The following is an 88269-nucleotide window of genomic DNA, read 5'->3' on the forward strand; positions in this document are numbered from 1 at the left end:
GGGGGGGGGGGGTGGGGGGTGGGGTGGGGGTTAGTAGGCGCGGGCGAGGAGGGCTAGGAGGTTGGGCTCGTGCTCGGTGTCGGGGACAGTGCCGTCGGCGCGGATCAGGCAGCGGACGGTGACGCCCTGCCCGTTGGCCTTTGCCTCGCCGTCGACGCCGACGGCGGACCACGGGACGCGGGCCCAGCCGCTGGTCGCCGCCTCCAGCGCCTCGTCAAGGGTTGTCACGTCGACCGTGCGCGACTGCCGGAAGGCCAGCGCCTGGTCGTGCAGCGCCCGCTGGTCGGCGTCCAGGGCGGCGAGCACCGCACCGACCACGTCGGCCACCGGCGTGGGCGCCTTCGAGCCGTCCGTACGGCGGACCACGACCGCGTTGCCGGCGGCGAGGTCGCGGGGACCGACCTCGACGCGTACCGGATAGCCGCGCAGCTCGGCGTCGACGGCCCGGCGGCCGAACGGGGTGTCGGTGCGGTCGTCGAGCGTGACCCGGACACCGGCGTCCCGCAGCGCGTCGCGCAGCTTGGCCGCCGCCTCGGTGACGCCGTCACCGTCCTTGACCACCATCACGTACGCCTGGGTCGGCGCCAGCTTCGGCGGTACCCGCAGCCCGTTGTCGTCGCCGTGACACATGATCAGGCCGCCCAGCATCCGGGTCGAGGTGCCCCAGGAGGTCGTCCAGGCGTGCTCCCGGCCGCCTTCGGCCGAGGAGTAGCTGATGTCGAACGCCTTGGCGAAGTTCTGGCCCAGCTCGTGGCTGGTGCCCAGCTGGAGCGCCTTGCCGTCGCCCATCATGCCTTCGCAGGTGTAGGTGGCGGTCGCCCCGGCGAAGCGTTCGCGAGCGGTCTTGAGCCCGACCACCACCGGGATGCCGAGCACGCTCACCATCAGGTCCTCGTACGCCTCGTGCAGGATCTTGCGGGCGTAGGCACGGGCGTCTTCCCGGGTGGCGTGCGCGGTGTGCCCCTCCTGCCAGAGGAACTCGCTAGTCCGCAGGAAGATCCGGGGGCGCAGCTCCCAACGGACCACGTTGGCCCACTGGTTGAGCAGCAGCGGCAGGTCCCGGTAGGAGTCGATCCACTTGGCCATGAACTCGCCGATGACCGTCTCGCTGGTCGGCCGCACCACCACCGGTTCGGCGAGCTGCTTGCCACCACCGTGGGTGACCACCGCCAGCTCCGGCGAGAAGCCCTCGACGTGCTCGGCCTCGCGCTTGAGGTAGCTCTCCGGGATGAACAGCGGGAAGTACGCGTTCTCCGCCCCGGCGGCCTTGATCCGGTCGTCCATCTCGGCCTGCATCCGCTCCCAGATGGCATAACCGGCCGGTCGGATCACCATGGTCCCTCGCACCGGCCCGTTGTCGGCCAGCTTCGCCTTGGCGATGAGATCCTGGTACCACCGAGGGAAGTCCTCAGCCCGGGGAGTAAGCACGCGCGCCATAACCGCACATCCTATGCGCCCACCATCCCCGCACCGTCTCCCCCGCCCCACCCGCAGAGTCGATCATGAAGTTGTTGCCACTCCGTTCGGCGTGTCGCGACTACAACTTCATGGTCAACGGGGTGTCCGGAGGGGGTGGCCGCGAAGGATCAGGTGGGTGGGGGTGCGGAGGGTGGTCAGGTCGGCGCGGGGGTCCTGGGGGTAGATGGAGAGGTCGGCCAGGCCGCCTTCGACGAGGTTGGGGAGGCCGAGCCAGGCGCGGGCTCCCCAGGAGGCGGCGGCGAGAACGTCCAGTGTGGACATGCCGGCCTGCTCGTGCAGCAGGAGCATCTCCTCGACGGCGAGGCCATGGTCGATGCCGCCACCGGCGTCGGTGCCGACGTAGATCGGCACCCCGGCCTCGTACGCGGACCGCACCACCTCCGGAAAGCGGTCGCGCAGGGCGAGCATGTGCGCGGCGTACCCGGGGAACTTGGCCCGGGCCTGGTCGGCGATGTGGCCGAAGGTACGGATGTTGATCATCGTGGGGATCAGCGCGGTGCCCTGCCGGGCCATCAGGTCGATCAGGTCGAGACTGAGCCCGGTGCCGTGTTCGACCGAGTCCACCCCGGCCCGCACCATGATCTCCACCGCCGACTCGCTGAAGGTGTGCACGGCGGCGCGCACCCCGGCGGCGTGCGCGGCGGCCACGGCGGCGGTCATCGTCTCGGCGTCCCAGGCCGGCGCCAGGTCACCGACGCCCCGGTCGATCCAGTCGCCGACCAGCTTCACCCAGCCGTTGCCGGCGGCGGCCTGCTCCGTCACCGTCGCGGCCACCTCGGCGGCCCCCACCTCCACACCGATGTCGCGCAGGTACCGCTTGGGCGGTGCCACGTGCCGGCCGGCGCGGACCAGCCGGGGCAGGTCGGGTTCGTCGTCAAGTTCCGGGTACGGGAACGGTGACCCGGCGTCTCGGAGGGCCAGCACACCCGCGTCCCGGTCGACCCGGGCAAGGGCGCGCGCCTGGTCCAGCGAGGTGATCGGTGCCCCGCCCCGGGCGATGCCGATGTGGCAGTGCGCGTCCACCAGGCCGGGGAGGATGAAGCCGCCGTCGGCGACCGTCTCCGCGCCGGGCACCGGGTCGAAGGTGACCCGGTCGCCGACCAGCCACAGGTCGCGTACCTCGTCGTCGGGCAGGAGCACACCGCGCACATGCAGAGCCATGCGCACAGTCCTACCCGATCACTGCCCGTCGCGCGCCAGAAGCCCGGCCCGCCGCGTCGTCAACGCGGGCAGGTCCACCGACACCTTCCAGGGTCGCTCGCTGACGAAGAGGTCCTCGGTGTGCGTGGTGACCTCGTAATCACCGGAAGGGCCGAGCGCGTACTCGGTCAGCGTCATCTTCTCGTGCAGCGGGTCGACCACCCAGTACGACCGGACCCCGGCGTGGGCGTAGACCTTGGCCTTGTCGTACAGGTCACGGAAGGTCGAGGTGGGCGAGATGACCTCGACGGCGAGCAGGGCGTCCTCGACCGGGACGGGCGAGCGGTTCGCGTGCTCGCGGCGGATGGCGACCACGTCGGGTCGGGGCTCGTTGCGCCTGTCGATCCGCATCGACAGGTCGATGCTGACCAGGTAGTCGGGCGGGCAGTTGACCCGCAGTGCGAGCAGTAGCTCGACACAGAGGTCCTGATGCAGGGCGGTCGGCGACGGCACGATCAACCTTCCGTTGACCAGTTCGTACGGAAGGTCCTCCGGCAGCTCACCGAGGTCGTCGACCGTCCACTCCGAGCGCTCGGGTGGGATGGGCAGCATGGGGGCCACGGTCATGACTCCTCCTTCCAGGGGCGGCATCACCCTAAGCGCCGGAAACACCACCCGCCGTCACCGACACGCTCAGCGGGGCGGCTTGCCGTCCTTGCCGAACTTGTTGAAGTCGATCTTCGGCAGCTTGAAGCCGGGCGGCAGGCCCTGACCGGCGGCCAGGTCGTCGGGGTTCATTCCCGGCGGCAACTGCGGCATCCCGCCCGGGAAGCCACCCTGCACGCCTCGGGTGCCGGCGCCGCTGCGCGGCCGGTTGCCACCCTTGGTGCCCTTGCGCTTGTTCTTCGGCGACTTGGTCGCCTTGCGCCGGCCGGCTCCGGGCAGGCCCATCATGCCGCCCATCTGCTTCATCATCTTCTGCGCGTCGGTGAAGCGGTTGAGCAGCTGGTTGACGTCCATCACGGTGACACCGGAGCCGTTGGCGATCCGGGCCCGCCGGGAACCGTTGATGATCTTCGGGTTCGTGCGCTCGGCCGGGGTCATCGACCTGATGATCGCGGTGATCCGGTCGAAGTGCTTGTCGTCCAGCTCGGCGAGTTGGTCCTTGACCTGCCCCATGCCCGGCATCATGGCCAGCACGTTGGCGATCGGTCCCATCCGGCGTACCGCGATGAGCTGGTCGAGGAAGTCCTCCAGGGTGAACTGCTCGCCGCCCATCAGCTTGGCGGTCATCTTCTCCTTCTGATCGGTGTCGAAGGCCGCCTCGGCCTGCTCGATCAGAGTGAGAACGTCGCCCATGCCGAGGATTCGGCTGGCCATCCGGTCGGGGTGGAAGACGTCGAAGTCCTCCAGCTTCTCGCCGGTGGAGGCGAACAGGATCGGCTGCCCGGTCACCTCACGGACCGACAGCGCGGCACCACCACGGGCGTCGCCGTCGAGCTTGGAGAGGACCACGCCGGTGATGCCGACGCCGTCGCGGAACGCCTCGGCCGTCCGGACCGCGTCCTGGCCGACCATCGCGTCGATGACGAAGACGACCTCGTCCGGGTTCACCGCGTCGCGGATGTCGGCGGCCTGCTGCATCATCTCCGCGTCGATGCCGAGCCGGCCGGCGGTGTCGACGATGACGACGTCCCGGGCGGCCCGTCGGGCGTGCTCGATGGAGGCCTTCGCCACCTGCACCGGGTCACCGACGCCGTTGCCGGGCTCCGGGGCGTACACCTCGACGCCGGCGCGGCCACCGAGCACCTGGAGCTGCCCGACGGCGTTGGGACGTTGCAGGTCGGCGGCGACCAGCAACGGCTGGTGGCCCTGGGCCTTGAGCCAGCGGGCCAGCTTGCCGGCGAGCGTGGTCTTACCGGAGCCCTGGAGACCGGCCAGCATGATCACCGTCGGCGGCTGCTTGGCGAACTGGAGCCGCCGGCCCTCGCCGCCCAGCACGGCGATCAGTTCCTCGTTGACGATCTTGATGATCTGCTGGGCCGGGTTGAGCGCCTGGGAGACCTCGGCGCTGCGCGCCCGCTCCTTGACGTTCGCGATGAAGCCCTTGACCACTGGCAGCGCGACGTCCGCCTCCAGCAGCGCGAGGCGGATCTCGCGCGCGGTGGCGTCGATGTCGGCGTCGGTGAGACGTCCCTTGCCGCGGAGCTTGGTGAAGATCCCGGAAAGGCGGTCACTCAAGGTGTCAAACACGCGAACATCCCGTTTGTCATTGTTCCGGCGAGCACGAACGAGGCCGGGTGAGCTGTCCGACCAACGCTAGGGTAGCCCGCCACCCACACCCCCGCTCCCGGCCGGGCAGCCCACCGCTGGGGGCAGGGGTGCCACGATCTGCGGTCGCCGACATGCCGATCAGTCGACGCCTGCACCGCCACAGATCCTGGGCGGGCTACACGGCGGCGAGGACGGCCGCCTCCAGGCGGGCCCGCTCGTCCTCCGGGGGCCAGCCACCGACCAGGTAGAAGGCGTCGACCACGTCGCCGCCGAGCGTGGCGATCCGGGCCGCCCGGACCTGCGCGCCGGCCGCGTCCAGCGCGCTGGTCACCCGGTAGAGCAGGCCGGCGGCGTCGGCGGCCCGCAGTTCCAGCAGCACGGCGTCGGTGGCGGCGTCGCGGTGCCAGACCACCCGCGGTTGGGCCCCGGCCCCCCGTGCGGCCAGGGCCCGGCCGCGTAGCCGCTGGGTCACCGACACGTCGCCACGTACCGCGCGGCGCAGGTCGGCGCTCAGCGCCACCGGATCCGGGGCCAGTCCGTAGCGCGGCTGCACCCGGCACTGCACCAGGGCCCGCCCGTCCACCGTCGAGGCGTCGGCGGCGAGCACCTCCAGCCGGTGCAGGGCCAGGCAGCCGGCCACCGTCGCGAGCAGGCCACGACGATCGGCAGCGGCCACCGCCACCCGGTCCCCGGTCAGGTGTACGACCGGCAGTGGCCCGGCCACCAGCGCCGGGTCCGGTGCCGGCGGGGCGGGTACGTCGCCCGTGTCGAGGGTGGTGCGGACCCGGGCGACCAGCTCGGCGACCAACCGGCCCTTCCAGTCCGACCAGGCGGCCGGGCCGGTGGCGGCGGCGTCGGCGCGTACCAGCGCGTGCAGCAGGTCGAGCGTGGTCACGTCGCCGACCGACTCGGCCACCCGGGCGATGGTGACCGGGTCGGACAGATCCCGCCGGGTGGCCACCTCCGGCAGCAGCAGGTGCAGTCGGACCAGCGTGCCGATCAGCGTCGCCTCGGCGGCCGGCAGGCCGATCCGGGTCGCGATCGCCTCGGCGATCGGCGCGCCCACCACGCTGTGGTCGCCGGGGAGCCCTTTGCCGACGTCGTGCAGGAGCGCACCGAGCAGCAGCAGGTCGGGGCGATCCACGTCGCGGGTGTGCCGGCTGGCCTCGGCGGCCGTCTGCACCAGGTGCCGGTCCAGGGTGAACCGGTGCACCGGGTTGTGCTGGGGCAGGCTGCGCAGCCGGGTCCACTCCGGCAACCAGCCGTCGATCAGCCCGTACCGGTCGCAGGTCTCCCAGGCCGGGATCATGCCGGCGCCGGCACCGAGCAGCGTGGTCAGGGCGGCGCGGGCCTCTGCCGGCCAGGGCGTGGGCAGCGGCGGGCAGTACGCGGCCAGCCACTCGCAGGTGGCGCGGGCGATCGGCAGCCCGGTGCTGGCCGCGGCGGCGGCCACCCGCAGCGAGAGGCTGGCGTCCGGGCGGGCGCCGATGGCGGTGCGCGCCAGCACCAGTTCGCCGTCGTGCTCGACCACGTCCCGGGCTACCGGGCGGCGCAGCGGCCGTCCGTCGGCGCCCCGACGGCGACCGGAGCGCAACCGGTCGGCGGCGCGGAAGGCGTCGTCCAGGGCGTGGCTGACGGTCCGGGCGTCGCCGGCGACCCGACGCAGCAGGGTGTCGCCGTCGCCGTCCTCAGCCCGTGACGCGAGGCCGGATCGCTGCGCCGCTGGGGTGCCGGCCGGCTGCGGCGGCACCGTGTCCGGCGGGGTGCCCTCGGCGGCGCCGGACGGTGTGCGACGCAGGCCGAGCAGGGCGGCCACCCCGTCGCGTTCCTGGGCGAGCAGCCGGTCGACGCGCCGGCCGACCTGCTGGTGCAAGGCGTCCCGGGTGTCCAGCAGCCGCAGGTGTGCGGCGTGTACCGCGGGGCGCAGCGCGTCGGTGATCCCGGCGGTGGCGATGGCCCGCAGGATGCCCACGTCGCGCAGCCCGCCGGCGGCCTCTTTCAGGTCGCCCTCCAGCAGGTGGGCGAGTTCGCCGTGGGACTGCCAGCGGGCGGCGGTGCTCTCCCGCAGGGGCGCGAGTTGGCGGACGGCGGTGCGCCGCCAGTGGTCGGTCGCGCTGCTCACGAGCGTGTCGGCGAGGTCCGGGTCACCGGCGACGAGCCGGGCGTCGAGCAGCCCGAGGGCCACCTTGACGTCGTCCTGGGCGACCGACAGCGCCTCGGCGACGGTCCGGACGGAGTGGTCCAGCCGCAGCCCGGCGTCCCAGATCGGGTACCAGAGGGCGGCGGCCAGTTCGTCGATGCCGGGCACCCCGGCGTGCACCAGCACCAGGTCGAGGTCGCCGTAGGGAGCGCACTGCCGCCGGCCCAGCCCGCCCACCGCGAGCAGCGCGACGCCCGGCCGGTCCGGCAGCAGCCGGGCCAGCCAGGCGTCGTACGCGTCGGCCCGGGCCCGACGCGCCGTCGCGCCGATTCCGGCCGGTACGCCGACGACCTCGTTGACCAGGAGGTCAGCGCTACCGGGGGATTCCGAGGCTGTCCTACTGGTCAACGAGGTCATCGATCATCGCCCTACAGTGCGTCCAGGCCGCGCTCGCCGGTGCGAACCCGGACGACCTCCTCGACGGCGGTCACCCAGACCTTGCCGTCACCGATCTTGCCCGTCCGGGCCGCCGACACGACGGCGTCGACGATCTTCTCAACGTCGATCTCGTCGGTGAGCACCTCCACCCGGATCTTGGGCAGGAACTCGACGGTGTACTCGGCGCCCCGGTAGACCTCGGTGTGGCCCTTCTGCCGCCCGTAACCCTGGACCTCGCTCACCGTCAGACCGGCCACGCCCAGCGTGTGCAGGGCCTCCTTGACGGCGTCCAACTGGTGCGGCTTGATGACCGCGGTCACCAGCTTCATGTCCAACCCCTCCATTCGCAGGTACGTTAGCCGGCGACCTTTTCGCTTACCGGTTCGGTGGGCTCGGTCTTCGACGACGCCGCCGAGGTGCCGATGCCCGCGGCGGCGAACGCGCCACCGCCACCACCCGTGGAGCTGAACTCGTACGCGCTCTCCGCGTGCTCGGCGTTGTCGATGCCGTCGACCTCGGCGTCAGCGCTGGCGCGGAAGCCGATGGTCTTGTCGATCACGAAGCCGATCAGGTACGCGACCACGAACGAGTACACCAGCACGGCGACCGAGCCGAGAGCCTGCTTGCCCAGCAGCGTCACACCGCCGCCGTAGAGCAGACCGTCGTTGCCCTCACCGGCCAGCACCTCCATCGCCAGGAAGCCGATGAGCAGCGAACCGATGATGCCGCCGACCATGTGCACGGCGACCACGTCGAGCGAGTCGTCGTACTTGAGGCGGTACTTGAGGCCGACGGCCAGCGCGCAGACGACACCGGCGATGACACCCAGCGCGATGGCACCGAGCGGCTCCAGGAAGGCACAGGCCGGGGTGATGGCGACCAGGCCGGCGATGGCACCGGACGCCGCACCGAGGGTGGTCGGCTTGCCGTCCCGGATCTTCTCCACCAGCAGCCAGCCGAGCACCGCCGCGGCGGTGGCGACCTGGGTGTTGATGAAGGCGATCGCGGCGGTGCCGTTGGCTGCGAGGGCCGAGCCGGCGTTGAAGCCGAACCAGCCGAACCACAGCAGGCCGGCACCGAGCAGCACCATCGGCAGGTTGTGCGGTTTGAAGCTGTCCTTCGGCCAGCCGACCCGGCGGCCGAGCACCAGCGCCAGAGCGAGTGCTGCGGCACCGGCGTTGATGTGCACCGCGGTGCCACCGGCGAAGTCGAGCACGCCCAGCTCGAAGATCCAGCCGCCGCCCCACACCCAGTGCGCGACCGGGAAGTAGACCAGGGTGGCCCACAGGCCGGCGAAGAGCAGCCACGGGCCGAACCGGGCCCGGTCGGCGATCGCACCGCTGATCAGCGCGACAGTGATCACCGCGAACATCAGCTGGAAACCGGCGAACAGCAGGTCGGGGATGCCACCCTCGGTCCCGCTCTCCAGCATGCCGCGCAGACCGGCGGCGGAAAGATCACCGGTGATCCCGCCGACGTCCTCACCGAACGCGATGCTGTAGCCGTAGAACACCCACAACAGGCTGACCAGGCCGATCGCACCGAAGCTCATCATCATCATGTTGAGCACGGACTTGGACCGGGTCATGCCCCCGTAGAACAGCGCCAGGCCGGGCGTCATGAGCAACACCAGCGCGGCTGAAGTCAAAATCCAGGCGGTGGCACCAGAATCTAGCTCCGGCACGCTGCCTCCTCTCGGGTTGTTTTCTCCCTCCCTCCCGGCACCGCGCAGCATCGCCCGTACGCCGGTTGCGCGGAAGCCTGGTGGTCCGCTGTTTCACCCAGGGTCCCCGGCCGGTTTCCGAACCGTGACGGCTTGTTTCGTACGTGTGAAGAAAGTCGCACACCTCGGCGCTTCGACGGGGGTGGATCGGCCGTTTGGTGCCGGTCTATCCCCCCGTCGGCCCAGGGACCGTCGAAAAGGTCGCTCAGCGCAGGGCGTGCTCGAGGGCGTGTCGCTCGTAGTCGAGCAACCGAAGATCCCGCATCGGCCGGCGCAGGTGGCCCTTGTGCACGATCCGGACGAAGGCCGGCTCCCCCGCTGCGGCCATCCGGCGGATGCCCTCGACGTGGTCCACGATCCGCTTGCGGATGGTCCGGATCAACCGGTGCCGGTCGCGCGGAATCAGCCCGTACGCGTCGGCGAAGAGCCGCAAGCGGCGCGGCCGGTCGGGACGCTTCCAGCCGAGGGTGATGGAGTCCCGGTCGGAGAAGATCGGCACCCAGGTCCACGCGGCGTACGCCACGTCATAGATCCGGGCACCGGGCGAGGCGAGATCGAAGTCGATCAGCCCGAGGGTGCCGTCCGGCCGCCAGATCACGTTGTGCGGTGCCGCGTCGTGGTGGCAGATCACCTCGGTGTCCGGCGGCGGTGGCCCGAACGAGCGCCACACCGCCTGCGGTGGGGGCACGAAACCGTACTGGGCGTCGTGGAACATCCGCAGCATGGTGGCGACGGTGACCAGGGCCTCGTCGGTGACCCAGTGCGGAGCCAGCGGATACTCCCCGCACTCCCCCTCCAGGTACGACAGCACCTCCCGGTTGCGCTCGTCCATGCCGAGGGCACGCGGCGCGCCGGTGAACCCGACGTACTCCAGGTGACGCAGCAGAGCGTGCACCGACGGGGTCCACGGTCCGGCGTTGCGCCGCACCGTGTCACCGACCCGCACCACGGTGCTCACGTTCCCGCCGTGCAGCGGGATCTCCTGCGAGGTCACGTACGGTCTCCCGAGGCGCTGCGACGGCTGGCTCGGGTCGCGCCAGCCCGCGTACGCGCGATCGTCTCTGGTCACCCGAGGTTACGCGGTCTGACCGGAGGGCTCGGTACCCAGCAACGCGTCGACGAACTGCGCCGGGTCGAACGGCGCCAGGTCGTCGGGGCCCTCGCCGAGGCCGACCAGCTTCACCGGGATGCCGAGCTTGCGTTGCACGGCGATGACGATGCCGCCCTTGGCGGTGCCGTCGAGCTTGGTCAGCACCACCCCGGTGACGTGCACCACCTCGGTGAAGACACGCGCCTGCTCCAAACCGTTCTGGCCGGTGGTGGCGTCGAGCACCAGCAGTGTCTCGTCGATCGGGCCGTGCTTCTCCACCACCCGCTTGACCTTGCCCAGCTCGTCCATCAGGCCGATCTTGTTCTGCAAGCGGCCGGCGGTGTCGACGAGGACGGTGTCCACGCCGGTCTCGATGCCCCGCTTGACCGCGTCGAAGGCGACGCTGGCCGGGTCGGCGCCCTCGGGGCCCCGGACGGTCTCGGCACCGACCCGTCCGGCCCAGGTCTGCAACTGGTCGGCGGCGGCGGCCCGGAAGGTGTCGGCGGCACCGAGCAGCACGCTGCGGCCGTCGGCGATGAGCACCCGGGCGATCTTGCCGCAGGTGGTGGTCTTGCCCGCGCCGTTGACCCCGACCACGAGCAGCACCGCCGGCACGCCCTCCTTCGGTGCGGTGTGCAGCGACCGGTCCAGCCCCGGGTCGAGCGCGTTGACCAGCTCGGCGGCGAGCAGAGTGCGCAGTTCGGCGACCGAGCGGGTACCCAGCACCCGGGTGCGCTCCCGCAACCGGTCGACGATGTCCCGGGTGGCGTCGACGCCCACGTCGGCGGTGATCAGGCTGTCCTCGATCTCCTCCCAGACGTCCTCGTCGAGCCGGTCCCGGCTGAGCAGGCCGAGCAGGCCCTTGCCGAACACGTTCTGCGACCGCGACAGCCGGGAACGCAGCCGCACCAGCCGGCCGGCGGTCGGCTCGGGCACCTCGACGGTCGGCGCCGGCGCCTCGACCGGCGGCTCGACCAGGACACCTGTGGACAGGTCGGCCTCCGGTGCCTGCACCGGCGGGCCGGCGAGATCCTCCTCCGCCCGGGTGTCGACCTCCGTACGCGGCAGCGGCGGCTGCGGCCGTCGGCGCAGCCGCGGCACGACCAGCCCGATGCCGCCGAGGATCAGCAGACCGAGCAGGGCGAGAGCGATGAGGAGGTATTCCGTCATGCCGGAATCCTGTCAGATGCCGACGACCACGTCTCAGCCACCGCTCCCGCCGGGCTCGCCGCTCACCCGGCCCCCGAGCGCTCCCGGCATCGCCCCAGGATACGGCGGTAGTCTCGGCCACAGTTGGCAGTGGTGCGTCGCCGGCCGGGTAGTAAAGGATGAAGTTCTCTCGTCTGGAGGTTCCGTATGCCCGCCGAGCTGCTCATCGGCCCCCTGCTGCGCCGGGTCGTCGGCACTCGGGCCACCGTCTGGGTGGAGACCACGACCCCGACGGTGGTCACCGTCCGCACGGCCGGCGGTGCCACCGGCATCGCCCCCACCTTCAGCGCGTACGACCACCACTACGCGCTGGTGGTGGTCGACGGGCTCACCCCGGACAGCACCACGGAATACGAGGTGCTGATCGACGACGAGGTGGTCTGGCCGCAACCGGACAGTCGTTTCCCGTCCAGTGTCATCCGTACCCGGGCCACCGACGACCGGGACCAGCCGGTCCGGCTGCTCTTCGGTTCCTGTCGGGAGACGACCCAGCACGCGACCACCCGCAAGCTGCCGCCGGACGCGCTCGACGCGTACGCCCGGCGGGTGATTGCCGACCCGGACCCGGCGGCCCTGCCCGACCTGCTGCTGCTCCTCGGTGACCAGGTGTACGCCGACGAGACCTCGCCCACCGTCAAGCGCCTGCTGCGCCGTCGGCGGCGGCGTCCCGAGGGTGCTCCGAAGGACCAGGTGGTCAGCTTCGACGAGTACACCAAGCTCTATCTGGAGTCGTGGCGCGACCCGGAGATCCGCTGGCTCCTCTCCACCGTGCCGAGCGTGATGATCTTCGACGACCACGAGATCATCGACGACTGGAACACCTCGGCCTCCTGGCGGGCGGACATGCGCGAACAGCCGTGGTGGGCCGAGCGAATCGCCAGCGGGCTGGCCTCGTACTGGGTCTACCAGCACCTGGGCAACCTCTCCCCGGACGAGATCGCGGCGGACCCGGTCTTCGCGAAGGTCAGTGCGGCGGAGGACGCCACGAACGTGCTGCGGGAGTTCGGTGCGCGGGTCGACACCGAGGCCGACCTCGCCCACGACACCGAGCGCTGGCGGTCGGTGCAGTACCAGTGGAGTTACGCGCTCGACCTGGGACGTACCCGGCTGGTGATGCTTGACAACCGGTGCAGCCGGGTGCTGCTACCGGGTCGGCGGGCGATGCTGCCGCCCGGCGAGTGGTCGTGGTTCGTCGACCGCGCCCACGGCGGCTACGACCACCTGGTGGTCGGCTCCTCGCTGCCCTGGCTGCTGCCGCCCGGCATCCACCACGTCGAGACGTGGAACGAGAAGCTGGCCGACTCGCCCCGGCGCTGGGTCGCCGGGCTGGGTGAACGGCTGCGCCGCGCGCTTGACCTGGAGCACTGGGCCGCGTTCCGCCGCTCGTTCGACGCGCTGGCGGAACTGTTCGCCCGGATCGGTGCCGGCACGCCCGGTACCCCCGACGACCGCAAGGGCGCCGGGCCGGCGTACCCGCCACCGGCGTCGATAAGCGTGCTCTCCGGCGACGTGCACCACTCGTACGTGGCGCGCGTCAGGTTCGCCGACCCCGGTGTACGCACACCGGTGCACCAGCTCACCTGCTCGCCGATCCACAACCAGGTGCCGGCCGGGATGCGCCCGCTGATGCGGCTCGGGTGGGCGCGCGGTCCGGCCGGGGCGGCCCGGGCCCTGGCCCGCACGGCCGGGGTTCGCCGCTCTCCGGTCAAGTGGCGCAAGCTGGCCGGGCCCTACTTCGGCAACGCGGTGGCGACGCTCACCCACGCCGGACGCGGGGCCGAGGTGGTCATCGAGGGCACCACCGGTGACGGTCACCTGCACGAGGTGGCCCGGCACCGGCTCACCGACGGCCGCTGAGCGAACCACAAACCGGTCGCCGTTGTCGGGCCGCAACGTCAGAATGCCGGGATGACCTGGACGGCACCGGAGATCGACCGGACCCCCGAGCCCTATGTCGGCGACGAGCGCACCATGCTGGAGGGCTGGCTGGACTATCACCGGCAGACCCTTCTGCTCAAATGCGCGGGCCTCACCGCCGAGCAGCTACGCACCGCAAGCGTCGAGCCGTCCGGCCTCACCCTGCTCGGGCTGGTCCGGCACCTGGCCGAGGTGGAGGCCTGGTGGTTCCGGGAGAACTTCGCCGGCGAGCAGGTCGACTACCCGTACTACACGGAAGACGATCCGGACGCCGATCACGACGTCAGCGCCGCCGACGCCGAGGCGGACTTCGCCACCTACCACCGGGAGGTGGCGCTGGCCCGCGCCGTCGTCGTCGGTCGATCGCTCGACGAGACGTTCACCGAGGTGGGCCCGAAGCGACGCACGTTCAACCTGCGCTGGATCTACGTCCACATGATCGAGGAATACGCCCGGCACAACGGGCACGCGGACCTGATCCGCGAACGCATCGACGGGGTGGTCGGCGAGTGACGACGATCGGCACCGGTCGCGGCATGTCGCGGTAACCCACTGCCGGGAAACCGCAACGTGCCGCAACCCGAGCGCTGGAGCCGGCGGGGCAGCCACCACGCTGAGGGTGGGAGCGGGCCGGTGGCGGCCGGCTCGGCCGCGTTCAGCGGGCCAGCGCGGCACGCAGGTAGCGAAGATCAGCCGGCCCGTTCCAGCGGTACGCCGACAGCCCGGCCGCCCGGGCGCCACTTATCGCCCGGTCCTCGTCGTCGACGAAGAGCACCCGGGCCGGCGGCATGTCCAGCGCCGCACAGGCGGCCTGGAAGTACTCGGGTGCCGGCTTGTGCACCCCGATGGCCGAGGAGTTGACCACCACGTCCAGCTCGCCGGTCAGGTCGAGCGCGGCCAGGTCGGCGTCGAGCAGGTCGGTGGCGTTGGTGCCGAGACCGACCCGGATGCCGGCGGCCCTCGCCTCGCGAACGAACGCGAGCACCTCAGGGTCGACCTCACCACGGTAGCGCTGCCACTGCGCCACCGCCGCCCGCGCCCGCTCGGCGTCACCGACCGACGGGGTGAGCGCGTCGGCCACGCTCGTCAGCCAGTCGGCGTGGCTGACCTGGCCGGTGAGCACCGGTTGCAGCCGCCCCCACTGCATGGCGATCTCGCCGAGCACACCGGCGGAGAGGCCGTACTCCCGCTCCACCCCGGCGGCGACCGCCGGGTCCCAGCGCCGCAGCACGCCGTCGAAGTCCACCAGGAGCGCCGTCGCGCGTTCCCGAGCCACTACCCGTTCTCCTCGCCGCGGCCCTGCCGCTCGTCATCCCCGTCGGCCCGGTTAAGCCGTTGACTGATCACCTGGGTCACCCCGCCGCGCATCGTCACACCGTAGAGCGCGTCGGCGATCTCCATGGTCCGCTTCTGGTGCGTGATGACCATCAGCTGACTCTTCTCCCGTAGCTGCGCCAGCAGGGTGATCAGCCGGCCCAGGTTCACGTCGTCGAGGGCCGCCTCCACCTCGTCCATGATGTAGAAGGGGCTCGGCCGGGCCCGGAAGATCGCCACCAGCATCGCGACCGCGGTCAGCGACCGCTCGCCGCCGGAGAGCAGCGACAGCCGTTTGATCTTCTTGCCCGGCGGGCGGGCCTCGACCTCGACGCCGGTGGTCAACAGGTCGTCCGGGTCGGTGAGGATCAACCGGCCCTCGCCACCGGGGAACAACACGGTGAAGACCTGCTCGAACTCTCGCGCGGTGTCGGCGAAGGCGCTGGCGAAGACCTCCAGAATCCGGTCGTCGACGTCCTTGACCACGGTGAGCAGGTCCCGTCGGGTCGCCTTGAGGTCCTCCAACTGCTCGGAGAGGAATTTGTACCGCTCCTCAAGCGCCGCGAACTCCTCCAGGGCGAGTGGGTTGACCTTGCCCAGCAGGGCCAGTTCCCGTTCCGCCTTGGCGGCCCGCTTCTCCTGCACCGGGCGTTCGTAGCGGACCGGCTCGGGCACCGGCAGCCCGTCGCGTTCGGCGGCGGCAACCTCGGCCTCGGTGGGCGGCACCAGCTGACTCGGGCCGTACTCGGCGACCAGGGTCTCGACCGTCAGGCCGAAGTCCTCGGCGGCCTTGGCCTCCAGTTGCTCGATGCGCAACCGCTGCTCGGCGCGGGCGACCTCGTCCCGGTGCACCTGGCTGGTCAGCCGTTCCAGCTCCGCGCCGAACCGTTTCGCGGCGGCCCGCACCTCCTGCAACTCCGCCTCGCGGGTGGCCCGTTCCCGCGCCACCGCGTCGCGGTGCTCCTCGGCTCGGGCGATGCTGCTGGTCAGCTGGGTCAACGCCGTCCGCGCGCCACCGGCCACCGCGCGGGCGATGGCGGCGCCCCGGGTCCGCGCCGCGCGCCGGGCCGCCGCCCGTTCCCGGGCCGCCCGTTCGGCACCGGCCTGCCGGCGCAGCGAGTCGGCCCGCCCGGCGATCGAGGCGACCCGCTCCTCGGCGGTACGCACCGCGAGCCGGACCTCCATCTCGTTCTGCCGGGCCTGCGGCACCATGGCGGCGAACTGGTCGCGTTCCTCGGTGGAGGGTTCGGCGTCGATCGGGGTGGCCTCCGCCAACCGCAGCCGCTCCTCCAGCTCGGCCAGGGTGGTCAGATCCCGCTCCCGGGCCGCCTCGGCGCGCGCTCGGGACTCGCCCAGCCGGTCGGTCTCCGCCTTCGCCGACCGCGCGGCGGCGCCCAGCTCGGCCAACCGCCGTGCCGCAGCGTTGCGGTGGCTCTCGGCCTCCCGCTTGGCCGCTGTCGCGTGCTGCACCGCCTCCTTGGCGGTGGCCACCTCGACGCGCGCCTCGATGAGCTGTTCGCGCAGTTCGGCGCTGGTTCGCTCGGCCGCCGATCGACTGGTCCGGGCCTCCTCGACGGCCGCCTGGACCTCGATGTAGCTGGGCGCCTTGGCCGACCCGCCGGCCGCCGCGTACGCGCCGACCACGTCACCCTCCCGGGTGACCGCCCGCAGTTCGGGATTGCCGGTGACCACCTCGGCGGCGGCGGACAGGTCCGCCACCAGCACCACGTCCCGCAGCGCCCGGTGCACCGCGGGTCGGATCTGGTCGTCGCAGTCGACCAGGTCGGGTGCCCAGTGGGCGCCGTCGGGCAGTTTCGGGCGCAACGCGTCGGCCGAACCGGACATGCCCGGCCCGGCCGGGCTGCCGACGAGCAGACCGGCGCGTCCGGCGTCCGAGATCTTCAACAGGCGCATCGCCTCGACTGCCTCGTCGACGCCGGTCACCGCGACCGCGTCGGCCAGCCCGCCGAGCGCCGCGGCGAGCGCCGCCTCGTGGCCCGGTGCCACCGAGAGCAGGCCGGCGAGGCCGCCGAGCAGACCGGGCACCTGGTCGGCGCGGGCCAACAGGGCGCCGGCGCCGTCCTTGCGGCGCAGGCCGAGGGCGAGCGCCTCCTCCCGCGCCTTCCAGGTCGCGGCGTCCTTCTCCGCCGCCCGCTCCGCGTCCGACAGCGACCGGACCGTGGCCTGTGCCTGCTCCTGAGCGGCGACGGCCTCGGCGTGCCGGGCATCCAGGTCGGCGTTGTCGCGGTCGGCCTCGGTGGACTGTTCGGCCACCGCGTCCAGCTCGGCCTGGGCCCGCTCGGCGCGGGCCATCGCGTCGGTGTGCGCGGCGGCGAGCCGCTCGATCTCCTCGCCGGCGCTCGTGGTACGCGCCCGGGCGGAGTTCACCTGTCCGGTCAGCCGGGCCAGGCCCTCCCGCCGGTCGGCGATCGCCTTCGCCGCAGCGACGAGTTCCCGCTCGGCGCCGGCGAGCTGCCGCTCCAGCTCCTGGCGGTGCTCGACCGCCTCGGCGAGTCGGACCTGGTCGTCGGTGAGCGCCGCGCGCAGCTCCTCCTCCTGCTCGCGGACCCGCTCGGCCTCGGCCTCCAGCTGTTCCGGGTCCCGCCCCGGGCGTTCGTCGTCCGGCGTGGCGGTCAGGTGCCGCAGTCGCTCGACGGCGAGCTGCTCGATCGAGCGGAACCGTTCCTGCAACGCGGAGAGCTTGTACCAGGTGTCCTGTGCGGCGGCCAGCAGCGGAGCGTCGGAGGCCAACGCCTCCTCCAGTTCGCCGAGGCGGGACTGCACCTCGACGTGCTCGGCCTCGACCTGCTCGCGCCGCGTCCGGAGCGCGGTCTCGTCCGCGATCTCCTTGTCCAGCGTGGTGCGCAGCGTGGCGAGGTCGTCGGCGAGCAGTCGCAGCCGGGCGTCGCGCAGGTTGGCCTGGATGACGGCCGCCCGGCGGGCCACCTCGGCCTGCCGACCGAGAGGTTTGAGCTGTCGACGCAGTTCGGCGGTGAGGTCGGTGAGCCGGTTCAGGTTGGTCTGCATCGCGTCGAGCTTGCGCAGCGCCTTTTCCTTGCGCTTGCGATGCTTGAGGACGCCGGCCGCCTCCTCGATGAACGCCCGCCGGTCCTCCGGCTTGGCGTGCAGCATCCCGTCGAGCCGGCCCTGCCCGACGATGATGTGCATTTCCCGGCCGATGCCGGAGTCGGACAGCAGTTCCTGGATGTCGAGCAGCCGGCACGAGTCGCCGTTGATCTCGTATTCGCTCTCACCGGAGCGGAACATCCGGCGGGTGATGGAGACCTCGGTGTACTCGATCGGCAGGGCACCGTCGGTGTTGTCGATGGTGAGGGTCACCTCGGCCCGGCCCAGCGGGGCCCGCCCGGCGGTGCCGGCGAAGATGACGTCCTCCATCTTGCCGCCGCGCAACGCCTTGGCGCCCTGCTCGCCGAGCACCCAGGCGATGGCATCGACGACGTTCGACTTGCCGGAGCCGTTCGGGCCCACCACGCAGGTGATCCCCGGCTCCAGCTTGAGCGTCGTCGCGGAGGCGAAGGACTTGAAGCCCTTCACCGTCAGGCTCTTGAGATACACCTTCTCGATCCTCGTCCGGTGGCCGCCGTACCGTCGCCCGGCTGCGCGGACCCTGGTAAACCCGCAGACTAACCCGGGACCGGGTGGAGCACGCCACGCGACCCGCCTGCCCGGCCGTCGGACACCGGCCGGACCCCACTTCACACCCCGTGGCCGAGGCGATCGAGCACGCACAGAGCTGCGCGCCGGCACAGGGTGTCGGCGCGCTAGGTGCGGTGGTGCTATTCAGTTGTGGCGACCAGGTGGGTTCGGCCGCTTGTGCGGCGACCAGGTGGGTCAGGTCAGCGCGGGCTCGGCCAGACGGAGCAGATCGTCCGCCTCCGCCGCAGCCGCCGCGAGCCGATCGTTCTCGGCGCGCAGCCGCGTGACCTCGAACTCCAGTGACTGAACCCTGGCACGCAGTCGGGTGACCTCGTCGAGCAGGCGCCGGTCGGGCGCCGCACCTACGTGGCCGTAGAGGGCCTTCGCCATTTTTACTCCTTGATGTGCGCTGCCGGAGAGGCCGGCCAACGCGCGCCCCTGTGAACGCGACTACCATTCCCACAATTTCTGGGCATGGCCGGGCGCGACTGGCGACATCACCATATTGAGCCGACAACCCCTGCTTCGTCAAGTTCTCGCAGGCCGTAGATCATCTCGGCGTCGGCCACACCCGTCACGGGAGGCTGCCATCAGGCGCGGACACGCTCTGTCCGGACACCCCGACTCTACGCTCCGGAATCACCGAACACCTCACCCGGACGTACCGGCTCCTCTTAACTCTTCCTTAGCCAGATTGCCGCTGCTCAGACACAACACGTAGCGTCACCCCGGCCCGTAACTGACCCGTGGAGGCGACAGGCGTGCACGGCTGGAATGATCCGATCGACCCGGAGCCCACCCCGAGGCGAGCGGAACCGCCGACCGACGATCCGGCCTGGTTGACCGACCGGCCGGCGCCACGGTCGTCCTACCTGTTCGGCGACGATCCGGCGGATCCGTCCACCGGGTGGTACCGCGACCAGCCGACCGAGCAGTGGCGGTCCGACGCAGCAGCGCACCCGTACCCGGTGCCGGAGGCATACCAGCAGACGGAGCAGCCGTACCCGGCGCCGGGGCATGACCGGTACGACACCTCCGGCGCGTTCCACCAGGAGACCGGACGCCACCACCGCGACGATGACCTGACCGCCGTCCATGCCGCCGGATGGCCGACGCACCACACGTCGCCGCCGCAGAGCCCGTACGCCTACGGTGAGCCGCAGCAGAGCCCGTATGCCTACGATGATCGGCCCGACCGGTACACCGATCAGGCCGTCGGCTACACCGACCGGACCGATGCGTACGCCGAACCGGTAGTTCGCCCGCGCTACGGCCCGCCGCAGGCCGGGCACCGGGAGTTGGCCGATGTCGGCGAACCGGCACTGGAGCCGACCGCCCCGGCCCGTCGGTCCCGCCGACTGCCGCGCCCCCTGATGATGGGGGGTGCCGCCGCGGCCGCCACCCTCGTGGTGAGCATCGGCGTCGCGGCGCTCGCGCTGCCCGGTGACGGCGCCCCGCCCAACACCACGGCCGGCGAGGCGCCGGTCGCCAGCGCGCCCGCCGATCCGGAGGAGGATCCGGCACTCACGCTCGACCTGCCTGAGAGCACCAGCCCGAGCGCCAGTCCCAGCCCCAGCGTCTCCCCCAGCACCGCCACGGCCTCGCCGTCACCGAGCCGGGCCACCCGGCCCAGGCCCGCGCCCTCGCGCAGCACAGCCCCCTCCCGGCTCGACACCGACCGCCAGGGCAGCCCGAGCCGGGCCGCCTCGGCCAGTCCGTCGTCCTCCGGCGACGTCGCCGACGAAGCGGCCGAGGTGGTCGCGCTCGTCAACGCCGAGCGGGCGAAGGCCGGCTGCGGTGCGCTGAGCATCGACGACAAGCTGATGACCGCGGCCCAGCGGCACAGTCAGGACCAGGCCGACCACAAGAACATGTCGCACACCGGCAGCGACGGCAGCGACCCCGGCGACCGGATCGACCGGGTCGACTACGCCTGGCGTACCTACGGTGAGAACGTCGCCTGGAACCAGCGGACGCCCGCGGCGGTCATGGACGCCTGGATGAACAGCGACGGGCACCGCGACAACATCCTCAACTGCGCCTTCACCGAGATCGGCGTGGGTGTGGCGAGCAGCAACGGCCCGTACTGGACGCAGGTCTTCGCCGCACCGCGCTGAGTCAGCCGCGAATCCTGGTCGGGTCTGTGCTCGTTTGACCGGGTGGGTACGCCGAGACCCGGCGTACCGGGCTCGGGCGGCCCGACGCCGCCCCGCGACCTGCGGAGCTGGCGATGCGGATCGGCCTGGGCGGGCGACCTGCCCGGTGGGTGCACCGCCGGGCGCTGCCGGCCGGCCTGACGTTCACGCTGCTCGTCACGGCTGCCGCCTGCCGGCCTGATCTCACCCCGCCCGGATCGCCGACCAGTTGGCCGACCACTTCCGCCCGGCACTGGCAGTGGCAGTGGCAGGTCGACGGGGTGCTCGATCCGGACGTCGAGGCGGACGTGTTCGTCCTCGACCCGGTCGACACCACCGCCGCACAGACCAGCGAGCTACGTTCCCGGGACCGTCGGCTGGTCTGCCAGGTACACGTCGGTTCGGTGCACCCGACCGACCCCGACGCCAGCCGCTACCCGGCGCGCGTACGCGGCGCGACGGTCACCCGGACCGGGCGGATCTGGTTGGACGTACGCCGGTGGGACGTTCTGCGGCCGGTGCTGGCCGACCGGTTCCGGCTCTGCCGGGGCAAGGGTTTCGGCGCGGTGATGTTCGCCGACGCCGACGGCTACGACAGGCGTTCCGGCTTCCCGCTGGAGTTCGACGACCAGTTGACGTTCAACCGCAAGGTCGCCGCGCTGGCCCGCTCGCTCGACCTCTCTCCCGGCCTGCTCAACAACCTGCCGCAGGTCGCCGCGCTGGCACCGGACTTCGACTTCGCCGTCAACGAGGAGTGCGTACGGCTCGACCGGTGCGACAAGTTGCTGCCCTTCGCCGACACCGGCAAACCGGTCTTCCACGTCGAGTACACCGGCACCACCACCGACTTCTGTGTCACGAGCGTCGGCTACGGCTTCGCCTCCATCCGCAAGAACCGCACCCTCGACGCCTGGCGCCTCCCCTGCCCGTCGGTCTGACCCCCACCTTCCTCCGCGATCTTGCACTTTACGTCGCTGAAACGCCCCTCTTTGTGCATTTTGTCGGGGCGGAAAGTGCAAGATCGCCGAGAAACGGGTCAGGGGCGGGGGCGGGGACGGGGTTGGCAGCGGGGGCAGCTGTAGGAGGAGCGGTTCATGAAGGGCTCGCGGCGGATCGGGGCACCGCAGCGGGGGCAGGGCTGCCCCTCGCGTCCGTACGCGTTCAACGATCGGTCGAAGTAGCCGCTCTCGCCGTTGACGTTGACGTAGAGGGCGTCGAAGCTGGTGCCACCCGCGGTGATCGCCTCGCCGAGTACGTCCCGCACGTGCGCGAGCAGCCGGTGGGCGGCCGGGCCGGTGAGCGCGTCGGTGGACCGCGTGCCGTGCAGCCCGGCTCGCCACAGCGCCTCGTCGGCGTAGATGTTGCCCACGCCGGAGATCAGGCTCTGGTCGAGCAGCGCCCGCTTGACCTCGGTACGCCGCCGACGCAGCGCGGCCACGAACTCCGTGTCGGGGAACTCCGGATCAAGCGGATCACGGGCGATGTGGGCGATCTCCGCCGGCAGCATGCCGCCGCCCTCGCTCACCGACAGCCCACCGAACGTGCGCTGGTCGACGAAGCGCAGCTCCGGACCGCCGTCGTCGAAACGGAACCGGACCCGCAGGTGCGCCTCGTCGGGCGCGTCCGCCGGTTGCAGCAGCAGTTGCCCGGACATCCCCAGATGCCCGACGACAGCATCCCCGCTGTCCAGCGGTAGCCAGAGATACTTCCCGCGCCGGCAGACGTCGAGCACCTTCCGGCCGGCCAGCACGTCGGCGAAGTGCGCCCCGCCGGGCACGTGTCGACGGACCGCCCGGGGATGGCGCACCTCCACCGAGTGGATCCGGCGGCCGGTGATCCAGCGGGACAGGCCCTGCCGGACGGTTTCCACCTCCGGCAGCTCAGGCATGGTGCGCCTGGGCCTCGACCTCGTCCACCGGGTTCCGCTGGCCGTCGACCGCCCCGTTCACCTGCTCGTCGACCGCGCCGTCGGCGGTCGTCCCGGCCTGGTTAACGGTCTGCTCAGCCTGCTCGGCGGTCTGCTCAGCCTGCTCGGCGGTCTGCTCAGCCTGCTCGGTGAGAATCCGCCACGCCGACTCCGCCGCCCGCTGCTCGGCTTCCTTCTTGCTCCGCCCGTCGGCACCGCCGTACCGGTTGCCGGCGACCACCACCCACGCGGTGAAGGTCTTCAGGTGGTCCGGCCCGGTGCCCTCGATCCGGTACTCCGGCACGCCGAGGCCGAGCGCGGCGGTCAGTTCCTGGAGGCTCGTCTTCCAGTCCAGCGCGGCGCCCCGGCCGGCGGAGTCGGCCATCAGCGGGTCGAACAACCGGTGGATGACGATGGCGGCGGTGTCCAGGCCGTACTGGAGGTAGATCGCGCCGAGCAGCGCTTCGAGGGTGTCGGCGAGAATGCTCGCCTTGTCCCGGCCGCCGGTGGTCTCCTCGCCCTTGCCGAGCAGCAGGTAGGGGCCGAGCCCGTCCGGGCCCAGGCCGCGCGCCACGTCGGCGAGCGCACGCATGTTGACCACGCTGGCGCGCAGCTTCGCCAGCTGGCCCTCCGGCAGGTCGGGATGGTTCTGGAAGAGCGCGGTCGTGATCACCACACCCAACACCGAGTCGCCGAGGAACTCCAGCCGCTCGTTCGTGGGCAGGCCGCCGTTCTCGTACGCGTACGAACGGTGGGTGAGCGCGCGTTCCAGCAGCTCCGGGTCCAGCGAGACGCCGAACGCGGCCTCCAGGTGGCCGATTGCGGGCCGCCGACGCTTGTCGTTGCTCATGATGTGCGTACCTCGGTGTCGGTCGTGCGATTGGTGCGGTCCCCGCCGAGCAGGGCGGCGACCCGCTCGGTGGCGTCGCGCCGCCAGAGGTGGGCGGCCAGGGCGATGCCGGAGGCGATGTCGTCGGCGCGGGCGGCGCCGTGGCAGACGACGACGGTGCCGGCCACCCCGAGCAGCGCCGCCGCCCGGGGCGCGCCGCCACCGGGCGGGGTCCCGCCGGCCATGGCGTACGCGCCTTCGATGGCTTTGAGCAGCACGTTACCGGTGAACCCGTCGGTGACCACCACATCGGCACGGGTGCCGAGGCAGACGTCGTACCCCTCGACCAGCCCGACGTAGTGGGCGTCGCCGGGCAGTTCGGCCGCGCCGAGCAAGGGGTCGGTGAGCCGGCGCGCCCGGTCACCCTTGCCGGCTTCGGTGCCCACGGAGAGCAGCCCCACCCGGGGCGCGGTGATGCCGTGGGCGACCGAGGCGTAGGCGGCACCGAGGGCGGCGTTGCGGGCGAGGGTCGCCGGGCTCGGCTCCAACGAGCCACCGACGTCGAGCAGGACGACGGTGCCGGAGACGGCGGGCAGCGCGGCGGCGAGGGCCGGGCGCCGGACATCGGGCCAGCGACCGAGGACGAGGGCGGCGGCGGTGACGGTCGCACCGGTGGAGCCCGCGGAGACCAACGCATCGGCGTACCCGGCCCGAACGGCGGCCACGGCGGCCCGGACGGTGGAGTCGGCACGTGCCGCGCTCGGGTCGTCGGCCATGTCGACGACGGAGTGGGTCGGTCGGAGCGTGATCCGGTCCCGTTGTGCCGGGTCCAGGGCGTCGATCAACGCGCCGGCGGCCCGGGTCGGCCCGACGAGAAGCAGATGCAGGTCCGGGTCGTCGCACACCGCCCGCAGAGCGCCGTCCACCACGACGGCGGGAGCGTCGTCCCCGCCGAGGAGGTCAACGGCGATCCGTGCGACGCCCGACTCCGTCTCGACGCCGACCGGCCTGGGCCGGCCGGCGTCGGCCGGAGTTGCGGACGACCGCCGGGGGGTGTGCGTCACCCGACCTGTGGTCGGGGACGTCACGCGCCGTCCGGGTCAGACCTCAAGGACCTGGCGGCCGTTGTAGGTGCCGCAGACCGAGCAGGCGGCGTGCGGCAGCTTCGCGGACTTGCACTGCGGGCAGGCGACGGTCGCGACCGCCGCGGCCTTCCAGTTCGCCCGGCGGGACCGGGTGTTGCTGCGCGACATCTTGCGCTTGGGGACGGCCACGGTTCTTACTCCTCTGTACGGGTCAGTTGCGACAGGCCCGCCCAACGCGGGTCGATCTGCTGGTGGCTGTGATCGGCCGGCAGATCGTCCCGGTGCACCCCGCATTCGGGGCACAGACCTGGGCAGTCCTGACGGCAGAGCGGATTGTTCGGCAGCGCGAGCACCACCGCGTCCCGCAACGCCGGTTCCAGGTCGATCAGGTCGCCCTGCATTCGACCGACCTCATCCTCCTCGGTGGTGGCGTCCGTGGTGCTGTTCTCGTACGCGTACAGCTCCTGGATCGTCACCGTCACCGAGTCGTTGATCTCGCGCAGGCAGCGACCGCACTCGCCCCGGATCGGACCGCTCACGGTCCCCGAGACGAGCACACCCTCGGACACCGACTCCATCCGCAGATCGAGGTCGAGGTCCGCGCCCTCCGGCACGCCGATCAACTCCAGGCCGAGGTCCGACGGTGCCGGAACCACCCGTTCGACGGTACGCAGAGCACCAGGTCGGCGCGGCAGTTCCCTCGTGTCGAGGACCAGCGGCGACCTGGGGTCGGGTGAAGTGGGTGAGTTCTTGGGCATAATCAGACTCCGGCCGGTGAGAGGCCGACAAACGAGGTTACCTGGACGGACGCCCCATCGTCGAACCGGGGTGACCAGCCGGAGCGGCGGTCGGTCCCGGCGATGGCGGGCAGTCCGGTCGGCGGCGGACGATCCGTTCGGCGGCGGCGGTGCGGGGGTCAGAAGGGCAGCGGCCGCTCCGCCTCGTCCCCGGCGAAGGTGCCGATCTCCCGCAGCGCGTGCATCTTGTCCCGGCCGCGCTCTATCGAGGCCAGCGCCCGGGTGAGGAACTGTTCGAAGTTGGCCAGCGCGGTGTCGACGTAGTCGTCGACCTCCTCGCGCAACCGCTGTGCCTCCGCCCGGGCCTCGGCGATGATCCGGGCGCCCTCGTGCTCGGCGGAGACGGTGATCTCGTTCACCGATACCAGGCGGGCGTGTTCCGCCTCACCCTCGCTGATGATGCGGTCGGCCTCCCGCTTGCCGGCCTCCATGATCTTGTCCCGCTCCTCCAGCAGGGCGGCGGCGCGACGCAGGTCGGCCGGGAGTCCCTCGCGCAGGTCGTCGAGGGCCCCGATCATCTCGGCCCGATCGACCATGCAGTTGTTGCGCGACATGGGCACGGAGCGCGCCTGCTCCACGATGGTGATCAGTTCGTCGATGCGGTCGAGCGGGTCCACCGGTACCTCACTCCTGTCATTCGTCGGGCCGACCTACATCATGCGGCCTGCGGCCGGTTTCCCGCCTCACCCAATGATGTCGTCCCCCACCAACCCCGCACCGACCCCTCCCCGGGCGTGTCGCCCCACCCCACCTCGCGATCTTGCACTTCCTGCCCCCGCAAACCACGCCGAAAGCGACAGAAAGGCGACCAGTAGTGCAAGATCGCGGGATGGGGCGGGTGGGGGGTCAGGGGGGTGGGGGGGTCAGGCGGGTTTTGAGGGCGTCGCGGACGACGTCGGGTACGTGGGGGGTGACGTCGCCGCCCCACTTGGCCACGTCCTTGACCAGGCTGGACGAGAGGAAGGAGTAGAGCGGGTTGGTCGGCATGAACAGCGTCTCGACCCCGGCGAGGCCGATGTTCATCTGGGCCATCTGCAACTCGTAGTCGAAGTCGCTGACCGCCCGCAGTCCCTTGATGAGTACGGTCGCCCGCTGCGCCCGGCAGAAGTCCACAAGCAGACCCCGGAAGGACGCCACCCGCACGTTGCCGTAGGAGGCGGTCACCTCGCGGAGCATGTCGATCCGTTCCTCGACGGTGAACAGGCCGCTCTTCGACTGGTTGACCAGTACGCCGACGATCACCTCGTCGAACAGCCGGCTGGCCCGGCCGATGATGTCGAGGTGACCGTTGGTGACCGGGTCGAACGAGCCGGGACACACCGCACGTCTCATGATCGGCGACCGTACCAAAGGGTGGTCTCGCCGTACCGGCGACTGCGCTGGCCAGTGATGCCTTCCACCCAATCGACCGGTCCGCCACGGCTGGACCGCTCCACCACCACCAGCGCCTCGGACGCCAGCCACCCGCCGTCCACCAGAGCGGCGAGCATCGCGTGGATGCCGTCGTCCGGCAGCGCGTACGGCGGATCGGCGAAGACGACGTCGTACGGATCGCCCGCCACACCGGCGGCCAGGACGGTGGCGACCTTGCCGGCGACCAGCCGGGCCGAGGCGCCCACCCGCAGCGCCGCCAGGTTCTCCCGGATCACCCGGGCGGCCCGCGGGTCGGACTCGACAAGCAGTGCGTGCCCCGCGCCCCGCGACAGCGCCTCCAGGCCGACCGCACCCGACCCGGCGTAGAGGTCGGCGAAGCGGGCACCGTCCAGGTCCATTTCGGCCTCGATCGCGCTGAACAACGCCTCACGCACCCGGTCGGAGGTGGGGCGGGTGCCGGCACCGGACGGGGCGGTGATCCGCCGGCCACCGAGGCGGCCGGCGACGATGCGGGTCATCGCGCGCTCCTGCTCACCGTCCTGACGCTACGCGAGCCGGAAATCGGAGCGGGCGGCCCCCGCGTGATCACTGAGGGTGGATCAATGATCTCGCATTCATAACATCTTACTTAAGCTTCCCTGAGGGCTGTTTCGTTTCTCGCGATCTCGCTAGGGTCTGCCCGGTGCCGGCGTCATGGCCGCCGGCCATCGGCACGGGAGGCACCCTCTCAGGCGCGGCATCGTGCCGCCAGCGCCGTCCGTCCCGCCCGCGCCGACACCTGACGCTCTTCACCCCGGGAGTACGCGTGATCCGACCCAAGCTGTCGCTACGGCGGCCGCTGGCTGTCCTGGCAGCCGCCCTCATCGGCCTGACCGGAGCAGCGGCGGTGGCCACCCCCGCCAGCGCCCACCACACCACCATCACCGGCACCGTCGCCTGCGACCAGCTCAGTGGCGAACGGGTGATCACGTGGAAGGTGGCCAACAGCGAGAAGTGGAAGACGGCCACCATCAAGAAGGTGACCGCCGAACCGTCCACCCCGGTTCAGGTGCTCGTGCCGGGTAACGAGCCCGTCGACCTGGAGGACGTCGCCATCCCCGGTGACAGCTTCGTCGAGGCTGTCCAGCGGGTGCCGGGCGACACCGCGAGCGCGAAACTGACCGTCGAGGCTCGGTGGGGCATCCTCCGTAAGCAGACCAACGAGGGCACCATCAACCTCGCTGCCGACGGTGCCTGCACCCCGGCGCCGAAGTGCGTCGACGCCAGCGAGGCGAAGTACAGCCACACCTTCGACGGCCCGAAGGGCACGGCGACGGTCAAGCTGGACGGTGACCTGCCGCTGTGCGGCGACGAGAAGCAGTACTTCACCCTGGTGTCGTACTTCGCGCCGCGCCCGCAGTTCGCCACCCCGCAGTACGTCTACGGCGAGCCGGACAGTGACTTCCTCGGCGCCGGCCAGCACGAGATCGAGCTGAACGTCGGTGTCCCGGACTGCCACACCCAGGTCGACCTGATCTGGGGCGGCGTCGACGAGGTCATCGACCCGCTGGTCGAGGACGGCCCGCGCTACGGCTCGAAGAAGCTGGGCGAGAACGCTGCTCCCGGCAACCGCTCGTCGGGCCCGAAGGGCTGGTACAACGGCGGCAGCAAGAACTGCACCACCCCGGCGTCCACCTTCGCCTCCGCCTGCGACGGCAGCGTCACCGTCTCGCTGAGCAACGACGGTTCGCTCTCGAAGTACGCGGTCGAGTTCGAGGTTCGGGGCGAGAACGGCTGGTCCAAGACCGTCACGGTCGAGCCGGGCAAGGCCGACAACGAGACCGTGGTGCCCGCCGAGAACGCCGGCAAGATCGAGGTGCTGGTCGACGGCGAGGTCATCGAGAACGGCACGTACTCCTGGGAGCGTCCGGAGGACTGCCCGCTGCCGACGGTGACCACCGACGCCGACTGCGAGACCTTCGGGCTGACCGCCTCGAACCCGGAGGGTGGCATGCCGGTCAAGGTGGAGTTCACCTACGGCGACAAGACCGAGACCCGTACCGTCGCGCCGGGCTCGTCGGAGAAGGTCACCTTCCCGGCCGGTGACGAGGAGGCGGCGCTGGTCGTCCTGCCGGAGCTGGGCCTGGAGCTTGAGGTCGTCTACGCGCCCGAGGGCTGCGGTGGCGGTGGCGGCGGCGAGGAGCCGGGCCTGCCGGTGACCGGTGCCGCGGCCGGCGGCATCGCCGCGGGCGCGATCGCCCTGCTGGCGCTGGGCGCGGTCCTGTTCGTGATGGCGCGGCGGCGGCGGATCCACTTCACCGCCTGAGCCGAGCTGAGCTGACCCGCCCCGGTCACCCCGTTCCACGGGTGACCGGGGCGGTTCGCTGTCCCGCCCGGAAACGGGCGCCAGGCAAGCAGAAAGGCCGGCGACCCGGAAGCTGCTCAGCCCTTTTCGAGGTACTCGGCGCGGTCGGCGTCGACGAGCGCGGCCACCGAGGCGGCGAGCGCCGGATGCCGGGTCAGCTCCGGATCCTCGTCGACCAGGGCGATCGCCTCCGCCCGCGCGTCCCGGATCAGGTCCGCGTCGCGCAGCAACGACAGCAGGCGCAGGTGCGAACGACGGCCGGACTGGGTGGCACCCAGCACGTCCCCCTCCCGCCGCTGTTTCAGGTCCAACTCGGCGAGCTTGAAACCGTCGGTGGTGGAGGCGACCGCGTCCAGCCGCTCCCGGGCCCCGCTGCCCTCGGCCGCCTCGGTCACCAGCAGGCAGAGCCCGGGCGCGCTGCCCCGGCCGACCCGGCCGCGCAACTGGTGCAGTTGCGAGACGCCGAAGCGGTCGGCGTCCAGCACCACCATCATCGTCGCGTTGGGAACGTCCACCCCCACCTCGACCACCGTGGTGGCCACCAGCACGTCCAGCTGACCGGCGGCGAAGGACCGCATCACCGCGTCCTTCTCGTCGGCCGGCAGCCGACCGTGCAGGACACCGATCCGTAGGCCGTGCAGCGGCCCGTCGGCCAGCAACGGCGCGACGTCGGTCACCGCCAGCGGTGGCCGCCGCTCCGAGTCGTCGACCGCCGGCGGCTCCTCCTCGGCCCCGGACGTCGAGTCCCCGATCCGGGGGCAGACCACGTACGCCTGGTGGCCGGCGGCAACCTCCTCCCGCAGCCGCCGCCAGGCACGATCGAGGAAGGCCGGCTTCTCGGCGGCCGGCACCACGTGCGAGGCGATCGGCGATCGACCACGCGGCAGCTGGGACAGGGTGGAGATCTCCAGGTCGCCGTAGACCGTCATGGCCACCGTACGAGGGATCGGGGTGGCGGTCATCACCAGTACGTGCGGCGGCTGCTCCGCCTTGGCCCGCAACGCGTCGCGTTGCTCGACCCCGAACCGGTGCTGCTCGTCGACCACGACCAGACCGAGATCGGCGAAGTCGACCCCCTCGTAGAGCAGGGCGTGGGTGCCGAGCACGATGCCGGCCGCGCCGCTGGCCACCTCGGCCAGCGCCCGACGCCGCGCCGCCGCGCCCAGCGAGCCGGTGACCAGTTCCACCCGGGTGGCGTGCTCGGCGGCACCCAGCTCACCGGCCTGGGCGAGCGGACCGAGCAGGTCGAGCATGCCCCGGTGATGCTGGGCGGCGAGCACCTCGGTGGGAGCCAGCAACGCGGCCTGCCCGCCCGCGTCGACCACCTGGAGCATCGCCCGCAGCGCCACCACGGTCTTGCCGGAGCCGACCTCGCCCTGCAACAGCCGGTGCATCGGGTGACCGGTCGCGAGGTCGGCGGCGATCTCCACGCCGACGTCACGCTGCCCGCCGGTCAGCTCGTACGGCAACCGAGCGTCGAACGCGTCGAGCAGACCACCCGCACGCCCCGGTCGGGGGCGCGCGGGCGACGCGGCGGCGTCCCGCTTGCGGCGGACCAGCGTCACCTGCACGGCGAACGCCTCGTCCCACTTCAGCCGCCGACGGGCCCGGTACAGCTCCTCCCGGCTCGACGGCCGGTGGATCTCCCGTAGCGCGGTGCCCAGTCCGACCAGGTTCCGACTGGCCCGCACCGTCGCCGGCAGCGGGTCGTCCGGCGGTGCCACCGTGTCCAACACCACCCGGACGCAGCGGGCGATCACCCAGGTGGGCACCGCCGCCGCGGCCGGGTAGACCGGAATGAGTGCCCCGGCGAACTCCTCGATCTGCTCGCTGGCCGCGACCTCGGTGTCAGTCTGTTCACCGAGCAGGACGTACTCCGGCCCGTTGAGCTGCCGCCGGCCCCGGAACTCGGTGACCTTTCCGGCGAACAGCCCCCACCGGCCCGGCCGCAGTTCGCGCTCGCGCCACGCCTGGTTGCCGAAGAAGGTGAGGGTGAGGCTGCCGCCGGAGCCGTCGCCGACGGTGACCTCCAGCAGGTTGCCCCGCCGCTGACGCATCGGGCGTACGGCGGTGCGCTGCACCTGGGCCAGCACGGTGACCTGCTCGCCGACGTCCAACGCGCGGATGTCGGTGTGCTCGCCACGCTCGTCGTAACGGCGGGGGAAGTGGTAGATCAGGTCACCCGCGGTGTGCAGGTCGAGGTGGCCGGCCAGCGCCTTGGCGGTCTTCTCCCCGACCAGCTTCTTCAGCGGGGTGTCCAGATCGGACGACTCGGCGGTCACTCGACACCGACCAGCAACGGGTGATGCGGCTGCCCGCCCGGGTACTCCTGCACCTCGACGAAGGGCCAGCGCGCCGTGATGTGCGTGCGTACCGCGTCGACCAGCCCGTCGGGGGCGTCGGCGCCGACGAGCAGGGTGACCAGTTCGCCGCCACCGCCGAGCATCCGGTCGACAAGCGCGACGCAGGTGTCCACCAGGTCGACGCCGATCAGGTTCACCTCCCCCTCGACCAGGGCGAGCACGTCACCGGCACGGCACGGGCCGGCGACGGTGAGCGCATCCCGGCCGGCCCGGCACACCTCGGCGTACCGGCAGGCACCGGCCGCCTCGGCCATCGCGATCACGTCGTCGGCGAAGCGACGCCCCGGATCGCGCACGGCCAGCGCCGCCAGCGCCTGCACCGGTGAACGGGTCGGTACCACGGCCACCTCCACCCCCAGCCGGTGCGCCTCCTCGGCGGCCCGGTTCGCCACCGTCTGCGCGTCCGGGTCGTTGGGCAGCACCACCACGCGAGCCGCGCCGGTGGCGCGTACCGCGTCGAGCAGTTCCCCGGTCGACGGGTTGCCGGGCACCACCACCGCCCCCTCGGCGGCGAGCAGCTCGGCGATCCCGGCACCGGCGGCCACCACCACGGCGGCCCGCCCGTCGGACGACCGGGACGGTACGGGCTCCGGTTGGTCGGCGAAACGGGTCACCGCGATCTGGTGCGGGCGACCGGCCACCACGCCCGCCTCGATCGCCGCGCCGACGTCGTTGACGTGCACGTGGACCTGCCAGGTCCCCTGATCACCGACGATCACCAGAGAGTCGCCGATGGTGGCGAGTGTGGCCCGCAACCGCTGCACCGCGGCGGGCTCGGCGTCGAGCAGGAACTGCACCTCGTAGGCGTACTCGGCCGACCCGGTCTCCCGGGCGACGGTGACCGGCGGCCGCGCCGACGGGAGGCTGGGTGCCGGCCGCACCGGGCTCTCCCCCGTGACCACCTCGGCCAGGGCGTCGAGCAGCAGGCACAGCCCCTGCCCACCGGCGTCGACCACGCCGGCCCGGGCCAGCGCCGGCAACTGCTCGGGGGTGCGGACCAGTGCGCCGGCCGCGGCGTCGGCCGCCGCCCGGGACACCACGCGCAGCTCGTCGCTGCCGGCCGTCTCGGCCGCGTCGGCGGCGGCCGAGACCACGGAGAGCAGCGTGCCCTCCACCGGGCGGGCCACCGCCGTGTACGCCGCGTCGGTCGCCTCGCGCAGCGCCGCCGCCAGCTCCCGGCCCCGTACCTGCGGGGCGGCGGCCAACGCGTCGGCGAGACCGCGCAGGATCTGCGCCAGGATCACCCCGGAGTTGCCCCGCGCGCCGAGCAGGGCGCCCCGGGCCATCAGGCGCAACGCGTGCCCGTGCGCGGTCGCGATGCCGTCGGCGTGGGTGTCGAGATCCATCGCCAGCGCCTGCTGCGCGGAGGTGAGGGTGAGCACCAGATTGGTGCCGGTGTCACCGTCGGGCACCGGGTAGACGTTCAGCTCGTCGATCTCACCCTGGTGCCGCTTGAGCGCGGCCAGGCCGCTGGCGCACCAGCGGCGCACGGCGGCGGCGTCGAGGGTGTCCAGCACGGTGGCAGCCTACTGGCGTACGCTGACACGCGCCCGGCACCGGGTGGGTGCGCCCCTGTCGGGTTTCCCGGGCGCTGTTGTCCGCATCAGTGGCTGTGCCGTCCCGGTGGCCGAGCCCGGTTGGGCAGGCGTTAACCCCATCGGGTACCCTGGCCAGGTTGCCCGGGCTGCGCCTGGTGCCGACTTCATGAACGTTTCAATCCCAGGAGTATCCCGTGGCTAGCGTGTGCGACGTCTGTGGCAAGGGACCGGGCTTCGGCCACAACGTGTCCCACTCGCACCGGCGGACCAACCGCCGCTGGAACCCGAACATCCAGTCGGTGCGCACCCCGGCCGGTGGCGGCACGACCAAGAAGCTGAAGGTCTGCACGTCCTGCATCAAGGCCGGCAAGGTCGCCCGCGCCTGACGCGGTAGCACCGGGACATCACGACCGTCGAAACCGGCGGGCCCCAGCGGGCCCGCCGGTTTCGGCGTGTCCGCAGCCAACCGGCCGGATCAGAGGCTACGACCGAACGACAGGCAGCCGGGCTCGTCGGCGTAGAAGCCGAAGTTGGGGATCCGCTCGTAGCCGGCCGCCTTGTACAACGCGATCGCCTCGGGCTGCCGGTCACCGCACTCCAGGATGATCCGTCGGCGGCCGTGCTCCCGGGCCGAGCGTTCGATGGCAGCCAGCACCGCGCGGGCCACCCCCCGCCCCCGCGCCTGCGGCGCGGTGTACATCCGCTTCAACTCGGCGGTCTCCTCGCCGTGGCTGCGCCAGCCGCCGCAGCCCACCGGCTGCCCGTCGATCCGGGCGACCAGGAACGCCCCGGCCGGTGGTACGAACTCGGTCGCGTCGACCGGGGTCTCGTCGCCGCTGCCGCCGTACCGGGCGCCCAGGTCGGCCAGGGTCGCGGTGATCAGCCGCCGGGCCACCGGAGAGTCGAACGGCACCATGTGGATCTCGATTTGGGGCACCCGTGCAGGGTACGACCCGACCGGCGGCGCTCCGCCGGGTGGCCCGTGATCAGCGAAAATGGTCCCATCCGGGCGGGCCGTCGAACGGTCGGCCGTCCACCGTCACCCCGGCGCCCTCGGTGACCCGGCCGATCGCCCGCCAGCCCGGCGGCAGGGTCGTCGCCGGGGGAAATGTCGCCGCCAGTGCGTGGTCGTCACCACCGGCCAGCAACCAGGCGTACGGGTCGACGCCGAGCGCCTGCGCGGCGTCGCGCATCTGCGGCGGCACCTCGAAGGCGTCCCGGGTGATGTCGACGGCCACCGCGCTGGCCTTCGCCACGTGCCCGAGGTCGGCGAGCAGCCCGTCCGAGACGTCGATCATGGCGGTGGCGCCGAGCCGGGCCGCCTGCGGTCCGGCCGGGTAGGGCACCTCCGGCCGGCGATACGCCTCGACCAGCAGCCGGGGCGTCCGGAAACCGCGGGAGAGCACGGTGAACCCGGCTGCCGCGTACCCGGTGCGACCGGCCAGGGCGAGCAGGTCACCGGGGCGGGCACCGGCCCGGGTCACCGGTGACCGACCGCCCAGGTCACCGAGCGCGGTGACCGCGATGGTGAGCGTGGGGCTGGCGGACATGTCCCCACCGACCACGCTGGCACCGACCCCGGCCGCCTCGGCACCGAGGCCGTCGGCGAGTTGCTCCATCCACCCGGTCTCCACGTCGGCGGGTACACAGAGCGCTACCAGCAGGGCCGTCGGCTCGGCGCCCATGGCCGCCACGTCGGCGAGGTTCGCCGCTGCCGCCCGCCGGCCGATGTCGTGCGCACCGGACCAGTCCCGGCGGAAGTGCCGCCCCTCGACCAGCACGTCGGTCGTGGCGACCACCCGGGCGTCCGGCGCGGCGACCACCGCCGCGTCGTCACCCGGGCCGAGCAGCACCGTGGCGCCGTACGACAACCGGGCGGTCACCCGGTCGATCAGCCCGAACTCGCCGACACCCGCCACGCTCACGACGGCACTCCGCTTCGCTGCGTGCCGCCGTGAGGCACCACCGCCCTGAGCCTGATGGCTCGCTCGCTGCGCCCGCTCACGACAGCACTCCGCTTCGCTGCGTGCCGCCGTGAGGCACCACCGCCCTGAGCCTGATGGCTCGCTCGCTGCGCTCGCTCACTGCTTCTCCTTGGCGACCGATCGGGATCAGCCCTGGTCCGTAAGGTACTTTCTCCCTTCGGGCCGCCTTGCGGGCGGCGACGGAGGGAGGTCGAGTCGTGGTACAGGCGTACATCCTCATCCAGACAGAGGTCGGCCGGGCACGTGACGTGGCCGGTCTCATCGCGGATCTCGCCGGCGTGGTCCGCGTCGACGCGGTCACCGGACCGTACGACGTGGTCGTGCTCACCGAGGCGAACACCGTCGACGAGCTCGGCAAGCTCATCGTCAGCAAGGTGCAGATGGTGCCGGGCATCACCCGCACCCTCACGTGTTCGGTGGTGCGCCTGTAAGTGGACGAGCAGCCGAGATCCCCCGTCGCCCAGGCCGACCGGCCGGACGCGAAGGCACCTGACCGGACCAACCGCAGCGCGGCGCTGATCGCCACCGCGGTGGCGCTGCCGGTGGCCCTGCTGGTGGGCGCGCTCGCGCTGAGCAATCTCTCGCCGGAGGAGCCAGCCGCCGCCCCGCAGCCGTCGGCGACCACGCCCGGCCCGATCTCCACCGCGCCGGTCGAGATGGCAGCTCCCCAACTCGGTGAGCGCCCGACCGTCGTCTGCCGTGCACTGCTGTCCCAACTGCCCGATTCGATCCGCGACCTGCCGCAACGACCGGTAAGTGCCGGGCCCGAGCAGAACGCCGCGTACGGCGACCCGGCGCTCACGGTGGCCTGCGGTGGCGACGAGCCGGAGATCAAGCCCGACGACCACCTCTACCTGGTCAACTCGGTCTGCTGGTACGCGGTGGAGGGGCCGGACGCAACGGAGCTGACCACGGTCGACCGGGAGGCGGCGGTGACCCTGCGGGTGCCGAACTCCTACGGCGAGGCGTTGCAGTGGGCCTCCCCGGTCTCCGCCACCATCGTCGAGTCGATCCGGTCGTCCGGCGCGGCACCGTCCGGCTGCACCTCCTGACGCCTCGGGCACGGCCCGTGTCGGGGCTGCCCGGCGACCGTCGCGCCGGGTCTCAGTACTGCCCGGCCCCCCGGGTCAGCGCCGTCCGGATGAGCCGGTCGACAAGCTTCGGGTACTCCAGGCCGGCCGCCGCCCACATCCGGGGGAACATCGAGGTCGGCGTGAAGCCGGGCATAGTGTTGATCTCGTTGAGGTAGACGTCGAGGTCGGGCGTGACGAAGAAGTCGACCCGGGCCAGACCGGCGCAGTCCAGCGCGGTGAACGCGCGTACGGCGTAGTCGCGCACCTGCCGGGTGACCCGCTCCGGCAGGTCGGCCGGGATGTCGTACTCGCAGGCGGTGTCGGCGTCGATGTACTTGGCCTCGAAGTCGTAGAAGTCGTAGTCGCCGACCACCCGCACCTCGGCCAGCACGGACGCCTCCGGCGCGCCGCCGGCCTCGCCCTCCAGCACGCCGCACTCGATCTCGCGGCCGACGATGGCGCCCTCGACCAGCACCTTGCCGTCGATCTCCCGGGCGGTGGCGAGAGCCGCGTCCAGGTCGTCCCAGTCGCTGACCTTCGTGATGCCGAAGGAGGAGCCGGCCCGGGAGGGCTTGACGAAGACCGGCAGGCCCAGCCGCCGCTTGTCCGCCTCACTGAGCGTCGTTCCGCTGCGCAGCACCGCGTACGGGCCGACCGGGATGCCCTCGGCGGCGCAGAGCTTCTTGGTGAACTCCTTGTCCATCGCGGCGGCCGAGGCGAAGACCTTCGCGCCGACGTACGGGATGCCGGCCATCTCCAGCATGCCCTGGATGGTGCCGTCCTCACCGTAGGCGCCGTGCAGGACCGGGAAGACCACGTCCACGTCGGCGAGCGCCCGGGGCCCCTCGGTCGGGTCGAGCACCAGCAGTCCACCGCCGGTGGGGTCGGCACGCAGCACGATGTCCGTACCGGACGCCGCGGTGATCTCCGGCAGCCGGCGGGCGTTGATGGCCAACTGACCGGGGTCGCCGCTGGTGAGTACCCACTGGCCAGCCCGGGTGATACCGACCGGTACCACCTCGAACTCGTCCGGGTCCAGCGCGCCGAGCACACTGCCGGCGCTGACGCACGAGATGCCGTGTTCCGGGCTGCGGCCGCCGAAGACGATCGCCACGCGGGTCTTGCCTGGGGTGGTCACTGTGATCACCTTTCCGGGACGCACTGCTGGCGCTCTCCCGGACGACCTTACTGTGCGTGGCGGGTGGAGGTTGCCGATACCCTGCGGCAACGCGACTCGGCCGCAAACGGTCAACCAGTCATATACGCAACGTAACCGTACGGTCGTGGTCAGCCGGCCAGTTCGCGCTCGCCGTACGCGTGCCGGCGTCCGATGGCGAGCACCTTGACCCGCTGCCGGCCGGCCCGCACCATGCCCAGCGCCATGAAGGCGCCCGCGATCCGGTCGGCCGCCTCGCGGCTGCTCGCACCGACCACCTGGCGGCGACGCTCAGGGGCCAGCCGCTCGTTGCGGCCGTCCACCTCGTACGGGCGGACGTCGCTCAGCACCACCAAAAAGCGTGTCATCGCCGGCCGCCCCGGCACTCGCCGAAAACCCGCTGACCAGTCCGCACGTCGATTCCCTTCCGGTGGCCGACCAACTGGCGTGGCACGCGGCGGTCAGGTACGGGGGAAAACCCGACCGCCGCGCGCCTCATCCCCTCCGGTCGCTCACCACCACCGTCGCCACGACAACCGGCGGTGAGGACGTGCTAACAGATTGACAGCTCCATAGGCGTGAATGCAACTCTCACCGGCGTTCTCTCATGTACAGCTTCCCAAATACGTGCGACTATCTATGTATGGCTCCGAAGACCGCACGCGCCCGCCGGTTGGGCATCGCCCTGCGCCACCATCGCGAGGCCGCCGGCCTCACCCTGGAGACCGCGGCTGACGAGATCAACAGCACCCGCAGCACGCTCTCCCGCTACGAGAACGCGCAGACCCTGGTCAGCCCGGCCACCGTGCGCGCCCTGCTCACCCTCTACGGGGTCGGCGCGGACGAGGTCGCGGCCGCCGTCCAGCTCGCCAAGGACGCGCGCAAGCCGGGCTGGTGGGTGTCCTACTCGTACCTGCTCGACCGGCGCACCATCGACTTCATCGCGCTGGAGGCCGAGGCCGTGGCCATCGCGAACTTCGAGCCGTCGGTGGTGCCGGGCCTGTTGCAGACCGCTGACTACATCCGCGGCGTGATGCGCGGCGGACCGCACACCCTCAGCGACAACGACGTCGAGGAGCGGGTGCGCATGCGACTGGACCGGCAGCAGCGGATCTTCGAGGAAGACCCGCCGATCTTCGACGCGATTCTCGACGAGGCCGCGCTGCTCCGCCCGGTGGGTGACGACTCCGCGCAGCAGGGCCAACTGAGCCACCTGCTCAAGATGAGTGAGCTGCCGAACATCACCGTGCAGATGATCCCGTTGGTGGCCGGCTACCACCGGGGCACCCGGGGCTCCCTGCACATCCTCGAATTCGCCGACCCGGAGGATCCGATCATCGCCTCCGTGGAGACGGTCGCCGGGCAGATGATCCTCGACCGTCCCGGCGACCTGCGTACCTGCACCAAGATCATGGAGCACCTGCGCACCGTCGCGCTCAGCCCGACGGACAGTCGCGAGGCTATCTTCAAACTCCTGAAGGGACGGTAAGGCGATGACACCGGAGATCAGCGCGGCGGTGGCCGTGACGGGATGGCGCAAGAGCAGCCACAGCGGTGACGAGGGCGCCTGCGTCGAGATGGCGGTCGTCCCCGGCACCGTCGCCGTACGCGACTCCAAAGACCCGCACGGCCCGCTGCTGAGCTTCCCGCCGGCCGCGTGGAGCGCCTTCACGCAGGCACCGCCAACCCGCTGAGCGGCGCAGGCACCGCCAACCCGCTGAGCGGCGCAGGCACCGCCAACCCGCTGAGCGGCGGAGGAACCGCACCCCAGAGCCGCTGACCGGGCCGGTAAGGGCACCGCCGGCCCGGTCAGCCCCTCCGTCGTCGTCCGCTCAGTCGCCGACCAGTGGCGGCGGCGACGGCAACGCCCGGATCGCCTCCAGCGCCGCCAGCGCCACGCCCCGCGCACCAGCCATGTCGCGCTCCGGCACCAGGGCGAAGGTGGCCAGGGCGGCCTGCTCCACCCGGAGCAGGGTGTGCTCCCGCACGGCGGCCAGGAACCAGTCGCGGAACACCGGGTCCGTCTCCACCACGCCGCCGCCGACGAAGTACGCATGCGGATCGGTGAAGTTCGCCGCGATGGTGAACAGGGCACCGAGCGCCCTCGCCTGCTGGGCAAAGATCTCCCGGGCCAGTTCGTCGCCCCGCTCGCCGTAGCCGCGTACCAGTTTCGCCGCCCGCTGCGGCGACTCGCCGGCCAGTGGATGCCCCGGGAAGCGGGTCAACCAGTACGGCAGCAGGTTGTGCTCGATCGCGGTCAACGACACGACGCTCTCGACGTCACCGGCGAAACCGCAGGCGCAGGTCGGCACCGGCTGTCCCGGCGCCAACACGCTGGTCAACGGAATCTGCACGTGCCCCAGTTCGCCGGCCATCCCCGCCGCACCGGAGATCACCCGGCCGTGCTCGATCAGGCCACCGCCAAGTCCGGTGCCGACGATCGCCGACACCGACGAGCGCCGCATCGCGTCGGTCCCGAAATGAACATGATGGGCGTAGAGCGCGGCCGCGTTGCCGTCGTTGTGGTAGATCACCGGCAGACCCAACCGACGTTCGAGGGCGCCCCGGACGTCGTAGCCGCGCCAGGCCGGCTGGGAGAAGTTCGTGGAACCCTTCGACGAGATGACGCCGCCGGCACTGGCCGGGCCGGGGGTGTCCAGACCGACCGCACCCACCTGGTCGCGGGAGACCCCGGTGAGGGCCAGCACGCCGTCGAAGGCGTCGGACATCGCCGCCACCGCCGCCTCCGGTCCCTCCTGCACCCGGCTCGGCGTCTCCACCAGGCGATCGACCAGGAACCGTCCGTCAAGCGTGAGCACGGTGGCGTTGTTTGTCGTGCCACCGTTGTCGATCCCGACGACCACCGTTGCGCTGTCCACCCGAGTTCCGCCTCCCACCGTCACAACCTGACGTGAGGCTAGTTCTCGTACCGCCCGCCCGCCACGTCGTCCGGGCATCGGCCCGTCATCGCGATGGCGTCGGAGGCGTCGTCACGCACCACCGACGGCACCAGCCCGGCCTCGGTCAGCACCGCCCGGAACCGCTCGACCTGCGTCCGGCCGACCTCCACCACCAGGTGTCCGCCCGGCGCGAGCCAGTCCGGCGCGGCAGCGGCCAGCCGACGCAGCACGGCCAGCCCGTCCGGCCCACCGTCGAGCGCGGCGGCGGCCTCGTACCGGCGGGCCTCGGGCGGCAGCAGGGCCATCGCGACCGTCGGCACGTACGGGGCGTTCGCCACCACCAGGTCGAGCCGGCCACGCCAGGCCGCCGGCAGCGGATCGAAAAGGTCCCCGACGAGGACGGGCACTCCCATAGCCGTGAGGTTCCGCTGGGCACAGGCCACCGCCGCCGGATCGACGTCGACCGCGGCCAGCAGCCGGGGTGCGGCGAGTCGACGCGCCAACACCCGGCTGATCGCACCGGCGCCGCAGCACAGCTCCACCACCGTCGCCGCCGGCCCGGTCACCGCCACGGCCGTCGACACCAGCAGGGCGGTACGCGCCCGGGGTACGAAGACGCCCGGGTCGACCTCGATCCGCTCGCCGCAGAACTCCGCCCAGCCCAGCAGGTACTCCAACGGTTCGCCGGCGACCCGCCGATCGACCAGGTCCGCAAGCGTCTGCGGGCCGGCGTCGACGGCCAGCAGCAGGCGGGCCTCCTCCTCGGCCCACACACAGCCGGCCCGCCGCAGCCGGGCGACCAGGGCGGCGTACCCGACCGGGAAGACCGGCGTGCCCATCAGGCCGCGGCGTCCAGCGCGGCCGCGACGTCGGCGACCAGGTCGGCGGGGTCCTCCACGCCGCAGGAGAGCCGGACGAAACCGGGCGCGGTGTCGTCGCCCCACTGCGCCCGCCGGTCCGCGGTGGTGTGCAGGCCGCCGAAGGAGGTCGCCGCGACGACCAGCCGGGCCGCGTCGAGGAAGCGGGCGACCCGTTCGGCGCTACCGAGGTCGAAGGAGAGCACGCCCGGCATCCGCCGCAGCTGCCGCACCGCCACCGGGTAGGCCGGGTCGTCCGGCAGGCCGGGCCAGCGCAGCCCGGCGACGTCGGCGCGCCCGGCCAGCAGTCGGGCCAGCGCCTGCGCGTTCGCCGTCTGCCGGGCCAGGCGCAGGTCGAGGGTGGCCAGCGACCGGTGGGCCAGCCAGGCGTCGAACGCGCCCGGCACGGCACCGGTCGCGGTACGCCAGGCGGTGACCGTCGACAGCAGTTCCGCCGACCGGGTGGCGACGTAGCCGAGCAACAGGTCGGAGTGACCGGTCAACGCCTTCGTGCCGGAGGCCACCACCACGTCGGCACCGAGGTCCAACGGCCGCTGCCCGAGCGGGGTGGCGGTGGTGTTGTCCACGGCCAGCAGGGCACCGGCGGCGTGCACCCGCTCGGCGAGCGCCGGCAGGTCCACCACGTCGAGCCCCGGGTTCGCCGGCGTCTCCACCAGCACCAGCCGTACCCCGTCGAGGTCCGGGTACGGACCGGCGGTCGGTGCGAACAGCACTCGTACGCCGTTGCCGGCGAGGGTGTCGGTGGCGAAGGCGCGCACCGGGAAGTACCCGTCGGCGGGCAGGACCACCGCGTCACCGGCCCGTAGCACCGCCAGCAGCAGCCCGGTTATCGCCGCCTGACCGCTGGCGAAGACCCGGCAGTCGCCGCCCTCCAACTCACCGACCGCGGCCTCCAGCAGCCGGCGGGTCGGGTTGTCCGGACGCCCGTACCCGTTCGGGGCCGCCGCCGGCCCCTGCACCGGGTCGAGATGGTACGGCGCGGCGAAGACCGGCCCGGGCAGGAACGGCGCGCCCGGGGTGGGCTCGGGCAGGCCGGCGTGCACGCAGCGGGTGCCGTCCCCCTGCGCCGGCTGGTCGTGCGGCTCTGGGGTGTCACGCTCGCTCATGGTGCTGCTCACTCCGGCTTCGTGGTACGACTCATCAGGGCCTGGACCGCCAGCCGGGGATCCACCCCCTCGTGGCAGACCAGCTCGACCTGCTCGGTGATCGGCATCTCCACCCCGTGCGCGCGGGCCAGATCCCGGATCGCCAGCGCGCTCTTCACCCCCTCGGCGGTCTGCCGGGTGGCCACCCGCGCCTCCTCCAGGGTGGCACCCCGGCCGAGGTGCTCGCCGAAGGTGCGGTTGCGGGCCGACGGCGACGAGCAGGAAGCCACCAGATCACCCATCCCGGCCAGGCCGGCGAAGGTGAGCGGATCCGCGCCGAGGGCGACCCCGAGCCGGGCGGTCTCGGCCAGCCCACGGGTGACAAGCATCGCCCGGGTGTTGTGGCCGAAGCCCATCGCCGTGGCGATCCCGTACGCCAGCGCGATCACGTTCTTGACCGCCCCGCCCAGCTCGCAGCCGATCACGTCGTCGTTCGTGTACGGGCGGAAGTAGGGCGTGGTGATCGACCGCTGCACCAGGGTGGCCCGGTCGGAGTCGGTGCAGGCGACCACGGTGGCCGCTGGTTGCTCCGCGGCGATCTCCGGGGCCAGGTTGGGGCCGGACACCACCACCACCCGGTCCGCGGCGACCCGGGCGGTCTCGACGATCACCTCGCTCATCCGCTTGGTGGTGCCGAGCTCGATGCCCTTCATCAGCGACACCAGGGTGGCCTCGGGGTGCAGGTGCTCCACCCACTCGGCGAGGTTGCCGCGCAGGGTCTGCGACGGCACCGCCAGCACCACCATCTCGGCACCCTTGATCGCCTCGACCGGGTCGCCGGTCGCGGTGACCCGCTCCGGCAACACCACGCCGGGCAGGTACTCGGGATTACACCGCTCGGCCCGGATCACGTCGGCGATCGGCTGGCGCCGCGCCCAGAGCGTCACCTCCCGGCCGGCGTCGGCGAGGATCTTCGCGAACGCCGTACCCCAGGACCCCGCCCCCAGCACCGCCACCTGCCCACTCACGCCGCCGCCTCCCTACGGTCGGCGCCGCCATGAGGCACCACCGCACCGCACCGATGATTCGCTCGCTGACGCTCGCTCATGCCGGCACTCCGCTGACGCTCCGCGCCGCCATGAGGCACCACCGCACCGCACCGACGATTCGCTCGCTGACGCTCGCTCATGCCGCCGCCTCCGGGCGCTGGCGGTCGGGCTGGGGGCGGGTGGAGCGCTGCCACAGCGGCGGGGGCGTGCCACCCCGGATGTCTGCGAGCATGTCCCGCAGCCGCAGCATGATCACTTCGGTCATCTCCTCCAACACCTGACGGCTCGGGGCGGTGCCGGCCCAGCGGCTCAGGTCGATCGGCGGCCCGGCCACCACGGTCACCGGGATACGCGGTCGCAGGTTGATCCGGGCGCGGCGCGGATCGAAGATCCGCTCCGGTCCCCACATCGCCAGCGGCACCACCGGGGCGCCGGTGGCCAGCGCCAGCCGGGCCGCGCCGGTCTTGCCCTTCATCGGCCACAGGTCCGGCTCCCGGCTGGTGGTGCCCTCCGGGTAGATGATCACGGCTCCGCCCGCGTCAAGCGCCTTGACCAGGGCGTCCAGCGACTTCACCGCGTCGACCGAGCCCCGCTCGACCGGAATCTGCCGGCACCGGTGCAGGATCCAGCCGATCACCGGCACCTTGAACACGCTCGCCTTGCCGAGGAACTGCGGCCATCGCCCGGCGTCGAAGACGAAGTGCGCGGAGACCAGCGGATCGGCATGCGAGATGTGGTTCGGCACGATGATCACCGGACCGTCCTGGTCCAGGTGCTCCATCCCCCGCCAGGTACGCCGGGTCCATACGGTCATCACCGGCTTCACCAGCACCACGGCGAACCATTGCCAGAATCCCAGCCTCCGCCGACCCACCGTGCCTCCTCATGCCCGCCCCGACCCGCCACCGGAGGAGCCCGGTGAGGTCCGCAGCGGAAATCATGCCTGCTCGCCCCGGGTACGGCCAGTGAGGGTACCGCCGCCCGGCTGGCAGGATGGCAGGCGTGACTCAGCCCTGGACGGTGGTGGTGCCGGTCAAGCGCCTGGCAGCCGCGAAGACCCGGCTGCGTGGCGGGCTGCCGGGCGTACCCCACCAGGAGCTGGCTCTGGCGCTGGCCGCCGACACCCTGGCGGCGGTGCAGGACTGCCCGGGGGTGGCCGAGGTGCTGGTGGTCACCGACGATGCCCGGGTCGCCGGCGTGGCCCGGTCCGGTGGTGCCCGGGTGCTGCCGGACGTCGCGGCCGGGCTCAACGCCGCGTTCCGGCACGGCGCGGCGGACGCCGCCGGCTGGGTGGCCGGGCTGACCGCCGACCTGCCGGCCCTGCGCCCGGCCGAGCTGGCGGCGGCGCTGCACGCGGCGCTCACCGGACCGCCCGGGGTACGCCGGTTCGTGACCGACGCCCCGGGCACCGGCACCGTGCTGCTGGCCGCCCCGCCCGGCGTACCCCTGGACCCGCGCTTCGGACCCGGCTCAGCCGCCGCGCACGCCGCCAGCGGCGCCCGTCCACTCACCGGCGGCTGGCCGAGCCTGCGGCGTGATGTGGACACCGCCGACGACCTGGCCGCCGCGGCGCGACTCGGGCTGGGTCCGCGCACCACGTCGCTGGCCGCCGGCTGCCTCACCGAGTCCTTCTCCACCTGAACGGCGGGTGTGCGCGCCAGCCGGAGGGTTCGGTACGGTGCTGGCATGCAGGGCACGGTGGCGACCTTCGACGCGGCGACCCGCGGCGGACTGCTGCTGCTTGACGACGGCACCGAGTTGCCCTTCCCGCCCCGGGCGTTCGACGCCTCCGGGCTGCGCCTGCTCCGCCTCGGTCAGCGGGTGCGCGTGGAGACCGACGCCGCCGGCGACGTCGTCCGCGTGACGCTGCCGACGATGTCCTGACAACCCGCCGCAAGTTCATTTTGCGTTAACCGAGTTCGGGTGATTATGGGCGGGTGAGCACCCCTCGCGAACGTCCCGCCAGCCCCGCCGCCACCGACGACACCACCGGCCGCAACGGAGGTCGCCCCCGGGGGACCGACGGCCGGTTCCGCAGCACCCGCCCGACTCTCGACGACGGCCCGGACACCGACCCGGCGGCGGCCTCCGCCGGCCTGGAGGAGGTGTTGGACCCGGTCTCGGAACCGGGGTTGCCGCAGCCCGCCGACGAGCCGCCGTCCGCTCACCCCCTGCCCGAGGACCGGTTCCTCAACCGGGAGCTGTCCTGGCTCGACTTCAACGCCCGGGTGCTCGCCCTGGCCGAGGACCCGCACACCCCACTGCTGGAGCGGGCCAAGTTCCTGGCCATCTTCGCCAGCAACCTCGACGAGTTCTACATGGTGCGGGTGGCCGGGCTGAAGCGCCGGCTCTCCGCCGGGCTACCCGTGCGGGGCGGTGACGGACTGCCGTTGCGTACCCAACTTGCGCTGATCTCCGAGAAGGCCGCCGCGCTGGTGGCCCGGCAGGCCGCCTGCTACGTCGACGACCTGGTGCCCAAGCTCGCCGCCGAGGACATCCGGGTACTGCGCTGGTCCGACCTCGGCGACGCCGAGCGGGAACGGCTACGCACCTACTTCCGGGAAAAGATCTTCCCGGTTCTCACCCCGCTGGCGGTCGACCCGGCCCACCCGTTCCCGTACATCTCGGGCCGATCGCTCAACCTGGCCGTCGCGGTACGCGACCCGGACGGCGGGCCGGAGTTGTTCGCCCGGGTGAAGGTGCCCAACAACGTGCCCCGTTTCGTCCGGGTCGACCGGGACCGGCCCGGGGTCCGGATGCTGCCGGTGGAAGATCTCATCTCGGTGCACCTCGGTCAGCTCTTCTCCGGCATGCAGGTGGTCGAGTGCCACCTGTTCCGAGTCACCCGCAACGCGGAGGTGGAGGTCGACGAGGACCGGGACGAGGATCTGCTCCAGGCGCTGGAGCGGGAGCTGGCCCGCCGCCGCTTCGGCCCGCCGGTACGACTGGAGGTGGCCGCCTCCATCTCCGACCACATGCTGGAACTGCTCGTCCGGGAACTGGACATGGACACCCAGGACGTACTGCGGGTCCGTGGTCTGCTGGATCTCTCCGCGCTGTGGCAGCTGTACGGCGAGGCCGACCGGCCGGACCTGAAGGATCCGCCGTTCGTGCCGGCCACCCACCCCCGGCTCGCCGAGGGCGAGGTGCCGCGCAGTGTCTTCGCCACCCTGCGCGACGGCGACGTGCTCGTGCATCACCCGTACCACTCCTTCGCCACCAGCGTGCAACGGTTCATCGAGCAGGCCGCCGCCGACCCGAACGTGCTGGCCATCAAGCAGACGCTGTACCGCACCAGCGGTGACTCACCGATCGTGGACGCGCTTGTCGACGCCGCCGCCGCCGGCAAGCAGGTCGTGGTGCTCGTCGAGGTGAAGGCCCGCTTCGACGAGGTGGCGAACATCGGCTGGGCCCGCACGCTGGAGCGGGCCGGCTGCCACGTGGTGTACGGCCTGGTCGGTCTGAAGACCCACTGCAAGACCGCCCTGGTGGTACGCCAGGAGGGCAACCAGATCCGCCGCTACTGCCACATCGGCACCGGCAACTACCACCCGAAGACCGCCCGGCTCTACGAGGACTTCGGCATGCTCACCGCCGACCCGGAGATCGGCGCCGACCTGACCGACCTGTTCAACGTGCTCACCGGGTACAGCCGGCAGACCGCGTACCGGCGGCTGCTGGTGGCACCGCAGGGCATCCGCAGCGGCCTGATCGAGCGGATCGAACGGGAGACCAACCATGTCCGGCTGGGCATGCCGGGTCTCGTCCAGTTCAAGGTGAACTCGCTCGTCGACGAGGAGATCACCGACGCGCTGTACCGGGCCTCCCAGGCCGGCGTGCACGTCGACCTGATCATCCGGGGGATGTGCACGCTGCGACCCGGGGTGCCCGGGCTCTCGGAGAACATCCGGGTGCACTCGATCCTCGGTCGCTTCCTGGAGCACTCCCGGGTCTTCCGCTTCGGCAACAACGGCGACGCGGAGTTCTGGATCGGCTCCGCCGACCTGATGCACCGCAACCTGGACCGGCGGGTGGAGGCACTGGTCCAGGTCACCGATCCGGTGGCCCGGGCCGAGCTGGACCACGTGCTCGGTGCCGCGATGAGCCCGGACGTGGACGCGTTCGAGTTGGCCGGCGACGGCACCTGGAGCCGCCGGGCGGGCCGGCCGGAGGCACCGCTGAGCCACCTTCAGCACCTGCTGCTGCGTCGCGTCGGCAGCACGGCCGGTTGAGCGCGCGAGAATAGGCTGGGCAGATGGTCGAGGAGGAACGGAAGTTCGCGGTGGAGGCCGGGTGGCTGCTGCCCGACCTCTCCCCCGCCGTGCCGGCGTCGGGGAGCGTCCGGGCGCTGGCGCCGGTGACCCTCGTCGCCACCTACCACGACACCGTGGACCTGCGGCTGGCCCGGGCGGGTGTCTCGCTGCGGTACCGCGAGGGTGACGAGCTGCCGTGGACGGTGAAGTTGCCGACCGGCAGCCCCGGTGTCCGCCACGAGATCTCCCGCTCCGGCCCGCCCGACGCGATGCCGGCGGAACTGGTCGAGCTGGTCACCGTGTTCCACCGGGGTGCCGCGCTGACCCCGGCGGCGGTGGTGCGCACCGTCCGGCACGCCCACGAGATCGTCGACGAGACCGGCCGGGTGCTGGCCGAGGTGGTCGACGACCAGGTCACCGTGCTGGACGCGGAGGGCAACACCACCGCCGCCTTCCGCGAGGTGGAGGTGGAGCGCAAGGCCGGTGACGGCGCACTGCTCGACCGGCTCACCGAACTGCTGCGCGACGCCGGTGCCCGGGGCGGCGACTTCACCCCCAAGCACGTACGCGCGCTCGGCCGGGCGGCCACCGCCGAACCGGACCTGGTCGCCCCGGACGAACTGCCGGCCGATCCGAGTGCCGCGGCGGTGGTCACCGAGGCGGTACGCCGCGAGGTGGCCCGGCTGTTGGCGCACGACCCGCTGGTCCGGCTGCGCGCACCGGTCGGCGACGACGACACCGCCGTGCACCAGATGCGGGTGGCCTGCCGGCGGTTGCGCAGCGACCTGAAGACGTTCGGCCCGCTGGTCCGTCCCGCGTGGGCCCGGCCGCTGCGTACCGAGTTGAAATGGCTGGCGGACGCCCTGGGGGCGGCCCGGGACGCGGAGGTGCTGCGGGAGCGGTTGCGCCGCACCGCCGCCGCCGACCCGGTCGCTCCGGTGGATCCGGCGGCGGTCGACCGGCTGGACGCCGTACTCGCCGGTTGGCAGGAGGAGGCGCTGACCGGGGTCGACGAGGCGCTGCGCTCGCCCCGGTACCTCGCCCTGGTCGACGCACTGGTGCTGGCGGCCCGGGCACCGCGACTCACGCCCCGGGCGGGCGCACCGGCGCGGCGGGTGCTGCCGGGACTCGTGGCCCGCCCGTGGCGACGGTTGGTTGGCACATCGAAGAAGCCGAGCGGCGTGGCGATGCTGCACCCGGCCGGGCCGGACGAGCAGTGGCACACCGTACGCAAGCAGGGTAAGCAGGCCCGCTCGGCGGTGACGGCGGTCGCGCCGGTGCTCGGCGGGGACGCGGCGAAGCTGGCCCGGGCGCTGGCGAAGGTGCAGAACCTGCTCGGTGAGCACCAGGACGCGGCGGTGGCCGCCGAGACCTGGCGCGCGGTGGCCGAGGCTCGGCCCGACGACCATCAGTTGGCGATGACCGCGGGCCGGCTGCTGGAGCGCGAGCGGGCGACCGTGCGGCGGGCCCGGGCGGACTTCCCGTACGCCTGGCGGCGCGCCAGCCGGCGACGCCGGACCCGGTGGCTGGCGTGACCGCGATCCGGGCGGCCGGCGGGGTGGTGTGGCGGCCGGCGGGGGTCGACCACGTCGAGGTGTGTCTGGTGCACCGGCCCCGGTACGGCGACTGGACCCTGCCCAAGGGCAAGCTGGAGCCGGGCGAGCATCCGCTGCTCGCCGCCGCCCGGGAGGTCGCCGAGGAGGCCGACGCGCAGGCCGCGCCGCAGCTGCGGCTGCCCTCGGTGCGCTACCGCAGCGAGGGCCGGCTCAAGGTGGTCGACTACTGGTCGATGCGGGCGGTGGGCACCGGCGGATTCCAGCCGGACACCGAGGTCGACGAGGTCCGTTGGCTGGCCGTCGACGACGCGATGACCCTGGTGAGCTATCCGCACGACGTGGAGGTGCTGGCCGCGTTCGCGGCCCTGCCGCCGGTCACCGCGGCCCTGGTGCTGGTGCGGCACGGGCACGCCGGTAAACGCCTGGCCTGGCCCGGCCCGGACACTGGGCGACCGCTGGACGCCCGGGGCTGGTCCGAGGCACAGGCGTTGGCACCGCTGATCGGGCTGATCCGGCCGGCGCGGCTGCTATCCGCGTCACCACGCCGGTGCGTGCAGACCCTCGATCCGGCGGCGGCGGCGCTGGACCTGCCGATCGAGGTCTGCGGCGACCTGGACGAGCCGAGCGCCGGCCAGCAGCCCGACGAGTGTGTACTGGCCGCCGCCGCACGCCTGGCCGCGCTGGCCGCCGCCGGGGAACCAGCGGCGGTGTGCAGTCAGGGCAAGGTGATCCCCGGCGCCCTGGAGCGGCTGGCGGGGCGGTGCGGCGACTACACCACCGACAAGGGCGGCGGCTGGCTGCTCGCCTTCACCGGTGACCGCCTCGTCGCCGCCGACCGCCTCTGACCCTCGCGCGGCCGATTCACGGGCGGCGGCGATAGCACAGCCGGTTCAGCTCGACAGGGCACACAGCGGCATCCCTCGCCCTGCGCACCGCCGTGGAAGCGCACCGCGCAGAGCAGGCGGCCCGCCTCAGCGGTCGGGCAGGGTGAGGGTGACGGCGACCGGCAGATGGTCGCTGGCGGTGCCCGGCACCGCGACCGCGTCGGCGGCGGCCAGGTCGGGTGAGACGAAGACGTGGTCGATCTGCTCGCGCGGGTCGTCCGCCGGGCTGGTCGGCAGCGGGCGGGCGGGGGCCAGCGCGTCGACGAGACCGGCGCTGGTGAACGCGGTGAAGGCCGGATCGCCCGGCTCGGTGTTGAGGTCACCGGCGACCACCAGCGGCGCGCCGTCGGCGTACCCGGTGGCGAAGTCCGCCACGGCGCGGGCCTGGACCACCGGATCGGTGCCGGGCGGCGGTTGCAGGTGGGTGCTCACCACGGCCAGGCGTACGCCGGCGCTGAGGTCGACGGTGACGCCGAGCGCCTGTGCCCCGGTGGGCGCGCCGACGGCGGGCAGCGCACGGGTTCGGGCCCGCTGCACCGGCCAGCGGCTGAGCACCGCGTCGCCCCACAACGGGTCGGCGGCCGGCGCGAAGACGTAGGGCATCCCCAGCCGGGCGGCGAGCAGGCCCAGCGTGTCGTGGCCACCGTTGAGCAGCCAACCCCGGTCGACCTCGCTGAGCACCACCACGTCGGCCCGGCCGACCGCCCGGTCCAGTGCGGTGAGGTCGAAGCGGCCGTCAAGGCCGAAGCCCATCCGGATGTTGTACGCCACCAGCCGCACCTGCTCCGGCGGCCCGCTCCGGTTGCTGGCCACCAGCCACGGCCCGTGCAGCCAGGCGGCGGACAGGGCGACGACGCCGGCCAGCACCGCCAGCCGCCACCGGGGGAGCCCCGGCGCGGGTTTCGCCTGCGGTGACCGGTACCGGTCGGGCGCGGCCCCGCCGCGCATCGCGACCATCCCGGTCAGCGCGGCCACCACGGCCGGTACCCACTCGTTGGGGTAGCCGAGATCGTAGGCGGCGTAGTACACCAACGCGGCGACGGCGAAGCCGAGCATCCCGCCCACCGCCGCGTATGCCGGTCCGGCGCCGGTCCGCTGCGGCGACGGTCCACCACCGGCAAGGCCGAGGCAGCCGCCCAGCCCCGCCGCGCTGGCCAGGATGGCGACGGTGAGCAGTGTCGGCGGGCCGTAGCCGAACAGCAGGGCCCCGGCCAGCAGCAGCACCGGCGGCACCGGTCGCCACCGTGGGCGCGACGGCGTCAGCGCGGCGAGCAGGAACAGTGGCGCCGCGGCGCCCAGCGGCGCCAACGCGAACGGCGGCGGCGCGGCGGTGCCCGCCTCGCCGTACCAGTAGGACATGGCGCTTGTCGCGACCGCGGGTGACAGCGCCACCATGCCGCCGAGCAGCAGCGCCGGCCCGACGAGCAGCCAGCCCCGGCGGTTCGACGGCTGGTCGTGGACCGGCCGGGCGGCGGCGCGGCCGAAGGCCGTCTCGGCGGCCAGCAGCGCCGCCACCACCGCCACGCTTGCCACCCACGCCGGCCACCGCTGCCACCACACCAGGTCGTACGTGCCAAGCAGGGCGTGGACCAGCGCGCTCGCGGTCAGCCCCAGCACCAGCCCGGGTAACGGGTACCCGACCCGGGCGGCGGTGGCGGCCAGCCAGACCAGACCAGCGAGCAGACCGGCGCTGGCCAGCCACAGTTGGGCCTGGCCACCCGGCGCGGCGGTAAGGGCGAGTCGGGCGGCACCGAGCACCAGCACCGCCGTGACACCGACGGTGGCGGGGCCGACCCGCGCGACGAGGGCCGGCGCGGCGAGCGCCAGCACGAACCAGCCGACCGCGAACGCGCCGAGCAGCTCGGCCGGGGTGGACGCGGCCTGACCGAAGATGGTGATTACCGACGGCAGGAAGACCCGCAGCACGTCGGTCAGGACGACGAGTCCCAGGGCCAGGGTGGTGGTGCCGAGACGACGCTGACTCAACCCGGTTCTCTTTCCGGCGAGGGGTGGTGCGGCGATTCTGCTGGCCGGGTTCCGGACCGGTCAACGGTTTCCGCCGTGGCGGTGAGCCGTCGGGTGGATGTGCCGAGGGCGCCCACCGTACCGGCGGGCGCCCTCGTCGTACGACCGGCTCAGCGCCGGGTCGCGGCCTTCCTGGCCGGCGCCTTCTTCGCCGGAGCCTTCTTGGCCGTCGCGGTCTTGCGGGCCGCCGTCGCCTTGGTCGCCGCGGCGGTCTTCTTCGCCGGGGCGGCCTTCTTCGTGGCGGCCTTCTTCGCCGGAGCGGCCTTCGCGGTCGTCTTGGTCGCGGTGGTCTTCTTGGCCGCCGCGGTCTTGCTCGCCGTGGTCTTCTTGGCTGCGGTGCTCTTGGCCGCGGTCGTCTTCTTCGCCGCGGTCGCCTTGGCACCGGTGGTCCTGGCGGTGGCTCCGGCGGTCTTCTTCGCCGCCGCCGTGGCCTTCGGCACCTTGCCGCTGGCCACCATCTCCTTGAACCCGGCGCCGGGGCGGAACGTCGGCACCGAGGTCTTCTTGACCTTCACCGCCTCCCCCGTGCGCGGGTTGCGGGCTGTTCGCGCGCCGCGTACCCGCTTCTCGAACGCTCCGAATCCGGTGATCGCCACCTTCTCGCCCTTGGTAACCGCCGCCTGGACCTCAGCGAGGACCGCGTCGAGCGCGGCCGTCGCCATTTTCCGGTCCCCCAGGCGAACGGCGAGCGCCTCGATGAGCTCGGCCTTGTTCACGACTTCCTCCTGATTGTGCAACTGACTCGACGCGAGCCATTCTGCGCGCACGGTATGCCCTGTGCTGGCGGGACACAAACATTCGGCGGAAAAAAGCCCTTGTGTCGTAACGGATTCGCCCCCACCGGTGGCACCGGTGGGGGCGGAATCGGCTGCGGATCGGGGTGTTCGGGCTACGCGACCCGGGGTAGGAAGGCCGGTCGGTCGGCCTCGAAGGCGCTGATCCGGTCCTCGTGCCGGAGGGTGAGTCCAATGTCGTCCAAGCCCTCCATCAGCCGCCACCGGCTGAAGTCGTCGAGCGGGAACGACCAGCTGGCGGTGTCGACCCGCACCTCGCGGGCGGTCAGGTCGACGACCACCGGGGTGGTCGGATTCGCCTCGACCAGACTCCAGATTTCTTCGACGGCTTTCAATTCCAGCTCTACCGGAAGCAGCCCTTCCTTCAGGGCGTTGCCGCGGAAGATGTCACCGAAGCGCGGCGAGATGACCACTCGGAAGCCGTAGTCGCGCAGCGCCCACACGGCGTGCTCCCGCGATGACCCGGTGCCGAACTCGGGACCGGCAACCAGAATCGACGCTCCTGAATATGCTTGATCGTTGAGAACGAATCCCGGGTCTTCCCGCCACGCGCTGAACAGCCCGTCGGCGAAACCGGTACGGGTCACCCGCTTGAGGTACACGGCGGGGATGATCTGGTCAGTGTCCACGTCGGAGCGACGCAGTGGCAGGGCGGTGCCGGTGTGCACGGTGAACTTGTCCATCTGTCGCAGCCCTTCTACAGGTCGGCGGGAGCGGCCAGCCGGCCGACGACGGCGGTGGCAGCGGCCACCGGCGGGCTGACCAGGTGGGTGCGCCCACCGCGGCCCTGGCGGCCCTCGAAGTTCCGGTTGGAGGTCGAGGCGGCGCGCTGCCCCGGGGAGAGCGTGTCCGGGTTCATGCCCAGACACATGGAGCAGCCGGCGAAGCGCCATTCGGCTCCGGCGTCGGTGAAGACCTTGTCCAACCCCTCCGCCTCGGCGGCCTCGCGCACGGCGGCCGAGCCGGGCACCACGAGCATGCGTACCCCGTCGGCCACCCGATTGCCGCGCAGCACGTCGGCGGCGGCCCGGAGATCCTCCAGGCGACCGTTGGTGCACGAACCCACGAAGACCACGTCGACGGCGAGGTCACGCAGCGCGGTGCCGGGGCGCAGGTCCATGTACGCCAGGGCGCGGCGGGCGGCGGCCCGCTCCGGTTCGGTGACGAACTCGTCCGGGTCCGGCACGACCGCACCCAGCGGCGCGCCCTGCCCGGGGTTGGTGCCCCAGGTGACGAACGGGGTGATCTCGGCGGCGTCCAGCGTCACCTCGGAGTCGAAGACCGCCCCCTCGTCCGTGGGCAGGGTCCGCCAGTAGGCGAGCGCCGCCTCCCAGTCGGCGCCGCTGGGGGCGTTCGGCCGCCCCTTCAGGTACGCGAAGGTGGTCTCGTCCGGCGCGATCATGCCGGCCTTGGCGCCCCACTCGATGGACATGTTGGCGATCGTCATCCGACCTTCCATGGACAACGCCCGGATCGCCTCGCCCCGGTACTCGACGATGTGCCCGCGCCCGCCGCCGGTGCCGACCTTGGCGATCAGGGCGAGCACCAGGTCCTTGGCGGTGACACCGGGGCCGAGCCGGCCGTCGACCGTGACCGCCATCGTCTTCGGGCGGGCCTGCGGCAGCGTCTGGGTGGCCAGCACGTGCTCCACCTCACTGGTGCCGATGCCGAACGCCAGGGCTCCGAACGCGCCGTGGGTGGCGGTGTGCGAGTCGCCACAGACGATTGTCATGCCGGGCTGGGTGAGGCCGAGCTGCGGGCCGATGACGTGCACGATGCCCTGGTTGGCGTCGCCGAGCGGATGCAGCCGTACGCCGAACTCGGCGCAGTTGCGTCGCAGCGTCTCGATCTGGGTACGGGAGGTGGGGTCGGCGATGGTGAGCAGGTCGCCGCGACGCTGCTGGAACGACGGATCGGCATACCCGGTCGGGGTGTTGTGATCCTCGGTGGCCAGCGTGAGGTCGGTGCGCCGCACCCGACGGCCAGCCATGCGCAGGCCGTCGAACGCCTGCGGGCTGGTCACCTCGTGCAGCAGGTGCAGGTCGATGAAGAGCAGATCGGGCTCACCATCAGCGGACCGGACGATGTGTGCGTCCCAGACCTTCTCGGCCAGGGTCCTCGGCTCAGGAGTGACTCCCACCATCTGGACATCCTAAATTCTGGGAGGTAAATTTCGGCTTGTGGGACACAGTATGAGCGGTGTCGGCGTTCTCGACAAGGCGGTGGTCATCCTGGCCGCCTGTGTCGACGGCGCCAGCCTTGCCGAACTTGTTGAACGCACGAAGCTGCCCCGAGCCACCGCGCACCGGCTGGCGCAGGCGCTGGAGATTCACCGGATGCTGGTCCGGGACACCCAGGGTCGCTGGCGTCCCGGCCCGCGCCTGGGTGAGTTGGCGAACGCGGCGCCGGATGTGCTGCTGACCGCGGCCGAGCCGCTGCTGGCCGCCCTGCGGGACGCCACCGGCGAGAGCGCCCAGCTCTACCTGCGTCGGGCCGACGAGCGGATCTGTGTGGCCGCCGCCGAGCGGGCCAGCGGGCTGCGCGACACCGTGCCGGTCGGCTCGGTGCTGCCGATGATCGCCGGATCGGCGGCGCAGATCCTGCTCGCCTGGGAGCCGCCGGAGGCGGTGATGCCGCTGCTGCCCCGGTCGAAGTTCACCGGCCGCACCCTCGCCGAGGTCCGCCGCCGCGGCTGGGCGCAGAGCGTCGCCGAACGCGAGGCAGGTGTGGCGAGCGTCTCGGCCCCGATCCGCGACCGCACCGGCCGCGTGATCGCCGCCATCAGCATCTCCGGCCCCATCGAGCGCCTCGGCCGCCGCCCCGGCGAACGCCACGCCATGGCCGTGGTCCGAGCCGGCCAACGCCTCTCCGGCCTCTAACCCCCACCCCACCCCACCCCGCCCCACCCCAGCCGCCCCACCCCAGCCGCTTCACCCCGTTAATCATGAAGTTATTGTCACGCCACGCCGGGCGGCCGGACAACAACTTCATGATCAGCGGGACGGGGTGGGGTGGGGCAGGGCAGGGCAGGGCAGGGCTGAGTGGGGTGGGGGGGGTTGAGAGGAGCCCGTCTCGGCGGGCGAGACGGGCTTCGGTGGTAGCCCCGACCGGATTCGAACCGGCGCTACCGCCTTGAGAGGGCGGCGTCCTGGGCCGCTAGACGACGGGGCCAGGTACTTTCCAGATTCACCAGCCCGGTGGGCGGTGCGGCAGTAGTCTAGCGGCGCCGCCGCCCACTGCCGCACAAGGGTGGCGGGTCGGGGACGCAGCCGATCCGTCACGGGCACCGCCCCACCGAGGCGGGCCTGGAGAAGCGAAACGGCCCGCTCCGCAGCGGCGGAACGAGCCGTATGAACCTGTAGCCCCGACCGGATTCGAACCGGCGCTACCGCCTTGAGAGGGCGGCGTCCTGGGCCGCTAGACGACGGGGCCAGAACATATCGCGGCACCACCCTTTCGGCCGGTGCCGCCGAACTCTACCAGATCTCGCTACCGGAGCCCCTCGCGGTGCCTCGGTGCCGAACTCCACCAGAATCCAGCGACCTCGATTCGTGGCGAATCTCGGCTGCGCTGGGGTACCAGGACTCGAACCTAGACTAACTGAACCAGAATCAGTCGGGCTGCCAATTACCCCATACCCCATTGGCCCCTTGCGGCGCCGGGAACAAACTTTACCCTCCCGGCACCGACAGGCCAAATCGACTTCCCCAAACCACTCCTGAGCTGCCAAAACGGCAGTCAGAACGGCGATCAGGTGGCCGACACCACCGGGTTCGTCAGCTCACCGATCCCCTCGATCCGGACGCTCACCGTATCCCCGTCCGTGAGCGGGCTAACCCCTGCGGGGGTACCGGTCAACACAACGTCACCGGGCAGCAACGTCATCACGTGTGAGACGTACGACACCAGTGCCGGCGCGTCGAAGACCATGTCGCCGGTGCGGCCGAGCTGCCGCACCTCCATCTCCTCCGGGTCGCGACCGACCTCGCAGCGGATCTCCAGGTCGGTGACGTCCAGCCCGGTGGTGATCCACGGCCCGATCGGGCAGAACGAGTCGAACCCCTTGGCCCGGGTCCACTGGCTGTCGGACCGCTGCAGATCCCGGGCGGTGACGTCGTTGGCGCAGGTGTAGCCGAAGATGGCCCGTTCCGCAGCGGCCCGGTCAGCCCGGCGGGCACCCGGTGCGCCGATCACCACCGCCAGCTCGGCCTCGTGCTCGACCTGCTTGCTGAACTCCGGTAGCCGGATCGCATCCCGAGGGCCGATCACCGAGGTGGAGGGCTTCAGGAACAACAGCGGCTCCTTCGGCACCTCGGCACCGTGTTCGGCGGCGTGCTCGGCGTAGTTGCGGCCGACACAGACCACCTTGCTGGGCAGGATCGGCGAGAGCAGCCGGACGTCGGACAACGCCCAGCGGACCCCACTGAACGTGATCTGGCCGAACGGGTGGCCGGAGATCTCGGCGATGGTGAGCCCCTGCGGGCCCGCCTCCGGCTCCCCCTCGACGACGCCGAACGACATTCCCTTGGCATGAGCAAAACGAGCGATACGCACCAGGCCAATGTAGTGCGGCCGGCGTACGGTCGCCGCAGCTTACCCGCGCCGCGCACCACCGGGGCCGGATTCACCGCTTCGTACCCGCCCGGCGCGAGCCCGCACCTAGCGTCGGCTGCGGAGGTTCGTTCGTATGCCTGCATCGACACGACACCACAGGACCCTCGCGGCGATCGTGCACTGCGTCGGTCTGCTGACCGCCCTGCCGGTGCTGCCGACGGCCACCGCCGCGAACGCACCGGCGGCCACCGCTTCGCACGCCCCGGCGGCCGGGCAGCTCCAACCGGCGGCGTCCGCCGCACCCGAGCCGAGCATGCCGGCGGCACCACCGGCGGTGCCCACGCCGACCCGGGTGGTCTCGCCGGCCGCCAGGCCGAAGGTGAGCGTACGGGTCGCGCCGGAGCGGAGCGCCGCGCCCGGGTACCGGATCGAGGTCCGTAACGCCGGCAGCAAGCCGGTGGAGACCACCGTTCGCCAGGAACTGCCCCAGGGCGTCTCGGCGACCACGGTCAGCGACGGAGGTCGGGTGCTACGTCCCGGCGGGTCGGCGGCCACCGAGGTGACCTGGCGGCTGAAGCTGCCGCCGGAGAGCACCACCACGCTGGGCACCACGCTCACCACGACCGCCTCCCGACAGCCGGTGACCGCACCGACGTGCGCCTTCGCCAGCGACGGCCGCCAGCCGTACGACTGCGCGAGCGCCACCTGGACGGCGCCGGGAATGGCGGCGACGCAGTCAGCGGAGCCCACCGGCTGGCGTCGTCAGGGGCCCGCGCTGGTGGCCGCCGGCGCCGCGCTGCTGGTGCTGGGCGTGGTGGGCCTGCTCACCTGGCGACGCCGCCGACGGCCGGTCGCCGCGGCACTGGCCTCGGACGGGCCGGGCACCGTCTATCCACGCCCGGCCGCTCCCCGACCGCCGGCCCGGCGCCGCAAGCCACCGGTCTGGATCGTGGTGCCGGTGGCCGCGATCGTGCTGGCCGGCACGCTGGGCGCCGCCGCGTGGTCGGCCACCCGGCGGGTCACCGCGATCGACACGGACGGCCAGCCGACCAGCGGCGCCTGGAAGGGCACCGGGGTCGCCGGGAGCTTGGGGATGCCGCTGCGCGAGGACGCGTTCGAGTTCACCGTCTACCGGATGACCTGCGAACCGGGCCGGGGCGCGCGGCAGTGTCAGGCGACCGTCGGGGTCCGCAACCTCACTCCGGAGCACCAGAGCTGGCACGGCAAGCTGCAACGGGCGTACCTGGCGAACGGCAACTGGGTCACCACCGACGAGCCGGCCACCCGCCGGGCGAACCAGGGACGCGACGTGTTCGCCGATCCGGTGGCCGCCGGCAGCCGGGTGGTGCTGCCGCTGGTTTTCACGATCAACGGGCGGGAGGCACCACAGCGGCTGGAGCTGCGCAGCGGGGTCTTCTCCGCGGGTGTCCGCGTCGACGTGCCCTGACCGGCGGCCGGACGGCGGTCGTACCCTTGGCTCCGTGACCACCGTCCCCGCCCCGGCCGTGCCCGCCGTCGGTGGTGTCGTCGGCGGGCAGGTGGCCAGCCTGCCGGCAGCCGCCTGGCAGCCCCTGCTGGCGGGGCACGAACGACGCGCCGACTCGCTCACCGCCGGACACCGGGCCCGCCGGGCCACCGGGGCGCGCCACGCCATCGACGATTTCCTGTACGACTACTACGGCACCCGGCCGTCCGTGCTACGACGTTGGCACCCGGGCGTCGGTGTCCGCCTGGAAGCCGGTCCGGACGGTCCGGCGCCGCAGCACCGGTGGCGCTGGTACGCGACGGACGACGACGGCGCGGTACGCCTCGACGTCGACGCCTTCCTGACCGACCGGGGCGACTCGGTGCGCTTCATCCACCGGCTGCTGACCGCGATCGCGTCCCGCCCGGCCTTCACCGGCTGCTTCGGGCTGCACGAGTGGGCGATGGTGTACCGCCAGCGTGAGCACCGGCACCCGCTGCCCCTGCGACTCGGCCAGCGGGGCACCGACGCGGTGGTCGAGTCGCACCAGATCCGGTGCACACACTTCGACGCGTACCGGTTCTTCACCCCCGACGCGGTCGAGCTGAACCACCTCCGACCGACCCGAGCCGGTCAGGTGGACCTCGACCAGCCCGGCTGCCTGCACGCCTCGATGGACTGCCACAAGTGGGCCACCAAGCTGGGCCCCGCCGTCCCCGGTGAGCTGGCGCTCGACTGCTTCGAGCTGGCCGGCGAGATCCGGCTGCTCGACATGCGGGCATCGCCGTACGACTTCTCCTCCTACGGTCAACCACCGGTGGCGATCGAGACGCCGGAGGGCAAGGCCGAGTACGTCGCACGGCAGCGCGAGTTCGCGCGGCGGGCCGGCCGGCTGCGGGCCCGGCTGATCGAGATCTGTTCGGCGCTGTTGGACCAGGCCGGAGCGGCGGCCCGGGCCGAGGCGTGATTTAGGGCCAAGCGAGGTACGACCGGCTACTCGCCGTCCACCCGACGGTCGCGCTTGCGCTGCCCGCGACGCTTCTTCTCAGCCAGCCGTCGCTCCTTGGCCGCCCGTGACGGGCGGGTCGGACGACGCGGTGGCGGTGGCGGGGCGACCGCCTCGCGCAGCATCGACACCAGGCGTTCCCGCGCCGCTTCACGGTTGGCCAACTGGGCCCGGTGCTCGCTGGCGGCGATCGTCAACACGCCGTCGACCAGCCGTCCGGCGAGCCGGTCCAGCGCCCGGGTACGCAGCGACTCGGGGATGCTCGGTGAGCCGGCCAGGTCGAAGCTCAGCTCGACCCGGGAGTCGGCGGTGTTGACGCCCTGCCCGCCCGGTCCGGAGGACCGGGAGAACCGCTCCCGCAGTTCACCGGCGGGAACCACCCACCGGTCGGTCACCCGCAGTCCGTCGTCCACGCCCTGAGGCTAGCGCGGGGCCCGCAGCGCCTCCGCGCCAACGCCCGCGAGCGCATCTTCGGCTGCGCGATCCGGTTGTCAGCGGTCGGGTCGCTCGTCGGTGGTGCTGCTCGGCGTCGGCGGTGCCGGTTCGTCACTGCCACCGGTGGCGGCGTACGCGACCGCGCCGATCAGGAGCAGGGCGATGACGCCGATCTTCGTGGTGACGACTTTGATCATCATCCAGGCTGCGCGACGTGCTCCGGGCACGGTCTTCTTGGCCGCCTGGTAGTCGTTCCAGCCCCGCCGGGCGCGCGCGTACGACGACCCCACGCCACTTCCGATGATGAGGCCCACCAGCAGGAGGGCCGCGATGAGAGGACGCTCCACCCACGCCAGTATTCATACCGAGCGTAATATTTCCATTCTCCGATCATCGGTCGCCGGAATCCGACAGTTGCCCCAATCTCTCGGTAATCGGACAGTAACTCTCGGTAATCAGCCGCCCTTTCCGATGATCGTGTCGGCGGTCTGCTGCACCTGCTCGATCGGGATGGCGAACCCGATGCCGATGGAACCGTTTCCGTCGATCGTCGCGATCGCGGTGTTCACCCCGACCACCTCGCCCCGGGCGTTGACCAGGGGTCCACCCGAGTTGCCGGGGTTGATCGAGGCATCGGTCTGCACCGCCCGGTGCCGGTTGTCGCCGAGGCGCACCTGCCGGTCCAGCGCGCTGACGATGCCAGCGGTGACCGTGCCGGGCAGCCCCAGTGGCGACCCGACGGCCAGCACCGGTTCGCCCACCCTGGTCGCACCCGGCTTGGCCAACGGCAGCGACGCCAGGTTCGCCGACGACGGCACCCTGAGCACCGCCAGATCACTGTCCGGTTCCCGGCCGACCACCTCCGCCGCGTACCGCCGGCCGTCCGGCAGTTCGACGGTCACCGGCCCACCACGGCCCTTGGCGATGATGTGATCGTTGGTGATGATGTGCTGTTCGGAGTCGACCGCGAAACCGGAACCGCTCGCCGAGCCACCCGCCGCCCCACCCACCAGCACCGACACCACACCGGGCACGGTCTTCTCCGCGGCGGTCACCAGCTCGGCCGGCACCGGGGCGGCGGACGCGGCAGCCGGCCCCGGGAGGCCGTCACGACCGGCCACCCAGCCACCGGCGAGCGCTCCCGACCCGGCGGAGATGGCCACCATCGCCAGCCCGGCCAGCAGCCGGCGGCGCCAGCCGCCCAGCAACCGCTCCCGCGCCCCTGACGCCGGGTCCGTCCCGCCCCGCCCGTCCGGGTCGAGATCGGGTGAGACGAACCAGGGTCCGCGCGGCTCGCCCAGTCCGGTCTGCACTGCCATACGTACGCTCCTCACGTGTGTGGCCTCGGCTGCGGCCGCCGTCCGCGGATCGGGCGGTCGGAACTCAGGGCAGGCGGGAGAACCAGCGCATCGAACCGGCCGCCGCGCCCATCGCGAAGACCAGTCCGAGCCCGATGAACCGGGCGGAGACGTCCTGCCGCACCGTGCGCCAACCCACCGAGCTGCCGATGTCGTCGTAGACGGCCCGCAGTTCGGCGCTCGTACCGGCCTCGTGGAAAGCGCCCCCGGTCTGCTCGGCCACGGCGCGCAGCGTCTCCCCGTCCACCGGTACCTGGATCGGTCGCCCGCCCCGGTCGACGAAGCCGCCCGGGGTACCGAACGAGATGCTGTGCACCGGCACGTCGAGGGCCACCGCCTCAGCAGCGGCCTCGACCGGATCCATGCCCGAGGTGTTCGCCCCGTCGGAGAGCAGGATGATCCGGGCCGGTGGCGGCTCGGTCGTGGCCCTGTCGTCGAGCGCCTTCACCGCGCCCAGCGAGGTGCTGATCGCCTCGCCGATCGCGGTGCCCTGCACCCCCGTCGTGCCCTCGGCCAGCCGCTCGATCCCGTCGTGCAGCGCCTCCCGATCGGTGCCCGGTGGCACCAGTACCGCCGCGCTGCCGGCGAACGCGACAAGTCCCACGTTGAACTCGCCGGGCAGGCCGTCGGCGAAGCGCCGAGCGGCGCTCTTGGCCGCACTGAGCCGATCCGGCTCGACGTCACCGGCGAGCATCGAGGTGGAGACGTCCACCGCCACCATGACCGTGGCGCGTTCCCGGGGCACCCGGACCTCGGCGGTGGGTCGGGCGAAGCCGACCACGAGCAGGGCCAGCATCGCCAGGAAGAGGCCGGCCGGCAGGTGCCGACGCCAGGTCGGACGCCGGGGCGCCACCCGGCCGAGCAGCCGCAGGTTGGTGAAGCGGACCGCGTACCGGCTGCGACGCCGCTGTGCCACCAGGTACGCCGCCGCCAGTGCGAGCACGCCGAGCAACAGCCAGAGCCGGACGGGTGACTGCCAGATCACGCCGCACCTCCCCGGCGCGACGCAGGCGCGGCGGCCAGCCGGCGTTGCGCGTGCACGTGCCGGACGATGTCGACGGTCCAGTCCCGGTCGGTACGTAGCGCCAGCTGGGTCGCACCGGCCCGGCGCAGCGCTTCCCGGACCTGCTCACGTTGGCCGGCAGCCGCCGCGGCGTAGCGCTCACGCAGGTGCCGGTCGCCGGTCCACACCTCGCGGCTTTCACCGGTCTCCGGGTCGACCAGGGTGATCAGACCGACGTCCGGCAGCTCCAGCTCGCGGGGGTCGGTCACCTCGACCGCGAGCACCTGGTGGCGCGCCGTGAGCTGGCGCAGCGCACGTTCCCAGTGGGCCGGGCACCGTGGATCGTCGGGCAGGCCGTCGAGGAAGTCGGAGACCACCACCACCAGACCACGCCGGTGGGCGACCCGGCGCACCTCGGCCAGCGCGTCGGCCAGCCCGGCGACGGGCTGGGCCTGCGGCACGACGTCCGGGTCGTCGCCGGCCCGGGGCGCGGCCAGCAACGCACGCAGCAGCCCGAGCAGGTGGGTACGCCCGCACCGGGCCGGCACCCGGTGCAGCCCGTACGGCGTGAGCACCTGTGCGCCGAGGCGGTTGCCCGGCCCGGCGGTGAGGAAGCCGATGGTGGCGACCGCGGCGACGGCGAGTTCCCGCTTGTCCAGCTCGGCGGTGCCGTACTCCATGCTGGGGCTGGCGTCGACGAGCAGCCAGGTGGTCAGTTCCCGGTCGGCGTCCACCTCCCGCACGTGCGGCACCGCGGTGCGGGCCGTCACCGACCAGTCCATCCGGCGCACCTCGTCCTCACCCGGCCGGTACTCGCGGCTGCCCGCCGGTTCGCTGCCGGGACCGGGCAGCAGGCCGTGCCGCTCGCCGTGCAGCAGGCCGTCGAGACGTCGGGTCACCGTGAGTTCCAGCCGCCGCAACCGCTGGCCGGGGGTGAGGTCGGTGAGCACCGGGTCCGCCGCCACCGGCGGCCCGGGGTTCCGGCGGCCCATCAGGCGACTGCCAGGTCCGTCGCGGGTGCCGGCCGGGCGGTGGCCACCCGGGGCGGCGGTACCGCCTCGACCAGCCGGTGGACCACCCAATCGGCGCTCACCCCGTCGGCGACCGCGTCGAAGGAGAGCACCAGCCGGTGGGCCAGTACGTCTGCCGCGAGTTCCCGGACGTCGTCGGGCAGCACGTAGCCGCGCCCCCGGAGCAGCGCCTGGGCGCGCGCGGCCGAGACCAGGCCGAGGGTGGCGCGTGGGCTGGCACCGTAGGCGAGCAGCCCGGCCATCTCCGGCAACCCGAACCGTCCCGGATCACGGGTGGCGAGGATGAGCCGGACCACGTACTCGGCGATGGCGTGATGGACGAACACCTGCCTGGCCCGACGCTGGAACTCGCGCAGCCGCTCCGGGTCGAGCACCCGGTGCGCCCGGGGGCGTTCGGCGCTCATCCGGTAGAGGATGGCCAGCTCGTCGGCGACGTCCGGGTAGTCGACGACGATCTTCATGAGGAAGCGGTCCCGCTGCGCCTCCGGCAGCTGGTAGACCCCTTCCGACTCGATGGGGTTCTGGGTGGCCAGCACCAGGAACGGCTCCGGTACCGGGTGGCTGCGCCCGCCGATCGACACCTGACGCTCGGCCATCGCCTCCAGCAGCGCCGACTGCACCTTGGCCGGTGCGCGGTTGATCTCGTCAGCCAGCACCAGGTTCGCCATCACCGGCCCCAGCTCGACGTCGAAGCTCTCCTTCGAGGCGCGGTAGATCCGGGTGCCGACGATGTCGGAGGGTACGAGGTCTGGGGTGAACTGGATGCGGGAGAAGCTGCCGCCGACCACCGTCGCGAGGGTCTGCGCGGCGAGGGTCTTGGCCACTCCCGGTACGCCCTCCAGCAGGCAGTGCCCGTCGGCGAGCAGTGCGACCAGGAGGCGTTCGACGAGCCGATCCTGCCCGACGATCACGCGTTTGACCTCGAAGAGCGTCTGGTCCAACTCCGCCGCGGTCGCGTCCGGATCGGCCGGGCTGGGCAGGCTGGCCATGGTGTCCGAGATGTCCGTCACGGTGCTTGCTTCCCGAGCCGACCGGCGGACAAACGTCGGAATTTCACGCCCTCGGCCGCCCAGACCACGCGATCGGCGCCCTTACCGGACAGCGGTGGAGCGGGGAGCCGTGTCACCGGCCTCCGTCGTGACGACGGAGGCCGGTGGCAGGGGATGGATCAGCGGTGCACGAGAAGGTAGAACGGCAGGTCGGCCGGGGTGCCGGCGGAGTCGCGGGTCTGGATGAAGACCGCGTTCGGGGTGAGCAGTCGCCGCGCGACCGAGATCTCACCGGCAGGCGGGACGCAGCACGAGTCCGGCCGGCCGATCGTCGCCACGTAGATGCCGTAGGTGACGTTGCTGCCGAACTGCACCTCGTACTCGCCGACGCCGTACTTGATGACGACGCCGTCACCACGGGCCTTGGTGCCGTTGGCGTTCACCGCCGTGGCGTAGAAGCCGGCGACGGCCTGGGTGCTCACCCCGTCACCCTTGGCGAGGGCGGCCTTCGCGCTGTTCAGCGAGGCGGTGGTGACGGCCGGCTGCTGGGCGCTGCGGGCAGCGGGCTGGGCGGACTCGGCGGTCGGCTTCGCCGCGGCGATTCCGCCGCCGGCCAGGGCCAGCGCCAGGGCCGCGATCGCCACCGCGGCCGTCTTGCGTCGGAATAATCTGGTCATGACGGGTCTCCCTTTTCCAGGCGTGGAGATGCGGCCGACCCGCGGCACACGGGACGGTTGTTGCCTTTTTCGAGTCGGGCGGCAATGAGCGCTCACCGCCTGCACACCCCGTCCGGGGGCACACCCGCAGACGTGTCCCGCTCGCCGACTTCATGCGCTCTGAGCTGGGGATTCATCATCAGAACGCGGCCTCCCGAGCAGCTGAAACGTAGCACCGAAAAATGCCAGGGGTCAATAGTGCCGATACTGTCGGCGAGTTGTCGGATCAACGCCGACAATCGCGAAAAGTGAAGCCGCAAACAATTCGCGAAAGCGATTCCGGAAGCCGCTTCCCGATCTTTTCCCACTACCGGTCGACGCGCTCGGGCAGGTCGTCGCATCCCGGTGCGATCACACCGGGCGGGGTTCACGGGCGGAGTTCAGTAGCCTGCGTGCGTGGAGATGACCATCGGTCGCCGGACATGGCGGCCCTCGGGTGTCGGCGTGCTCTGCTGGCTGGCCGTCGCGCCGAGTGTCGGCTGGGTGCTGGTGCGGTCGATAGGTCTGGACCGGGGGCCGCTGGTGCAGGCGTTGGCCTTCACGCCGTACGTGACGATCGGAAGCCTGGTCCCGCTGGTCCTCGCGCTCGCCCTGCGCCGCCGGGCCCCGGCGGTCGTCGCGGCCCTGACCACCCTCGCCCTGGTCGTGCTGGTGGCGCCCCGCGCCCTGCCCGCGCCGCAGCCGAAAGCCGCCGGGCCGACCCTGCGGGTGCTGACCGCCAACCTGCTCGCCGGTGCCGCCGACCCGGCGACGGTGGTGGAACTGGTTCGCGCCCGGCAGGTCGACCTGCTGCTCGTGCAGGAGTTCACGCCGGCGGTCGAGGCCGAGCTGAACCGGCTCGGCCTCGACAGTTTGCTGGTGCACCGGCAGCTCAACCCGGTCGTCGGCACCCCCGGCTCCGGGCTGTACGCCCGCCACCCGCTCAGCGACGGCGGCATCCGCCAGCTGCGCGGCGCCTGGGGCTTCACCCAGGCGTACGCGACCGTCGGGGTGCCCGGCGCACCCCCGGTCCGCGTCGAGTCGGCGCACCCGGCGGCCCCGTACGCGGTCGACCAGGTGGAGTCCTGGCGTGCCGACCTGGCGGCCCAGCCGGCGGCCACCCCCGACGGACCGTTGAGCATCCTCGCCGGGGACTTCAACGCCACCCTCGACCACGGTCCGCTGCGCACCCTGCTCGACACCGGCTACGTCGACGCCGCCGCCTCGGTCGGCGCCGGACTCACCGGCACCTGGGGACCGTACGACGGCGACCTCATCCCGCCCGTGGTGATCGACCACGTGCTGGTGGACCGCCGCATCGCCGTACGGGACGTGACGGTCCACCCGCTACCCGGCAGCGACCACCGCATGGTCCTCGCCGAGCTGCGGCTCCCCGCCGCCGGGAACCGGTAGGCCACGGGCTAGACCCGGGCGCGGTCCAGGCCGTAGGTGAGCGCGTCGACCAGGGCGTGCCAGCTCGCCTCGACCACGTTGGGGTGTACGCCGACGGTGGTCCAGCCACCGCCCCGCCCGTCGGCCGTCTCGACGAGTACCCGGGTCACCGCGCCGGTGCCGTGGCTGCCCTCCAGGATCCGCACCTTGTAGTCGGCCAGCTCGAAGTCCCGCAACTCCGGGTAGTGCCGGCCGAGACCGACCCGCAGCGCCTCGTCCAACGCGTTCACCGGACCGTTGCCCTCGGCCGTGGCGATCACCCGTTCCCCGCGTACCCGGATCTTGACGGTCGCCTCGGAGACGACCGAGCCGTCCTCGCGGTGCTCGACCAGCACCCGGTACGACTCCAGCGCGAACGGCCGCACCGGCGCGGCGTCCGGCAACTCGGAGCGGACCAGCAGCTCGAACGAGGCGTCGGCGGCCTCGAACGACCACCCGCCGGCCTCCAGTTCCTTGACCCGGTTGGTGACCCGGGACAGCGTCTCCGGATGGCCGGCCAGATCCAACCCCAGCTCGCGGCTCTTCAGCTCGATGCTGGCCCGGCCGGCCATCTCGGTGACCAGGATCCGCATGTCGTTGCCGACCACCTCGGGCTCCACGTGGTTGTAGAGCAGCGGATCCACCTTGATCGCGCTCGCGTGCAACCCCGCCTTGTGGGCGAAGGCTGCGGCCCCGGCGTACGCCTGGTGGGTGTCGGGGGCGATGTTGGCGATCTCGGCGATGGCGTGGGAGACCCGCACCATCTGCTCCAGGCAGCCCTCCGGTAGGACCGGCAGCCCGAGCTTGAGTTGGAGGTTCGCGACGACCGCGAAGATGTCGGCGTTGCCCGGCCGCTCGCCGTACCCGTTGGCGGTGCCCTGCACGTGCCGGACCCCGGCCTCCACGGCGGCGATGGTGTTGGCCACCGCGCAGGCGGTGTCGTTCTGGGCGTGCATGCCGAGCAGCTCCGGCGCGACACCGATCCGGTCGGTGAGGTCGACGATGGCGGCGGTCACCTGGGACGGCAGCATCCCGCCGTTGGTGTCGCAGAGCACGAACCGCTCGGCGCCCGCCGCGAGGGCGGTCTCCACCACCGACGCGGTGTACACCGGATCGTGCCGGTAACCGTCGAAGGTGTGCTCACCGTCGACGAAGACCCGACGCCCCTCGGCGACCAGGTGGGCCACCGTGTCGTGGATCATCGCCAGGTTCTCCTTGGCGGTGGTGCGCAACGCCCGCTCGACGTGCCGCAGGTCGGCCTTGGCGACCAGGGCGACCGCCGGGGTCTGCGCGTCGAGCAGGCCACGCACCTGCGGATCGTCGGCGGCCACCGTGCCGGCCCGGCGGGTGGCGCCGAACGCGACGAGCACCGCGTGCCTGAGGTCGAGTTCGGTACGCGCCCGGCGGAAGAACTCGGTGTCCTTCGGCACCGCGCCCGGCCAGCCGCCCTCGATGAACCCGACACCGAACTCGTCGAGCAGCCGCGCCACGGCGAGCTTGTCGACCACCGAGTAGCTGAGCCCCTCCCGCTGGGCGCCGTCGCGCAGCGTGGTGTCGTAGACCTGGAACGTCATGGTGATCCCTTCGTCAGGCACCGGCCGGCGCAACAAAAAGACCCCCCGCGGCTGCGGGAGGTCTGCGCGCTCGGCGAGGGGAAGGCCGGCGCGCTAGTTGCCAATAATGCGGGCGGTGCTGGTCACGACCGGTACTCTGCCACCTCCGGGGCGGTTCTGGGAGACACAATCCACATCTCGGGACAGCCGGTGACCCATGTGCCGGATGGTTTTCCTGGTGTAGGCCGCCGGTTCAGGGGTAGGAGCTTTCGGGACAACGAAACACGTTCCTCCGAGACGGCCCAACCACGGGCCGGGGCAGGAGAATCCCATGGACAGGCTCGACCCGAACACCACGAGCACCACGCCGGACCCGGAGCTGCGCGCCGTCGACCAGAGCGTCGTCGCGGGCGGTCCGCCCGCCGGCGCCTTCGACCCCTGGAGCTACCGGGACGAGGCCGGGGTGGCCGGCGCGGACCTGGTCGGCTACAAGGTGGAGGCCAGCGACGGCTCGATCGGCAAGATCGACAGTGACAGCACCGAGGTCAACGCCAGCTACCTGGTGGTGGACACCGGGCCGTGGATCTTCGGCAAGAAGGTCATGCTTCCGGCCGGGACCGTGAACCACGTCGACCACGAGGAGCAGAAGGTCTTCGTCGACCGCACCAAGGACCAGATCAAGGCCGCCCCGGAGTACGACGACACGGCCACCGACCCGGCCTACCGGGACAAGCTCGGCGGCTACTACAACGACACGTACAGCGCCATGCCGCCCGGTGGCCCGCTCCGGTAGGGCACCTGACAACGTGACGGCCGGTGGGACGCTGTTCCACCGGCCGTTACCGTGTCCGGATGGACGCCATTGAGCAGACTCGCAGAATCCCCTTCACCAGGATGTTCAACTTCCGGGACGTGGGCGGCTACCGCGGCCTGGACGGGCGTGCCGTCCGCACCGGACGGCTCTACCGCTCCGACTCGCTGCACGGGATGGACGAGGCCGACCGGGAGGCGTTCGCCGCGCTCGGCGTCCGGACCGTGGTCGACCTGCGCCGCCCGCAGGAGGTCGAGCGATACGGCCGGGTCCCCGACTTCGACGGCCTCACCTACCGGCACATCCACCCGGAGCATGCGCACTGGGAGGAGCAGCCCTACCAGCCCGACACCGATCTGGCCCGCTACCTCGCCGACCGGTACGCCGATCTGGCCCGCACCGGCACCGCCGGTCTCGCCGAGGCGATCGGCCTCATCGCCGACAGCGCGAACGCGCCGGTTGTGGTGCACTGCGTCGCGGGCAAGGATCGCACCGGCATCGTCTGCGGCCTGACTCTCGCGGTGCTCGGCGTCGAGGACGCCGAGATCGCGGCGGACTACGCACTGAGCACCGAGGCGTCGCAGCGCTTCGCCGCCTGGGTGGCCACCGCCCATCCCGAGGTGCCCGAGCTGCCCGTGCCGTACCTGTCCTCACCGGCCGAGACGATGCTGCTCTTCCTGGCCGAGATCCGGCAGGGGCACGGCTCGGTCGACGACTACCTGCGGCATGCCGGGGTCACCGACGACCAGCTCGCCGCCCTGCGTGACCACCTGCTCACCTGAGCGAGCCATCGGCACGCGGTGGGCGGTGCAGGGGGCCCCGTCGCCGCCACACCGGGCGTGGCGACGGGGCCCCGGCGTACGACTCAGAACACGCGGTGGACCCAGTTGTGCGGGTCCGCCGCCTTACCCCGCTGGAGGTCCACCAGCTGTTGGCGCAGCGCCATGGTGACGGTGCCCGGCTCGCCGCCGGCCACGGTGAACTCCCCGTCCGGGAAGCGCACCTGCCCGATCGGCGTGATCACCGCGGCGGTACCGCAGGCGAAGACCTCGCGGAGTCGACCGCTGGCCGCGTCCGCCCGCCAGTCGTCGAAGGTCACCGGCCGCTCCTCGACCCGGTGACCGGCCGCCGAGGCCAGGGTGAGCACCGACTCGCGGGTGATGCCGGGCAGGATCGTGCCGGTGAGCGGCGGCGTGGCGATCGACCCGTCGTCGTAGACGAAGAAGACGTTCATGCCGCCCAGCTCGTCGACGAACCGACGCTCCACGGCATCGAGGAAGACCACCTGGTCGCAGCCGTGTTCGAGGGCTTCGGCCTGGGCGGCCAGCGAGGCGGCGTAGTTGCCGCCGCACTTGGCCGCGCCGGTACCGCCCGGCGCCGCCCGGGTGTAGTCGGGCGAGACCCAGACCGTCACCGGCTTGACCCCGCCGGAGAAGTACGCCCCGACGGGCGAGGCGATCACCGAGTAGAGGTACTCGTTGGCCGGGCGGACGCCGAGGAAGACCTCGCTGGCGAACATGAACGGCCGCAGGTAGAGGCTGCCGCCGTCGGCACCGTCGGGAATCCACTCCCGGTCGATCTCGATCAGCCGGTGCAGCGAGTCCACGAAGGTCTGCTCCGGCAGCGCCGGCATGGCCATCCGGGCGGCGGAGGTGTTGAACCGGGCCGCGTTGGCGTACGGGCGGAACATCGTCACTCCACCGTCGGCCGCGCGGTACGCCTTCATGCCCTCGAAGATCTCCTGCGCGTAGTGCAGCACCGCGCTGGCGGGATCCATCGGGATCGGTGCGCGGGCCTCGACCCGGGCGTCGTACCAGCCCTTGCCGTCGGCGTACCGGATGGTGACCATGTGGTCGGTGAAGACCCGGCCGAACCCGGGGTTTGCCAGCAGCGCAGCCCGGTCGGTGGCGGATACCGGTGCGGGGTTCGGACGGATCTCGAAATCGATCTTGTCACCACCGCTCATCGCGCTGACCTCCCTGGGGACGACGGCATGCGCCGACCGCACGCCGGAAACATGGTTGTGCCAGAAACCTACCCCGAACGGTCGTTCAGCGGATAGGTCCACCGGTGGACAGGTGGCCCGCCACCGGCGAGTCGCCGTTGCCACCCCAGTTCCGCCGAAGCGGCGAGGTGACCGTGGCCGGTGGGACGCGAGCGGTTCAGCCGGCGGCCTGCGCCGCGATCCGGTCGCCCACCTCGGCGGTTCGTACGGCTACCTCGGGGCTGCGGGCGGCCAGTTCCGCGCTGACCGCGGCGGTGATCCGGGTGGCGGCGTCAGCGTGCCCGAGCTGGTCGAGCAGCAGCGCCGCCGACAGTACGGCGGCGACCGGGTCGGCGACGCCACGACCGGCGATGTCCGGGGCGGAGCCGTGCACCGGCTCGAACATCGACGGGTACGCCCCGTCGGGGTTGATGCAGCCGCTGGCGGCCAGCCCGATGCCACCGGTCACCGCGGCCGCGATGTCGGTGAGGATGTCGCCGAAGAGGTTGTCGGTGACCACCACGTCGTACCGCTGCGGCTGGGTGACCAGGAACATCGCCGCGGCGTCGACGTGCTGGTACTCGGTGGCGATGTCGGGGTGTTCGGCGGCGACCGTCTCGAAGGTGCGCGACCACAGCGAACCGGCGTGGGTGAGCACGTTCGTCTTGTGCACGAGCGTCACCTTGCGCCGCTCGCGCCGGGCGGCGCGGGCGAAGGCGTCCCGGATCACCCGCTCGACACCGTGCCGGGTGTTCAGGCTCTCCTCGGTGGCGACCTCGGCCGGGGTGCCCCGGTGCAGCGAGCCGCCGGCACCGGCGTACAGGCCCTCGGTGCCCTCCCGGACGACGACCAGGTCGACCTCGCCCGGCTTGACCGCCGCGAGCGGGCTTGTCACTCCCGGCCAGAGCCGCGACGGGCGCAGGTTGACGTACTGGTCGAAGGCGAAGCGCAGCTTCAGCAGCAGACCGCGTTCCAGCACGCCGGGCGGCACGGTCGGATCGCCGACCGCGCCGAGCAGGATCGCGTCGTGCCGGGCCAACTCGTCGAGCACCGAGTCGGGCAGCACCTCGCCGGTGCGGTGGTAACGTGCCGCACCGAGGTCGTACTCGGTCACCTCGACACCGGGCAGCACCGCGTCGACGACCTTGCGAGCCTCCGCGACCACCTCGGGGCCGATCCCGTCCCCGGCCACCAGCGCGATCCGTGCCACGTCCGTCAGCTCCTTAGCTCGAATGGCTCGACGGTACGCCGCCGTCCCGCCCCCCGGTACGAGTGTTCCACCTTTCGGGAAATTGGTGACGCACAGCAGTCTCCCAGGCGGCATTCACGGCTCGGTCATCTCCGCTGCCTAGCGTGAGCGTGACGGGCGGTGGGCCTGGGCGAGCGCCGCGACGGGGCGGCACACGCCGAGAAGGGGGCGGACGCGATGTGGACCGACGAGCAACCACGAACCCGCTGGGTCGACCCGGCGGTCTTTCGCTTCCGCCGGCCCGACCTGCGACTGGGCGCCCGGGAGCAGCGGCCGGACCGCACCGACCTGGTGGCCGGGGACCGGATCGCCGTCCGGCACACCGTTCGCACCTCGACGGCTGCCTACACCCTGCTGCTGAACGCTCCCGACTGGTTGGGCCGGCGCGGCACCGGCGCGGCGCTGCGCGACGCGGTGGCCGAACTGCGGGCGATCGACCTGACCTACGGCCCGAACCGCCCGGAGAGCCTGGTGTCCCGGTTGCGCCGGGGTGAGATCAGCCCCGAGTCGTACCCGCCGCTGACCGACCTGGTGGACCGCTGCGCCGCGATGCGCGCCGCCACGGACGGCTGGTTCGACGCCTGGGCGGTGCCCGGCGGCTTCGACCCGGGTGGCCTGCTAGGCGGGTGGGCGGTCGAGCGGGCGGCGGCCCGGTTACGCGACGCCGGCATCCACGACTACGCCGTGCTCACCGGCGCCGACCTGGTGGTACGCGGCCAGGCCGGACACGGTGGCCCGTGGCGGATCGCGGTGCACCACCCCACCGACCGGCGCCAGGCCCCGCTGCTGCTGGAGATGACGGCCGGCGCGGTCGGCACCTCCGGGGTGACCGGACGGCAGGGCCACGTGGTGGACCCGCACACCGGCGAGCCGGCCGGGCACCTGGTCGCCGCGACCGTGGTCGGGCCCGACCTCGCGGTCGCCGACGCCTATGCCACCGCCCTGTACGCCGCCGGACCGGCCGGACTGGCCTGGTTCCGCTCCGGGTCGGACTACCGGGTGCTCTTCGCCGCACAGCGCTGAACCGCACGATCCCGCGCGGGCAGCACCAGGGGCAGGGACAGCGATCGGCCTCCACGGTCGCGGCAACGACCGTGGAGGCCGGTCGGCGACGAGTGCGCGTGGCTCGCGCAATCGAGGGGTGCGGGCCGCTCGGCCGGGCGTCGACCTCGTCACCCGAAGACGGGCCGGCGCCACGTGCTCGGCAGGTGACCGCACCGGTACGTTATCGAATTGACGTGTTTCGCGGCAAGGGTTCCACAGGGGAGCATCTGCGCAATCCTGGTACCCCCGGCGGTTTGTCTGCGGCAGGGCCGTTTTCGACAAGGTGAACCGCAGATGGCACGCTGTCCGCCGTGAGTTTCGATCTGAGCGTGTGGGCCCTGGCGGACGGGGCGACGCCCGAGGACGTACGAGCGGCGGTGCAGCAGTGCCGCGACGGCCGGCACCACCAGCGTCAACCGGACCCACGATGTGTGGGCTTCTACCGGGCGATCACCGCCAGCTACCCCGACCAGCCGGCCGGCCCGAACACTCCCTGGGCGGTCGCACCGCTGCACAAGGCGGCCGACCACATCGAGCTGAACCTGGACCCGGCCTGCCCCGACCAGGTACTGCTCGACATCGAGCGGCTGGCCGGCGAGCACCGGCTGATGCTGTTCGACGCCCAGGACGGTTCGGTCTACCCGCCACCCGGGGTCCGGCTGCCCGGCTGAGGCGACCCGCCGATGCCGGGCGACAGGCCCGACCGCGCAGGCTGGCGCGATGGGCCGACCGCCGCCTGCCCGGCATCGGACGACCAGGGGCCCGGCCAATGGCCGGGCCCCGTCGTGGCGTGCCTACGGCGAGCTACTCGTCGCGCAGGTCGGCCGCGCTGGCCGACGTCGCGCCGATCGAGTCCGCGGCCGAGGTGAGCAGGTCGGCACCGAGTGCCTGGTCCACGGTGAGGGTCATCAGCGTCTCGCCGCCGGCCTCCCGGCGAGCCACCTGCATCGCCGCGATGTTGATGCCGGCCTGACCGAGCAGGGTGCCGACGGTGCCGACCACGCCCGGGCGGTCGGCGTAGCGGAGGAAGAGCAGGATGCCCTCGGCGCCGATCTCCACGTCGAAGCCGTCCACTTCGGTCAGCTTGATGACGTCGCGGGTGCCGGCCTGCGCGACCGTGCCGGAGACACTCACCGTACGACCGTCGGGCAGGGCGCCGCGTACGGTGACCAGGACCGGGTGATCGACGGTCTCGGCCTGGGTGGTCAGCGACACCTCGACACCGCGCTGAGCGGCCAGGTGCGGAGCGTTGACGTAGGTCACCTGCTCCTCGACCACCGAGCTGAACAGGCCCTTGGTGGCGGCGAGCTTGAGCACCGACACGTCGTGGTCGACGATCTGACCGCGTACCTCGACGGTGACGCTGGCGGCGACCCCGCCGGCCACCGCGGTGAAGGCGCGGCCGAGCTTCTCGGCGAGCGGCAGCAACGGCCGGACGTCCTCGGCGACCACGCCGCCGGCCTGCACGTTCACCGCGTCCGGCACGAACTCGCCCTGCAGGGCCAGCTTCACGCTCTTGGCTACCGCGAGGCCGGCCTTGTCCTGCGCCTCCGCGGTGGAGGCACCCAGGTGCGGAGTTGCCACCACGTTGTCGAAGGCGAACAGCGGCGAGGAGGTGCACGGCTCCTTCGCGTAGACGTCCACCCCGGCGCCGCCGACCCGACCCTCGGCGAGCGCGTCGGCGAGGGCCTGCTCGTCGATCAGCCCACCCCGGGCGGCGTTGACGATGCGTACGCCCGGCTTGACGATGGACAGCTCCTTCTCCCCGATCAGGCCGACCGTCTCGGGGGTCTTCGGCAGGTGGATCGAGATGAAGTCGCTCTCCCGCAGCAGCTCCTCCAGCCCGACCAGGCGTACGCCGAGCTGCGCGGCGCGGGCCGGCTGGATGTACGGGTCGTACGCGATGAGCCGGGTGCCGAAGGCGGCGATGCGGGAGGCGAAGAGCACGCCGATGCGGCCGAGACCGACCACGCCGACGGTCTTGCCCTGAAGCTCCACACCGGTGTACTTCGACCGCTTCCACTCCCCCGCCTTGAGTGCTGCGCTGGCGCTTGCGGTGTTGCGGGCGACCGCGAGCAGCAGCGCGACGGCCTGCTCGGCGGCGGAGACGATGTTGGAGGTGGGTGCGTTGACGACCATGACGCCCCGCGCGGTGGCGGCCGGCACCTCGACGTTGTCCAGACCGACACCGGCCCGGGCCACGACCTTGAGTCGGGGGGCGGCGGCGATCGCCTCGGCGTCGATCTGGGTGGCGCTGCGGACGATGACGGCGTCGGCCTCGGAGAGCGCCGAGAGCAGGGCCGGGCGGTCGGTGCCGTCCACGTGCCGGACGTCGAAGTCGTGGGCGAGCACCTCGATGGCGGCGGGGGCGAGTTCTTCGGCGATCAGTACGACAGGAGTCATTGGTCCTCGTAGATGTCGTCAGAGCGGTCGGCCGGGGGCTGGGCGCTGCGCTGCGCCCGGCGCGCTCCCGGGCCATGGCCGTCAGGTGCCGCCTGGAGCACCTACCCGCGATCGTAGGGTGCGGGTCGCCCGGCGCGCCCCGGAGTGTGGGGTGAGTGCCCTCACAAACCGGACGTGACGTGCGTGTTAACGATCGTTTACCACACGGAGACAGCACGGCACCCGGCCCCGGCGTCGGGGAGAACGCCGGGGTCGGGTGCCGTTGGGGAAAGCGCTCAGGCGGTCTCGGTGATCGGCCGGTCCACCCAGCTCATCATGCCGCGCAGCTTCGCGCCGGTCTCCTCGATCGGGTGCGCCGCGCCCTCGGTCCGCCACTTGTTGTAGTTGGGTCGCCCGGCCTCGTCCTCGGCCACCCACTCGCGGGCGAACTCACCGTTCTGGATCTCGGTGAGGATCTTGCGCATCTCCTCCTTGACCCGGCCGTCGATGACCCGGGGTCCGCGGGAGAGGTCGCCGTACTCGGCGGTGTCGGAGACGCTGTAGCGCATCCGGGCGATACCGCCCTCGTACATCAGGTCCACGATCAGCTTCAGCTCGTGCAGGCACTCGAAGTAGGCCACCTCGGGGGCGTAGCCGGCCTCGGTGAGCACCTCGAAACCGGTCTGCACCAGCGCCGCCGCGCCGCCGCAGAGCACCGCCTGCTCGCCGAAGAGGTCGGTCTCGGTCTCCTCGGTGAAGGTGGTCTTGATCGCGCCGGCCCGGGTGCCGCCGATGCCCTTGGCGTACGACAGGGCCAGCGCGAACGCGCTGCCGCTGCCGTCCTGCTCCACGGCGACCAGGCAGGGCACGCCCTTGCCGTCGACGTACTGCCGGCGGACCAGGTGACCGGGGCCCTTCGGGGCGACCATCGCCACGTCCACCCCGGCCGGCGGCTTGATCAGCCCGTACCGGATGTTGAACCCGTGGCCGAAGAACAGCGCCTTGCCCGCGCTGAGGTTCGGCGCGATCGACTCGGCGTAGATGTGACGCTGCGCGGTGTCCGGCGCGAGGACCATGATCACGTCGGCCTCGGCCGCCGCCTCGGCCGGGGTGAGCACCCGCAGCCCCTGCTCCTCGGCCTTCGGCCGGCTCTTCGAGCCCTCCGGCAGACCGATCACCACGTCGACACCGGAGTCGCGCAGCGACAGCGCGTGCGCGTGCCCCTGGCTGCCGTAACCGATCACGGCGACCTTCTTCGACTGGATCAGGCCCAGGTCGGCGTCGTCGTCGTAGTACACCTCAACGCTCATGACTTCCCTTTCGTACGGCGGCCGCAGCGGCCCGTCGTGGCTGGTGGCCGGCCCCGGTCACCCGGAACCGGGGTGGGGTCAGGCGGCCCGCAGGGCCGGGCCGGCGGTGATCGCACGCGAGCCGCGCCCGATCGCCACCAGACCCGACTGGACCATCTCCTTGATGCCGAAGGGCTCAAGGTCGCGCAGCAGCGCGTCGAGCTTGTCCGGGGTGCCGGTCGCCTCGACGGTGAGGGTGTCGGCGGCCACGTCGACCACCCGGGCCCGGAACAGGTTGACCGTCTCCAGGACCTGGCCCCGGGCGTTGCGATCCGCACGCACCTTGACCAGCAACAGTTCGCGGGCCACCGAGGTGCTCGGATCCAACTCGACGATCTTCAGTACGTTCACCAGCTTGTTGAGCTGCTTGGTGACCTGCTCCAGCGGCGAGGACTCCGCGTTGACCACGATGGTGATCCGCGAGACGTCCGGGTTCTCCGTCTCGCCGACCGCGAGACTGTCGATGTTGAAGCCGCGCCGGGAGAACAGCCCGGAGACCCGGGCCAGCACGCCGGGCTTGTTCTCCACCAGCACGGAGAGGGTGTGAATGGTCATTAAATGTCGTCCTCGTCGAAGGCCGGGCGAACGCCCCGGGCGAACATGATCTCGTCGTTGCTGGTGCCGGCCGGGACCATCGGCCAGACCATGGCGTCCTTGCCGACCACGAAGTCGATCACCACCGGCGCGTCGTTGATGGACATGGCCATCTCGATGGTCCGGTCCACCTCCTCGGCGGTCTCGCAGCGCAGCCCGACGCAGCCGAGCGCCTCGGCCAGCTTGACGAAGTCCGGGATGCGGTGCTTGTGGGTGCCCAGCTCGGTGTTGGAGTAGCGCTCGTTGTAGAACAGCGTCTGCCACTGCCGGACCATGCCGAGGTTGCCGTTGTTGATGACCGCGATCTTGACCGGGATGCCCTCCAGGGCGCAGGTGGCCAGCTCCTGGTTGGTCATCTGGAAGCAACCGTCGCCGTCGATGGCCCAGACCACCGTGTCCGGTCGGCCCACCTTGGCGCCCATCGCCGCCGGCACCGCGTAGCCCATGGTGCCGAGTCCGCCGGAGTTGAGCCAGGTCTGCGGCTTCTCGTACGAGATGAACTGGGAGGCCCACATCTGGTGCTGGCCGACGCCCGCGACGTAGATCGTGTCCGGTCCGGCGATCTCGCCCAGCCGCTTGATCACGTACTGCGGGGAGAGGGTGCCGTCGGACGGCTCCTCGTAGCCCAGCGGGTAGCGCTCGCGCAGGTCGTCCAGCTGCGTCCACCAGTCACTGAGGTCGGTGGTACGGCCCGCCGCCCGCTCGGCGGTGACGGCCGCCAGCAGCTCGTCGATGACGTGCCGGGCGTCGCCGACGATCGGCACGTCCGCGTGCCGGTTCTTGCCGATCTCCGCGGGATCGATGTCGGCGTGCACCACCGTGGCGTCCGGCGCGAACGAGTCCAGCTTCCCGGTGACCCGGTCGTCGAACCGGGCGCCCAGCGCCACGATCAGGTCCGCCTTCTGCAGCCCGTAGACCGCGGCGACGGTGCCGTGCATGCCCGGCATGCCCAGGTGCTGCCGGTGCGAGTCGGGGAACGCGCCGAGCGCCATCAGCGTGGTGATCACCGGGATGCCGGTCAGCTCGGCCAGCTTGCGCAGACCCTCGGTGGCGCCGGCCTTGAGCACGCCGCCGCCGACGTAGAGCACCGGCCGGCGGGCGGCGCTGATCAGCCGTGCCGCCTCGCGGATCTGCTTACCGTGCGGGTGCAGGGTGGGCCGGTAGCCGGGCAGGTCCAGGGTGGGCGGCCAGGCGAACGTGGTCGACGCCTGAAGGACGTCCTTGGGAATGTCCACCAGGACCGGCCCGGGGCGCCCGGTCGAGGCCAGGTGGAACGCCTCGGCCAGCACCCGGGGAATCTCGCTGGCCTCCTGCACCAGGAAGTTGTGCTTGGTGATCGGCAGGGTGATGCCCTGGATGTCTGCCTCCTGGAAGGCGTCCGTGCCGATCGACGGGCGGGCCACCTGACCGGTGATCGCCACCAGCGGCACCGAGTCCATGTACGCGTCGGCGATCGGGGTGACCAGGTTCGTCGCGCCCGGACCGGAGGTGGCGATGCACACCCCGACCCGGCCGGTGGCCTGGGCGTACCCGGTGGCGGCGTGACCAGCGCCCTGCTCGTGCCGGACCAGGATGTGTCGCACGGTCGAGTCGTAGAGCGGGTCGTACGCCGGCAGGATCGCGCCGCCCGGGATGCCGAAGACGACGTCTACGCCGAGTGCCTCCAGGGAGCGCACCAGCGAGCCGGCACCGGACACCTGGGCCGGGGCGGGACGGGCCGCCGGGACGGCCGGCGAGGCGGCGCGGGTGTGGTCGGCGTCACCCGGCGCCTCGGCGGCGGTGCGGGCGCGCCGGGCGGAGTGGGCGAGCGTCTCGGGCGTGGGTCTCGTCATGGCGGTTGGCCTTCGGCTGGAGTGGGTGGGGCTGCTCACACTGTGGAACGCGGGCGGGGCCGGCGTTCGATTGGTTCGACGCACTAAAAAGGCCCGCGTGCCAGATGCACGGGGCCAGCGCACTCTCAGTCAGGGAGAGTGCGCTCAGGTAAGTACTCGCAGCGACCGGTACGACGACATGGGCTCAAGACTGACGCATCTCATGCGATGAGTCAACTGATCCCACATTTTGGTTCACGGACCTCGGCGCGCCGCCGCCCGGCGCGCCGATCCGACCCGGCATGACCTGGCCGGGGACGCCCTCGCCCCGACGTTGAAGGGGCGGTCCGACGGGTCGCGCAACCGCGCTGTCTGCCGCCGGACGGGCCGGGCGGGCACCCGGCGACGTCGCCGCGTCCAGCATCGCCTCCAGGTGTTCGGCCGGTACGCCCCAGCCGAACAACGCACCCTGACCGAACCGGCAACCGGCGGCCACCACCGCGGCCAGCTCCGTGGGCGTGGTCACCCCCTCGGCGATCACCTCCAGGCCGAACTGGTGGCCCAACCGCATCACGATGTCGACCATCGGGGCGAAGGCCGGGCCGTCACGCCCTTCCGGCTGGACCGGCTCGTGCTCCGCCACCAGTCCGTGATCGATCTTGAGGATGTCGATCGGCAGCCGGCGGAGCTGGTTGAGCGAGGAGTAACCGGCGCCGAAGTCGTCCAGGGCGATCCGCACACCGGTCAGCCGCAGCGCGGTCAGCCGCCGGATCAACTCGTCGAGGTCGGTGGCGACCGCGTGCTCGGTGACCTCCAGCACCAGCCGTTGCGGCGGCACGTGATGGGCGCGTAGCGCCTCGGCGACCTGCACCACGTACTCGGGAGCGTGCAGCTCACGCGGGGAGACGTTCACCGACACCCAGACGTCGTGCCCCTCGGCCAGCCAGCGGGACAGCTGATAGCAGGCCTGGTGCAGCACCCAGGCACCGAGCTTGGCGATCATCCCGCTCTCCTCGGCGAGGGGGATGAACTCGTCCGGCCGGACGTTGCCCAGCTCCGGATGACGCCACCGCAGCAGCGCCTCCGCGCCGACCGGGCGTACCGACGGCAGGGAGGCCACCGGCTGGAACACCAGCCGCAGCTCGTCCCGCTCGATCGCACCGCGCAGCTCGTGCTCGAGCGTGGTGCGTCGGCGCAGCAGCCGGTCGTACGCGCCGTCGTAGCGCTCGATCCGGTTCTTGCCCCGCTGCTTGGCGTAGCGCAGCGCCAGATCCGCGTGCCGCAGCAGCAGCTCGACGTCGGGTTCGTCGGCCCAACCCGCCAGGCCGATGCTCACCGACAGGAAGACGGGTGCCTCGGGCTGCTCGTAGGCGCCGCCGAGCACCCGCAACAGCCGCTCCGCGACCACCCCGGCCCCCGCCGGGCCACCGTGCATGAGCACCGCGAACTCGTCACCACCGAGCCGGGCCGCCAGATCGCCGGGGCGCAGATTGCCCCGCAACCGCCGGCCCACCTCGGCCAGCACGGCGTCGCCGACGTCGTGGCCCCGCATGTCGTTGACGTTCTTGAAACCGTCCAGGTCCAGCCCGAGCAGCACGCACGGCACCCGCTCCTCGGCACAGCGGTGCAGGGCTCGCAGCAGGCCGCGCCGGTTGGCCAGGCCGGTGAGCGCGTCGGTGTGCGCGAGCTGCCGGAAGTGTGCCTCCCGGTCGGCCAACCGCCGGGCGTAGGCCCGCACGTCGTGCAGGGTGAGGTACTGCCGGGCGACCAGGGCGAACCCCTCGACGCTGCCGGCGGCGATGGCCAACCCGTCGAACCGGCCGTCCTGAAGGAGGTGGTACATCGCCGAGGCGGCCATGGCGCCCATCGGCACGAAGGCGTACTCGCCGTCACGGCGGATCACGTCGATGGCGAGGTGACCCGGCGGATCGATCCGGTAGGCCGCCACCGCCGCGATCAACAGCCCGACGGCCAGGATCACCGCGCCGGTCAGCGCCAGTCCCGGCCCGGCCTGGCAGAGCCCGGCCGCGACACCCAACCCACCGACCGACACGGCGGTGATTCCGGTGCCGAGCACGGCCAGGCAACGTCGGGGCGCGGACGCCCGGAGCACCATGATCGCGGACAGGCCGGCGCTCAACGCCGCGCTTACCGAGGCGAGCAGGATCGACGGACAGGCCGTCGGCGTCGCGTCGCCGAGCAGCCGGGTCGGCTCGGAGAACAGCACCCAGCCGACGAACCACAGCGCGGCTCCCACGATCACGCCGTCCAGCGCGAGCCGGGCCGCCGAGGGCACCGACCCGGTCACCCCGGGCAGCCGGAGCAGACCGAAACAGAAAAGCAGGCCGCCGGTGGCCGTGCCGAGTGCCACCAGGGTGGCCCAGGTGCTGCGATGCTGCTGCTCGTGCGCCCAGTGCTCGCTCGCGGTCACCGCGACGGCCGCACCGACAAGCACGGTCACCGCCGCGAACACGCCGCCGACGGCCAGCACCGCGTACGCCGGACGATGCGGCGCGGCCCGGCGGCGGACGGCGGCGGCGAGCAGCACGCCGGCAGTCAGGGCGATCAGCGCGCTCAGCACCGCAGCGCCGATCATGGCCGGGGGTGTGTGCACGCCTCAACTCTGCCGGATCGATGCCCGCTGTGGGGATCGGGTGTGCATCTGTTGGGACACGGCGCCACACCGGTGTCCGGGCCGGGTCACCGGTGTCAGACTGGTACGCATGCCTGAGCTGCGGTCGAAGACCTCCACGCACGGTCGGACGATGGCCGGCGCCCGGGCCCTCTGGCGGGCCACCGGGATGACCGACGACGATTTCGGCAAGCCGATCGTCGCCATCGCGAACAGTTTCACCCAGTTCGTGCCGGGCCACGTACACCTCAAGGACATGGGTGGCCTGGTCGCCGACGCGGTGGCCGAGGCCGGCGGGGTGGGCCGGGAGTTCAACACCATCGCGGTCGACGACGGCATCGCCATGGGCCACGGCGGCATGCTCTACTCCCTGCCCAGCCGGGAGTTGATCGCAGACGCGGTGGAGTACATGGTCAACGCGCACTGCGCGGACGCCCTGGTCTGCATCTCCAACTGCGACAAGATCACCCCAGGCATGCTGCTGGCCGCGCTGCGACTGAACATCCCCACCGTGTTCGTCTCCGGCGGGCCGATGGAGGCCGGCAAGACGGTGGCGATCGAGGGGATCGTGCACAGCAAGATCGATCTGATCGACGCGATGATCGCCTCCTCGAACGAGGCCGTCACCGACGAGCAGCTCGGCGAGATCGAGCGGTCCGCCTGCCCCACCTGCGGCTCCTGCTCCGGCATGTTCACCGCCAACTCGATGAACTGCCTCACCGAGGCGATCGGCCTGGCGCTGCCGGGCAACGGCTCCACGCTTGCCACCCACGCCGCGCGTCGGTCACTGTTCGTCGAGGCCGGCCGCACCGCCGTGGAGATCGCCAAGCGGTGGTACGACGGCGACGACGCCTCGGTGCTGCCCCGCGCGGTGGCCTCCCGGGCCGCGTTCGAGAACGCCGTCGCCCTGGACGTGGCGATGGGCGGGTCGACGAACACGATCCTGCACCTGCTGGCCGCCGCCCGCGAGGCCGAGCTGGACTTCTCCGTGGCCGACATCGACGCCATCTCCCGCCGGGTGCCGTGCCTGGCGAAGGTCGCCCCGAACTCGCCGCAGTACCACATGGAGGACGTGCACCGCGCCGGCGGCATCCCGGCCATCCTCGGCGAACTCGACCGCGCCGGCCTGCTGCGCCGGGACGTGCACGCGGTGCACTCCCCCACTCTGGCCGGCTGGCTCGCCGACTGGGACGTGCGTGGCGGGTCCGCCCGCCCCGAGGCGGTCGAGCTGTTCCACGCCGCGCCGGGCGGGGTGCGTACCACCGAGCCGTTCTCCACCACCAACCGCTGGTCGTCGCTGGACACCGACGCGGCCGGCGGCTGCATCCGGGACCGCGAGCACGCGTACACCGCCGACGGCGGGCTGGCCATCCTGTCCGGCAACCTCGCGCCGGAGGGCTGTGTGGTGAAGACCGCCGGGGTACCCGAGGAGTGCCTGACCTTCCGTGGCCCGGCGAAGGTCTACGAGTCGCAGGACGACGCGGTGACCGCCATCCTGGCCAAGGAGATCGTCGCCGGGGACGTGGTGGTGATCCGCTACGAGGGGCCGAAGGGCGGCCCCGGCATGCAGGAGATGCTCTACCCCACCTCGTTCCTCAAGGGCCGGGGCCTGGGCCGGGCCTGCGCGCTGCTCACCGACGGCCGGTTCTCCGGCGGCACCTCCGGGCTCTCGATCGGGCACGCCTCCCCCGAGGCCGCCTCCGGTGGGCTGATCGCGCTGGTCGAGCCGGGCGACGAGATCGTCATCGACATCCCGGCCCGCTCCATCGAGCTGAACGTGCCGGCCGACGTGCTCGACGCCCGCCGGGTCGCCCAGGAGAAGCGGGACCGCCCGTACACTCCGGTCGACCGGCAGCGCCCGGTGTCGGCGGCGCTGCGCGCGTACGCCTCGATGGCCACCTCGGCCAGCGACGGCGCCTACCGCCGCGTCCCGGAGTGACACGTTGAGAGTGCTCGCTGAGAGCACGGTCGGGTCGGACGGCCCCGCCTCGGGCGGGGCAGGGAATCAGGGGTAGGTGTGGTGCTGTCGAGCTGATGGCGCAAGTGGATCGCGGTGGCTGCGGGTGATGGACCTCGCTTGACAGCACGGATGGATCAGCTCGACAGTGCCCACGACGGTGCATCCGCGGGGCAACGGTCGCCGACTCCGTTAGGTAGCCTGAGGTCAACGTCGCGTGCCGGTGGCAGACCGTGTCAGGCATGGAGGCGTCGGATACGAAGGACCACGACGATGACATTGTCGTTACCTTCGCCCTCCTGTGGCTGAGGGCGAGAAGACCAGGCTCGTCGCCTGGAGCCACGAGCTGCGCAGCGTGCACGATCGGCTGCGCGAAGCCTTACGCCTGACCCGCAGCGCACTGGATCACGGCGACGCGGCCGGCCCAGCCACCCGTGACCTGCTGCTGTTCTGCCACGGCTTCTGTGCCGCGCTGACCGGGCACCACGAGGGTGAGGATCGCGAACTGTTCCCCGCGATCGCCGCCGCCCATCCGGAGCTGCGCGACACCCTGCGCCAACTGAAACAGGACCACTCGATGATCGCGCATCTGCTCGCAGGTCTGCAGGCCGCCGTGGATCGGGCCGCCTCCCCAGCCGAACTCGACCGCCACGTCGAGGGGATCGCCGCCATCATGGAGAGCCACTTCCGTTACGAGGAACGCCAGCTACTGGCGGTACTCGACACGCTCGCCCTGAACGGGGACCCGCACGACGTCCTGGGGCCACTCTGACGACGAAGGCCGCGGCTCTGATCCGCCGGCACATCCCGAACTGGAACAAGACGGCGTTGGACTTCACCCGCTTCCGCGACGGCGTCTCCGGACGCTTGCCAGCGTGCGACACGACTGGACCCACCGCCGCAAGGAAGCCCGTCGACCTCGGTCGGTGACCTCGTCACCGCATTGCGGGCGCAGCCGATCGTCGATCAGGATTCACCCTGACGTCATGCCCGCTCCCGGTAGCGTGGCGATCGTTGATCGTGGATCGGGAGGGTGTCGGATGGGTGCGAGGCGGACGGTCTGCGCTGGGTTCACGGCGGCGCTGCTCGCCGCGACAGTAGCGGTCATGGTGGCGTCACCGGCGAGTGCGGGTAGGGGGCAACCGGGCACGCCGCGGGTGGCGACCTTCAACGCCTCACTGAACCGGGGTGCCGCCGGCGGGCTGGTCGCCGACCTGTCCGGGCGGGACGACGCGCAGGCCGGCAACGTCGCCGAGGTGATCCAGCGGGTCCGCCCCGACGTGCTGCTGATCAACGAGTTCGACTACGACCCGGCCGGGCGGGCGTTGGCGCTGTTCCAGGACAACTACCTGTCCGTACCGCGCAACGGCACCCGGGCGATCAGCTACCCGTACCGCTACACGGCCCCGTCGAACACCGGGTTGCCCTCCGGACACGATCTCAACAACGACGGGACCGTCGGTGGGCCCGACGACGCCTACGGTTTCGGTCTCTTCCCCGGCCAGTACGGCATGGCGGTCTACTCGTCCTACCCGATCGACCTGGCCCGGGTGCGCACGTTCCAGACGTTCCGCTGGCGGGACATGCCCGGCGCGCTGCTGCCCGACGACCCGGCCACCCCCGCACCCGCCGACTGGTACTCCCGGCAGGAACTGGCGGACGTGCGGCTGTCCTCCAAGAGCCACTGGGACCTGCCGATCCGGCTGCCCGGTCGTACCGTGCACCTGCTGGCCAGCCACCCCACGCCGCCGGTCTTCGACGGGCCGGAGGACCGCAACGGCCGCCGCAACCACGACGAGATCCGCTTCTGGGCCGACTACGTCTCGCCGGGGCGGGGTGGCTACATCTACGACGACGCCGGTTGGCGCGGTGGGCTGCGGCCGGGTGCGGCCTTCGTGATCGCCGGGGACCTCAACTCCGATCCGTACGACGGCGACAGCCTGCCCGGCGCGGCGCAGCAGCTGCTCGACCACCCCCGGGTCAACGACCGGGTCGTGCCGGCCAGCGCGGGCGGCGCGGCGGCGGCGTGGCGGCAGGGCGGGGCAAACCTCGATCACCGGAGCGCACCGCGTTTCGACACCGCCGACTTCGTCGACACCAGCCCCGGCAACCTGCGGGTCGACTATCTGCTGCCGAGCCGGGGGCTGCCGGTCCGTGCCACCGGAGTCTTCTGGCCGGTGCCGGGTGACCCGCTGTTCCGGCTGGTCGGCGACTACGACCCGGCCCTGCCGGGCGGCTTCCCCACCTCCGACCACCGGCTGGTCTGGCTCGACCTGCGTCGCTGAGGTGTCGCCTGGCCCTGGCGCCGGTGACAACGCCAGGGGCCAGGTGAACCCACAAGTAGAACTCAGTGGTCGGTCCCCCGGTCGAACATCTGCCCGATGCGGATCTGGTTGCCGAACGGGTCGCGGATGCCGAAGTCGATGCCGTACGGCCGTTCCATCGGCTCGTCGGTGATGTCGACCCCCTTGGCGACCAGTTCCTCGTACGTCTTGTGGGCGTCGTCGGTGGTCATGAAAAGGAAGCCACCCGCGGCGCCCTTGGACAGCAGTTCGCGGACCTGCTCGGCGGTGGCCGGGTCGAGGTTCGGCGGGCCCGGCTTCTCCAGCAGGATCTCGCGCTGCCGGTCGCCGGGAACGTTCACCGTGAGCCAACGCATGAAGCCGAGATCCTGATCCGTGTTCAGCTCCAGGCCGAGCTTGCCGATGTAGAAGTCGAGCGCCTCGTCCTGGTCGAGGACGTAGATCTGGGAGCGGCTGATCGCGTTCATCGTCATGCCCAGAACGCTAGTGCAACGCCGTGACCTGCTGCTTATCCAAAACTGCTCGGTCTGGTCCACGCCTTCGTGAAGCAGCTCGGCACCGGCGCGGTGGGGGCCGTCCGCCGCTTGCGGTAGTCGGTGGGCGACTCACCGACAATCTGCCGGAAGGTACGGCTGAACGTGCCGAGACTGCCGAAACCGACCGCCGCGCAGACCTCCGTGACGTCCTGACCGGTGTGCAGCAGCAGGTACATGGCCCGCTCCACCCGACGCCGCTGCAGATAGCGGTGCGGGGTCTCACCGAAGGTGGCCCGGAAGGTGCGGATGAAGTGCGCCGCGGAGACGTGCGCGATCCGCGCCAGGGTCGGGATGTCGAGCGGTTGAGCGTACGCCCGGTCCATCGCGTCGCGGGCGCGCAGCATCGCCCGGTTCGTCTCCTCGACCGCCCTGCTCACCCACCACCCCCGCCGGATACGGTGCCACGTGCTGGTTCGAGATGGCCACGCGGGTCGACCTGAAGTGCACTTGACGACGCTCATGGCCGCCGGCCGTGAAGGCGAAGGCTTCACGGCGACAGGGGGTAGCGCGGCCACCAGTGTCCGGCCAATAGGACTGCTGCCGGCCAGCAGTTGTCCAGGCGGAGGCGCCAACTGGTCGGTTCCCGTGTCGGGATGCATACAATCCGTCGCCCCCGCGACAAGCCACGCCATGAAATGGTGATATGGATTCGGACTACCTACACAGCGCGCGGGGCGAGGGCGGGGCCAGGTGAGCCAGCCGACCCAACAGCCTGACCGTCGGGTCGTGCTCGTCTCGACAATCGCCGGCGTGGTGGGCGCGACAGCCGGCGTCATGCAGTGGTTGACCAGTGCCGGGGCTTGGGCGGTGGTGGCGGTCGGGGTGGTGGGCCTGGCTGCGGCGGCCTGGGCGCTGGCCTGGCTGTGGCGGCAGCAGCGGGCGGTCCCGGCCACGGTGGTCGTCATGTTGCTGGTTGCCATCGCGGCGATCACCGGCGCGGCGACGGATCGCATCGTCGGTCGCCCGTCGACCCAGTCGACCGCTGGCGACTCCGCCGCGAGCACTGGTGGCGAACCGGACATCGCGGCGGCCACTTCCAGCCTCCCGTCTCAACCGAGCCGGACGCCGACGCCAGCATCGACGCCGACACCAACATCGACGCCGACACCGTCGCCCAGCACCAGCGCCAGCGGCGAGGACGAGCCAGCGTCGACAGGCGGAGAACTGGAACCCACCCGCACCGCGAAGGGTGTCGAACTCTCGTCGTCGTACGCCCTCGACTTGGACTCGGTGGCGGAGAACTGGAACGTCGAACGCACCAACCTTTCCCGGGGTCGGGATGTGATGTTGAGCTACGGCGTTCTGCGGACCACGGCCGACGTGGTCGTCGTCGACGGCGAGCCGGAGCACGCCAAGTGCGAGAACGCGGTCACCCGGCAACGGAACATCGGCGGCGAGCAGCTGCGTGCCGGCCAGTCGTTCTGCGTCCACACGAGCGAGAAGCGGTGGGCGTGGATCACCCTGCGGCGGTACGCGCCGAGCGAAAGCATCACCTTCGACGTAACCGTCTGGTGATCCGCCACCGACCCTGATCGCTCCGCCCGCAGCACGTCAAGATCTTGGACATTTCCCGTTTTCCACTCGAAGTCAACTGATGGTTGCAACGCCGCCTCGTTGTGCTGGTGGAGGTGGTTTATGGCGCCACGGTTGTCTGCAGCTGAGCGTGAAGAAATCGGGCTCGGTCGTGCGGCGGGCGAGTCGATACGG

Annotated in this window: 80 protein-coding genes and 3 tRNA genes; 27 read left to right on the forward strand and 56 right to left on the reverse strand. The window is 72.0% G+C overall.

Features of this window, described 5'->3' with window-relative positions:
• Nucleotides 1-30: 30 nt before the first annotated feature.
• From proS to ftsY, 9 genes are all read right to left on the reverse strand, one after another.
• Nucleotides 31-1437 carry a proline--tRNA ligase gene (gene proS / locus KBX00_RS22305; RefSeq protein WP_210830000.1) on the reverse strand — a complete coding sequence of 469 codons (1407 nt, stop codon included), beginning with the start codon at nucleotides 1435-1437 and terminating at the stop codon, nucleotides 31-33.
• A 114-nt stretch (nucleotides 1438-1551) separates the two neighbouring features.
• A complete protein-coding gene (locus KBX00_RS22310) occupies nucleotides 1552-2640 on the reverse strand; it encodes an amidohydrolase family protein (RefSeq protein ID WP_210830002.1) in 1089 nt (362 codons plus the stop codon).
• An 18-nt stretch (nucleotides 2641-2658) separates the two neighbouring features.
• The gene (locus tag KBX00_RS22315) at nucleotides 2659-3246 is read right to left on the reverse strand and encodes a Uma2 family endonuclease (protein WP_210830004.1); all 588 of its coding nucleotides are present in this window, start codon (nucleotides 3244-3246) and stop codon (nucleotides 2659-2661) included.
• Between the two features lie 66 nt (nucleotides 3247-3312).
• Nucleotides 3313-4872, reverse strand: a complete 1560-nt coding sequence (ffh, locus tag KBX00_RS22320) for a signal recognition particle protein (RefSeq protein WP_210830006.1) — start codon at nucleotides 4870-4872, stop codon at nucleotides 3313-3315.
• Nucleotides 4873-5068: 196 nt separating this feature from the next.
• The gene (locus KBX00_RS22325) at nucleotides 5069-7450 is read right to left on the reverse strand and encodes a [protein-PII] uridylyltransferase (RefSeq protein ID WP_210830008.1); all 2382 of its coding nucleotides are present in this window, start codon (nucleotides 7448-7450) and stop codon (nucleotides 5069-5071) included.
• 11 nt (nucleotides 7451-7461) lie between these two features.
• Nucleotides 7462-7800 carry a P-II family nitrogen regulator gene (locus tag KBX00_RS22330; RefSeq protein ID WP_166458079.1) on the reverse strand — a complete coding sequence of 113 codons (339 nt, stop codon included), beginning with the start codon at nucleotides 7798-7800 and terminating at the stop codon, nucleotides 7462-7464.
• Nucleotides 7801-7826: 26 nt separating this feature from the next.
• Nucleotides 7827-9206 (reverse strand): ammonium transporter, encoded by a 1380-nt coding sequence (locus tag KBX00_RS22335; protein WP_210830010.1) that lies wholly within the window; start codon nucleotides 9204-9206, stop codon nucleotides 7827-7829.
• A gap of 193 nt (nucleotides 9207-9399) precedes the next feature.
• On the reverse strand, nucleotides 9400-10263 hold the full coding sequence (locus KBX00_RS22340; RefSeq protein WP_210830012.1) for an aminoglycoside phosphotransferase family protein: 864 nt from the start codon (nucleotides 10261-10263) through the stop codon (nucleotides 9400-9402).
• Between the two features lie 6 nt (nucleotides 10264-10269).
• A complete protein-coding gene (ftsY, locus tag KBX00_RS22345) occupies nucleotides 10270-11454 on the reverse strand; it encodes a signal recognition particle-docking protein FtsY (protein WP_210830014.1) in 1185 nt (394 codons plus the stop codon).
• Nucleotides 11455-11640: 186 nt separating this feature from the next.
• Here ftsY and KBX00_RS22350 point away from each other — a divergent pair, with 186 nt between their 5' ends.
• Both KBX00_RS22350 and KBX00_RS22355 read left to right on the forward strand, forming a co-directional pair.
• Nucleotides 11641-13350: an alkaline phosphatase D family protein gene (locus tag KBX00_RS22350; RefSeq protein ID WP_210830016.1), complete on the forward strand. Its 1710-nt coding sequence runs from the start codon at nucleotides 11641-11643 to the stop codon at nucleotides 13348-13350.
• A 51-nt stretch (nucleotides 13351-13401) separates the two neighbouring features.
• A complete protein-coding gene (locus KBX00_RS22355) occupies nucleotides 13402-13923 on the forward strand; it encodes a DinB family protein (RefSeq protein WP_210830018.1) in 522 nt (173 codons plus the stop codon).
• Nucleotides 13924-14065: 142 nt separating this feature from the next.
• On the opposite strand, the gene KBX00_RS22360 is transcribed toward KBX00_RS22355, so the two are convergent.
• From KBX00_RS22360 to KBX00_RS22370, 3 genes are all read right to left on the reverse strand, one after another.
• Entirely contained in the window at nucleotides 14066-14686 is a 621-nt protein-coding gene (locus KBX00_RS22360) for an HAD-IA family hydrolase (RefSeq protein ID WP_210830020.1), read from the reverse strand.
• Complete coding sequence (gene smc / locus KBX00_RS22365; protein ID WP_210830022.1) at nucleotides 14686-18300, reverse strand: chromosome segregation protein SMC; 3615 nt, start codon at nucleotides 18298-18300, stop codon at nucleotides 14686-14688. Before smc ends, KBX00_RS22360 begins: the two co-directional genes overlap by 1 nt.
• 276 nt (nucleotides 18301-18576) lie before the next feature.
• The gene (locus tag KBX00_RS22370; RefSeq protein ID WP_093401709.1) at nucleotides 18577-18771 is read right to left on the reverse strand and encodes a hypothetical protein; all 195 of its coding nucleotides are present in this window, start codon (nucleotides 18769-18771) and stop codon (nucleotides 18577-18579) included.
• A gap of 371 nt (nucleotides 18772-19142) precedes the next feature.
• Here KBX00_RS22370 and KBX00_RS22375 point away from each other — a divergent pair, with 371 nt between their 5' ends.
• Both KBX00_RS22375 and KBX00_RS22380 read left to right on the forward strand, forming a co-directional pair.
• Nucleotides 19143-20498, forward strand: coding sequence for a CAP domain-containing protein (locus tag KBX00_RS22375; protein ID WP_307869047.1), 1356 nt, complete (start codon nucleotides 19143-19145; stop codon nucleotides 20496-20498).
• Between the two features lie 113 nt (nucleotides 20499-20611).
• On the forward strand, nucleotides 20612-21454 hold the full coding sequence (locus tag KBX00_RS22380; protein ID WP_210830026.1) for an endo alpha-1,4 polygalactosaminidase: 843 nt from the start codon (nucleotides 20612-20614) through the stop codon (nucleotides 21452-21454).
• 98 nt (nucleotides 21455-21552) lie between these two features.
• On the opposite strand, the gene mutM is transcribed toward KBX00_RS22380, so the two are convergent.
• The 8 genes from mutM to rsmD form a co-directional block, all read right to left on the reverse strand.
• On the reverse strand, nucleotides 21553-22404 hold the full coding sequence (gene mutM / locus KBX00_RS22385) for a bifunctional DNA-formamidopyrimidine glycosylase/DNA-(apurinic or apyrimidinic site) lyase (protein WP_210830028.1): 852 nt from the start codon (nucleotides 22402-22404) through the stop codon (nucleotides 21553-21555).
• On the reverse strand, nucleotides 22397-23272 hold the full coding sequence (gene rnc / locus KBX00_RS22390) for a ribonuclease III (RefSeq protein ID WP_301548412.1): 876 nt from the start codon (nucleotides 23270-23272) through the stop codon (nucleotides 22397-22399). The genes mutM and rnc overlap by 8 nt, the downstream gene beginning before the upstream one ends.
• The gene (locus KBX00_RS22395; protein WP_307869051.1) at nucleotides 23269-24222 is read right to left on the reverse strand and encodes a phosphate acyltransferase PlsX; all 954 of its coding nucleotides are present in this window, start codon (nucleotides 24220-24222) and stop codon (nucleotides 23269-23271) included. The genes rnc and KBX00_RS22395 overlap by 4 nt, the downstream gene beginning before the upstream one ends.
• Nucleotides 24223-24351: 129 nt before the next feature.
• Complete coding sequence (gene rpmF, locus KBX00_RS22400; RefSeq protein WP_091435485.1) at nucleotides 24352-24525, reverse strand: 50S ribosomal protein L32; 174 nt, start codon at nucleotides 24523-24525, stop codon at nucleotides 24352-24354.
• Between the two features lie 5 nt (nucleotides 24526-24530).
• Nucleotides 24531-25094 (reverse strand): DUF177 domain-containing protein, encoded by a 564-nt coding sequence (locus KBX00_RS22405; RefSeq protein ID WP_210830031.1) that lies wholly within the window; start codon nucleotides 25092-25094, stop codon nucleotides 24531-24533.
• Nucleotides 25095-25252: 158 nt separating this feature from the next.
• Complete coding sequence (locus KBX00_RS22410; RefSeq protein ID WP_210830032.1) at nucleotides 25253-25750, reverse strand: hypothetical protein; 498 nt, start codon at nucleotides 25748-25750, stop codon at nucleotides 25253-25255.
• Between the two features lie 229 nt (nucleotides 25751-25979).
• The gene (coaD, locus tag KBX00_RS22415) at nucleotides 25980-26465 is read right to left on the reverse strand and encodes a pantetheine-phosphate adenylyltransferase (protein WP_210830033.1); all 486 of its coding nucleotides are present in this window, start codon (nucleotides 26463-26465) and stop codon (nucleotides 25980-25982) included.
• Complete coding sequence (rsmD, locus tag KBX00_RS22420; protein WP_210830034.1) at nucleotides 26462-27025, reverse strand: 16S rRNA (guanine(966)-N(2))-methyltransferase RsmD; 564 nt, start codon at nucleotides 27023-27025, stop codon at nucleotides 26462-26464. Before rsmD ends, coaD begins: the two co-directional genes overlap by 4 nt.
• Nucleotides 27026-27312: 287 nt before the next feature.
• Between rsmD and KBX00_RS22425 the strand changes: the two genes are divergently transcribed.
• On the forward strand, nucleotides 27313-28812 hold the full coding sequence (locus KBX00_RS22425) for a cell wall anchor protein (RefSeq protein WP_210830035.1): 1500 nt from the start codon (nucleotides 27313-27315) through the stop codon (nucleotides 28810-28812).
• A 116-nt stretch (nucleotides 28813-28928) separates the two neighbouring features.
• Here the strand turns inward: KBX00_RS22425 and recG are convergent, their stop codons facing one another.
• Nucleotides 28929-31133 (reverse strand): ATP-dependent DNA helicase RecG, encoded by a 2205-nt coding sequence (gene recG, locus KBX00_RS22430; protein ID WP_210830036.1) that lies wholly within the window; start codon nucleotides 31131-31133, stop codon nucleotides 28929-28931.
• Nucleotides 31130-32731, reverse strand: a complete 1602-nt coding sequence (locus KBX00_RS22435) for a DAK2 domain-containing protein (RefSeq protein ID WP_210830037.1) — start codon at nucleotides 32729-32731, stop codon at nucleotides 31130-31132. Before KBX00_RS22435 ends, recG begins: the two co-directional genes overlap by 4 nt.
• A 215-nt stretch (nucleotides 32732-32946) precedes the next feature.
• On the opposite strand from KBX00_RS22435, the gene rpmB reads away from it, so the two are divergent.
• The gene (gene rpmB / locus KBX00_RS22440) at nucleotides 32947-33138 is read left to right on the forward strand and encodes a 50S ribosomal protein L28 (RefSeq protein ID WP_093401721.1); all 192 of its coding nucleotides are present in this window, start codon (nucleotides 32947-32949) and stop codon (nucleotides 33136-33138) included.
• 89 nt (nucleotides 33139-33227) lie between these two features.
• Here the strand turns inward: rpmB and KBX00_RS22445 are convergent, their stop codons facing one another.
• The gene (locus KBX00_RS22445) at nucleotides 33228-33668 is read right to left on the reverse strand and encodes a GNAT family N-acetyltransferase (RefSeq protein WP_301548422.1); all 441 of its coding nucleotides are present in this window, start codon (nucleotides 33666-33668) and stop codon (nucleotides 33228-33230) included.
• A gap of 70 nt (nucleotides 33669-33738) precedes the next feature.
• Complete coding sequence (locus tag KBX00_RS22450; RefSeq protein WP_210830039.1) at nucleotides 33739-34677, reverse strand: thiamine-phosphate kinase; 939 nt, start codon at nucleotides 34675-34677, stop codon at nucleotides 33739-33741.
• Between the two features lie 257 nt (nucleotides 34678-34934).
• Between KBX00_RS22450 and KBX00_RS22455 the strand changes: the two genes are divergently transcribed.
• Complete coding sequence (locus KBX00_RS22455; protein ID WP_013284547.1) at nucleotides 34935-35168, forward strand: Lrp/AsnC ligand binding domain-containing protein; 234 nt, start codon at nucleotides 34935-34937, stop codon at nucleotides 35166-35168.
• Nucleotides 35169-35789, forward strand: coding sequence for a DUF3515 family protein (locus KBX00_RS22460; RefSeq protein WP_210830040.1), 621 nt, complete (start codon nucleotides 35169-35171; stop codon nucleotides 35787-35789).
• Between the two features lie 52 nt (nucleotides 35790-35841).
• Here KBX00_RS22460 and KBX00_RS22465 read toward each other — a convergent pair whose 3' ends face one another.
• Together KBX00_RS22465 and KBX00_RS22470 are read right to left on the reverse strand one after the other, a co-directional pair.
• On the reverse strand, nucleotides 35842-36948 hold the full coding sequence (locus KBX00_RS22465) for a D-alanine--D-alanine ligase family protein (protein WP_210830041.1): 1107 nt from the start codon (nucleotides 36946-36948) through the stop codon (nucleotides 35842-35844).
• A 149-nt stretch (nucleotides 36949-37097) separates the two neighbouring features.
• Nucleotides 37098-37334 carry a hypothetical protein gene (locus KBX00_RS22470; protein WP_210830042.1) on the reverse strand — a complete coding sequence of 79 codons (237 nt, stop codon included), beginning with the start codon at nucleotides 37332-37334 and terminating at the stop codon, nucleotides 37098-37100.
• Nucleotides 37335-37609: 275 nt separating this feature from the next.
• Between KBX00_RS22470 and KBX00_RS22475 the strand changes: the two genes are divergently transcribed.
• Complete coding sequence (locus KBX00_RS22475; protein ID WP_210830043.1) at nucleotides 37610-38455, forward strand: helix-turn-helix transcriptional regulator; 846 nt, start codon at nucleotides 37610-37612, stop codon at nucleotides 38453-38455.
• Between the two features lie 4 nt (nucleotides 38456-38459).
• Nucleotides 38460-38660 carry a DUF397 domain-containing protein gene (locus KBX00_RS22480; RefSeq protein ID WP_210830044.1) on the forward strand — a complete coding sequence of 67 codons (201 nt, stop codon included), beginning with the start codon at nucleotides 38460-38462 and terminating at the stop codon, nucleotides 38658-38660.
• A 138-nt stretch (nucleotides 38661-38798) separates the two neighbouring features.
• Here the strand turns inward: KBX00_RS22480 and KBX00_RS22485 are convergent, their stop codons facing one another.
• The 5 genes from KBX00_RS22485 to KBX00_RS22505 form a co-directional block, all read right to left on the reverse strand.
• Entirely contained in the window at nucleotides 38799-39845 is a 1047-nt protein-coding gene (locus KBX00_RS22485; protein ID WP_307869048.1) for an ROK family protein, read from the reverse strand.
• Between the two features lie 38 nt (nucleotides 39846-39883).
• A complete protein-coding gene (locus KBX00_RS22490) occupies nucleotides 39884-40705 on the reverse strand; it encodes a putative protein N(5)-glutamine methyltransferase (RefSeq protein ID WP_210830046.1) in 822 nt (273 codons plus the stop codon).
• The gene (locus KBX00_RS22495; protein WP_210830047.1) at nucleotides 40705-41850 is read right to left on the reverse strand and encodes a cystathionine gamma-lyase; all 1146 of its coding nucleotides are present in this window, start codon (nucleotides 41848-41850) and stop codon (nucleotides 40705-40707) included. The genes KBX00_RS22490 and KBX00_RS22495 overlap by 1 nt, the downstream gene beginning before the upstream one ends.
• Before the next feature lie 8 nt (nucleotides 41851-41858).
• Nucleotides 41859-42857, reverse strand: coding sequence for an NAD(P)H-dependent glycerol-3-phosphate dehydrogenase (locus tag KBX00_RS22500; protein WP_210830048.1), 999 nt, complete (start codon nucleotides 42855-42857; stop codon nucleotides 41859-41861).
• Between the two features lie 157 nt (nucleotides 42858-43014).
• Nucleotides 43015-43752 carry a 1-acyl-sn-glycerol-3-phosphate acyltransferase gene (locus KBX00_RS22505; RefSeq protein ID WP_210830049.1) on the reverse strand — a complete coding sequence of 246 codons (738 nt, stop codon included), beginning with the start codon at nucleotides 43750-43752 and terminating at the stop codon, nucleotides 43015-43017.
• Nucleotides 43753-43880: 128 nt separating this feature from the next.
• On the opposite strand from KBX00_RS22505, the gene cofC reads away from it, so the two are divergent.
• From cofC to KBX00_RS22530, 5 genes are read left to right on the forward strand one after another with little or no spacing between them, the layout of a single operon-like run.
• Nucleotides 43881-44519, forward strand: a complete 639-nt coding sequence (gene cofC / locus KBX00_RS22510) for a 2-phospho-L-lactate guanylyltransferase (protein ID WP_210830050.1) — start codon at nucleotides 43881-43883, stop codon at nucleotides 44517-44519.
• A 45-nt stretch (nucleotides 44520-44564) separates the two neighbouring features.
• Nucleotides 44565-44762 (forward strand): cold-shock protein, encoded by a 198-nt coding sequence (locus tag KBX00_RS22515; protein WP_210830051.1) that lies wholly within the window; start codon nucleotides 44565-44567, stop codon nucleotides 44760-44762.
• 53 nt (nucleotides 44763-44815) lie between these two features.
• Nucleotides 44816-47110, forward strand: coding sequence for an RNA degradosome polyphosphate kinase (locus tag KBX00_RS22520; RefSeq protein WP_210830052.1), 2295 nt, complete (start codon nucleotides 44816-44818; stop codon nucleotides 47108-47110).
• 23 nt (nucleotides 47111-47133) lie between these two features.
• Complete coding sequence (locus KBX00_RS22525; RefSeq protein ID WP_210830053.1) at nucleotides 47134-48666, forward strand: CYTH and CHAD domain-containing protein; 1533 nt, start codon at nucleotides 47134-47136, stop codon at nucleotides 48664-48666.
• The gene (locus KBX00_RS22530) at nucleotides 48654-49532 is read left to right on the forward strand and encodes an NUDIX hydrolase (protein ID WP_210830054.1); all 879 of its coding nucleotides are present in this window, start codon (nucleotides 48654-48656) and stop codon (nucleotides 49530-49532) included. Before KBX00_RS22525 ends, KBX00_RS22530 begins: the two co-directional genes overlap by 13 nt.
• Nucleotides 49533-49658: 126 nt before the next feature.
• On the opposite strand, the gene KBX00_RS22535 is transcribed toward KBX00_RS22530, so the two are convergent.
• The 4 genes from KBX00_RS22535 to leuC form a co-directional block, all read right to left on the reverse strand.
• Nucleotides 49659-51557, reverse strand: coding sequence for an endonuclease/exonuclease/phosphatase family protein (locus KBX00_RS22535; protein WP_210830055.1), 1899 nt, complete (start codon nucleotides 51555-51557; stop codon nucleotides 49659-49661).
• A gap of 149 nt (nucleotides 51558-51706) precedes the next feature.
• Entirely contained in the window at nucleotides 51707-52312 is a 606-nt protein-coding gene (locus tag KBX00_RS22540; protein ID WP_210830056.1) for an HU family DNA-binding protein, read from the reverse strand.
• Nucleotides 52313-52485: 173 nt separating this feature from the next.
• Nucleotides 52486-53073 carry a 3-isopropylmalate dehydratase small subunit gene (leuD, locus tag KBX00_RS22545; protein ID WP_210830057.1) on the reverse strand — a complete coding sequence of 196 codons (588 nt, stop codon included), beginning with the start codon at nucleotides 53071-53073 and terminating at the stop codon, nucleotides 52486-52488.
• A 14-nt stretch (nucleotides 53074-53087) separates the two neighbouring features.
• Nucleotides 53088-54533 (reverse strand): 3-isopropylmalate dehydratase large subunit, encoded by a 1446-nt coding sequence (leuC, locus tag KBX00_RS22550; protein ID WP_210830058.1) that lies wholly within the window; start codon nucleotides 54531-54533, stop codon nucleotides 53088-53090.
• Nucleotides 54534-54582: 49 nt separating this feature from the next.
• Between leuC and KBX00_RS22555 the strand changes: the two genes are divergently transcribed.
• Entirely contained in the window at nucleotides 54583-55269 is a 687-nt protein-coding gene (locus KBX00_RS22555) for an IclR family transcriptional regulator (RefSeq protein ID WP_092373513.1), read from the forward strand.
• 216 nt (nucleotides 55270-55485) lie between these two features.
• On the opposite strand, the gene KBX00_RS22560 is transcribed toward KBX00_RS22555, so the two are convergent.
• The 4 genes from KBX00_RS22560 to KBX00_RS22575 form a co-directional block, all read right to left on the reverse strand.
• Nucleotides 55486-55561 (reverse strand) — tRNA-Glu (locus KBX00_RS22560).
• A 188-nt stretch (nucleotides 55562-55749) separates the two neighbouring features.
• Nucleotides 55750-55822, reverse strand: a tRNA-Glu gene (locus tag KBX00_RS22565).
• Nucleotides 55823-55960: 138 nt separating this feature from the next.
• A tRNA-Gln gene (locus KBX00_RS22570) sits at nucleotides 55961-56032 on the reverse strand.
• Nucleotides 56033-56140: 108 nt separating this feature from the next.
• Nucleotides 56141-56944, reverse strand: a complete 804-nt coding sequence (locus KBX00_RS22575; RefSeq protein ID WP_210830059.1) for a fumarylacetoacetate hydrolase family protein — start codon at nucleotides 56942-56944, stop codon at nucleotides 56141-56143.
• Between the two features lie 133 nt (nucleotides 56945-57077).
• Between KBX00_RS22575 and KBX00_RS22580 the strand changes: the two genes are divergently transcribed.
• Together KBX00_RS22580 and KBX00_RS22585 are read left to right on the forward strand one after the other, a co-directional pair.
• Nucleotides 57078-58391 (forward strand): hypothetical protein, encoded by a 1314-nt coding sequence (locus tag KBX00_RS22580; RefSeq protein ID WP_210830060.1) that lies wholly within the window; start codon nucleotides 57078-57080, stop codon nucleotides 58389-58391.
• A 58-nt stretch (nucleotides 58392-58449) separates the two neighbouring features.
• On the forward strand, nucleotides 58450-59376 hold the full coding sequence (locus KBX00_RS22585) for a 3-methyladenine DNA glycosylase (protein ID WP_374225348.1): 927 nt from the start codon (nucleotides 58450-58452) through the stop codon (nucleotides 59374-59376).
• 26 nt (nucleotides 59377-59402) lie between these two features.
• Here KBX00_RS22585 and arfB read toward each other — a convergent pair whose 3' ends face one another.
• The 7 genes from arfB to KBX00_RS22620 form a co-directional block, all read right to left on the reverse strand.
• Nucleotides 59403-59828, reverse strand: coding sequence for an alternative ribosome rescue aminoacyl-tRNA hydrolase ArfB (gene arfB, locus KBX00_RS22590; protein ID WP_210830061.1), 426 nt, complete (start codon nucleotides 59826-59828; stop codon nucleotides 59403-59405).
• A 78-nt stretch (nucleotides 59829-59906) separates the two neighbouring features.
• Nucleotides 59907-60197 (reverse strand): hypothetical protein, encoded by a 291-nt coding sequence (locus tag KBX00_RS22595; protein WP_210830062.1) that lies wholly within the window; start codon nucleotides 60195-60197, stop codon nucleotides 59907-59909.
• Nucleotides 60198-60305: 108 nt separating this feature from the next.
• The gene (locus KBX00_RS22600; protein ID WP_210830063.1) at nucleotides 60306-61169 is read right to left on the reverse strand and encodes a S1C family serine protease; all 864 of its coding nucleotides are present in this window, start codon (nucleotides 61167-61169) and stop codon (nucleotides 60306-60308) included.
• 64 nt (nucleotides 61170-61233) lie between these two features.
• Entirely contained in the window at nucleotides 61234-62193 is a 960-nt protein-coding gene (locus KBX00_RS22605) for a VWA domain-containing protein (RefSeq protein WP_210830064.1), read from the reverse strand.
• Complete coding sequence (locus KBX00_RS22610) at nucleotides 62190-63176, reverse strand: DUF58 domain-containing protein (protein ID WP_307869052.1); 987 nt, start codon at nucleotides 63174-63176, stop codon at nucleotides 62190-62192. The genes KBX00_RS22605 and KBX00_RS22610 overlap by 4 nt, the downstream gene beginning before the upstream one ends.
• Nucleotides 63177-63202: 26 nt before the next feature.
• Nucleotides 63203-64252, reverse strand: a complete 1050-nt coding sequence (locus KBX00_RS22615; protein WP_210830066.1) for a MoxR family ATPase — start codon at nucleotides 64250-64252, stop codon at nucleotides 63203-63205.
• 158 nt (nucleotides 64253-64410) lie between these two features.
• Nucleotides 64411-64908, reverse strand: coding sequence for a hypothetical protein (locus KBX00_RS22620; protein WP_210830067.1), 498 nt, complete (start codon nucleotides 64906-64908; stop codon nucleotides 64411-64413).
• A gap of 441 nt (nucleotides 64909-65349) precedes the next feature.
• Here KBX00_RS22620 and KBX00_RS22625 point away from each other — a divergent pair, with 441 nt between their 5' ends.
• The gene (locus tag KBX00_RS22625; RefSeq protein WP_210830086.1) at nucleotides 65350-66339 is read left to right on the forward strand and encodes an endonuclease/exonuclease/phosphatase family protein; all 990 of its coding nucleotides are present in this window, start codon (nucleotides 65350-65352) and stop codon (nucleotides 66337-66339) included.
• Nucleotides 66340-66347: 8 nt separating this feature from the next.
• On the opposite strand, the gene cimA is transcribed toward KBX00_RS22625, so the two are convergent.
• Complete coding sequence (gene cimA, locus KBX00_RS22630; protein WP_210830068.1) at nucleotides 66348-67931, reverse strand: citramalate synthase; 1584 nt, start codon at nucleotides 67929-67931, stop codon at nucleotides 66348-66350.
• Nucleotides 67932-68241: 310 nt separating this feature from the next.
• Between cimA and KBX00_RS22635 the strand changes: the two genes are divergently transcribed.
• Together KBX00_RS22635 and KBX00_RS22640 are read left to right on the forward strand one after the other, a co-directional pair.
• Nucleotides 68242-68703 (forward strand): PRC-barrel domain-containing protein, encoded by a 462-nt coding sequence (locus KBX00_RS22635; protein ID WP_210830069.1) that lies wholly within the window; start codon nucleotides 68242-68244, stop codon nucleotides 68701-68703.
• 59 nt (nucleotides 68704-68762) lie between these two features.
• Nucleotides 68763-69503 carry a tyrosine-protein phosphatase gene (locus KBX00_RS22640; RefSeq protein WP_210830070.1) on the forward strand — a complete coding sequence of 247 codons (741 nt, stop codon included), beginning with the start codon at nucleotides 68763-68765 and terminating at the stop codon, nucleotides 69501-69503.
• Between the two features lie 83 nt (nucleotides 69504-69586).
• On the opposite strand, the gene KBX00_RS22645 is transcribed toward KBX00_RS22640, so the two are convergent.
• Together KBX00_RS22645 and KBX00_RS22650 are read right to left on the reverse strand one after the other, a co-directional pair.
• On the reverse strand, nucleotides 69587-70687 hold the full coding sequence (locus KBX00_RS22645; RefSeq protein ID WP_210830071.1) for a branched-chain amino acid aminotransferase: 1101 nt from the start codon (nucleotides 70685-70687) through the stop codon (nucleotides 69587-69589).
• A gap of 196 nt (nucleotides 70688-70883) precedes the next feature.
• Nucleotides 70884-71915, reverse strand: coding sequence for a 3-isopropylmalate dehydrogenase (locus KBX00_RS22650; RefSeq protein WP_210830072.1), 1032 nt, complete (start codon nucleotides 71913-71915; stop codon nucleotides 70884-70886).
• A 216-nt stretch (nucleotides 71916-72131) separates the two neighbouring features.
• Here KBX00_RS22650 and KBX00_RS22655 point away from each other — a divergent pair, with 216 nt between their 5' ends.
• Together KBX00_RS22655 and KBX00_RS22660 are read left to right on the forward strand one after the other, a co-directional pair.
• Nucleotides 72132-72977, forward strand: coding sequence for an FAD:protein FMN transferase (locus KBX00_RS22655; RefSeq protein ID WP_210830087.1), 846 nt, complete (start codon nucleotides 72132-72134; stop codon nucleotides 72975-72977).
• 332 nt (nucleotides 72978-73309) lie between these two features.
• A complete protein-coding gene (locus KBX00_RS22660) occupies nucleotides 73310-73669 on the forward strand; it encodes a hypothetical protein (protein ID WP_210830073.1) in 360 nt (119 codons plus the stop codon).
• 133 nt (nucleotides 73670-73802) lie between these two features.
• Here KBX00_RS22660 and serA read toward each other — a convergent pair whose 3' ends face one another.
• The 5 genes from serA to KBX00_RS22685 form a co-directional block, all read right to left on the reverse strand.
• Complete coding sequence (serA, locus tag KBX00_RS22665; protein WP_210830074.1) at nucleotides 73803-75401, reverse strand: phosphoglycerate dehydrogenase; 1599 nt, start codon at nucleotides 75399-75401, stop codon at nucleotides 73803-73805.
• A gap of 275 nt (nucleotides 75402-75676) precedes the next feature.
• The gene (ilvC, locus tag KBX00_RS22670) at nucleotides 75677-76690 is read right to left on the reverse strand and encodes a ketol-acid reductoisomerase (RefSeq protein ID WP_210830075.1); all 1014 of its coding nucleotides are present in this window, start codon (nucleotides 76688-76690) and stop codon (nucleotides 75677-75679) included.
• Between the two features lie 78 nt (nucleotides 76691-76768).
• Nucleotides 76769-77284 (reverse strand): acetolactate synthase small subunit, encoded by a 516-nt coding sequence (gene ilvN / locus KBX00_RS22675; protein WP_210830076.1) that lies wholly within the window; start codon nucleotides 77282-77284, stop codon nucleotides 76769-76771.
• A complete protein-coding gene (locus KBX00_RS22680) occupies nucleotides 77284-79155 on the reverse strand; it encodes an acetolactate synthase large subunit (RefSeq protein ID WP_210830077.1) in 1872 nt (623 codons plus the stop codon). The genes ilvN and KBX00_RS22680 overlap by 1 nt, the downstream gene beginning before the upstream one ends.
• 184 nt (nucleotides 79156-79339) lie before the next feature.
• Nucleotides 79340-81748, reverse strand: a complete 2409-nt coding sequence (locus KBX00_RS22685) for a bifunctional diguanylate cyclase/phosphodiesterase (protein ID WP_210830078.1) — start codon at nucleotides 81746-81748, stop codon at nucleotides 79340-79342.
• A 109-nt stretch (nucleotides 81749-81857) separates the two neighbouring features.
• On the opposite strand from KBX00_RS22685, the gene ilvD reads away from it, so the two are divergent.
• The 3 genes from ilvD (at nucleotide 81858) to KBX00_RS22700 (ending at nucleotide 86008) form a co-directional block, all read left to right on the forward strand.
• On the forward strand, nucleotides 81858-83705 hold the full coding sequence (gene ilvD, locus KBX00_RS22690; protein ID WP_210830079.1) for a dihydroxy-acid dehydratase: 1848 nt from the start codon (nucleotides 81858-81860) through the stop codon (nucleotides 83703-83705).
• Nucleotides 83706-84024: 319 nt separating this feature from the next.
• A complete protein-coding gene (locus KBX00_RS22695; RefSeq protein ID WP_210830080.1) occupies nucleotides 84025-84495 on the forward strand; it encodes a hemerythrin domain-containing protein in 471 nt (156 codons plus the stop codon).
• Nucleotides 84496-84829: 334 nt separating this feature from the next.
• Entirely contained in the window at nucleotides 84830-86008 is a 1179-nt protein-coding gene (locus KBX00_RS22700; protein WP_301548414.1) for an endonuclease/exonuclease/phosphatase family protein, read from the forward strand.
• 62 nt (nucleotides 86009-86070) lie between these two features.
• On the opposite strand, the gene KBX00_RS22705 is transcribed toward KBX00_RS22700, so the two are convergent.
• Together KBX00_RS22705 and KBX00_RS22710 are read right to left on the reverse strand one after the other, a co-directional pair.
• Nucleotides 86071-86499 carry a VOC family protein gene (locus tag KBX00_RS22705; protein ID WP_210830082.1) on the reverse strand — a complete coding sequence of 143 codons (429 nt, stop codon included), beginning with the start codon at nucleotides 86497-86499 and terminating at the stop codon, nucleotides 86071-86073.
• A gap of 35 nt (nucleotides 86500-86534) precedes the next feature.
• The gene (locus tag KBX00_RS22710; protein WP_210830083.1) at nucleotides 86535-86939 is read right to left on the reverse strand and encodes a helix-turn-helix domain-containing protein; all 405 of its coding nucleotides are present in this window, start codon (nucleotides 86937-86939) and stop codon (nucleotides 86535-86537) included.
• A 349-nt stretch (nucleotides 86940-87288) separates the two neighbouring features.
• Between KBX00_RS22710 and KBX00_RS22715 the strand changes: the two genes are divergently transcribed.
• Complete coding sequence (locus tag KBX00_RS22715) at nucleotides 87289-88077, forward strand: hypothetical protein (RefSeq protein WP_210830084.1); 789 nt, start codon at nucleotides 87289-87291, stop codon at nucleotides 88075-88077.
• Nucleotides 88078-88269: the final 192 nt, after the last annotated feature.

It is taken from the genome of Micromonospora sp. C95 (genome assembly GCF_018070465.1).
In the GTDB taxonomy this organism is placed as follows: Bacteria; Actinomycetota; Actinomycetes; order Mycobacteriales; family Micromonosporaceae; genus Micromonospora.

What these genes read in the sequence shown, in the direction of transcription:
- proS (WP_210830000.1), bottom strand. Translation starts at nt 1,437, where the DNA reads ATGGCGCGCGTGCTTACTCCCCGGGCTGAGGACTTCCCTCGGTGGTAC.
- KBX00_RS22310 (WP_210830002.1), bottom strand. Translation starts at nt 2,640, where the DNA reads ATGGCTCTGCATGTGCGCGGTGTGCTCCTGCCCGACGACGAGGTACGC.
- KBX00_RS22315 (WP_210830004.1), bottom strand. Translation starts at nt 3,246, where the DNA reads ATGACCGTGGCCCCCATGCTGCCCATCCCACCCGAGCGCTCGGAGTGG.
- KBX00_RS22325 (WP_210830008.1), bottom strand. Translation starts at nt 7,450, where the DNA reads ATGACCTCGTTGACCAGTAGGACAGCCTCGGAATCCCCCGGTAGCGCT.
- KBX00_RS22330 (WP_166458079.1), bottom strand. Translation starts at nt 7,800, where the DNA reads ATGAAGCTGGTGACCGCGGTCATCAAGCCGCACCAGTTGGACGCCGTC.
- KBX00_RS22335 (WP_210830010.1), bottom strand. Translation starts at nt 9,206, where the DNA reads ATGCTGCGCGGTGCCGGGAGGGAGGGAGAAAACAACCCGAGAGGAGGC.
- ftsY (WP_210830014.1), bottom strand. Translation starts at nt 11,454, where the DNA reads ATGACGGAATACCTCCTCATCGCTCTCGCCCTGCTCGGTCTGCTGATC.
- KBX00_RS22350 (WP_210830016.1), top strand. Translation starts at nt 11,641, where the DNA reads ATGCCCGCCGAGCTGCTCATCGGCCCCCTGCTGCGCCGGGTCGTCGGC.
- KBX00_RS22355 (WP_210830018.1), top strand. Translation starts at nt 13,402, where the DNA reads ATGACCTGGACGGCACCGGAGATCGACCGGACCCCCGAGCCCTATGTC.
- KBX00_RS22370 (WP_093401709.1), bottom strand. Translation starts at nt 18,771, where the DNA reads ATGGCGAAGGCCCTCTACGGCCACGTAGGTGCGGCGCCCGACCGGCGC.
- KBX00_RS22380 (WP_210830026.1), top strand. Translation starts at nt 20,612, where the DNA reads ATGCGGATCGGCCTGGGCGGGCGACCTGCCCGGTGGGTGCACCGCCGG.
- mutM (WP_210830028.1), bottom strand. Translation starts at nt 22,404, where the DNA reads ATGCCTGAGCTGCCGGAGGTGGAAACCGTCCGGCAGGGCCTGTCCCGC.
- rnc (WP_301548412.1), bottom strand. Translation starts at nt 23,272, where the DNA reads ATGAGCAACGACAAGCGTCGGCGGCCCGCAATCGGCCACCTGGAGGCC.
- KBX00_RS22405 (WP_210830031.1), bottom strand. Translation starts at nt 25,094, where the DNA reads ATGCCCAAGAACTCACCCACTTCACCCGACCCCAGGTCGCCGCTGGTC.
- coaD (WP_210830033.1), bottom strand. Translation starts at nt 26,465, where the DNA reads ATGAGACGTGCGGTGTGTCCCGGCTCGTTCGACCCGGTCACCAACGGT.
- rsmD (WP_210830034.1), bottom strand. Translation starts at nt 27,025, where the DNA reads ATGACCCGCATCGTCGCCGGCCGCCTCGGTGGCCGGCGGATCACCGCC.
- KBX00_RS22445 (WP_301548422.1), bottom strand. Translation starts at nt 33,668, where the DNA reads ATGGTGCCGTTCGACTCTCCGGTGGCCCGGCGGCTGATCACCGCGACC.
- KBX00_RS22470 (WP_210830042.1), bottom strand. Translation starts at nt 37,334, where the DNA reads ATGACACGCTTTTTGGTGGTGCTGAGCGACGTCCGCCCGTACGAGGTG.
- KBX00_RS22475 (WP_210830043.1), top strand. Translation starts at nt 37,610, where the DNA reads ATGGCTCCGAAGACCGCACGCGCCCGCCGGTTGGGCATCGCCCTGCGC.
- KBX00_RS22480 (WP_210830044.1), top strand. Translation starts at nt 38,460, where the DNA reads ATGACACCGGAGATCAGCGCGGCGGTGGCCGTGACGGGATGGCGCAAG.
- KBX00_RS22490 (WP_210830046.1), bottom strand. Translation starts at nt 40,705, where the DNA reads ATGGGCACGCCGGTCTTCCCGGTCGGGTACGCCGCCCTGGTCGCCCGG.
- KBX00_RS22495 (WP_210830047.1), bottom strand. Translation starts at nt 41,850, where the DNA reads ATGAGCGAGCGTGACACCCCAGAGCCGCACGACCAGCCGGCGCAGGGG.
- KBX00_RS22515 (WP_210830051.1), top strand. Translation starts at nt 44,565, where the DNA reads ATGCAGGGCACGGTGGCGACCTTCGACGCGGCGACCCGCGGCGGACTG.
- KBX00_RS22525 (WP_210830053.1), top strand. Translation starts at nt 47,134, where the DNA reads ATGGTCGAGGAGGAACGGAAGTTCGCGGTGGAGGCCGGGTGGCTGCTG.
- leuD (WP_210830057.1), bottom strand. Translation starts at nt 53,073, where the DNA reads ATGGACAAGTTCACCGTGCACACCGGCACCGCCCTGCCACTGCGTCGC.
- leuC (WP_210830058.1), bottom strand. Translation starts at nt 54,533, where the DNA reads ATGGTGGGAGTCACTCCTGAGCCGAGGACCCTGGCCGAGAAGGTCTGG.
- KBX00_RS22555 (WP_092373513.1), top strand. Translation starts at nt 54,583, where the DNA reads ATGAGCGGTGTCGGCGTTCTCGACAAGGCGGTGGTCATCCTGGCCGCC.
- KBX00_RS22580 (WP_210830060.1), top strand. Translation starts at nt 57,078, where the DNA reads ATGCCTGCATCGACACGACACCACAGGACCCTCGCGGCGATCGTGCAC.
- KBX00_RS22600 (WP_210830063.1), bottom strand. Translation starts at nt 61,169, where the DNA reads ATGGCAGTGCAGACCGGACTGGGCGAGCCGCGCGGACCCTGGTTCGTC.
- KBX00_RS22620 (WP_210830067.1), bottom strand. Translation starts at nt 64,908, where the DNA reads ATGACCAGATTATTCCGACGCAAGACGGCCGCGGTGGCGATCGCGGCC.
- KBX00_RS22625 (WP_210830086.1), top strand. Translation starts at nt 65,350, where the DNA reads ATGACCATCGGTCGCCGGACATGGCGGCCCTCGGGTGTCGGCGTGCTC.
- cimA (WP_210830068.1), bottom strand. Translation starts at nt 67,931, where the DNA reads ATGACGTTCCAGGTCTACGACACCACGCTGCGCGACGGCGCCCAGCGG.
- KBX00_RS22635 (WP_210830069.1), top strand. Translation starts at nt 68,242, where the DNA reads ATGGACAGGCTCGACCCGAACACCACGAGCACCACGCCGGACCCGGAG.
- KBX00_RS22640 (WP_210830070.1), top strand. Translation starts at nt 68,763, where the DNA reads ATGGACGCCATTGAGCAGACTCGCAGAATCCCCTTCACCAGGATGTTC.
- KBX00_RS22645 (WP_210830071.1), bottom strand. Translation starts at nt 70,687, where the DNA reads ATGAGCGGTGGTGACAAGATCGATTTCGAGATCCGTCCGAACCCCGCA.
- KBX00_RS22655 (WP_210830087.1), top strand. Translation starts at nt 72,132, where the DNA reads ATGTGGACCGACGAGCAACCACGAACCCGCTGGGTCGACCCGGCGGTC.
- serA (WP_210830074.1), bottom strand. Translation starts at nt 75,401, where the DNA reads ATGACTCCTGTCGTACTGATCGCCGAAGAACTCGCCCCCGCCGCCATC.
- ilvC (WP_210830075.1), bottom strand. Translation starts at nt 76,690, where the DNA reads ATGAGCGTTGAGGTGTACTACGACGACGACGCCGACCTGGGCCTGATC.
- ilvN (WP_210830076.1), bottom strand. Translation starts at nt 77,284, where the DNA reads ATGACCATTCACACCCTCTCCGTGCTGGTGGAGAACAAGCCCGGCGTG.
- KBX00_RS22680 (WP_210830077.1), bottom strand. Translation starts at nt 79,155, where the DNA reads ATGACGAGACCCACGCCCGAGACGCTCGCCCACTCCGCCCGGCGCGCC.
- ilvD (WP_210830079.1), top strand. Translation starts at nt 81,858, where the DNA reads ATGCCTGAGCTGCGGTCGAAGACCTCCACGCACGGTCGGACGATGGCC.
- KBX00_RS22700 (WP_301548414.1), top strand. Translation starts at nt 84,830, where the DNA reads ATGGTGGCGTCACCGGCGAGTGCGGGTAGGGGGCAACCGGGCACGCCG.
- KBX00_RS22705 (WP_210830082.1), bottom strand. Translation starts at nt 86,499, where the DNA reads ATGACGATGAACGCGATCAGCCGCTCCCAGATCTACGTCCTCGACCAG.